The 115,343-nt window shown below is 43.4% G+C and carries 87 protein-coding genes, 1 pseudogene and 1 other annotated feature (2 of these 89 cut by a window edge); of the genes and pseudogenes, 23 read left to right on the forward strand and 65 right to left on the reverse strand.

The genetic code is table 11. The annotated features are described in order from the left end of the window. The 4 genes from MH215_RS05500 to MH215_RS29020 all read right to left on the reverse strand — a co-directional run. Positions 1–630 carry the 5' portion of an NADH:flavin oxidoreductase gene (locus MH215_RS05500; protein ID WP_239288927.1) on the reverse strand. Its footprint begins 411 nt before the window's first position, so only the first 630 of its 1,041 coding nucleotides appear in the window; the start codon lies at positions 628–630; its stop codon lies off the left edge, out of view. A gap of 62 nt (positions 631–692) precedes the next feature. Continuing rightward, positions 693–1,268, reverse strand: a complete 576-nt coding sequence (locus tag MH215_RS05505) for a TetR/AcrR family transcriptional regulator (RefSeq protein ID WP_239288928.1) — start codon at positions 1,266–1,268, stop codon at positions 693–695. A gap of 46 nt (positions 1,269–1,314) precedes the next feature. Next, positions 1,315–1,947: a pentapeptide repeat-containing protein gene (locus MH215_RS05510; protein WP_343224524.1), complete on the reverse strand. Its 633-nt coding sequence runs from the start codon at positions 1,945–1,947 to the stop codon at positions 1,315–1,317. Between the two features lie 31 nt (positions 1,948–1,978). After that, a complete protein-coding gene (locus MH215_RS29020; protein ID WP_275446012.1) occupies positions 1,979–2,104 on the reverse strand; it encodes a hypothetical protein in 126 nt (41 codons plus the stop codon). Between the two features lie 180 nt (positions 2,105–2,284). Here MH215_RS29020 and MH215_RS05515 point away from each other — a divergent pair, with 180 nt between their 5' ends. Next, on the forward strand, positions 2,285–3,208 hold the full coding sequence (locus MH215_RS05515; RefSeq protein ID WP_239288929.1) for an AraC family transcriptional regulator: 924 nt from the start codon (positions 2,285–2,287) through the stop codon (positions 3,206–3,208). Between the two features lie 243 nt (positions 3,209–3,451). Here the strand turns inward: MH215_RS05515 and MH215_RS05520 are convergent, their stop codons facing one another. From MH215_RS05520 to MH215_RS05545, 6 genes are all read right to left on the reverse strand, one after another. Beyond that, positions 3,452–5,170 carry an ABC transporter ATP-binding protein gene (locus MH215_RS05520; protein WP_239288931.1) on the reverse strand — a complete coding sequence of 573 codons (1,719 nt, stop codon included), beginning with the start codon at positions 5,168–5,170 and terminating at the stop codon, positions 3,452–3,454. Between the two features lie 2 nt (positions 5,171–5,172). Then, positions 5,173–5,541, reverse strand: coding sequence for a hypothetical protein (locus MH215_RS05525; protein WP_239288933.1), 369 nt, complete (start codon positions 5,539–5,541; stop codon positions 5,173–5,175). Between the two features lie 99 nt (positions 5,542–5,640). Then, positions 5,641–6,189, reverse strand: coding sequence for a GNAT family N-acetyltransferase (locus MH215_RS05530; protein WP_239288935.1), 549 nt, complete (start codon positions 6,187–6,189; stop codon positions 5,641–5,643). Positions 6,190–6,268: 79 nt separating this feature from the next. After that, a complete protein-coding gene (locus tag MH215_RS05535) occupies positions 6,269–6,556 on the reverse strand; it encodes a hypothetical protein (protein WP_239288937.1) in 288 nt (95 codons plus the stop codon). A 44-nt stretch (positions 6,557–6,600) separates the two neighbouring features. Further along, complete coding sequence (locus MH215_RS05540) at positions 6,601–7,734, reverse strand: NAD(P)/FAD-dependent oxidoreductase (RefSeq protein ID WP_239288939.1); 1,134 nt, start codon at positions 7,732–7,734, stop codon at positions 6,601–6,603. 40 nt (positions 7,735–7,774) lie between these two features. After that, positions 7,775–8,389 carry a TetR/AcrR family transcriptional regulator gene (locus MH215_RS05545; RefSeq protein ID WP_239289855.1) on the reverse strand — a complete coding sequence of 205 codons (615 nt, stop codon included), beginning with the start codon at positions 8,387–8,389 and terminating at the stop codon, positions 7,775–7,777. Between the two features lie 278 nt (positions 8,390–8,667). Here MH215_RS05545 and MH215_RS05550 point away from each other — a divergent pair, with 278 nt between their 5' ends. Then, the gene (locus MH215_RS05550) at positions 8,668–10,107 is read left to right on the forward strand and encodes a DHA2 family efflux MFS transporter permease subunit (RefSeq protein WP_239289857.1); all 1,440 of its coding nucleotides are present in this window, start codon (positions 8,668–8,670) and stop codon (positions 10,105–10,107) included. A 171-nt stretch (positions 10,108–10,278) separates the two neighbouring features. On the opposite strand, the gene MH215_RS05555 is transcribed toward MH215_RS05550, so the two are convergent. From MH215_RS05555 to MH215_RS05610, 12 genes are all read right to left on the reverse strand, one after another. Next, complete coding sequence (locus MH215_RS05555; protein WP_239288947.1) at positions 10,279–11,139, reverse strand: aminoglycoside phosphotransferase family protein; 861 nt, start codon at positions 11,137–11,139, stop codon at positions 10,279–10,281. Positions 11,140–11,161: 22 nt separating this feature from the next. Then, on the reverse strand, positions 11,162–11,737 hold the full coding sequence (locus tag MH215_RS05560) for a TetR/AcrR family transcriptional regulator (RefSeq protein WP_239288948.1): 576 nt from the start codon (positions 11,735–11,737) through the stop codon (positions 11,162–11,164). Between the two features lie 251 nt (positions 11,738–11,988). Next, positions 11,989–12,453: a hypothetical protein gene (locus MH215_RS05565; protein WP_239288949.1), complete on the reverse strand. Its 465-nt coding sequence runs from the start codon at positions 12,451–12,453 to the stop codon at positions 11,989–11,991. Then, positions 12,450–14,477 (reverse strand): S9 family peptidase, encoded by a 2,028-nt coding sequence (locus MH215_RS05570; RefSeq protein WP_239288950.1) that lies wholly within the window; start codon positions 14,475–14,477, stop codon positions 12,450–12,452. Before MH215_RS05570 ends, MH215_RS05565 begins: the two co-directional genes overlap by 4 nt. A 26-nt stretch (positions 14,478–14,503) precedes the next feature. Then, positions 14,504–15,436: an ABC transporter permease gene (locus tag MH215_RS05575; RefSeq protein WP_239288951.1), complete on the reverse strand. Its 933-nt coding sequence runs from the start codon at positions 15,434–15,436 to the stop codon at positions 14,504–14,506. A gap of 16 nt (positions 15,437–15,452) precedes the next feature. After that, positions 15,453–16,370, reverse strand: coding sequence for an ABC transporter permease (locus tag MH215_RS05580; protein ID WP_239288953.1), 918 nt, complete (start codon positions 16,368–16,370; stop codon positions 15,453–15,455). Between the two features lie 150 nt (positions 16,371–16,520). Next, entirely contained in the window at positions 16,521–18,086 is a 1,566-nt protein-coding gene (locus MH215_RS05585; RefSeq protein WP_239288955.1) for an ABC transporter substrate-binding protein, read from the reverse strand. After that, the gene (locus tag MH215_RS05590; protein WP_239288957.1) at positions 18,083–19,291 is read right to left on the reverse strand and encodes a M20 metallopeptidase family protein; all 1,209 of its coding nucleotides are present in this window, start codon (positions 19,289–19,291) and stop codon (positions 18,083–18,085) included. Before MH215_RS05590 ends, MH215_RS05585 begins: the two co-directional genes overlap by 4 nt. Next, on the reverse strand, positions 19,291–20,037 hold the full coding sequence (locus MH215_RS05595) for a FadR/GntR family transcriptional regulator (protein WP_239288959.1): 747 nt from the start codon (positions 20,035–20,037) through the stop codon (positions 19,291–19,293). The genes MH215_RS05590 and MH215_RS05595 overlap by 1 nt, the downstream gene beginning before the upstream one ends. 117 nt (positions 20,038–20,154) lie before the next feature. Further along, complete coding sequence (locus tag MH215_RS05600) at positions 20,155–21,399, reverse strand: trans-sulfuration enzyme family protein (protein WP_239288961.1); 1,245 nt, start codon at positions 21,397–21,399, stop codon at positions 20,155–20,157. Between the two features lie 233 nt (positions 21,400–21,632). Next, a complete protein-coding gene (locus MH215_RS05605; RefSeq protein WP_239288962.1) occupies positions 21,633–26,855 on the reverse strand; it encodes a S8 family serine peptidase in 5,223 nt (1,740 codons plus the stop codon). An 801-nt stretch (positions 26,856–27,656) separates the two neighbouring features. After that, positions 27,657–29,123, reverse strand: a complete 1,467-nt coding sequence (locus tag MH215_RS05610; RefSeq protein ID WP_239288963.1) for an alpha-L-fucosidase — start codon at positions 29,121–29,123, stop codon at positions 27,657–27,659. A 118-nt stretch (positions 29,124–29,241) separates the two neighbouring features. On the opposite strand from MH215_RS05610, the gene MH215_RS05615 reads away from it, so the two are divergent. Next, positions 29,242–30,075, forward strand: coding sequence for an AraC family transcriptional regulator (locus MH215_RS05615; protein WP_239288965.1), 834 nt, complete (start codon positions 29,242–29,244; stop codon positions 30,073–30,075). A 172-nt stretch (positions 30,076–30,247) separates the two neighbouring features. Here the strand turns inward: MH215_RS05615 and MH215_RS05620 are convergent, their stop codons facing one another. The 3 genes from MH215_RS05620 to MH215_RS05630 form a co-directional block, all read right to left on the reverse strand. Continuing rightward, on the reverse strand, positions 30,248–30,853 hold the full coding sequence (locus MH215_RS05620; protein WP_239288967.1) for a pentapeptide repeat-containing protein: 606 nt from the start codon (positions 30,851–30,853) through the stop codon (positions 30,248–30,250). 113 nt (positions 30,854–30,966) lie between these two features. Next, positions 30,967–31,260: a DUF3817 domain-containing protein gene (locus MH215_RS05625; RefSeq protein WP_239288969.1), complete on the reverse strand. Its 294-nt coding sequence runs from the start codon at positions 31,258–31,260 to the stop codon at positions 30,967–30,969. A 210-nt stretch (positions 31,261–31,470) separates the two neighbouring features. Continuing rightward, positions 31,471–32,439, reverse strand: coding sequence for a LacI family DNA-binding transcriptional regulator (locus tag MH215_RS05630; protein WP_239288971.1), 969 nt, complete (start codon positions 32,437–32,439; stop codon positions 31,471–31,473). 243 nt (positions 32,440–32,682) lie between these two features. Here MH215_RS05630 and MH215_RS05635 point away from each other — a divergent pair, with 243 nt between their 5' ends. Then, positions 32,683–34,107, forward strand: coding sequence for a glycoside hydrolase family 1 protein (locus tag MH215_RS05635; RefSeq protein WP_239288973.1), 1,425 nt, complete (start codon positions 32,683–32,685; stop codon positions 34,105–34,107). 253 nt (positions 34,108–34,360) lie between these two features. Here the strand turns inward: MH215_RS05635 and MH215_RS05640 are convergent, their stop codons facing one another. Beyond that, a complete protein-coding gene (locus MH215_RS05640; protein WP_239288975.1) occupies positions 34,361–35,287 on the reverse strand; it encodes a ketopantoate reductase family protein in 927 nt (308 codons plus the stop codon). Between the two features lie 162 nt (positions 35,288–35,449). Here MH215_RS05640 and MH215_RS05645 point away from each other — a divergent pair, with 162 nt between their 5' ends. Continuing rightward, positions 35,450–36,001: a TetR/AcrR family transcriptional regulator gene (locus tag MH215_RS05645; protein WP_239288977.1), complete on the forward strand. Its 552-nt coding sequence runs from the start codon at positions 35,450–35,452 to the stop codon at positions 35,999–36,001. Between the two features lie 262 nt (positions 36,002–36,263). On the opposite strand, the gene MH215_RS05650 is transcribed toward MH215_RS05645, so the two are convergent. Then, positions 36,264–37,160, reverse strand: a complete 897-nt coding sequence (locus MH215_RS05650) for a LysR family transcriptional regulator (RefSeq protein WP_239288979.1) — start codon at positions 37,158–37,160, stop codon at positions 36,264–36,266. Between the two features lie 104 nt (positions 37,161–37,264). Here MH215_RS05650 and MH215_RS05655 point away from each other — a divergent pair, with 104 nt between their 5' ends. Both MH215_RS05655 and MH215_RS05660 read left to right on the forward strand, forming a co-directional pair. Next, positions 37,265–38,437 (forward strand): MFS transporter, encoded by a 1,173-nt coding sequence (locus tag MH215_RS05655; RefSeq protein ID WP_239288981.1) that lies wholly within the window; start codon positions 37,265–37,267, stop codon positions 38,435–38,437. Positions 38,438–38,675: 238 nt separating this feature from the next. Next, the gene (locus MH215_RS05660) at positions 38,676–39,311 is read left to right on the forward strand and encodes a hypothetical protein (RefSeq protein ID WP_239288983.1); all 636 of its coding nucleotides are present in this window, start codon (positions 38,676–38,678) and stop codon (positions 39,309–39,311) included. Between the two features lie 277 nt (positions 39,312–39,588). Here MH215_RS05660 and MH215_RS05665 read toward each other — a convergent pair whose 3' ends face one another. Then, positions 39,589–42,942 (reverse strand): tetratricopeptide repeat protein, encoded by a 3,354-nt coding sequence (locus MH215_RS05665; RefSeq protein WP_239288985.1) that lies wholly within the window; start codon positions 42,940–42,942, stop codon positions 39,589–39,591. 325 nt (positions 42,943–43,267) lie between these two features. Beyond that, positions 43,268–44,104, reverse strand: a complete 837-nt coding sequence (locus MH215_RS05670) for an AraC family transcriptional regulator (RefSeq protein WP_239288987.1) — start codon at positions 44,102–44,104, stop codon at positions 43,268–43,270. Between the two features lie 153 nt (positions 44,105–44,257). Between MH215_RS05670 and MH215_RS05675 the strand changes: the two genes are divergently transcribed. From MH215_RS05675 to MH215_RS05690, 4 genes are all read left to right on the forward strand, one after another. After that, on the forward strand, positions 44,258–45,994 hold the full coding sequence (locus MH215_RS05675; protein ID WP_239288989.1) for a glycoside hydrolase family 2 protein: 1,737 nt from the start codon (positions 44,258–44,260) through the stop codon (positions 45,992–45,994). Positions 45,995–46,052: 58 nt separating this feature from the next. Next, the gene (locus MH215_RS05680) at positions 46,053–47,642 is read left to right on the forward strand and encodes an extracellular solute-binding protein (protein ID WP_239288991.1); all 1,590 of its coding nucleotides are present in this window, start codon (positions 46,053–46,055) and stop codon (positions 47,640–47,642) included. Between the two features lie 71 nt (positions 47,643–47,713). After that, the gene (locus tag MH215_RS05685; protein WP_239288993.1) at positions 47,714–48,673 is read left to right on the forward strand and encodes an ABC transporter permease; all 960 of its coding nucleotides are present in this window, start codon (positions 47,714–47,716) and stop codon (positions 48,671–48,673) included. A 17-nt stretch (positions 48,674–48,690) separates the two neighbouring features. Beyond that, positions 48,691–49,572 carry a carbohydrate ABC transporter permease gene (locus MH215_RS05690; RefSeq protein WP_056692000.1) on the forward strand — a complete coding sequence of 294 codons (882 nt, stop codon included), beginning with the start codon at positions 48,691–48,693 and terminating at the stop codon, positions 49,570–49,572. A 182-nt stretch (positions 49,573–49,754) separates the two neighbouring features. On the opposite strand, the gene MH215_RS05695 is transcribed toward MH215_RS05690, so the two are convergent. Both MH215_RS05695 and MH215_RS05700 read right to left on the reverse strand, forming a co-directional pair. Further along, a complete protein-coding gene (locus tag MH215_RS05695) occupies positions 49,755–50,921 on the reverse strand; it encodes an MFS transporter (RefSeq protein WP_239288995.1) in 1,167 nt (388 codons plus the stop codon). 203 nt (positions 50,922–51,124) lie between these two features. After that, positions 51,125–51,883 carry a TrmB family transcriptional regulator gene (locus tag MH215_RS05700; RefSeq protein WP_239288997.1) on the reverse strand — a complete coding sequence of 253 codons (759 nt, stop codon included), beginning with the start codon at positions 51,881–51,883 and terminating at the stop codon, positions 51,125–51,127. Positions 51,884–52,103: 220 nt separating this feature from the next. Here MH215_RS05700 and MH215_RS05705 point away from each other — a divergent pair, with 220 nt between their 5' ends. Next, on the forward strand, positions 52,104–52,232 hold the full coding sequence (locus MH215_RS05705; RefSeq protein ID WP_128102369.1) for a DUF4023 family protein: 129 nt from the start codon (positions 52,104–52,106) through the stop codon (positions 52,230–52,232). Between the two features lie 102 nt (positions 52,233–52,334). On the opposite strand, the gene MH215_RS05710 is transcribed toward MH215_RS05705, so the two are convergent. The 6 genes from MH215_RS05710 to MH215_RS05735 form a co-directional block, all read right to left on the reverse strand. Then, the gene (locus MH215_RS05710; protein WP_239288998.1) at positions 52,335–53,978 is read right to left on the reverse strand and encodes an extracellular solute-binding protein; all 1,644 of its coding nucleotides are present in this window, start codon (positions 53,976–53,978) and stop codon (positions 52,335–52,337) included. Positions 53,979–54,083: 105 nt separating this feature from the next. Beyond that, positions 54,084–55,754 (reverse strand): response regulator transcription factor, encoded by a 1,671-nt coding sequence (locus MH215_RS05715; protein WP_239288999.1) that lies wholly within the window; start codon positions 55,752–55,754, stop codon positions 54,084–54,086. A 4-nt stretch (positions 55,755–55,758) separates the two neighbouring features. Then, positions 55,759–57,519 carry a sensor histidine kinase gene (locus MH215_RS05720; protein ID WP_239289000.1) on the reverse strand — a complete coding sequence of 587 codons (1,761 nt, stop codon included), beginning with the start codon at positions 57,517–57,519 and terminating at the stop codon, positions 55,759–55,761. Between the two features lie 84 nt (positions 57,520–57,603). After that, positions 57,604–58,494: a carbohydrate ABC transporter permease gene (locus MH215_RS05725; RefSeq protein ID WP_239289001.1), complete on the reverse strand. Its 891-nt coding sequence runs from the start codon at positions 58,492–58,494 to the stop codon at positions 57,604–57,606. Between the two features lie 15 nt (positions 58,495–58,509). After that, complete coding sequence (locus tag MH215_RS05730; RefSeq protein WP_239289002.1) at positions 58,510–59,415, reverse strand: ABC transporter permease; 906 nt, start codon at positions 59,413–59,415, stop codon at positions 58,510–58,512. Between the two features lie 201 nt (positions 59,416–59,616). Next, positions 59,617–63,381: an alpha-L-arabinofuranosidase C-terminal domain-containing protein gene (locus MH215_RS05735; protein WP_239289003.1), complete on the reverse strand. Its 3,765-nt coding sequence runs from the start codon at positions 63,379–63,381 to the stop codon at positions 59,617–59,619. 354 nt (positions 63,382–63,735) lie between these two features. On the opposite strand from MH215_RS05735, the gene abnB reads away from it, so the two are divergent. Continuing rightward, a complete protein-coding gene (gene abnB / locus MH215_RS05740) occupies positions 63,736–66,150 on the forward strand; it encodes an arabinan endo-1,5-alpha-L-arabinosidase AbnB (RefSeq protein ID WP_239289004.1) in 2,415 nt (804 codons plus the stop codon). Positions 66,151–66,358: 208 nt separating this feature from the next. Here the strand turns inward: abnB and metE are convergent, their stop codons facing one another. Then, positions 66,359–68,647 (reverse strand): 5-methyltetrahydropteroyltriglutamate--homocysteine S-methyltransferase, encoded by a 2,289-nt coding sequence (metE, locus tag MH215_RS05745; protein WP_239289005.1) that lies wholly within the window; start codon positions 68,645–68,647, stop codon positions 66,359–66,361. 262 nt (positions 68,648–68,909) lie between these two features. Here metE and MH215_RS05750 point away from each other — a divergent pair, with 262 nt between their 5' ends. Further along, positions 68,910–69,887, forward strand: a complete 978-nt coding sequence (locus MH215_RS05750) for an alpha/beta fold hydrolase (protein ID WP_239289006.1) — start codon at positions 68,910–68,912, stop codon at positions 69,885–69,887. Positions 69,888–69,998: 111 nt separating this feature from the next. Here the strand turns inward: MH215_RS05750 and MH215_RS05755 are convergent, their stop codons facing one another. The 4 genes from MH215_RS05755 to MH215_RS05770 all read right to left on the reverse strand — a co-directional run bounded on the left by MH215_RS05755 (position 69,999) and on the right by MH215_RS05770 (position 73,935). Then, entirely contained in the window at positions 69,999–70,646 is a 648-nt protein-coding gene (locus tag MH215_RS05755) for a hypothetical protein (RefSeq protein ID WP_239289007.1), read from the reverse strand. A 280-nt stretch (positions 70,647–70,926) separates the two neighbouring features. After that, a complete protein-coding gene (locus tag MH215_RS05760) occupies positions 70,927–72,408 on the reverse strand; it encodes a DHA2 family efflux MFS transporter permease subunit (protein WP_239289859.1) in 1,482 nt (493 codons plus the stop codon). A 291-nt stretch (positions 72,409–72,699) separates the two neighbouring features. Next, the gene (locus MH215_RS05765) at positions 72,700–73,278 is read right to left on the reverse strand and encodes a TetR/AcrR family transcriptional regulator (RefSeq protein WP_239289008.1); all 579 of its coding nucleotides are present in this window, start codon (positions 73,276–73,278) and stop codon (positions 72,700–72,702) included. A 96-nt stretch (positions 73,279–73,374) separates the two neighbouring features. Then, positions 73,375–73,935, reverse strand: coding sequence for a helix-turn-helix domain-containing protein (locus tag MH215_RS05770; RefSeq protein WP_239289010.1), 561 nt, complete (start codon positions 73,933–73,935; stop codon positions 73,375–73,377). A 145-nt stretch (positions 73,936–74,080) separates the two neighbouring features. On the opposite strand from MH215_RS05770, the gene MH215_RS05775 reads away from it, so the two are divergent. Next, positions 74,081–74,668, forward strand: a complete 588-nt coding sequence (locus tag MH215_RS05775; RefSeq protein WP_239289012.1) for a LysE family transporter — start codon at positions 74,081–74,083, stop codon at positions 74,666–74,668. Positions 74,669–74,799: 131 nt separating this feature from the next. Here MH215_RS05775 and MH215_RS05780 read toward each other — a convergent pair whose 3' ends face one another. Then, entirely contained in the window at positions 74,800–75,720 is a 921-nt protein-coding gene (locus MH215_RS05780; RefSeq protein ID WP_239289013.1) for an NAD(P)/FAD-dependent oxidoreductase, read from the reverse strand. Between the two features lie 498 nt (positions 75,721–76,218). Here MH215_RS05780 and cyoE point away from each other — a divergent pair, with 498 nt between their 5' ends. Then, positions 76,219–77,148, forward strand: coding sequence for a heme o synthase (cyoE, locus tag MH215_RS05785; protein ID WP_056692048.1), 930 nt, complete (start codon positions 76,219–76,221; stop codon positions 77,146–77,148). 145 nt (positions 77,149–77,293) lie between these two features. On the opposite strand, the gene MH215_RS05790 is transcribed toward cyoE, so the two are convergent. The 4 genes from MH215_RS05790 to MH215_RS05805 all read right to left on the reverse strand — a co-directional run bounded on the left by MH215_RS05790 (position 77,294) and on the right by MH215_RS05805 (position 83,773). Beyond that, a complete protein-coding gene (locus MH215_RS05790; protein WP_239289014.1) occupies positions 77,294–79,063 on the reverse strand; it encodes an ABC transporter ATP-binding protein in 1,770 nt (589 codons plus the stop codon). Continuing rightward, positions 79,060–80,805 carry an ABC transporter ATP-binding protein gene (locus MH215_RS05795; protein ID WP_239289016.1) on the reverse strand — a complete coding sequence of 582 codons (1,746 nt, stop codon included), beginning with the start codon at positions 80,803–80,805 and terminating at the stop codon, positions 79,060–79,062. The genes MH215_RS05790 and MH215_RS05795 overlap by 4 nt, the downstream gene beginning before the upstream one ends. Positions 80,806–81,575: 770 nt before the next feature. After that, a complete protein-coding gene (locus MH215_RS05800) occupies positions 81,576–82,391 on the reverse strand; it encodes a copper amine oxidase N-terminal domain-containing protein (protein WP_239289017.1) in 816 nt (271 codons plus the stop codon). A gap of 149 nt (positions 82,392–82,540) precedes the next feature. Continuing rightward, positions 82,541–83,773: an MDR family MFS transporter gene (locus tag MH215_RS05805; protein WP_239289018.1), complete on the reverse strand. Its 1,233-nt coding sequence runs from the start codon at positions 83,771–83,773 to the stop codon at positions 82,541–82,543. A gap of 177 nt (positions 83,774–83,950) precedes the next feature. Here MH215_RS05805 and MH215_RS05810 point away from each other — a divergent pair, with 177 nt between their 5' ends. Further along, complete coding sequence (locus MH215_RS05810; protein ID WP_239289019.1) at positions 83,951–85,717, forward strand: ABC transporter substrate-binding protein; 1,767 nt, start codon at positions 83,951–83,953, stop codon at positions 85,715–85,717. A 154-nt stretch (positions 85,718–85,871) separates the two neighbouring features. Here the strand turns inward: MH215_RS05810 and MH215_RS05815 are convergent, their stop codons facing one another. From MH215_RS05815 to MH215_RS05835, 5 genes are all read right to left on the reverse strand, one after another. Then, entirely contained in the window at positions 85,872–86,360 is a 489-nt protein-coding gene (locus tag MH215_RS05815; RefSeq protein WP_239289020.1) for a GNAT family N-acetyltransferase, read from the reverse strand. 94 nt (positions 86,361–86,454) lie between these two features. Continuing rightward, positions 86,455–88,836 carry a polyprenyl synthetase family protein gene (locus MH215_RS05820; RefSeq protein ID WP_239289021.1) on the reverse strand — a complete coding sequence of 794 codons (2,382 nt, stop codon included), beginning with the start codon at positions 88,834–88,836 and terminating at the stop codon, positions 86,455–86,457. Between the two features lie 125 nt (positions 88,837–88,961). Continuing rightward, positions 88,962–89,759 (reverse strand): sulfite exporter TauE/SafE family protein, encoded by a 798-nt coding sequence (locus MH215_RS05825; RefSeq protein WP_239289022.1) that lies wholly within the window; start codon positions 89,757–89,759, stop codon positions 88,962–88,964. Positions 89,760–90,236: 477 nt separating this feature from the next. Further along, positions 90,237–90,992 (reverse strand): SDR family NAD(P)-dependent oxidoreductase, encoded by a 756-nt coding sequence (locus MH215_RS05830; RefSeq protein ID WP_239289035.1) that lies wholly within the window; start codon positions 90,990–90,992, stop codon positions 90,237–90,239. A gap of 156 nt (positions 90,993–91,148) precedes the next feature. Further along, a complete protein-coding gene (locus MH215_RS05835; protein WP_239289037.1) occupies positions 91,149–91,616 on the reverse strand; it encodes a DUF6376 family protein in 468 nt (155 codons plus the stop codon). A 154-nt stretch (positions 91,617–91,770) separates the two neighbouring features. Here MH215_RS05835 and MH215_RS05840 point away from each other — a divergent pair, with 154 nt between their 5' ends. Next, the gene (locus MH215_RS05840) at positions 91,771–92,739 is read left to right on the forward strand and encodes a bile acid:sodium symporter family protein (RefSeq protein ID WP_239289039.1); all 969 of its coding nucleotides are present in this window, start codon (positions 91,771–91,773) and stop codon (positions 92,737–92,739) included. Between the two features lie 315 nt (positions 92,740–93,054). After that, positions 93,055–93,318 (forward strand): annotated as a pseudogene (locus MH215_RS05845) (aldo/keto reductase); the annotation flags it as partial. Positions 93,319–93,382: 64 nt separating this feature from the next. Here MH215_RS05845 and asd read toward each other — a convergent pair. The 5 genes from asd to MH215_RS05870 form a co-directional block, all read right to left on the reverse strand. After that, a complete protein-coding gene (gene asd, locus MH215_RS05850) occupies positions 93,383–94,468 on the reverse strand; it encodes an aspartate-semialdehyde dehydrogenase (protein ID WP_082560264.1) in 1,086 nt (361 codons plus the stop codon). Positions 94,469–94,638: 170 nt separating this feature from the next. Further along, positions 94,639–94,920 (reverse strand) — a binding site (T-box leader). Positions 94,921–95,022: 102 nt separating this feature from the next. Beyond that, entirely contained in the window at positions 95,023–95,595 is a 573-nt protein-coding gene (locus MH215_RS05855) for a GNAT family N-acetyltransferase (protein ID WP_239289041.1), read from the reverse strand. Positions 95,596–95,794: 199 nt separating this feature from the next. Next, positions 95,795–96,088: a hypothetical protein gene (locus MH215_RS05860; RefSeq protein WP_239289043.1), complete on the reverse strand. Its 294-nt coding sequence runs from the start codon at positions 96,086–96,088 to the stop codon at positions 95,795–95,797. Between the two features lie 97 nt (positions 96,089–96,185). Beyond that, positions 96,186–97,967 (reverse strand): ATP-binding cassette domain-containing protein, encoded by a 1,782-nt coding sequence (locus MH215_RS05865; RefSeq protein WP_239289051.1) that lies wholly within the window; start codon positions 97,965–97,967, stop codon positions 96,186–96,188. Then, positions 97,964–98,806: an ATP-binding cassette domain-containing protein gene (locus MH215_RS05870; protein WP_239289057.1), complete on the reverse strand. Its 843-nt coding sequence runs from the start codon at positions 98,804–98,806 to the stop codon at positions 97,964–97,966. The genes MH215_RS05865 and MH215_RS05870 overlap by 4 nt, the downstream gene beginning before the upstream one ends. A gap of 112 nt (positions 98,807–98,918) precedes the next feature. Here MH215_RS05870 and MH215_RS05875 point away from each other — a divergent pair, with 112 nt between their 5' ends. Beyond that, complete coding sequence (locus tag MH215_RS05875) at positions 98,919–99,509, forward strand: biotin transporter BioY (protein ID WP_239289058.1); 591 nt, start codon at positions 98,919–98,921, stop codon at positions 99,507–99,509. Between the two features lie 154 nt (positions 99,510–99,663). Here the strand turns inward: MH215_RS05875 and MH215_RS05880 are convergent, their stop codons facing one another. From MH215_RS05880 to MH215_RS05900, 5 genes are all read right to left on the reverse strand, one after another. Further along, positions 99,664–101,127, reverse strand: coding sequence for an Msr family ABC-F type ribosomal protection protein (locus MH215_RS05880; RefSeq protein ID WP_239289059.1), 1,464 nt, complete (start codon positions 101,125–101,127; stop codon positions 99,664–99,666). A 536-nt stretch (positions 101,128–101,663) separates the two neighbouring features. Further along, entirely contained in the window at positions 101,664–103,544 is a 1,881-nt protein-coding gene (locus tag MH215_RS05885) for a beta-glucoside-specific PTS transporter subunit IIABC (RefSeq protein WP_239289061.1), read from the reverse strand. 302 nt (positions 103,545–103,846) lie between these two features. Further along, positions 103,847–104,677, reverse strand: a complete 831-nt coding sequence (gene licT / locus MH215_RS05890; protein ID WP_239289065.1) for a BglG family transcription antiterminator LicT — start codon at positions 104,675–104,677, stop codon at positions 103,847–103,849. 264 nt (positions 104,678–104,941) lie between these two features. Further along, positions 104,942–106,384, reverse strand: a complete 1,443-nt coding sequence (locus MH215_RS05895; protein ID WP_239289066.1) for a 6-phospho-beta-glucosidase — start codon at positions 106,382–106,384, stop codon at positions 104,942–104,944. A gap of 268 nt (positions 106,385–106,652) precedes the next feature. After that, positions 106,653–107,423 (reverse strand): SDR family NAD(P)-dependent oxidoreductase, encoded by a 771-nt coding sequence (locus MH215_RS05900; protein ID WP_239289067.1) that lies wholly within the window; start codon positions 107,421–107,423, stop codon positions 106,653–106,655. A gap of 174 nt (positions 107,424–107,597) precedes the next feature. On the opposite strand from MH215_RS05900, the gene MH215_RS05905 reads away from it, so the two are divergent. The 3 genes from MH215_RS05905 (at position 107,598) to MH215_RS05915 (ending at position 111,298) form a co-directional block, all read left to right on the forward strand. Next, entirely contained in the window at positions 107,598–108,200 is a 603-nt protein-coding gene (locus tag MH215_RS05905; RefSeq protein ID WP_239289069.1) for a TetR/AcrR family transcriptional regulator, read from the forward strand. Between the two features lie 257 nt (positions 108,201–108,457). Next, a complete protein-coding gene (locus tag MH215_RS05910; RefSeq protein WP_239289071.1) occupies positions 108,458–110,179 on the forward strand; it encodes a cellulase family glycosylhydrolase in 1,722 nt (573 codons plus the stop codon). Between the two features lie 219 nt (positions 110,180–110,398). After that, positions 110,399–111,298: a manganese catalase family protein gene (locus MH215_RS05915; protein ID WP_056692131.1), complete on the forward strand. Its 900-nt coding sequence runs from the start codon at positions 110,399–110,401 to the stop codon at positions 111,296–111,298. Between the two features lie 69 nt (positions 111,299–111,367). On the opposite strand, the gene MH215_RS05920 is transcribed toward MH215_RS05915, so the two are convergent. The 3 genes from MH215_RS05920 to MH215_RS05930 form a co-directional block, all read right to left on the reverse strand. After that, complete coding sequence (locus MH215_RS05920) at positions 111,368–113,359, reverse strand: sucrose-specific PTS transporter subunit IIBC (protein ID WP_239289073.1); 1,992 nt, start codon at positions 113,357–113,359, stop codon at positions 111,368–111,370. Between the two features lie 37 nt (positions 113,360–113,396). Continuing rightward, entirely contained in the window at positions 113,397–114,872 is a 1,476-nt protein-coding gene (locus MH215_RS05925; RefSeq protein ID WP_239289074.1) for a glycoside hydrolase family 32 protein, read from the reverse strand. A 202-nt stretch (positions 114,873–115,074) separates the two neighbouring features. Next, on the reverse strand, positions 115,075–115,343 hold the final stretch of the coding sequence (locus MH215_RS05930; protein WP_239289075.1) for a LacI family DNA-binding transcriptional regulator. 715 nt of this gene lie beyond the right edge of the window; 269 of the gene's 984 nt are visible here — the last part of the coding sequence; its start codon lies beyond the right edge, outside the window; its stop codon occupies positions 115,075–115,077.

A 115,343-nucleotide genomic window follows, 5' to 3' on the forward strand; every position in this document is an offset into this window, starting at 1 on the left:
ATCATCTGACTTCCACTGGGATAAACGAAGCACGATCGGGAATTCTGGTCCTACAGCTTCACGGCAAGCCTCAATAACTTCAACCGCAAAGCGTGTGCGAGCCATCATGTCTCCACCGTATCGGTCTGTGCGTGAATTGGTTTTCTCATACAGGAATTGATCAATCAGGTAGCCATGTGCTCCATGAAGCTCGATGCCATCAAATCCAAGACGTTTGGCTTCAGTAGCAGCCTGTGCGAATTCATGCACAATTGAAGCAATGTCTGCTTCTGTATAGTCATTCACATGACCTTTGGCACCCATGTGCCAGATCTGAGGAATAATTCGACCACCCGCTTCGTGTACCTCAGATACAACCTGAGCCCAACCTTTCAATGCATCTTCCCCATAGAAGTGAGGTACATTCGCCTGGTTGGATGCGTCCGGGTGATTAATAATTGTTCCTTCGGTCACGATCAACCCTACTGCATTCTCTGCTCTACGGCGGTAATATCCTGCAACGTTCTCACCTGGAATTCCATCCGGGGAAAATTGGCGAGTCATCGGTGCCATTACAATTCGATTGGATAACTTCAACGTTCCGATCTCAATAGGTTGGAACAACGCTTCTACGGTTTGAGAATGATTCATGATTACCTCCACATATTCGTTTTTATTTTGACTACACAGTCAAGAATGAAGTAAAAAAAAGATCAAGAAACGATCATGCCAAATGACGTCCGCAGAACCGTCTCGATCTCTTCACGGGATGAACCCGATTTACCCATAACCCTTGCACCGGCTATGGCGTTGTTAAGGTAAGCAGCAAGCTCACTACTGGTGAAACGACTGGATATTAAGTGCTGCTCTTGACCCTTTAGGATGATCTTCTCTAGAACCTCCCGACTCTCTTCGAACATAAGTTCAATCTGTTGTGCAACCTGTTCATCCTCTACTCCAAATTCAAGTGAAGCATTCATCATCAGGCAGCCTTGGCAGCTCGCTTCATGCTCTACTAAAGAATGACGAATCGCATTTAGCTGGTCAAGAGGAGACGAGTGCGAAGACTCAATCTCTTTTAACTTGGCAATAGCCTGTTCGCGGTATAGCGCCAGCGCCTTCAGAAATAAAGAACGCTTGTCACTGAACACACAGTACAAGCTCTGTTTCTTGACACCTGTTGTACGTGTGAGATCCTCATAGGAGGTTGCTCTGTACCCTTGGCGCCAAAACACTTCCATAGACTGCTGTAATACCACATCAGCATCAAATTCTCTTGGTCTACTCATGTGTCTAATTTATCAATTCTTGACTACGCAGTCAAGTACTTAACAACTATTGTATAATCATGCCTAACAAACCGACAAAGGTAGATGCCTGATATGGCGAGATCACACAGCCTTTCAGATTTTCGATATCCACACCTATTGAATCAAAATCACAGGTACTCAGGTTAACACCATTCAGCTTGGTGCCATGCATCAATGCTTGATCCATCTTACAACGGCTAAGTTCAAGTTGCTCAGAGACCAGATAGCTAAGGTCTGTACTGATGAGCGAGCACTCTTCCCATGCAACGTGCTTCATATTAGAAAATCGGAAATTCGCATAATCTATCAGGCTGTTGGAGAAGCTAACATTTTTCAACCGACTATCCGAGAAATCGGTTCCGATGAGTTTACAATTTTTCCAATGCGCACGGTGAATGAAGGCATTCGCGAGATTAACATTAGAGAAATCACAATTCTCAAAGATCACATCTGTAAATTCACAATGTTCTAAGCTAGATTCTGATATAATGACGTTTTTGAACCAAACCTTCTCGAAGGAAACTTTCGTTGCCTCCTGATTGGCGAGTGTCATATGTTCAAACCGTTTGTGGTCATATTCCGATTTGGATGTCAAAAAGTGAACCGCCTCGTCGTCGAGTAAATGCGCTTGAATACGGGGAATCTCGATTGTCATCATAACCTCCCTTATGTATACACCTCATAAATTTTCATGACGTTAACTCGATCCATAACGCCAGATATGCCTTTTTGTAAATCATATTGGTTTCACATTTAATCTGTGTAGCTACTTGATCGGCAACGATACTCTTGAACAGCTTCATTAGTTTCTTCAATCCCTTCACCCAACTTTCCCTTTTCGACAAAATCACAACATAAACACAAGTATGCCGAACAAACGGAGGGTAAGGGTATCGTATTCCTATTATATCATTGCCTAATCCTATCAATGCTGCTATTACTGTAGTCCATTATCACATATAATAAAGCCTGACAAAAGTGCAAGGAGGATTCAAATGCCCGAAAGAAATCTAGAGCAGCAACACATAGAACTGACCGAGATGATTAAACGTCACACCCTTCTGAAGGGTTCCGTTAAAACGATCATTCCTTCGCTTTTCTTCTTTCACTACTCCAAACTGACGGAGCCTCAATACCGTGTGTACAATCCTTCGTTCTGTATCATCGCCCAGGGAAAGAAAGAAATTTTGCTCGCACAGGAGAGATTCGAATACAGTCCTTCTAATTATCTCTTAGCTTCCATGAATCTACCCGTCGTGGGTCAAGTGATCAAAGCATCACCAGAAATGCCTTATCTCAGTCTCAAACTGGAATTTACACCGAATCAGATTCTTGAAGTCCTGAACGAATGTGATCTGAAAGTAAAAGCAACAGAAAACGCGAGACGTGCCTTGTTTGTAGGTCAGATGGAAGCTTCCATTCATGATGCGGTGATTCGTCTAGTTCGTCTACTCGATACGCCGGAAGAAATTCCATTTCTCGCTCCACTGTATACAAAAGAGATTCTGTATCGCCTTCTACGGGGTTCGTATGGAAACGAATTAGCGCAGATTGCCATTGAAGACAGCAGTACCTATCGGATCAGGGAGTCCATTGAATATATGATTCGCCATTGGGAGCAATCTTTTCGAATCGACGACCTTGCAGAGAAAGCCCGTATGAGCGTTTCTTCGTTCCATCGCCACTTCAAAGAAATTACAGCGATGAGCCCCATCCAGTTCCAGAAACAAATGCGATTGCAGGAAGCACGTCGAATCCTATTATCCGAATCGGCTGATGCTGCTGATGTAGCCTATCGGGTTGGTTACGAGAGCGCCTCGCAGTTTAGTCGCGAATACTCGCGAATGTTCGGTTCACCGCCGAGAGCGGATATCAAAAAGCTAAGAGAAAAATACGATCTAATTGGGAACGAAGTATAGGGTCAAACTTTAGACTATATTGGGTCTATATTCGGACTATTGTTCGATCTATAGCTGGTTCTATATTGGAATTATAGCTCACAGTTCTTAGTTCGTGTCCTATTGTTAAAACTTTAGACAAGAAAAAAACCGCGCATTACGCGCGGTTTGGTCATTTGATCACATGATCATTTATGCATCTATTCACACATTCATTTAAACTCATATCATGTGTACTCATATGAATTGTACTCATGCTCAAACTTATGAATGGCTATATTGCACTTGGTGAAGCCGACTGTAAATGCCTCCGGCTGCAACAAGCTCCTGATGACTCCCCTGCTCAGCGATCCCATCTTCGTTCACAACGATGATGCGATCCGCATTTTGAATCGTGGTTAATCGATGCGCAATAACAAGGGTTGTTCTTCCTACTGACAGCTCAGCCAGAGATTTCTGAATCAACGCTTCCGTCTCCGTATCTAGTGCAGAGGTTGCTTCGTCCAGAATAAGAATCGGTGGATTCTTCAGGAACATACGCGCGATGGACAGACGTTGTTTCTGTCCTCCCGACAGCTTGACTCCTCGCTCACCAATGACGGTGTCCATGCCATCCGGAAGACTTCGAATGAGTTCTTCCAAGGAAGCACGACGCGCTGCATCCCAGATCTGATCATCTGTTGCAGATAGATCACCGTACGCAATATTTTCCTTAATGGTACCCGAGAAAAGGAAAACATCTTGCTGTACAATCCCGATCTGTCTACGTAACGATTCCAACTTCACCTCTCGAATATCTATTCCATCCACGGTGATTCGCCCTTCCTGTACCTCATAGAAGCGTGGAAGCAAGCTACAGATGGTTGTTTTCCCCGCACCGGAAGGGCCAACGAATGCAACGGTCTCCCCTGGTTTGACAGTAAGGCTAATGTCGTTAAGTATTCGGCGGCTGTCCTCATAACCAAACGAAACATGCTCGAAGCGAATATTACCACGGACATCGGTTAATTCGACGGCATTTTTGGAGTCTGCAATCTCGGGTTCAGTATCGATAATCTCCAGGTAACGTTTGAATCCTGCAATGCCCTTCGGATAACTCTCAATGACAGCATTAATCTTCTCAATTGGACGGAAGAAAATATTCGATAGCAACAAGAATGCCATGAATTCACCCATATTAATTTTGCCTTCAATGAAGAACCAAGCACCGCACACCATGACAAACACTGTAACCAATCGCATCAGCATATAACTCACCGAAATGCTTTTTGCCATCGTTTTGTACGCCAGCAGCTTGGTCTTACGGAAGTTCTCGTTATCTACCGAAAAGAGTTTCTTCTCATGCTCTTCATTGGCAAATGATTGTACAACACGAATGCCACCAACGTTATCTTCAATACGAGCATTAAAATTACCTACATCACCGAATAGGCGTCGATAGGTCTTCGTCATACGTCCACCAAATACAATGATAATCCATCCCATGAATGGGATAATAATAAACGTTAATAGCGCAAGCTCCAGATTAATATACGCCATAAGTGAGAATGAGCCGATTAAGGTCATAATTGCGATAAATACATCTTCTGGACCATGATGAGCAACCTCCCCAATATCATTCAGATCGTTCGTGAGATGACCAATGAGATGACCTGTCTTACGATTATCGAAGAACCGGAAGGAAAGCTTCTGTAAATGAGCAAACATTTTGGCACGCATGTTGGTCTCAATATTAATTCCTAACATGTGTCCCCAATAGGTAACAACATAGTTCAGGACAGTATTTAATGCGTAAATTGCAAGTAATACGATTGATGCAAGTAAGATCAAAGGCCAATCCTGTCCTGGCAACAGATCATTAATAAATTTACTCACGGCTAGCGGAAAAGCTAGTTCGAGAAGACCCGCAACGACCGCACAACCAAAGTCGATCATAAACAGTTTCTTATACGGGCGGTAATACGAGAAAAAACGACGAATCATTCTTAGTCACTCTCCAAATTCTTAGTGTTACTTACATGTTCTTCTTCGAGTTCGAAGAGATGAATATACTCATCAATCACCTGATCCATAGCCTTCAGCTCGCCGCTGATTACAGGACGAATATGCTCGAACTCTTCTTGTGTCAGTTGTCTAGCCAGTGTAGTCCGATGATTCTGCATTTGCTCAAGAAACAGCAGGACTCTGCCTCTGCGAAACGTTTGGGCACCACCACCTCGACCACCAAATGGCTTACCTTGTCCTCCACCACGTCCAGACCGTTCACCATGACGTTCTCCTTCGCCCCTGCTACGACCAGAACGCTCATTCAGAACCCCTTCTCTACCTCGTCCATCGTTGCGTCGATCTTTCATATCACAACACTCCTCTAGGTATGTATACAATCGCATACGTCAATGTATACAATCGTATACAAACAGGAAGGAACTGTCAACCTAATTATTCCATATCTTTCAATCTTCACTTGGCTTTAATGTAATAGCATACATCACATGCTCTTTCAATATTCCGTTGACTACGATGGATTGAACCCCCGCTTGTCTGAAGCCTGCTTTCTCAAGAACCCTGATCGAACCTATATTATCCGGTAAGGCACCTGCTTCCAGGCGCTCAATGCCTACTTTGTGCAACGCAAAATCAAACAATAGCTGCAGCGCTTCGCTCATGTAGCCTTGACCGTTATGATGTTGGTCTAGGACATAACCTACAATCCATTTTTTCGCCAAGTTCAGCTCTATTTCGAACATGGAAACTTCTCCAATGAGCTCGTCCGTGGAACGAAGGAAAATACCAAAGGAATATCTTGTTCCATCCTCCCTAGCCTGCACCCACTTCTCCAATAACGCTACTTGACCTTCCAACGTATAGAAAACCTCTGTTCGTTCACTAGCTGTTATCTTTTCAAAGACCTCCCGGTTTCTTATCTGTAAATTCAACATATCTCGTGCATCTTCCACACTTAATAATCGAATGTAGATTCGCTGCCCATCATATCTCTTCATATCCAGTCACCTCTTCATCATTTAAGTCAGCATGTTACAAGAAAAAGTCGCCTTATGGCGACTTTCCCAGTCTCACAAATTAATCACCCAGCAAAGCTAATTCCTCGTCCAGCTCCGCCAAACGTTTACGTATAGCTTTAATCACTGTCTGTTGCTGAGCAATCTCATCCATTAGCTGAATTTCCACTTCTTCGTATACCTCTCGATCCTGTAATGTTGAGGCACGATGTTGTTCGAGCTGTTGCTTTTTCACCTCTATATTATCTTCGGCTTCCTTCAAATGCTCCTCCATCTGACCGATCTGATACTCCAAATAAGTTATATCAGACGAAGCAGCGGCGTGAGTGGATCGCTGTGAATACGTCATAGTTCACCTCATTTCACCGTTCATTACGGTTGAGTTATCTCACCTTATGATGAAATCGACTCCACTGCATGATCAAGCCTATAAGGCTCAATATCAATGTCCAGCTCCATATCCAGTGCTAATTTGGCTAATTGATTGCCGATGAATGGCCCCATTGTTAGTCCCGATGCACCAAGCCCATTGGCTGCGATAATACCTGACCATCCAGGGACTTCACCAAGCACGGGAAGGAATCCCGGCGTGAACGGTCTGAAGCCAACACGGACTTCATCAAAGGTACTATCAGCTAACCCAGGTGCCAGCTCTAGCCCTTTGTGCAAAATTTCCTGCATCCCCCCTGGTGTTACTCTTGTATCGTATCCTACAATTTCGTTCTCATGTGTAGCACCAATAACAACCTTCTGTTGATCAAATGTAAGCAAATACTGATCCGTAGGCGGCATGACAACAGGCCATTTGCCAGCATCATGATGATCAGCGACCTGTAAATGCATAATCTGTGCCTTCTGGAAGCTGACTTTGAATTCCATGCCCAATGGTCTTAATATCGATTGTGCCCATGCGCCTGCACAGACAACGACCGTATCAGCTATTAGATCTTGTCCATTCACATGCACGCCGCTTACGCGTGTTCCCTCGTACAAGAGAGAAGCATCTCCTTCAATTAGAACTGCACCATGTCTCTGTGCAGATCGAATCAATGCATCCCGAAGTGCACGTCCATCTATTCGCGCAGCTCCGCTAATATAAAGGGAGTGATAGCCTTGTTCGAGCAGCGGAAAGTTCGCAAGAGTCTCTGCCTCATCCATTCGAATGATATCTCCGATCTCTGGTGCATCTACCTTTCGCTGCTGTGCCCGTTCTTCCATCTTGTGAATTTTCTCTATATCCCGATGGATGCTGAGAGCTCCAACTCTCGCATAGCCCGTTTCCGTTTCCCCTTCACGTTCTAAATCTTCAATTAAGCCTGGATAAAAACGAGCTCCCGCCTTGGCAAGCTGGTACCAGGCTTGATTACGCCGCTGAGATAACCAAGGACAGATGATACCAGCGGCGGCATCCGTTGCTTGCCCTGTATCCTTTCGGTCAACGATATGTACGTCTGCTCCTAATTTGGCCAGTTGATAAGCAGTCGCTGCGCCAAGTATACCTGAACCTACTACGATAACTTTCTTCATTATTACATTCCCTTCCTAGATCACTTCACTCTCATTATAACTATATTAAATCCTTGTAGCTATGTGACCGAATCAGCGAGAATTGCTTCGCTAGAAAATGTGGCGAATATGGCATATCTGAACGAAGCCACGCGACAATTGTACCAATTAACGCAGAAGACCCATACCAGATGGCGATTTCCTTATGAATGCCTACATTAGCAAGCGGGCTATGGCTTTCCATTTTTTCGATTTTGGCTGTAACCAGCTTGCTTAATAGCTTTAATAACCCTTCAGTAAAGATCGGTGTTCGCTTGGAAGCAAGCACAACTTTATAAAACTTTGAATTCTCAGCAAAATGCTCAAGCAATTTGACAAGCACCGGCCATGGTTCATCCTCATTTGCTTCATTCTCAAATAGAGCACCGTGATCTTGAACGATGCCTTCAATCTGTTCAATCATCTCGTCAGCCATTTTCTCCATCATATCTGTGATATCACGATAATGAAGATAAAAGGTTACCCGGTTAATGGTTGCTCGTTCCGCTATGCGATTAACAGATAACTTCTCAATATCCATCTCTTGCAGCAAATCAACAAAGGCATCGCGAATGAGCTGTCTCGTTCTCAGTATACGAGGATCTGTAGGTGTAGACGACTTTTTGTCTTGTCTCATCATCATCAAACCTCCTTCAATTTTTAACATTACAATTTTAAATAATGAGTCGTTTATGTCCGAAATACACAACAGATATGGGGATTGTGTAAAATAAGCAACGGTTATGCCCCAATTCGTAAATTGTAATCTGTGTGAATATGTATATAATTCAATAAATACAATGTAAACTATACAACACATTGTAAATTTAGTCGATGTGCTGATTGAAAGGATTGAATAGTTTGAGTCAGATTAGAGAAAAAGATGGCGTGCGAAAGGGTCCTATACTATTCGTAATGATCTTGGGAGCATTTCTCGCTACCTTGAATCAGACAGTTATGAGTGTAGCTGTACCTGAGCTGATGGGTGATTTTAATATCACTGCTGCTACAGCTCAATGGTTAACAACAGGTTATATGTTGGTGAATGGCGTACTCATCCCAATTACAGCCTATTTTATGCAACGCTTTTCCACAAGGCAGTTATTTCAAGCATCCATGTTTATATTCCTGTTAGGTACCATTGTATCAGCTATTGCGACGAACTTTGGTACATTGTTAACCGGACGAATGATACAAGCTGCTGGTGCAGGCATTATTATGCCACTGTTAATGAATGTCATCTTAACGCTATTTCCGCCTAATAAACGAGGCGCGGCGATGGGAATGGTCGGCTTTGCTATCATATTTGCTCCGGCAATCGGCCCTACGCTCGCTGGTTATATTCTAGAGAACTACACCTGGGAAACGATGTTCTACGGCATGATCCCATTGACTTTGATTGTAATTGTCTGTGGATTTATATACCTCAAGAATGTATCAGAGCGAGTCGAGACCAAGCTCGATATTCTCAGCGTTATTCTATCCACCGTTGGATTCGGTGCATTGTTGTATGGATTCAGCCGTGCAGGAAGCGCAGGCTGGTCCAGCGTGGAAGTTATATCTTTTATAATCGTAGGCATTATTTCACTTGCTCTCTTCACATGGAGACAGCTCAGCTCGGCAGCTCCACTTCTTGATCTTCGCGCATTTAAGTATAATATGTTCTCTCTAACCACGATCATTAGTATTGCAATTACGATGGTCATGTACGCGGACATGATGCTGCTTCCGCTGTATCTGCAAAATGCCCGTGGGTACACGGCACTGGAGTCAGGGTTGTTGTTGCTTCCCGGAGCGCTTGTAATGGGTTTCCTCATGCCAGTAACGGGTAAATTGTTCGACCGATTCGGTGCCAAATGGCTGGCAATCATAGGTATGATCATAACGATCGTGACTACGATTGGATTTATTGATTTGTCAGACTCAACAAGTTATACCTACTTGTTATTGATGTCCACTGGACGCCGGATTGGGATGGCGCTGCTACTCATGCCGATCCAAACTGCCGGTTTGAATCAACTGCCTGCTAAACTTGGGGCGCACGGTACGGCGATCTCCAACACAGTAAGACAGGTAGCCGGTGCTGTTGGTACATCCGTGCTCGTAAGTGTCATGACAAGTCGCACTGCAACTCATCTGCAAGACACGTTAGCTACAGGTGCAGCACAGGGTGTAACTCAGCAACAGTTAATGACGCAATCCATGATTCAAGGCATCAATGACGCATATGTTGTCATTATTGGTATCTCTGTCATCGGACTGTTGTTATCCTTCTTCATCAAACGAACCAAACCGGCTACAGAAGAAGAACCTCAACGTGCTGTAGGGAAGAAGGTTTCCGTGAACCCTAACTAATCGATAGTTAGATGATTGTTTCATATCCATGCATCTACGATAACCACAACATTAATAGTAATCTCATAGAAAAAGCGACGGGAAGAATGTCATATGCATTCACCCGTCGCTTCTTTTCTTATTTCATCTTATTTACATGGCAGAAGTTCTCGACACTAGGATGTACACCTATTATTTAGGCGTGGAATGAAGTCTTCTTTGGATCTCTTGTACAAGCAGCCCCTTCTCTTCTTCCGATATACCGTCAGCAGCCAGCTTCCGGGAGGCAACTACAACCATCCACGGCTCAATGTCTACTTCACTAATGCCAGACAACCTTTCATACTGCTCTATGAACATACGAATGCTCTCTTCACGTGTTGCCTCTAACGCTTCATGCACTTCTTGCGGAACGTTGGCTGGTAAAATGGCATACTGAATCATGATGATATATTCGGCTAGATCAGCTTCAGGGTTCCCAACAGAAGCATTGTTCCAATCGATCATGATCGCATCATGATCACGAAGAATGATGTTCCCGGGATTCGGGTCTCCATGACATAGCTGCTGTTTGGTCGGAATTTGATCCAAAAGCTCAATAACTCGCGCCTTCTCAGCCTCAGACAAATATTGTGCTCGCTGAATATCATGCTTGATATTATCTCTTTGACTCGGCATGTTCGGTACAGAATGTGAGTGTACCTGATATAACATTTGGGCTGTTATTCTGGCATCAATGTAGTCCTCGGAAACATGTAGCGGTTGATTATGTCTGGAACGATCCAGCGTTGTTTCAACGAACTTTTTCATAATCGAGTCACCGTGCACACGTTCAAACACAATCCCCCATCTCTCCTCAACTTCCTGCATCTCAAACGGCTGAGGGACAGTGAGTCCACATGACCAGGCAATACGACAATGATGCAGTTCTGCCTGTAATGCTTCAATAATTGTGTTAGGTTTAGCCAATTTGATGATTTTACTTTCACCTTCCCAAGCATACACCTCTGCACAACCGCCTTCACCAAGCTTAACACCGAGTTTTGAGTTCATATCGCTGGCTCCTTTACCCGAATTAACGCACAAGCCCTTCTTTTACGCTTAATAATTTATACATCTCTTCCAACATATTTGTCGCTTCGTCAAGATCTAGCTCAGATGTATTCGTATTAATCTTGGTACCTATGCCGAGCCAATAGGTCATAATTTTGAGATACACTGAGCGGGCTCGGGTCTCTTCAATCTCTTGCAAGCGATGATCAATTTGAAGGAAGGCAGCATATATTTCCTCATTCAGTCGATCCTTATTGTTGCTCAAGTAAACCGCACGGTAATCAGACAGATACAAAGCTCTGAACAGATGCTTCTCTTGGTGTGAGAATATCAAGCATCCGAGGATCAAATTCATGGCAGGGCTATTCTGTTCATTCTTGTAGGTTTTCATTGTATCAATAGCAAAGTCTACTGCTCGGTCGAACAGTTCTTCCTTTAATTCATCCATATTGCCGCATGCACTATAAATCGGTTGTGTAGAACACTGCAGCCTATGTGCGATATTTCTAGCTGTTAATACATCCAATCCTTGCTCCCGCACCATATCGAATGCAGCCTCTAAAACTTTATCTTTGGTAATCTCAACTTTTGGCGGCATAGTTATCAACTCAACCCCAATCTTGTTTGTGTTGTATAATATTCATTAAATAACACTTGTTATATTACGTATGTTATATGGATTTTATTGGAATGTCAATTCACAAGATTAGTTCATATATAATTAAAAAATATTGGATGATCACCTTCATGCGAGAGAGCAAGGATTGCATCCTTTCATTAATGTTAATGCACAGCATGTTTAGGCATTTCAACAACAAAAAAAGAGCCACGATAACGAGGCTCTTTTCATTATTGATACTTCAATTGAATACTCACCATAATTGGTGAAGTAGATTGCTCTGATTGTTCATCTTTCTCTTCCAAAACAACAACATCCCATTGTCGGCTGATCATTGAACGGAGTAATTCAAGTTCTTGTTTGTGAAGTTGAACCTTGTGCAATGACAGATTCTCCTGTACATAATCCCGCTCTACCTTTTGACCAAACCGAAAATCTAGCAGCCTCTTCAGCCCGTTAATATGCAAAAACTTGAATTCATATCCCAGACGGATCGCCGTCTCCCAATCTTCTCCTACTTCAGCAGCCGTCTGTAATCTGTCATCCAAATTCATCGTAGGTTCCTTCAGTTTGGGCAGTAACTGCGTGTAATCTCTCTGGTGTAAACATTGGATGATGTCATCAGCGGCTTCACCGCTCGTGAGCACATTTTCGACTAACAGTCCAACTGGAATAGAAAGCTGGATCGTACTCATGCTTCTTCCCCTGCCTCTTGTAGATATTGATTAAACCAGCGATTCACCTGTTCGAAGCTATCTACACGCAGTGAAGGTTTACCGATTTTCAGCAAAGAGTGGTTGGAGCCTGGATATCGAATCAGCTTGGTCGTTTTGCCGTACCGCTTGAGCGTTGTATAGAGTTCTTCTGCTTGTGCAATCGGTGTTCGATAGTCCTGCTCCCCATGCATAATCAATAGCGGCGTCTCGATCTGATGTGCATATGCAAGCGGTGAGCGTGACCACAACCATTGTGCGTGATGTGCCGGATTCCCACCAATCACACCTTCGACATAGGAAATGCCGATATCACTTGTTCCATACATGGACAACCAATTAGAGATGCAACGCTGAGTTACAGCTGCCTTGAATCGATGGTTATGAGCGACAATCCAGTTCGTCATGACGCCACCGTAGCTACCGCCACCCACGCCAAGCCGCGATTCATCCAATTCGTCATACATCGCGAGTGCGTAATCTACAGCTTCCATCAGGTCACGGTAATCCCCACCAGCAAAATCACCACGGCAAGCTCTAGCGAACGCCTGACCATATCCCATACTTCCACGCGGATTCACCCACAACACTGCATATCCTTGTGCCGCTAGCGATTGTATTTCATGACTGAATGTGCCCGTGTACATCGCATGAGGTCCACCATGAATCTGTAGAATCATAGGTGATTTCGTTTGCACACTTGCATCACGCTTCTCTGGTCGGATGATCCAGCCTTGAATGGGCCATCCATCTGACGAGGTAAATTCAATACGTTCTGGACGTTGTACTTCCAATTCGGACATCATCTCATCGTTCCGATATGTAAGTCTGAACGTTTGCCCGTCATCCAAATCCACACAATACAACTCGCCAGGACGATCTTCAGTCAGCGCAGCATATATGAGTATTTTGCCGTCGGGTGACAACGTATATTGGTAAACATCCTTTTCGCCTGCTCCAGTTATGGATTGACACTCTCGATCTACACTGATGCGATATACATCAACATTGCCATCATGTGTACCTAGAACATACATCGCGTTACCCGAAGGGTCATTCTGTTCAAAAAGTGGTGCCGGAGAAGCAGGAGCCGATTTCATATCTCCTAATGCTGCGTTGCCAAATTGCATATCCAGATGTGAGGAAATTGGCTTCACTGTACCTCCACTGACTAACACTTCGTATAACCTATTGTGGCTGCCACTGCCGTATTCACGATCACTTGCGAGCAATACAAGCCGCTGACCATCTGGCGTATATGAAAATTGGCTGATCAATAGATCAGACGTTGTCACTTTGAAGGGAACACGATCTGCAATTCGAATTGTAAATACATCGGTAAAATACAACAGATCCGGATCGAGGTCGCTATCGTCTACCTGTTTGGACATGTAAGACAACGACTGATTATCCGGAGACCAGACAGGTGAAGACACATTCCACTCACCAGATGTAAGTTGTGTTACTGTACTTGAAGCAAGTTCATAGATAAATAAATGACTATAAAGCCCATCCCACCAACCCGAACCTTCCGCTTTTGGTGTTGTCCGTTCAAATACACGTCCTCGCATAGGAGCCGCTTCACCTTTATTTTCCCCAGTCGATTCTTCTTGATTACGAAGCGCTTTGCTTGTAAATGCAATGGAATGTCCATCAGGAGACCAGACATAACTCAATATTTTGTGATCGGCGGAGAGTAGCACAGCAGGTTGTTCATCACCCGGTGTCAGAACCCACAGCCCTTTACCACCACCATCGCCAGCACGCAGAAATGCGAGCTTATCACCGCCTGGCGACCAGGAAGGAGCTGAGTCTTTAACACCGTCCGTGAGCGCAACGTCTTGGCTGCCATCTAACCCAATCCCTCGGATTTGGGTGTTATATTCATTTTTCAACCGATCAATGGTTTGTTCCACATATGCTACCTGTCCGCTCTGATTGACAACTGGCTGACTAATCCAGCGATAACGATACAAATCCTCAGGGATAATAGGTCGTTGATTCATCTCGATTGTCTCCTCCTCAAGCCATTTTATTTTCGTGTTGTATCTGTACGTGGATCAAGCACGTCACGTAGCCAATCCCCTAAGAAAATGACTCCGAGCACAGTAAACGTAATGGCTAGGCCAGGAAACGTAGCTACCCACCAGCTTGTCGCTACATACTGTCTACCATCACTTAACATTCCGCCCCAAGATACATCTGGTGGCTTAATGCCAAGACCGAGGAAACTAAGTGAAGCTTCCATAATAATCGTTGTACCGACGTTCATACCCGAGATAACTATAAAGGAAGATAAGATGTTGGGTACAATGTGTCTGATGATTAAGCGTGCATTCTTCGCCCCAATAGATCTTGCGGCTTGAACGTAATCCCTCTCCTTGATACTGAGAACTTCACTTCGAACAACACGTGTATAAGATACCCAGTTCGTTATCCCAATTACAAAAATCAACGTTGTAATGCCTGGGCCTACAATCGCCATAACCACAAGCATGAATAGAATCGTTGGGATCGCCATGAAGGCATCTCCCACCCGCATGATTACCGCATCGATCCATTTACCATAGAATCCGGACAGCAGTCCCAGAATCGCACCAATGATTCCGGAAACAATGACCGCCCCCATACCTACAATTAACGAGACCCTTGCTCCATACACGATCCGACTCCACATGTCCCTGCCTAGATTGTCAGTACCTAGCCAATATTCAGCGCTTCCTCCCTCTAGCCAAGCAGGTGGTTTGAGGCGATTCAGCGGATTAACCGCAGCAGGATCATGGCTTGCGAGCAGAGGTGCACATATGGCTGTTAATACAACCAGCAAGACGAGCACCGCTCCAAACATTCCTGTTTTACTAATAATCAGTTGTTTCCAAATGTAGCGTAATCCTGTTGGGGTTCGTACTCCAGGCTCACGATCCGGCTCTGAACCCGGAAGTGGCAATTCATTGCTTCCTGTCATCAGGTTGCACCTCCCTCTAGTCGTATTTGATTCGCGGATCAAGCAGTCGGTAGACTACATCCGTCAATATATTGGTAATAACCACAATGAATGCAATCACAAATACCGCTGCTTGTACAATCGCCATATCATGTGTGTTCACTGCAACAACTAGTAACTGACCAAGTCCTGGCCAGGAAAATACCGTCTCTGTAATCAAAGTCCCACCGATCAAACTCGTAAATTGCAGACTCATGATCGTCACCACGGGAATCAACCCGTTGCGGAACGCGTGCTTTCCGATGACAACCATACGACCAAGTCCCTTACTTCGAGCGGTACGGATATAGTCTTGGCTCAAAATATCTAACATGCTGGAACGTATCAGACGAGTCATCTGAGCTGCCAATCCGACACCTAGCGTAAATGCAGGTAGAATTAAATGGCTTATTCCACCCCGACCGGATACAGGCAGTACTCCCCACATGACGGAGAAGAGTAGAATGAGCATGATGCCCATCCAGAAGTTTGGCATGGCTTTACCTATAACGGAGATACCTGAAATGATCAGATCCGTGAATGTGTTCCGTTTAACTGCTGAAGCCACACCTAACGGAATCGCCATAATCACCGCAAAAAACATTGCAGCTACAGCGAGTTCAAAACTGGCAGGCAAACGCTCTAAGACAAGTTGCAGTGCCGGCTCATTGTAACGAAAAGATTGACCAAAATCTCCCTGCAATGCGCTGCCCAAGAATTTGATGTATTGCGTGTATAAAGGCTGATCCAATCCAAGCGCTTGTGTCAGCACAGCCCGATCCTCAGCAGTGGCTGTCTCCGGAAGCATAAGTGCAACGGGATCCCCAGTGACTCTGACCAAGATAAATACGATGAGTGAAACAATGAACAATACCGGAACAACTTGAAGTAAAGATTTAAGTACATACTTCCCCATTCTGCGTTCACCTCCATAACCATTAATCTTAGCAACAACTTCCCATATGAATACTGTACCTTGGCGTGAATAAAAGAACGGCAGGAACATGGTATCCAGTCCCTGCCGCTCACGGCTTATCCTTGCGATGACAGACTGTTCTGTCCGATGTTATTTTGCAGGAGTAATCTCGTCAGCATAGAACATTTCGTCACTACGAGGCGCAAAATTCACGTTTGCATTCGTTCCGTAGACACCTTCCATCTGGTAGAGGTATACCGCCGGACGTTCTTCTGCAAAAATTTGCTGTACTTGTTGATACTCTTTCTCACGAGCCTCAGGATCCATATTCACCAATGCGGATTGGAGCAACTTCTCCACTTCGGGATTGTTGTAATCGGATTCGCCTTTGGCTTCTTCTGTCATGTAACGGTTGTAGTTATTCGATGCGTCAAATAGAGAGTTACCAATACCAATCATGAAGATTTCCTTGAATGACTTGGAGCTATAACGTTCGCTGAACGCACTTGGCTCAAGCACATCCAGGTTAATTTTGAATCCAGCCTGTTCGAGCATTGCAGCTACAACCTCAGCCTGTTCCTTGTATTGAGAGGACACCGAGATCGTCATCTCTGCTTCACCTTCAGCATAACCCGCATCGGTCAACAGCTGCTTAGCCTTCTCTAAGTCATAGAGTGATGTTTTGTAGAGTGATGGATCAGCACCGAAGTTACCTGGTGTTACAGATGTGCGCGTTACGATACCTGCGCCTCCAGCAATACTGTCTACAATGCCTTGTTTATCAATCGCAAGATCAATAGCTTCACGAACCTTAGGATCAGCCGTGATGCTGCCTTCGGTTTGACGGAAGATCAACTGAAGCACACGTTGGATTGGTGCCTTCACGATTTTTTTGTCAGCTTCGCCTTCAATTCGAGCGATATCTGTAGATGGGATCGATGAAGCGACATCGACTCCGCCTGCAAGCAATTCAGATACACGTGTGGACGCTTCTGGAATTACGCGGAACACAACTTCATTCCATTTTGGCTCACCATCGAAGTAATTCTCATTTTTCACGAGTTCAACACGATCATCTTTGTTCCATTTGCTGAACTTGTAAGGTCCTGTTCCTACCGGTTGTTTCAAGAATGCATCGATTCCGTTTTCTTCAATATATTTAGCTGGGAGAATGCCTGCGCCCATCTTGGACAGACGGTTCAAGAGCAATGGATCTGGTCCGTCAGTAATGATGTCGGCGGTGTGCTCATCCACAACCTTCACTTCGACGATGTTTTTGAAATAACTATTTTGCTTCAAAGCGCTATCTTTCGCTACACGCTCTAGCGTGTATTTCACATCATCTGCTGTGAACGGATCTCCGTTATGGAAAGTAACGCCTTCACGCAGATTGAATCTCCACGTTGTATCATTAACTTGCTCCCAAGAGGTAGCAAGCCCAGGGACTTTTTTCTGCTCACTATCGTTCTTGATCAAGTAATCGAATACGTTAACCAATACAGCTTCGCTCGAAGTGTTGTTGTTATTGTGTGGATCGAAGCTTTCAATATCGGTCGCTGCTGCAATCGTTAGCGTTGTGCTTGGTGCAGTGTCACTGCTCGCTTCACTGGATGTGGAGTTCGTTCCTGTATCCGTTGCTTTACTGCCGCATGCGCTCAACACCATTACTACAGCCAGTAGTGTAATCAACATGCTTGTCCATTGTCTTTTTCTCATTTTGCACGCTCCCCCTGAGTTGTGTTCTTGCTCAAAAATTGTAATGCGATTGCTGAAAGCATAGCTACACCATACGGCATCACGTTCTCATCCAGGTCGAACATCGGATGATGGAGTGCGTAACGAGTTCGTTCTTCTTCATTACCTGATCCTAGTCGGAAGAATACACCAGGAATCTGTTCACAGTAGAATGCAAAATCCTCGCCTCCCGTGGAAGGTGGAATACTGCTCCAGCCTTTGGCCCAATCGAGCCCATCAACCGTTTCCCCAAGAAAATCCACCATGTCTAAATCGTTAACTACAACCGGATAACCATCCCCATAAATGACTTCATGGCCTGCTCCAAACGAGCTGCATACACCGCTAACCACCTGTTCGATCAGTGCAGGCATTCGCTCACGCACTGCCGGAGAAAGTGTTCTCACCGTTCCGATCATTTCAACCTCATCTGCAATGGCAGTTCCCATATAACCACCTGTGATTTTGCCGATAGTTACCACGACAGGTTCTAGCGGATCTACCATACGACTCGCGAGATTCTGCAAGGCTGTTATCACTTGAGCAGATACGGCAATCGCGTCGATACCTTCATGTGGTCTAGCAGCATGTCCACCTTTGCCCAGAACACGAATGACCAAACGATCCGCAGAAGCAAATGCAACTCCTCTGCTCACACCGACCGTTCCAGTATCCTGACCTGGAGTCACATGAAGTCCTGCAATTGCATCGACCTTCGGATTCTCCAGCACACCATCCTGAATCATTGCACGTGCGCCAGCAAGTCCCTCTTCGGCAGGCTGAAAGACAAATTTGATGTTACCTGATTTGGGTCGTCCCAACTTGGTCAGAAGTTCAGCCGCTCCCATCAGAATCGTTGTATGGGCATCGTGCCCACACAAATGAGCTTTGCCCTCAATCTGTGAGCTGTACTCTACTGTTTTCTGATCCTGAATCGGTAATGCATCCATATCGGCTCGAAGTGCAAAGGTTGGTCCATCGCTCTCACCTCGCAACAGACCAACTACTCCGGTCTTCCCCACATGGCGCGTCACTTCAAGTCCTAGACTCTCTAAGTGCGCAGCTACGATCTCCGATGTTCGATGCTCTTCGTAACCAATCTCCGGATGCCGATGAAAATCCCTCCGCCAATCTACCAAACGAGGCTGAAGTTCTTGTGCAAGCTGATATAAATCGGTATGCTGCATTATTGCTCATTCCCTTCTTGTTGTTCCGGTGAAACCAGACGAGAGTAAATAGCATCCGCAGAGAAAGCGATATGCTTTTTCATCGTATCACGTGATCTAGCAGGATCATGAGCCTTCAAAGCCTCCAAAATCTCTGTATGTACACCCTGATTAAGAGAGCGAACATGTTCGTTATAGGGCATGAGATCCAGCGCTGGATTGATCTTGGTTCGAATCTGTCTTACCGCTGACTCCAGATACGGGTTTCCCGATGCTTTTGCGATGGTCAGATGGAACTTAACGTCAAGCGCCCGGAACCATTCCCGCGAGCAATCTGGCTGTACGCTCTGCTCAATATAGCTTTCAAGCAACTCCAGTTCGCCTGCGGTGATCCGCTCAGCAGCCAGAAAAGCACCTTCTGGCTCAACAATCGTGCGATATTCGAACACATGTAACATTTGATCCCAGTCCCGCATAATCTCTTCCTTGGTTCGCTTATGTGCATTGGCTGTGATCGGAAGGATAAACGTGCCTCCCTTGGCACCCACACGCTTCTCGATTAAGCCTTTGACTTCTAGGGCAGACAGCGCTTCACGCACTGTAATTCGGCTGGCATTGAAAATTTCAGCTAACTCTCTTTCGGAAGGGAGCTGATCTTCACTCAACATTTCCTTGAGTATTATGGCTTCCTCCAACTGCTCCCTAATAAATTCACTAACCTTTATTGCAGAAACTTTCTCAAATTGGAAAGTCTGTTGGTTAAGCATATTCACCCTCCGATTGATCTATTGTCTAAACCTTATACCATTAAACTTATACTCTTAATATAATTCCGAGTAAACAGATATGCAATCATTTTTTTCAAAATTCAGCATATTTATTTCTTATTCGACAGAGGCATTCACAACTTCGTTCACTTTGGGATGCTCCATCTGTTCCATCTGACCTCCAATGACAGCTAAAGCTTGTTGAAGATCAGCGATGATATCTTGTGCATCCTCCAGTCCCACAGACAAGCGGATTAAACCATCCGTAATTCCAAAATGTAGCCTTTCCTCTGGGGGTATGGAGAAATGTGTCATCGTAGCAGGGTGCTGCACCAATGTCTCAGGATCACCAAGGCTGAATGAAATTAGTATGAGTTTCAACTGATTCATAAATGCCTTTGCTGCCTCAAGCCCTCCCTTGACCTCAAACGAAACGACCCCACCCATGTCATCCATCTGTTGCTTCGCCAATTCATGCTGAGGATGAGACGTGATCCCTGGATAATGCAAGGCTTGAACATGCGGATGTGCGGCTAGAAATGCTGCAACCTCACGTGAATTCTCGCAATGCGCACGTACGCGGAGACCAAGTGTTTTCAATCCCCTCAGAATCAGAAATGACTCCCAGGCGTTTAAATTTTGACCGAGGTCCCCGGCTATTCTTTTACGGATAAATTCAATGACTTTGCTGGAAGCGACAACAACGCCTGCGACGACATCTCCATGACCGTTCAGATACTTGGTTGCACTGTGGACAACAACATCAGCCCCAAGCTCAAGCGGGCGTTGAAGATACGGTGTCATAAATGTGTTGTCCACAATTAGTGGAATGCCTCTGGCATTAGCGATCATGGCAATCTGCTTCAGATCCAGAATCGTTAACAGTGGATTAGAAGGAGTTTCGACATAAATCGCCTTCGTATTCTCTCGTATAGACAGCTCCAAAGCCTCCAGATTCGTACAATCCACGAAGTCGTGACTTATACCAAAACGACTACCCATCTGGGTTACAAAATTGTATGTGCCTCCATAAATATCTTTCGTTACAACGACATGATCTCCATGTTGCAAAAAGGCCAACAATGCTGAAGAGATCGCTGCCATCCCACTGCTTAAAGCAATCGCATCCTCTCCACTTTCCAACTCCGCTATTTTTAGCTCCAACGTGCGTGTGGTTGGATTACCATATCTTCCATAGAACGTGCCTTCCATTTGTCCCGATACAACGGCTGCGGCAGCATCCGCATTCGGAAAAGCATATGCAACAGCAGGAACGATCGGTTGAGAGACAGCACCTGTGCACTCATCCGGTTGATGTCCTACATGAACCACCTTCGTATCAAACTTCCAAGAATCCTTCATCTACTCTCTCCATTCTGTTATAACTTTGCACAACGACCAAACTTATAAGGTATAAACTTTAAACCATTTATTTGTTTCAATATATACTTCACCTTATATACCGTCAACAACATTAATGTTAGATGATAAATACAAACCAACGGATCGTCATACAAAAGAAAAAGCCCCGCTCCCTTCTTATTTAGAAAGGATTGGGGCATGCCATTGCGTTTACACTTTAAACTCCGATCGTATTATGTGGTCGGTTCAGCATCATTGTCAACATCTGTTGGCGAGTCCACGTCCTCTACTCCTGGTGTGTCAGGAATTTCGGATGGTGATTCGATAGCGTTAGGTGCTGAAACGTACAAACGTCCAGCTGCTTCAATCTCAGTTTCATTGCCTGCAGCATCACGAACTTTGATCACGATAACGCCACCATCCAGAACCAAGGATTCAGGTGTTGTATACGTTCCTGTATAATGTCCCGGGGAGCTTTCCGTCAATGGAATTCCTGCTCTTGCTTGCAGATCGAGCGGCAATTCAATTTGGAATGAAGCCTGCAAATTCGGTGCGCTCTCAAACGAAACAGTGATGCTCTCGCCAGAGGTAATGCGAACATCTTCAGCCGGCGTTATATTCGTTATTTCTGGCAACTCAGTCTCAACTTGTACGATTCGAGTAATCGTGGTTATATTTCCTGCAAGGTCTTTGGCTGTAATGGTAATCGTATTCTTGCCTTCATTCACGAGTACCCGGTGACTGAAGCTTCGATCTTGGCCAACGACAACCTTCAGTCCATTCACGGTTAACGTATCCAGGAATGCTTCCACCACATTGCCTGTAACATGAACGACTTCAGCGTTTGTGCGACTTCCCTCTTCAGGTGTAAGGATGTTTAATACTGGCGCTGTCTTGTCCAAGATAACGACAACTGGAAGAGAGCGATCAGTTGCTTTGCCATTCACGATCACCTCTGCCGTGAGTGCATTCACTCCTGACTGAAGGTTCACTTCATGCGTGAATTTACCATTCACCACCTGAGCCGTACCTACAGCTTTTCCGCCATTGTAGATGCGAGCCTCTGCTCCAGAAGCTGGGGAAGTGCCGTTCACGGTAATTTTGGTTTTATTCGTATATGTTCCTTTCACGGAAGTCGTGATGACAGGTGCATTGACTGGATATTTAACGATTGCACGGATCATATAATTGCCTTCTTCGGCAGGTGCTGTAGTCCAGTTACCATTCACTCGTTGCCAACTGCGACCAGCATTTAATCCTGTTTCGTCAGTCGCCAGTCCAGGCGCTTGTGTGCCTTCGGTTGTCTGAACATACACGATGTAGAAGTCGCCTTCTACAACCACGGATTCAGAGAATTCAACGGTTGTCCACTGATCATTGCGCAGTGCTGTACCATCGAAAGGCCCTGCGAGCAATCGTCCAGGTGCACCAGCTGCACCGCTTGCGTCGTACACTGCATACTGGAATGCTGTGCCACCTGGCTGCGGCCATTCAGTATTCCAGAATCGGAAGGAAGCCCCTGTAAGTTGAGCCGTAGCCAAGTCTGGTGTCATGCGCACAGCCCAAGCATTATTCGCTGCCACAAAAGCTCTCGCATTCTCAGCTGTTCCATCATCATAAGCAATTTCTCCAGGGAATCCGATAAAAGGTTTCAGCGTAACATTGGATTGCACTGACCCATTGCCAGGCACGGTTACGTTCACCTTTTTACTGTAATAATCCGTTGCAACTACGGACAGCGTATAGGTTCCTTCTAGTACTTCAAGCACAAAGCTACCGTCTGTACCGGTACGTATTGCCCCTACCTGAGCGTCTTCGAGAACAAGAACCGTTGCTCCAGCAATCGGTTTACCTGAGCGTTCATCCGTCACAATACCTTGAATTTCTCCATGAGGTATCGCCTCCAGATTAAAGTTGGCTTTCGCGCCTCCACCATCTGTAATTGTAACTCTTTCAGTGCGTGGATAATATCCATACGCCTCTGCCTTCAAGGTGTATTCACCTGCGACATGGGTGAAGCTGTATCTGCCAGTCGCCGAATCTGTCTTCACAGAACGTCCCGTCTCCAGCACGGTAACCGTAGCACTCGCAGGCAAGCTTAGTGGTGAAACGGAACCATCTTGCGGCTGTTCTTGTTTAGGCGCTTCTTGCTTCGTTTTATTAAACTCATATTTGTCCGTACGTGTGATCTTGTACCAAGGATTGTCGTAAACTGGTTTTGGTTTGTCGCCACTGAGCACAACAGCATGGTCAGTCGTTACCGTAGCGGTAGCAACACCCAGAATACGAAAATCATCAATGTACCAGCCTTGCTTCACAACGCTGTTGTCCGAGGTTAAACGGAATCGGAATTGAGCTTCATGACCTGTGAGTGCCTTCAGGTCATAAAATACCGGAGTCCATTGCTTGCCAATCGTATTATGTGAAAATTTCCCGAGCTCAGACCATGTTGCACCACCATCCGTTGTTGCTTCAACGTAACCATAATCGTAACCACCCTCAATCTCATACCAGTGGTTAAATGTCAGCGTAGCTTCAGGAAGCTCTGTCAGGTCAACAACTGGAGATACGAGAGAGTAGTTCGAACCGTTCTCATACGTACTATCCAGATCGGTTGCCCAAACATTCGGTGCTGATACAGCACTTGCAGGTCCATTGACCGGGACTCCGCGTTCCCACTCATCCTTGGTTCCTGCATGTGTCCATCCGTTATCTGAATCACCGTCGAACGAATCCGTATAGATATCTTCCGGAACCTCGACGGTCACGGATACTTCATTGGATTTCTCACTTTCATTCCCACTGTAATCTAGCGCGGCAACGGTGTAATAATATGTTGTATCCGTTACTGTCGCGGTGTCTATAAATGTTGTTGCCGATGTATCGCCGATTGCCTCGTAATCTTCACCAGAGCTTGATGAACGATAGACCACATAAGACTTCAGATCTTCATCCTCCGGCCCCGTCCAAGACAAGGTTACATTGCCTAAAATGTCTTTCGCTGCAGACAAAGCACTAGGTGCTTCAGGAGCAACATCATCTGGTGCTTGGATGGAGAAGTCATCAATGTACCAGCCTGCTTTTTGAATCGAATTATCACTTGTCAGATTAAACTTGATAAATACCTGTTGCCCTGCATATTCTCTTAGATCCACAAATTGCGTTTTCCAATCTCCCCCAGCTCCTGTGAAACTGAGTAACTCTTCAAAAGCAAAATCACGATCTTCTGTTGCGATGTATACCTTACCAAAATCGATGTTATTCTCTAGATCGAACCAATGCTTGAAGGATAGAATAGCCCCTTCTGGGCTTTCGGTCAGATCAATGGGCGGTGCGAGCAAATAAGCATTACTATTCGCTGCATAAGTACCTTCCAAATTAGTTGCGATCAGCTTATCACCCGAGTATGCCTGTTTGGGACCGCTGATTGGTGATCCCCATGCCCACGTATTTCCAGGCCCTCCGGAAGTGAATCCGAGATCATTTTCCTCAAAATCTTGAATGTATCCTGGTTGAACGCCATTCGACACAGCGACATCATACACTTTACTATCAAAACCGTTATTGCCATAATCGTTAACTCGAATATAATATTCTAGCCCAGGTGACTCCACTAAAAATGAAGGTATCGTTGCGGAATATGTGCCGTCCTTACTATCTCCAGTAATTCGTTGCATCGGCAAATACACATAGGTGTCCGTTCCTTTCGTTCTAGCGAAAGCCTCAACCGACAGCACAGCCACATTATCTGTAACATGAGCGGTGAGTGGAACGTCGATTCCTGAAAAAGCTGAGTTGACAGGTGTATGCTCCAATACAGGCTCCTCCAGATCATCTCCAGCGGTAACGACTCGGCCAGAGACTGTACCGATGCCTTCAACAACAGATCCTACCGCATCCAAAGCATTAATAATTCCGTGTCCATACCCGTTATTAGGTGAGGTCGGGTATCGTTGATCTGTTGCGGGTGTCGCCGTATCCATAATAATCTGCTCAAGCTGATCTACATTCAGAGAATGATTGGCTTGGAGCAGCAGCGCTGCAAGTGCTGTCGTGTGTGGTCCAGCCATGGACGTACCGTCCCAGCCTCCCTCATATCCCCCGCCAGGAATGGCGGAACGAATGTTAACACCAGGAGCAGCAACATCCGGTTTAATCTCATCATATGGAGAGGGACCTAGAAGAGAGAACGAGCCCAGATTACCGTTGATATCTGTTGCCCCTGTTGCAAAGCTCTCTGGATAGTTGGCTGGGTTCGCAACCGAACCAGGACCACCCGGATTCGTTAAGTTAACGTTACCTGCAGAGAACTCAGGGAAAATCTGAGCGTCACGCCAAGCTTGTACCATTGGACGGAACCACTCGTCTAATCCTGGGCCGCCGCCCCATGAATTGTTCACTACGTCCGGTGCAAGCTCCGGATGAAGATTACCTTCAGCATCGACTGGTGCAAGCAACCACTGTCCGCCGTCTAAGATGATGGCATCCGTAGTGCTTGGATTGAAAATACGAACGCCAATCCATTTGGCACCGGGAGCAACACCAATCTGATTGGAGCCATCTGCTTCCGCACCAACCATCGTACCCATCGTGTGGGTTCCATGACCGTCGCCGTCAGCAGGAAGGGATGCACGGCTGTGCGGGTCATACCAACTAAGCTCAGGGTTCACAATATTGCCTGAAGCATCGATACCTCTCCATTGGTTACGAAGCGCTGGATGGGTGTAATCAACACCGCTGTCCAAGTTCGCAACAACTATACCTGTCCCATCAATCCCCTTCTCCCAGACAGCTGGTGCATTAATGTAATCAATATTCCATTCCACATTTTCATTAGCTGTCGCATTGGCTTTTGCAGCTTCATTCGATTTCTCGACTTCACTGGATTTCTCGATTTCACTGGTCTGCTCTTTGTTGATTTCTACTTTCTGGAGGAAACGCTCCTCATTTGGAAGGATCTTATCCACTTCGGAATGCAGCGCAATCTGCTCCATGACGTCCTTTGTGCTCGTGACTACAAGGGAGTTAACGATAAAATAGCTTTTGTATTCTTTTACTTTACCTAGCTCAAGCTCTTCTTCTAGTAAACGTTCCAGATTATATTGTGTGCGTGAAGCAGTCTCCCGCAAAGAACCCACTACAGAAGTTCGAACCGATAGCTTCGTCGCCGAAGCGGTCATCTTCTGAATTGTGGCCTGCTCCATGGCCTGTTGAGAGACTTTTGTCGTATCAACCTGCTCTTTCATTTTGACTAAATAAGTAACATAATCCTTGTTCTCAAACTGTGTGTTCAGCTTTGCATTAACTTTGGACGTTGTAACCTTAGCTGCGCCAGACTTCATGTCAATCTTCTGTGATGAGGTGTTGTCAGCCGAAACCGGTTGAACGATCGATAGTGCAAGGAGAAGCGATAACCCTAATGAGAGGGGCTTACGTAACCGTTTTGCTTTTATCAAACTTTTCCACTCCCTTTACCCGGTTTTTGGAATCTAGCGAAGCACGTAGCTCATCGCCGTGTCATAAAACGGTGCAACAGTTTGAAACATCTCCACAAATGATATATTACGAAGCTTATTGGACTACGCTAAGCCTCACCTCCCTAACAGGCAACTTCTATAGTGATTAGAATGGATTAGTTTTAAATAAGATCGATATGAATAGATTGAATGAGGTAGGTACTCTGTTGGGATAGCCATTGCAATAGATTGATCGTGAGTGAGTAAACATGGGAAGTGGGATAACGTAGATCATCGATGTGAGCAAACGTTTGTAAGTTCTATGTCGGAGGGTGATCACAAGCGTTAGTAGAAGGTTGTATCGTGTCTGAGGCGTTGAATGTATATCGTCAACATGCTAGATGAGCCCTAGTAGAAAAACATCTTAATTTTCATATAAATTACAATTTATATTTATATTGGATTTTTATGATTTAGTATAGAGTCGTATTATGAGATAATCAAGCATATTAATTGAAAAATATAGAAAATAAGCCTTTATAAGTATTTATCATGTCTACCAACGCTGAAATACTCTGCATTATTTCGTCATTATGAAAGTTCTATTAATTAGATAGTTCAATCGATGCTAACTCACAATGTCAATTCGCGCCAAATGCGCTTATCCTTGTTTGTATGACATATTCCTACAGCGCTGAATTGACTAAAACACATCAAAAAACCAATGCGATTCATTCGCACTGGTCTCTGAGTCTCTCTATTTCCTCACATCATGCATGTAACGATATCGTGATCTGGCTATCAATCCAATTCAAACCGAAAGACGACAGGCAATTCGCTTTGTACATTGGTCGTAGTAATCGTTAGAGCATCTCCCGTTCTTACCCACTCAGGTTGTTCATCAAATCCAAGAACTTCAATTCCCTTAATGATTCCTTCGAAATAAGGTGATTTTTCTTTCAAGGATTGAATATGAACTACGCCATTTTCCGGATAGACCAGAACGGATGCATAGAGATAATGATCTCTTACCGTAAATCGGATATCTTCACTGGTAAACAGTTTGGTCTGCCCATCCGTAAATTGTCCTTCCTTTATTTCCGTTGGCCCCTCCCCAAACTTGCGCCAGTACGTGGTATCATAAATCGCTTCACCGTTTACCTCCAGCCATTTACCGATCGATAGCAGCAGATTTCGATCCTCATCTGGTATAGTACCATCGGCACGAGGCCCCACATTCAGCAGAAGACTTCCATTCTTACTCACGATATCGACAAAATCTCTTATAATCTCTCCTGCTGTTTTATACACATTACCTTCCGTGTAACACCAAGAATTTTTGGCGACAGCTGTATCTGTTTGCCAGAAGTAAGGTTTAAGCTCAGCAAATTGCCCCCTCTCCACGTCTGGAACCGCAGAGCCAAACATCAAGGCATCATGCTTATAATTAATTGCAACAGGTGTACCCCACTCTTCCCCTTTGTTGTAATAGTAGGCACAGAATTTTTTCAAATAAGGCTTGAACGCGGCGTTCTGAATCCACCAGTCAAAATAAAATACACGTGGTTGATACTGATCAACCAATTCACAGCAACGGATCAACCAATCCTCTAGAAATGCTTGGCTCGGCGGACAATCATATAGGTCGAAATGATCCTTTGGTTCGGGCATCGCAGGCCAGTAGAAGTCCCCCTGCGCTAACGGCTCGTGCACATCCGACTCAAATTGCTTGCCATGGGACATGAAGAACCAATGCTCCGCGCGATGTGATGACACACACAATGTGAGCCCTTGCTTATCATACGCCGTTTTCATCTCAGCCAGCAGATCACGTTTGGGTCCCATTTCATATGTGTTATAGTGAGAGATGGAGCTTCGGTACATTTGAAAACCATCATGGTGCTCTGCTACAGGCATCACATATCTTGCGCCAGATTGCTTGAACAGTGTAGCCCATTCGTCGGCATCAAACTTCTCTGCACGAAACATGGGAATGAAGTCCTTGTATCCAAAATCCTTATGAGAGCCATATACCTCTAGATGATGATCATAGGCTTTGGAGCCTTGAATATACATATTTCGCGAATACCATTCGCTATCATACGCAGGTACGGAGTATAGCCCCCAGTGAATAAATATGCCAAACTTCGCGTTCTGGTACCAATCAGGTACCTTGAATTGACGAAGCGAGTTCCAGTTATCCTGATACTTTCCCTTTGCAATCGTTGTATCAATATGTTTTAAATATTCGTTTTTGTCCAAATTCATGTCGCCACATCCCTTCAACTAATGGTTGCACTTGTATTGTAGTGGCTTCACACGGGAATAGACATGTAGATCACTAACCTATAGATGGACAATACTAACCTGGCCGGGAGATGAAGGTATGAAGCAACACACTTTGCTTACCCACTACTTATCCAACTTAGAAGTTGAGTTATACATGGGCGATTACAATCGCTGTGGAACGGACTGGCGGGATATAGATTATACGCCCGATTACAGCAAATTTTATTGGATCTGTGAGGGAGAAGGCTGGCTCAAAATTGGAGAACAGGAATACAATCCTGTACCGGGTCAACTTTTCTTAATGCCTGAGGGGGTGACACAGTCTTACTCTTCCATAAGTGATCAATCTTTCCTCAAATACTGGTGTCATTTCAGTGCTAAGGTGGGCGGTATCAATCTATTCCAGATTGTGAAGTTCCCTCACTTCTGTACGATTGCTCAGCCTGAACAGATTAATACGATTTTTCGCGATATACTTATGTATCTGAAGTCAGGTGAAGTTTATGGGCATATGATGGCCAAAAGTAAACTAATGGAGCTCATTGCTCAATATGTGATGCAAATGGACGTACAACAGATTGCTTATCTTAACGTGCCTGCCATAGAGAAAATCACGGCTGTACTAGCTTACATTGATTCTCATATTGAAGAAAACATTTCAGTTCAGGAGCTGGCACAACTTGCCTACATGCACCCTAATTATTTTATTCGATTCTTCAAACAGCAGATCGGTGTCCCGCCCATCCACTATATTACGGGCAAAAAAATCGATAAAGCGAAGGAGCTATTAAGCTGCACACCAAGTACAGTCACCATCATTGCTGAACATCTTGGCTTCAGTGATCTGTATTATTTCTCTAGACAGTTCAAAAAGCACACCGGACTTACCCCCACCGAGTATCGTAAATTAAAGACGGGCGTTGTCTTGTAAGCGTTTAATAAAATAAAAATAGACGTGGTATGTATCCAATGCTACCTTGTGTTTATATTCCTTCTTCTTACGAGAGCTGCAGTTTGGCTCAAACTAATTAAGTTTCTACAAAATAAATATAGCTCAGTACGCTATTACTAGCGACTGAGCTATTCCTTATTCATTGGGCATTCTAGTCAACCTTGGCTCCAAATGAACGCATAAACAGTACGGCCTGCTCCCGATCTATTCGTGCACCTTTCACATCCAGTGATTTAAGATCAATTCCATCTAAGTTAGCACCACGAAGATCGGTTCCTGTTAGCTTGGTTCGGGTCAACGTTGCTCTGGACATATCACAATCTCTCAGATCGGCCTTGCCCAGATCCGTATCGGAGAAATCGACTTCATGGAAACGAATGCCTCTTAAGTCCTGCTTGCCTAGCTTGATATGACGCAAATTGGTATAAGACCAATCACCACCAATCATGGATATGCCATCCATCTGTGCCCCGGAGAAGTCAGAGCCTGTCATCTTGCAAGAAGTGAATTTGGAGACAAATAGATTTGCTCCACTAAACGTACAATTTTCGAAAGCAGATTCCGTATGAGATGAAGCATTCAGCGTCACACCTCTAAAGTCACATTCAATAAAGCGACAGTTGCTTGTCTCAATTTCATCCATCTCTGTATTCATAAACGTACATCTTGTGAAAACACAGCTTATAAGCTCTCCATAACGTAAATCACGTCCATCAAACTGCACTGTATCATATTCCTGATCTTTGTATTGGTACACAGTATCCTCCTGCAATGTATGGTATTCAGTATGAATCAAACTTTCCTCACTATACCATACCCCTGTCAAGTACCTGCCTAGATGGCACTAAAAGTCAAGATTCTTTTTTTGTTCTACTTCCAGTCTCTCTTGCGAAGATAGGATTCGAATACAAAAGTTCCAAAAGGCAAAAATCCAGCAAGTACACCCATGAACCAGCGCACTGGCTTCCATTTATACACTACCGCAATATGCACTAGCGCAATAAGATAGAGTGGGAAGAGAATTCCATGAATCATGCCCACGATAGCCACAGCTGAGGATATATCTGCAAAATACTTCAATGGCATTGCAACGAGAAGCAATAATAAGAAGGAAATCCCCTCCCAAATACCCGCAATTCTAAATCGGCCGGTTACGGTCTTCATAACATTCATTCTCACCTTTCATTTGTTCTTAGTTTGTGAAATATGTAACTTGTAACATCACATGCTTATATGAGCATCACTGTTCACCTATCCCTATACAGTTGAAACTCCTGTTCAGTATAACGCATGTCTTCCATGATGAATTACTTCAAATTTGAATAATTAAAGAACAAAAAAGAACACCTGATTGGCATGATCAGGTGCTCAGATTTATGTGGTCTCGCGTGCAACCAATCGATATGTGAGTGGCTCAGGCTCCATTTTCTGTCTGCCAAGCACTGCCCATAATTGGTGGAATGCTTGGGTCGCCTGTTCAGCAATCGGATTATGTATCGTAGTGATTCCGAGTACACGAGACAGTTCAACATCATCAAAGCCAACAATCGCAAGTTGCTCCGGTACACTAATATGTAGTTTACGCGCTTCACTTAAAATACCGATCGCTGCATAGTCATTGGAGCACAATACAGCTTGGGGAAGTTCGGGGGCTTTTGCCATTTTGCGCATCGCTTCTTCCCCATCGGATGAAGTAAATACCCAGTATTGGTAGTCCTCTTTCAACACAGGTAGTCCTTTACTCGCCATGAATGTCTCATACGCCACTCTGCGACTTTGCGTATTGATGCTATCTGCCCGACCGAAAACGTTGGCGATTCGCGTGTATCCTTTGGATACCAGATGCTCCAGTGCAAGAATATATCCTTCAGCCTGATCCATAGCAACCGACGGGATCTCGTTATTCCCCATGCGCTGCCATGAAACAATAGGACCATATTCAAGATAAGCTTTCAACTTCTCAGGATCGTTCACACATGCGATGATCGCTAACCCATCCACACGTTTACTCCGCAGATCTTCAAAAGCCTGTAATTCTATATCTTTATCTCCACGAGTCGTATAAATCAGCGTTTGAAATCCAAAGTCCATCGCTGTATCTATAAATTGATTCATGAAAGATAAAATAATGGCATTTGATGTGGATGTGACGATACCGATTTGCTTCGTTTGCCCTGTTGATAGCGAAATGGCATTTCGATTAGGAATATAATTTAATTGCTTCATAATCTCAGTTATTTTCTGCCTCGCTTCGTCACTAACGTGACGTGAGTTGTTGATCACTCGTGAAACGGTTGCCTTCGAATAACCAGATCGCTTCATAATTTCATCGAACTTGGACATCTGAACTCCTTTTCTTCCCGCTCATCATGTTGCAGAATGTTCGCCTAAGGAATTGGGATTAATAATATCACTGATGCTATATATAGTATGCCTCAAAAAAAGGTCAAAAGTAAAACTTGACGTGTAACCCGTTACAACGTTTAAGCTTTTTTTATCAGCCTGTTGCTTGATTTCATTTCAAGTGCTTCAGGCAATAATCACTTTTTATTCGTTTAACCAATTTGACTACTGGAGTGATACAGAATGAGTAATACTCAATTTAACTTCCCAGAAAACTTCTTGTGGGGTGGCGCAATCGCCGCAAACCAAGCTGAAGGTGCATACAATGAAGGTGGTAAAGGCTTGTCCACGCAGGACGTAGCTCCTAGAGGTATCATGGGGCCAATCACAGAAGAACCAACAGAAGATAATATGAAACTGATCGGCATCGATCTTTATCATCGCTACAAAGAAGATGTGAAACTTTTTGCCGAAATGGGCTTCAAAGTATTCCGTACCTCTATTGCATGGTCACGCATTTTCCCAAAAGGCGATGAATTGGAGCCTAATGAAGAAGGTCTGCAATTCTACGACGATCTCTTCGACGAATGCCTTAAATATGGAATTGAACCGTTGGTGACTCTGTCCCACTATGAAACACCACTGCATCTCTCCAAAGAGTATGATGGCTGGGTTAACCGTAAAATGGTTGGATTCTATGAGCGTTATGCTACTACAGTATTTAAACGTTACAAAAACAAAGTTAAATACTGGCTGACATTCAATGAAATCAATTCCATCCTTGAAGCTCCATTCATGAGTGGCGGTATCTACACACCAAAAGAAAAATTGAGCAAGCAGGACTTGTTCCAAGCGATCCATCACGAATTGGTAGCGAGTGCGTCTGCGGTGAAGCTCTGTCATGAGATCATTCCAAGTGCACAGATTGGCTGTATGATCCTTAGCATGCCTACGTACCCATTAACACCGAATCCAGATGATATGATTAAAGTGATGGAATTCGAGCATAGCAACTATTTCTTCGGTGATGTACACGTAAGAGGTCGTTACCCAGGATACATGAAACGTTATTTCCGTGAAAAAGGTATTGAGATTAAAATGGAAGCTGGCGACGAGGAAATGTTGCTCAATACGGTTGATTTCATCTCCTTCAGTTATTATATGAGTATCTGCCAAACAGCTGATCCGGAGAAACAAAAAGCAGGTGAAGGCAACTTGCTTGGAGGTGTTCCGAACCCTTATCTCGCAGCAAGCGAATGGGGATGGCAGATTGACCCGCAAGGACTTCGCTATGTATTGAACATGTTCTATGATCGTTACCAAAAACCATTGTTCATCGTAGAAAATGGGCTTGGTGCTGTGGACGAGCTTATTACTGGCGCTAATGGTGAGAAAACGGTTGAAGATGATTACCGTATCCAATACCTGAATGATCACCTAGTACAGGTTGCTGAAGCGATCGAAGATGGCGTTGAAGTCATGGGTTATACCTCATGGGGATGTATCGATGTCGTGAGTGCTTCTAGCGCTCAACTGAAAAAACGTTATGGCTACATTTATGTTGACCGTCATGATGATGGATCAGGTACACTTGAACGTTATCGTAAGAAATCGTTCCACTGGTACAAAGATATCATTAGCACTAACGGAAAAAGCTTAAAGCGTTAATTACGTACACTAAAAATCGCTGGACGATTGTTGATTCAGCGTATCGGACTGCATGAATTTTCAAGAAATTGTATTAATGCGCAAGCTTCGCGGTGAAATTAACCCCGTTGCTTGCGCTTTTCTTTATCTGCCAACCTTACGTTTACTATAGTTGAACTACAGTTACCTAACATATTGAACACACTGAAGCTGATCTATCGTTCCTCTCATCAATCACCTGTCATTGCGCTAGTTCTTATGGTTTGGATCAGGATTATGATAGGCTAAGCAACTCTGCCTCTAACGCATCCCAGTTCGGTGTGGACACATCCGATAAAGTTCTCCAACCTGCAAATGAGTTATTCAACGCCTTGAGCTCTACTACTGTTCCATCAATCAATCGACTAACCGGAAGCGCTAAGAAAAGCTTTAGCGCCCAGCGGATGAAGTGAGGATGTTTGGTAATCCACGATGCTTGCCCCGCAGGAATTAGCGGATACCCTAATGAATCTAATACACGGAAGCCCTCCCCCATCGCCGCGACCATCTGACGCATGCGCTTGTCGTCACGCACAACCTCTTTCATCTGAAAGCCATGGAATAGAATGACCATGTTCATCGGCACAACCAACACCATGTGATTTTTCAACCAAGCATCGATCTGTTCAAGAAAATTAAGCTTGTATTTGTTTCGCATGAATGCCTGCTCCAGTAGGGAACGGAAAGGAATCGTGCCATCTAATCCCCCGATGACCATCTGCCCGTGGCCGCCACGGATACAAATAACTTTTCCGTCAGCACGTGTACCAGCAGTAGTCTGGAACCCAAAAGCAACCTGTTTAGGTGATCTCTTAGACTTGCTTAAATAGTCCTGCATCGCGTATGTATCCATATTGTTACCGACTAGCACGATATGGCGGCTATCGTTATCCGCGAGGATCGGCAGCACAGCCTCGAAGTCGGAATATTTCATCATGACGAAGATTAAGTCATACACATCTTCCGGTTCTAATGTACGAATCACACGAATGGAATCAACAGTTGTCTTACGTTGAAGGTAATGTCGGATGACAACTCCCTCCTTTTCCAATTCCTCCGCTCGCTTGCCTCTTGCTAACACAGTCACGTCATGACCCCCTTGTACGAGAACATGCGCTAAATAGCTTCCCTGCACACCCGCACCGTACACGAGTATTTTCAATAGAATTCCCCCTCACATAATTAACAGTTGTTGTATATCTAACATGTGTACTACAATCAAGGTATCATTGAGAACGATGCACGCGCAATGGCTAATCACATTCGCTTTTGTTGAAAATTGAACATTGGACACCGGATGTGTTCAAGAAAGAAGGAGAAAATCATGGATCGACGCATTATGCGATCAAGACAAATGATTATGCAAGCGTTTATTGAGCTGTTAGGAGAGCAGGATTTTGAGAAAGTTACGATACAGGGGATTGCGGATCGAGCCAATGTCAACCGGGGAACAGTCTATTTGCATTTTACGGATAAATACGACTTACTTGAGCAGAGCGTGGATACATATCTGATGATGTTAGCTGACAGTTGTATACCGGAGGAAGGAACAACCACCGAACTGTCCCGAGATCTGTTAATTCGTGCGTTCACGTATCTGAAAGAGCACGCAGCGATCTATAGCGTACTGATTACGAACAAAGGTATTCCCACGTTCAGACACCGTATGACACAGATGATTAAGGGGAATGTCACTATGGTGGTGAACCATATGAAACTAGAAAGCGATATTCATAGGGATGTACTCGCCCAATTTTTATCCGTTTCCATTACAGGATTGATTGAGTGGTGGGTGGTCGAATCCATGCCTTATACGCCAGAAGAGATGGTCGAACAGATGAATAAGATTCTTGAAGCAAGGCTGCAGCTATGGTGAAGACTTCCTTGTTTGCCCGATCGTCTAGCCACCAATAGCTCTCCTTACTTCTATAACCACTAATTCTTGTACAACAAAACGCCGATCTATGGCAGATGGACAGTTTCAAAAGCAAAGTGAGCTCACTATGTTCGTGTTATAAATAAATGAAACAAGTCACTATAGTAGTGACTTGTAATTTTTTGTATACATTTTATGGTCACCTTTTGATATCTTCTATCTACGTTTTCCTCTTGTTTTTCTTTACTCTCTTTTTTACACTTTATATCCCTCGTTTAGACGTTTTATCGCTAAAAAGTGAACATGCTGTTTGGATGAAAGCATCTGTAGCATTGGATATGTCATTAATGTCTGGCACGGCTATATTAATATCTCTGAACATATTGGGCTTTAATTCACGTAATATTACTTGTTCGGGTAGAGATGAGAGCGCTCCTCGAGTTGTAATAATAATCCCTAAATCTTCTTTGACCATACTGAGTGCTGTATCTAGATGATCAACTACAAACCGTACTTTAGGTTTCATTTTAAACTCATTAAATATCGCATGTACTGGTGCCTCATATCCACCTCTTCCAAGGATTAAATTCTCACCTTCCAATTCAGGAATCTGTATCAATTCGTTCTGAACTAAAGGGTGGTTTGAATGAATAACTACAACGAACTCATCCTTCACTAATGGAATAATATCAAAGTCATGGTCTGGAGATATCGTTATTCCTACATCAACAGATCTAGTTCGTAACCATTCTTTAACTTGATCCACACTGCCTTCCGAAAGCTTGATTTCAAGACCTGGATGCTTTTCTTCCATTGTGCGTATAATTTTGGGGATAAACCTTGTACATGCTGTAGGGTAAGCTCCTATATGAACTTGCCCAATTTCTAACCCTTTCTCGGCTGCAACTAATTCATCCACTTTTTGCAATTCACTCAGGACATTTCTAAAAAGAATTAATATACGTTCTCCCACATCAGTAAAAACTACTCCCTTTCTCTTGTTTCTCACAATCAACTTTGTACCTAATTCGGATTCAACAGCTGCCACAATGCGACTTACTGCTGGTTGCGTCATATGCAATTCTTCGCCTGCTTTTGTAAAACTCCCTGTTTCCGATATTTTAACTAAGAGTTGAATTTGAGTCTCATTCCATACCATTTATGATATCTCCTTCATAATAAATATGCATTTTATAATATGTAAAATTCAATGTAACATAAAAGAAAATATTTCATCAAGAATTCACAGGAGGTATTTCGTGCATGGCAAATCGTTACAAGTTATTCTTTTTCGCACTCATACTAGCTTCTTTCAATCTTAGACCTGGGATCACTTCACTCAGTCCAGTCTTACACGGTATAACCAATGACTTAGGCATGAGTTCAACTTCAGCAAGTTTACTGACTTCAATCCCTTTATTATGTATTGGGTTGTGCTCATTATTTGCTGGGCGCTTAGCCAACCGTTATCAATCTGAAAAGATTATTGCGATCTTCATTGCTTGCATTGGTATTGCAACATTTCTAAGGTTCTTTACGAATTCTCCCATATATCTATTAATTACCGCTTTATTCATTGGTGCAGGGATCGGTATTGTAAGTCCGTTAATGTCTGGTTTTATCAAAAGTTACTTTCCAGATAAAGTGCCGCTTATGATCAGTATGTATTCTACATCAATGGTCGTTGGTGCATCGATTGCAATAGGGCTAACAACACCTATACAACATTGGTATAATGATTCGTGGAAAATCGGACTAGGCTTCTGGTCTATATTTGCACTCATGGCTGTCCCGCTTTGGTTTAGGGTTATCAGGCATCCCCATACGCTCAAATATAAAACAGCTCAGCAAAACAGAGCTTCCTTACCAATAAAAAATAAACAAGCCTGGTTATTAACCTCTTTTGTCGGAATTGTCATTCTTTTGTTCTATTGTTTTGCAGCTTGGTTTCCAGCAATTGTAGAAGATAAGGGATATGCTTCATCATATGCCGGTCTTACAGGTACCATTTCGATGATTGCACAGTTGCCAGCTACGCTGTTGTTACCTCTTCTCTTAAGAGCCGTTCCGAGTCGAAGATTCTGGATTACATTTTTCACACTTAGTGAAATTATAGGTTTAGCTCTTCTGAGTTTTACAAATATTACACCTATTGTAGCAAGTATTTGTTTAGGAATTGGTGCCGGTGGTCTTGTTTCATTAACCTTATTATTACCCATTGATAAAACAAACTCCCCCATTGAGGCAAGTACGTGGTCAGCCATGACACAAGCCATTGGATATATGATAGGTGCAGTTGGTCCTTTTATCATTGGATTACTATATGACTACACAGGCAGCTTCCTCCCCACGATGTATTTGTTAATTGGTATTGGATTCATTGTGATTTTCTTAGGTTGGAAACTTACCGAACCATCTTCTAAAAATGTAGGATAAAATCATTGAAATCGTAAAATAGCTACTCCTTTTCAGTTTCGGCTATATGGAACACCAAACGAATAAAGCAGCAGATCACATAGATCAACTGTTTTTTATTCGTTTTTTATTCTAACCGCAATAACGTTTCCCATAACTTCAACTATTAATCTGCGTCGAATCCATCACAAATTGGAGTGGGTGCTATATTACAGGTGCTGATGTAAACTAGAACTATGTAAACAATGAGAGGTGAGTTATGGACGAGACAATTGATCAGCTTAAGTATGATGAAAAACACTATTGTTGGGAAGGAACGGTAGAGGTTCAAGCTTCAAAAGATTTATTTCAAACAGATCTGTATACCCTGAATACGTTTATTGATGAAGCAGAACAGCCTCTCTGTATAACCGATCTAAACAGTATCTATTATGTAAAAGAACATTTTGAGGAAATATATCATATCTTTTTGGAAAGTATGCTCGCATGGCAAAATAGCAATCAAATGGCTTATGAAGTCTATGATGAGGAAACACATAACTTTGATCCTATCCATTTCAGTCATAAAGAAGAAATTCATAACTACTTAGGTTCTCCGCTCCTTCAGATTCATCCTAGTTATATCAAAGACCAATTTTCATACTATTCCATCAACTTTTTTAATCAAAATAGGCTTTCGATTGAGCATGGATTTAGCGCACTTTTTTATAAGAAAGAGTTAATCGATCTCATACCTTTCGATGCTGAAACTGGCTTACAAAATCTTATAGATCTGGAGCCAGACTGTACACGTTGGCAGCCAAACTTCTGGATGTTAAAGCTGGAGCGATCCGAACTTTTTTACAACGATCCCTCTACCTTTAAGAACATTTGGCTGAACGGAACATCTACATAAAACCTACAAAACAGTGTGTTGATAGATGAATCCTAATAACCGTGCAACCAGTGTACGTCCCCAGTGCACGCCGATACTTCTTAAATAGACGGGAAGCTGATGATCGTCGGAAGAGGATTCCTACCTTGATACTGGTACAGCTGTTCTAAGGGTATATTGATTAACGGCATAACATACAAATAAAACTCCGGAACTGGTCGTCCCGGAGTTCACTCCTTTTAACGATTCTAGCGAAAATGGCTATCAATCACGTTGTGCTGTCTTGAACATTAATGCTTCAGCATAATTCCAAGTGAATTCTCGCTCCCTGGTGGTTAGGTTCCAACTGTATCGCTTCATTAAAACGTTTTTTGGCCTCATCTTTTTTACCGAGACCCAGTAATCCAAGACCCAGCATGAACAGGCAGTGGGTTTGATTACGCTTGTTCAGATCATCTTCAAATACCAGAAAATCAGGTAAGGATACGGCAAAGTAATCAATTTTAACATCATCAAACAGATGTCTTTCTGCGTAATCAATCAGCTTGTTGAAGCGACGCTTTGCTTCTTTTGAATTGTTCAGTTGATCCCACGCTAGCCCTTGATAGAATATCATCTCTGGCGGCTGATCATTATAATACATCGCACTAGCGGGTTCTTCTAACCCCTCTGAAGCAAGTTTCCAATGAACAATGGCATCTTCTTGTTGTCCAAGTCCCTGATAAGCGAGTCCAAGTTCATAGTTCACATTGTTTTCTTGTGCGCCTTCAAGTTTACCTTCGCCCAGATTCTCAGGATAATGGAACGCCCGTTGTAGTAGTGCAACAGCATCTTGATACGATTCTCGTTGGTTCTCCTGCTTGGCAAGCTCAACTAGCGCAAGCGTATATTGTCCTGTCGTTTTCCCTTCTCCCCCTTCCCAAGGATGGAAACGTCGACCCAACAACAATGACAAGGCTTCATTATGTTCGCCCAAAGTATTCAGCACGGTAATATATTCGAGGTAAAGGTCGTCACGATGTTCGACAAGATGCATATGTTTCTGAAGTTTCGTCAACCGTTCCTGTGCAGAAACGCCAGTCTTTTTATATAACTGATCTAGCTCATAAAAAACGCGGGCATCTTGTTGATCACATTCAAATGCTTGGTTAAGCGATTTTAATGAAGCTTCTGCATCACTTTCTTTATTGTAATAAGCCAAGGCAAGATTGCGGTGTGCTGTTGCGAATGTACTGTCAAGACGAATAGAGATTTCCCAATGATGAATGGCCTCTTCTGCTCGTTTTTTATCATAATAAAGGTTTGCTAGATAATAATGTGCTTTACTATCTGATGGATTTTGGTTAACTGTATGCAGCAATACGCTCAGATCGAACAGGCTATTCGGGAAACAATAATCCGGTGCAGCATTCTCACCAATGTGACGTTCTTGCCCTGCTTTATCGCTCTGTCCCAACTTGTCATAGACATAAGCTAGTGTGTAATGAACCATCGGATATGTCGATCCACCCTGTAACGAGCGTATTTCTTCTAACACATGAGCTGCTTCCTCGAAAAAGCCACTTCCTGCATAATCCCAAGCCAGATTCAAGAAGTTATGTGCATCATCTCGCATGAACTGGTACAGCTCAGTTTGTACGATATGAGCCTCCTCACTTTTAGCTTTTGCTTCAAGATTCATGAATTTTTCGTATCTCGCGCCGAAATCTGCAATATCCATCGTTAGCGTTTCATCAGCAAAAGCAATGGCCTCTTCGTGACGACCCAACTTGCGAAGCAGCGCCGTTTTAACCAATCTTGATTTGTAGTTTCTAACATTACGAACCAGTGAACGTTCTACCAGATCCAGAGCTTCTAGATATGCTCCCCTCTCGGATGCAATCTGGCTTAATGCATAGTAGCCACTGTCCTGATAAGCTGAAGACCATACTGCCTTATAAAATGCCTTGAAGGCTTCTTCATTCCGTTCTTGAAGTCGAAGCGTTAAGCCAAGTTGGTAGTAAGCTTCACTATCGTATGGATTCGGGTTGCGCCAGGTCAATGATTGGATGGCCGTACGGAAATGTGTTTCCGCCTTTTCCAGTTCACCTCTTCGAAGCAAAAGTGTACCATAAGCGACATTCAGACGGATGTCAGTACGATCTCTTCTTAATCCTTCCTCATAGTAGTCTTCCGGTTCGAAGGTAGCATGTCGATATTGCTCCAAATGAAGTCCGGCAAGATACAATTGCTCTGTGCTTTTCAGCTCTTCTGGAAGAGGCAGCGGCTTCGCGGCATCTGGAATCTGTTCAATGGATGGCTTGGCTGGTCTATAACTGATGAGTAAGTTCTGTTCAGAATCCCGTACCGTTAAGAGTAAATCATAAGGTTGGTCTCCATCATCCAACGTAATGACCGATTTATAAGTTAACTCTGGAGAAAGAGTTACATTTTCCTTCACATACGTACGTTTATGTCCCTTTAATTCAACTGTCGCGCCTTCAAATACAGATGTAGCGTAGGCCATGACTGTCGCAACTCGAAGCGCTTCATCCACTTCCAAATTCACTGCAGCATCGATGGAAGCGTTCTTAACCACTCCAATATTTTTGTAAGGCATGAAATACTGGGTAAACGATTTTTCTTCATATGGCTGGAGCCATGTAAAATCAGGTTGGTTGTCGGTGAATACACCAGTCATCAACTCAATGTAAGGTCCATCTTCATCCGTTAAACTTCGATCCCAAGCTTGACCGAATTCGCCATTCCCCCATGTCCATTGCTTCTTACCTGGAGAAACATGATGATTGGCTACATGCAGCAGTCCTGCCTGGACGCTATGGTCATAACCTCCCACAAAATTATAGTCAGACTTGTACGCCATGTATGAAGTAGGAACCGGTATATTTTTGTATCTAGAGATATCGACACCCTCAGAATAATCCATTTTGTAATACGTACCTGTAGCAATAGGGAATTTCGACACATCTCGTTTTCCGTGATCAAATACAGCTGTCACATCTGGAGGAAATACCGTTTGAGTATGATCATTCACCGCAACGGCAGGATTTGCCCACCATAAGAAGGTTTGCGGTTCAGATGTACGATTGTACATCTGTGCAGTAATTTCGATATAGGCTTTGCCTGGATGCAATGTGAATCCTGTCGTTACTTTAGTACCGTACATTCGATCGATCTCACTAACCCACACCGTAGCGCTACCATCTTGGTTCTCCGTAACCGTGTGCTGTACAGCTCCAAATGTATTAGGTCGGTGATGCTGGGGCCAGTTAAACTCGATGCCTCCTGAAATCCATGGGCCAGCAAGTCCAACAAGTGCCGGTTTAATGACACGATTATAGTAAACGAAATCATAATTGTTCGTTTTATCTAACGCACGGTAGATTCGACCGCCAATTTCCGGCATGATCTCGATTCGAACATATTCATTTTCGAGAATAGCCATTGAATAGGTTTGGGCTACCTTCTCATCCATGATCTTATCGATGACCGGAAGTGGATACACACGTCCGGTGCTTCCCTGATATACTCGCTTCTCTAGGAACATGGGATTCTTGTCAGGTTTACCCGTTCCGTAGGTAGGGATTTCAACTTTTTCCTCCCAAACACGAACCTGATTAGATACAGCCGATGATGAATCATTTGCACTCATATGTGATCCTCCTTACTATTTATAGCTTTAATTTAATGCTTTATTAGCCTATAAACAATTAACGAAAGTCGGTAGTTAATGGACTATATTCTTGTATGTAATTTTGGAAGAGCCCCAATTAATAAAGGGTCATATGAATACATTCGAAAATATTCTTAAAAGAAACGTAAGTGAACAAGGCAATTTCGTAGAGAAAAACTTAATAGTTGTCCTAAACTCATATCCTCCATCTGCTGAACTCTCGGAAATCTGCCGATGTGTACCTATTAGAGGCTGAGCCGTATACTCAGCCATAAATTTTTCAAGGATTCTTCATCGTTCAACATTAGTTTTCATGCACACTTCGGTATTCGGTTGGAGACAACCCGTTGCGTTTCTTGAACGTTTTACTAAACTGGTAGACGTCCGAATAGCCGCATGCTCTGGCGATATCGGAGACGGAATCACTTGTGAACCGGAGCCGGCGAACTGCATGCTCATTACGAAGCTGATTCAGATACTCCTTGGGGCTGCACCCGTACCGAGCTGCAAAAGTTCTGCGTATATAAACAGGTGAGAATCCCGTCTGCTCAGCCAATTCGGTAATCCGTAACTCGGTAGGAAATTCTGTATCTAGCTTCCCTTTGAAATCTCGTAGTGCCTCTATTATACCGTCCTCATCACTGTGTCTCCCTCCTGCTTCAGCGGCTTCATGGATCTCTTGTATCAATCGATACCAGACTGACTTCACTCTAGCCTCTCGCACCAGATCTCCAGGCACCCATTCCCTCTCTGCTTCCCGGAATTGTTCCCCTATCCTGCTCGTACGCTCACTTTGCAGAGGCATCAGAAATGGAAGTCTTAGCCGCTCAATCGGCGTAGGTTTATCCCATTCATTTTCATTTTTAATAAGCGAAGCACAATCGAACAGAATCATCGTCATACGAAGTGGGTGTGCATCAGACGATTTCATGTATAGTGGCAGTCCCGGCCATAGGTATACTAATGTTCCTCCGCCAACCTCGATATCTCTCTCCTCACAACGAAACGTTCCCTTCCCACTGTAAATGTAATAAAAGGTATGCCCCGTTACCGTCTGCCTTATATCTTCCCACCCTGGCAATGGCGGCTTGGCAAGTACCCAATGGATGTGCACTACCATATTTCCCAAAGCATAGTCCATAACATAACCCCCCCTTTTTCTATAATAGTATCATTTTTGACAAATGATGAAGATTGTTTTTACCATTGTCGCTACCTTGGTTCGAATGCTACACTCCCAACATACAGACCATCCAAGATGTTCTATTGCAAAAATATAATGGAGATGATGATTATGATTCGAACGTATCAGCAGCATCGACTTAGGGATTCGCAACAGCTTGATGGATTATGGGATTTCGTTTTTGACAAGGACGATGTCGGAATAACTGAAGGGTGGATTACGAATTTCCCGGCCAATCCTGATCGTGTACCTGTACCAGGTTGTTGGAATAACGAGCTCGGTAAATACGAATACGAAGGTGTGGCATGGTACCGTACCTGGGTAATCCTTGACAATCCTAGTCACCTGCGTCTACTGTTTCACGCTGTAATGGGACATGCCGATGTCTATTGGAATGGACAGCATTTAGGATATCACTATGGTGGATTCACTCCGTTTGACTTTACAATTCCTAACGTTACTTCCGGTGTACACGAACTCATTGTCCGTACAGACAGTACACTTGGAACGAACACGTTGCCCTATCATATTGTAGATTGGTTTCATTACGGGGGGATCATTCGTCCAGTAGAGATACAACGTTTGTCAGATGTATGGGTTGAGGGAATGCGGATTACCTATGAGATGACAGGCGATTCTAGCGCAAATGTCCGAATCTTACTTAAGCTTAATTCATTATCTGATAAACCCCTTGAAGTCCCTGTTTCACTCTATCGGAACAATGATATTTTCCAAAATGAGAACGCTTACTTACCGGCAATGGGAAGCACGGAACTTTTGCTGGAACAACAATGGTCAGACCTTCAACGTTGGGATCCCGAAGACCCTACCCTGTACCTATTTCGAGCAGTCGTTGGACAGGACGATCTGACTGAACGCATTGGTTTCCGTACGATAGAGACGCGAGACAAGAAGATTATACTGAATGGCAAGGAGCTATACTTACAGGGTGTTAACCGGCATGAAGAGCATCCCGAGTGGGGGTTCGCTTTTCCCAACAAATTGATGACCAAGGAACTGGATATCATCCGCCAGATGGGATGCAACACTGTGCGTGGGTCACATTATCCTCAGAGTGAGTACTGGATCGACCTGCTTGATGAGCAAGGCATCCTGTTCTGGAGTGAAATACCGATATGGGGTGCTGCTTTTCCCGCCAAGGAAACGGACGATCCTCTCTTCGTGGAACGCGCGTTAACCATGATGGATGAGATGATCGAGCGAGATTTCCACCATCCATCTATCCTGTTCTGGTCTGTTCATAACGAAATTGATACACGCTCTCAGCAGGCTTATGATCTATCCGTCAAAATGACTGAGCTCGTTCGGGAAAAAAATTCATCTAGACTTGTCGCATTTGCCACGATGCACCCTATGACTGATATCTGTCTTGGACTATTCGATGTTATTGGAATTAACTATTACGGTGGATGGTACTTCGGTCATGTTGAGTTCGAAGAAATGCTCCAAGTCTTTCATGAGCGTTGCAACGAATATGGAGCTGAACATACCCCGGTGCTCATGACTGAATTCGGCGGAGCGGGAGTCTATGGAGATTCTGGTTGGGAACCACGCTTATTTAGCGAAGACTATCAGGCTGATCTACTCGGCAAATCGCTGAAGCTCTTCCGAAGCGATCCTAAGATTAGTGGCACTTATGTGTGGCAGTTCGCTGATACGCGTGGTCAACTCCTAAGCCATCAACCACACTTTAGAGACAGGGCACGCTCCTTCAATAACAAGGGGCTGGTTAACGAATATCGAAAACCCAAACTTGCTTATCGTGTGGTTAAGGGGATTTACACCGACCATAACGATCCGTACAACTGGGGTTCTACACTGAACTAGATACCGTCATTCCCATGATATAAACATCATTAAGGATAATCAGGAGGGCGATGGGTTTATGATCAAGCACACAAAAAAGTTCAACAGGTATACTGCTGTATTCATTATCACAGTACTATTCACAACGACTTTAGCCGCGTGTAGTGGTCAACAAACCGATTTAACCAAGCAAACAGATCCAGACCAACCCTTAACCAAACTTACGTATTGGGTTGACTTGTTCCCCGATGCCGCTGCGATTATGAAAAGTTATGGAGAAGTGACGGCTTGGAAGGAAATTCAAGCAAAAACCGGCGTAGAGGTCGAATTCCAACACCCAGCGCAAGGACAACTTGGAGAGCAATTCAACTTAATGGTTGCATCAAACAAGCTGCCTGATGTTGTTGATTATGGCTGGAATGCTTACCCTGGTGGAGCGCAGAAGGCGATCAGAGATAAGAAGCTTGTCCCTTTAAATGACTACTTGGAATATGCTCCAAACCTGAAGAAACTTCTTGAAGATAATCCTGAGTGGAGAAAAATGGCTTCTACTGACAACGGGGACATCATTGGCTTCCCTTTCATCCGTGAAGATGTCACCCAACAAGTGTTCCTTGGGCCTGCGATCCGTCAAGATTGGCTGGATAAGTTGAATCTCGACACACCAACGACCATTGACGAATGGTATACCGTTTTGAAAGCGTTCAAAGAACAAGATCCTAACGGTAATGGCAAAGCCGACGAAATTCCAATCCTTATGCCGGCAGGCGAGCTAGCTTTTGCAGGTGCATTTGGAACCCCTAATGATTTCTATCAGGATAATGGGACTGTCAAATACGGCCCGATTGAACCTGGCTACAAGCAATACTTGACCACCATGAATCAATGGTATAAGGAAGGTTTACTCGATAAGGATTTTGCAACCAATGATGCCAAAATGACAGATGCTAAGATCACAGACGATCAGGTGGGATCTGCGGTGCTATTTCTCAATGGCGGAATCGGAAAATATATGGACTTAATGGCGAAGAGCCAGCCTGATTTTCAAATCGTCGGAACCCCCTACCCAACATTAAATCCTGGAGAAAAGCCTGTATTCGGACATATGGATAATCCCGTAACGGGTATTTTTGCAGCCATCACAGGCAGTAATCAAAATGTGATTGGTACTGTAAAATTCCTGGACTACTTGTACAGTGAGGAAGGCAAACGCATCATGAACTTTGGTAAAGAAGGTGAAACCTATACACTGGTGGATGGTACGCCCAAGTATACGGATGTTATTTTGAAAAATCCTGACGGACTTCCCATTTCCCAAGCCTTCCGAAAGCATATTATGGGTGCTACCTCCGGGCCATTCGTACAGGATGTACATCACACAGAGCAGTACACAACGAAACCACAACAAAAAGAAGCTATGGCAATGTGGTCAGACACAACACAGGTCAAAAGAATGCCTCCCGTTAGCATCTCTGTAGAAGACAGTAGCCGCTACTCCTCCATCATGACCGATATCAATACGTTCAAAGATGAAATGGTTCTGAAATTCATCATGGGTTCAGAGTCGCTCGATAACTTTGATAACTACGTAGAGATGTTAAAAGGCTTGGGCATCGAAGAAGCGATTCAAATTCAGCAATCCGCTTTGGAAAGATACAACAATCGATAGGTATGGCTAACCATCCGGAATATGGCGGACGATCGTCTGCCCTATTTCGGACATCCGGGAGGGACAATTTCATGCCTGAGTTAAACAGTAACCCTGTGCAAACAAGCACAATACCTAATGAAAGCAAAAAAAGTATCATCAAAAAGGATCTTGTTCGTAATCGTTTTATCTATTTGATGCTTGTTCCTGTCTTGATTTATTATGCCATTTTTCATTACGGTCCAATGTATGGTCTGTTGATTGCCTTCAAGGATTACGGTATAGCAGATGGAGTATGGAACAGTCCTTGGGTTGGTCTGGCTCATTTCCAGAACTTTTTTGAAAGCCCTTACTTCTGGAGACTTTTACGTAATACGTTAATGATCAGTCTGTATGAATTACTGTTTGCCTTCCCTGCCCCAATCATTCTAGCGCTGTTACTGAATGAAATTCGTGTCATGATCTTCAAACGGGTTGTGCAGACGATTAGTTATCTCCCACACTTTATATCCATTGTGGTTGTGGCTGGTATGATGGTCGACTTTTTTGCCCGCGATGGCTTGATTAATAATTTCCTCGGCTTTTTTGGTTTAGAACCAACGGCATTCCTACAAGAGTCGGAATGGTTCCGCTCCATCTATGTATCCTCGGGGGTCTGGCAAGGTATAGGGTGGGGCTCCATTATCTATCTCGCTGCGATGTCTTCCATTGATCCAACACTTTATGATGCAGCTCGTATTGATGGTGCAGGGCGCTGGAAGCAAACGCTGCATATTACGATTCCAGGCATTATGCCTACGATCGTAATCCTGTTCATTCTGAATGTAGGTGCGATGCTTGCTGTCGGAAGTGAAAAAATCATTTTGCTATACAACCCGCTCACTTACGAAACAGCCGATGTCATCTCTACCTATGTTTATAGAAAGGGTATTCTTGGAGCCGATTTTGGATACTCCGCTGCAGTAGGCCTGTTCAATTCAGTCGTCAGTTTCATTTTACTTATACTCGCCAATACCGTCAGCAAGCGAGTAAGTGAACATAGACTTTGGTGATAAGGGGGTCGTGAAGAATGCAATATAAACGTTCTCTGGGAGAAACTATATTCTCATGGTTTAATATCTCCTTTATGCTTTTGCTATGTTTTGCTACGCTGTATCCTTTTATTTATATCCTCTTAGCTTCCATAAGCGACCCAACCGAGATATCCAGGTTTCGCGGGATGCTCCTCTATCCAAAGGGATTTAGCATGGATGCTTACACAGCCGTACTTCAAAATCCTATGGTACTCACAGGATATCGGAATACGCTCTTCTATGTCATAGCGGGTACAGCCATCAATCTAATTATGACCACCCTTGGCGCTTATGCTCTTTCCCGTCGTAACGTTTATTTCAGAAACCATATTATGCTCTATATTGTGATTACCATGGTGTTCAGTGGTGGACTTATTCCCTCTTTCCTTCTCATTAATAATCTTGGCATGTTAAATACACCTTGGGCTCTACTCTTGCCGGGAGCGATTAATTCTTTTAATTTAATTATTATGCGAACCGCGTTTCAGACCATCCCTGCGAGCTTAGAGGAATCCGCACGCATTGATGGAGCGAATGACTGGGTCATTATGACCCGAATTATCATTCCGCTCTCGATGCCAGTTATTGCCGTCATGATTCTATGGTACGCTGTAGGGCACTGGAACTCTTATTTTAATGCTCTAATCTACTTACGTGACCGTGAACTGTTCCCACTGCAACTTGTGCTCAGAGAGATCCTCATCTCTAACAGCACAGACAATATGATGACAGGTGCAGCTACCGGTGATCGGATGGATATAGGCATTACGATTAAGTACGCAACAATCATTGTATCGACGTTACCCATCTTGGTTCTTTATCCGTTTCTGCAAAAATACTTTGTGCACGGGGTTATGATCGGTGCCCTCAAAGAGTAACAGAATAAGAGAGCATAATAGACGTTAGCATTTAACCGACATCATTATAAAACAAAATCAAGGGACAACCATCCGTAACGAGATGTGTTGTCCCTTTTGACATTTGAGTTTGCTTTGTACCATAACGTCTGCTTTGTACTATAACTTTTATTGCATACCATACACACTGCATAGCTACATTCTTATTGGGCTACAGCCTGAACGCTATGCTCTTTGCGAGTGATCGCATATATTGCTGTAACAAGCCCAAGAAGAATTAGAATTGATCCAACCCAGCCTGTGTGTTGAATGGCTGAATGATCAATGACCATGCCACCAATGTAAGTTCCTAGCGCAATACCCGCATGAGCAATACCAGAATTGGTACTGATCAACGTATCTGCTGTCTCTGGCGAAGTTTTGATGATTAGACTATTCTGCACAGGTGTAACCGTCCAGCTTAGAGCACTCCAAACACTCAACAGCAGTAAGAAAGCTATTAGAGGCAACCCCACACTGACTGGAATCAGTGCCATCGTAATCATAAACGGAACTAATACAATAATGATTGCTTTGGCTGGATGTAGCCGATCGGATAACAAACCTCCAATACCTCCTCCAGCAACTGCAGCAATACCAAACATGACATAGATGAATGTCACCATCGTAGAACTAGCTCCAATCGTCGCCTGAAGGAAAGGTGTGAAATACGCATACAGCGTTAAGTGACCCGCAAGCACTAATAAGGTCGTTGCATGAATTGCCAACATTCGCGGATTCCATAGTGCAGACAATTGCTTCTTAAGCGGTACAACAGGGATCGGCTGCACACGATCCATCGCAATACTAATAGCAACAATCACTAGAGCTGTCAAAATTGCAATAAAGATAAACACTTCTCGCCATCCAGCCATATTACCTACGAAGATGCCAAGCGGCACACCCAGAATGAGTGATGCACTTCCCCCCATCGTAATGATCCCAACGGCTCGCCCTTTATACTGCGGTTCCACAATACGAGCAGCGAGAGTCAGAGAAAGCACAAAAATTAATGAACCCGTTGCAGCACCGAGTGCCCTGCCAGCCATCAGCATGTAAAAGTTCACACTGAACGCGGAGAATAGATTACTTATTAGAAACACAACTAATGTGCACAAATACACCTTTTTACGCTCGAATCGGGCTGTTACATTCAACAGAATAGGTGCAGATATCGCATAAACTAATGAAAATATAGAGATCAAATATCCCGCTTTGGCGTAGCTCAGGTGTAAATCTGTTGCAATCAAGTCCAGAATTCCACCCAAAATAAGTTCAACGGTTCCGACAACAAAGGCCGCAATCGCTAAAACATATACTTTTTTATTCATGTTCCGAATCCTCCTCAAAAGTTACAACTACGATAGTAACCTATGGGAGAAAAGATTTCAATAAAAAAAACTATTCTGCAATAGAATAGTTTTGAAATGACATTGACGCCTTGATCACTAACTTTGCTCAAGAGTTAATTTACAATCATGTTCACAATTGTTAATTCGCAAACTGACTTTTAGTCTTCGTTTAGTCTTTAATTTTAATAAATCAGTCGGGCAAGTAACTTGGAAATCTCTTGATCCTGTAAGAGCTGATCGCCATACTTTTTCGTAATTTGCGTGAGCGCAATATCATGATAGAAATAATCTGTTAGCGCTTTAACGATCGGTTTGGACGTCGTCTTAATCGCTTTCCACGCCTCGTTCTCAATGCCTGCAAACAGCAAATACGCATGATCCACGATCAGCAACTGAGAAGGTTCGAGATGGTTTCCCTCTAGCATCGGAATTAAGGAATATCTGCGGGAAAGCGACGTCTCCAATCCACCGACCGCAAGCACCTCTACGTATAATCCCTGCTTCTCTTTTTGCTCTAATAATGGACGATACTTCTCCATCTGTTCACTCCAGGCAAGCAATAAAATAGAAGAATCAGCCTCTTCAATCAGCTGCTCTATATTGGAGGCTATAGAGGTCTCGTCCTTTAACGTCCAGATGTGTTCGTCCGAATACGTTCGCTTGATTTTATAACTCTTCAGCTCTTCAATATCACTCTCAAAATCTGCTCTGATCTTGAGAATGATCGACTGGAGATCCACAGCCAAATACAACTTTTTCTTGCCGTTCATGGTTGTAAGGACTGCCCCTTTATCAATCAATCGATTCAACACCTCATATATTTTCGCTTTAGGTACATTCGAGTGGTTAACAATGGAGGTCGCATCAAGGGGTTCATTTTGAGCAAATATTGCCTCGTAGACTTGGCTTTCGTATTGGGTAAATCCGAATTTTTGTAACATGGACCGATCTCTCGCATCCTTTCTCTTCAGACAAAGTACAGCATGAATGATAGCACTTTCTCAAGTTTAGTCGTACTTTCAGTTTAGTCGCCCAACCTTCCTCTGTCCAGTTCCTGCCAAGGACATTGTAACAGTAGAATCCTCATATTATGCAGGCTCATTGGTTATATTAAACACCAGGTTGCACATTTCCCTTATACCTAAGGAGCTGATCTCATTCATGGAAAGCACGAAAGAATTTGTTAAAAAAGTGAACGATAATGCCGAGAAAGCGCGTCATAACAAAAACAATGGTAAAGGCACACCCGGTGACAAACTGCCTAATAAGCAACACAGCACGAATAAATAAACAGGTTAGATCTACTGCACATGAAGATTCAATCCGTATTTCCATATTAGAAAAAACCAAAAAAAGGATCTCTGTTTTAGAGATCCTTTTCTAACACATCTATTATTGATTCGTCTTAATAATTTCATTAACTTCCTGTGTAATCTGGTCGCCACCAAGCTTTTTCCAATTGGCAACAAAATTGTCAAACTCGTCGATGGACAGATTACCATAAATAATCTTCAAGAACGTCTCCGCTCTTAATTTATCCAAGGTTGCCTGTTTCGTGTTCATCGTTCTTGTTGGTGCGTAGATGAACTCATTCATAACGATCAGATCGTTGTCGCGATAATGTTTAATGACTGCCTGTGAGCTCTCTGGACCGAAGATTCGTTCCATATGCCATTTATCCAGATTGCCATTACGGTAATCCATAATATCATCATAGAAGAGTTTGGCTTCCAGCTCTAATCCAGATGTATCGCCTGATTTTAGCGCTTGCTCTACTTCATCTTGGGCTTTTACATTTTTGTTCGCCGGAAGATTAGATATCGTTGCATTATGGAAACCAAGTCCTGTTAGACCATTCAGGTATTTTTCACGCTCAGTCTTGGCAGACTCACCAAACATCTTCTCTGCTTGAAAATTCAACAGCTTAACGACTGCTTCAGGATGCTCATATCCTTTGCGGACGGCAAAGATTCCACCAAGGCTCAGATGATTTTGTGTCTTTGCAGGTTCTGCATCAATGGATTGCACTGGGTACGGCAGCCAATCAACATTCTTATCCTTCTTGATCATACTGCTAACCTGGAATGGAGCCCATTGAGGCAGGAAGAACATACCTGACTTGCCTGCATTCACATCCTCCATCATCTTCGCAAAATCCTTAACCCCGAATTCTGGGTCAATGACACCCTTCTGATACAGGTTTTGCAGCTCACGCAATCCTTCTTTCACTTCAGGTTGAATGGTTCCATTCACGACTTGACCTGAACCATCCTTAATCCACGTTTCCAGATATCCATGATAACCCAGCAAGAATGCGTTAATCGGTAAATCTTTGTTCAATGCGATACCGAAAGTATCATCCTTTCCGTTTCCATCCGGATCTTCAAACGTAAATGCCTCTGCAATTTTAATGACATCTTGCATCGATTTTGGAGCTTCCAACCCTACGTTTTTGAGCCAGTCTTGACGAATCCAGATCATGTCGGAAGAATCAAGTGACCCTGGGAAACTGACCATGGCGTATATTTTGCCATCTTTGGTTACCGGCTTTAATCCAGCTCCATCCTCAGCGGACATAAATTCTTTTACTAGATCTGATGCATATTTATCATACACCTCTGTGAGATCCTCAATCATACCCGCTTCGTACAATTGCTCGAATTGCACAGCACTAACTTTTAACACATCGGGTAAATCACCACTCGCGAGCGTAACGTTCATTTTATCATTGTAGTTAGCATCAGGAACAATCCATTCGTACGATACGTCAATGCCTAGTTCATCCATGTAGCCTCTCGTCCAGATGTTCTTGGCATGTGTATCTCCAGAAGCTAATGATTCTTTGCCTGTTTCATTCATTGTAGAGGTCAGCTTAATCGGTGGATCATACTTGGTAAGCGGCCCTCCTGCATCTTGCTGGGTACTCGGCTTAGCTTCTTCTTCTCCACTTCCTGCGCCTGATGAGCAAGCAGCGAGTGTTGCCGCCAAAACCATGGATAAAGTAAGTAATGAGAATCTTTTGAATGACACTTTCATGCGAATCCCCCTTTTTCTCCTCCGTGAGGTATATGTTCATTTTATTAAGAAAGCGCTATCACTTCGAGTGGACGCCGTTTACATCTGGTATCTTTAATTGACCACTTAATGGGATAAACTCGTTTTTTGATCTCGATATTCCTGAGGTGTACAGCCCGTAGCTTTTTTGAAGAATCGATAGAAATAATGCTGATCACTGAAGCCCACTTTGGCGGAGATTTCATGCATTTTACATGCAGAACCGAGCAGCAGTTCTTTACTAAGCTCAATTCGCCGTTCATGGATATAATCGGATATCCCCTTACCTGTAATCCGTTTATACCACCGCGATAGATATGAAGGGTTTAATGAAACTTCTTGTGCGATTCGAGTCAGGGAGAGATCGTCTGCTAGATGATGCTTGATGTATAGATGAATGGTCGTTAGAATCTGGGACTGATCATTTAGACGTGTATTGCTCCTTTTGGATATGATCCATTCCAATGCTGAACGATAGAAGATAACTAATTCGTGCCATGGCGTTTGGATATCAAAATACAACATTTGAGCCAGCTCTATTTCTTCCATTGCGGATTCATACAATCCCATTTCGTGCAGCACTTCGATTAATGCATTCCCTGCTCCAGTGTAGATATTCATGCGGAAGAAAGGATCTTGAAGTCCCTCGATCGATACCTCCGTCCATTTATCAAAAGAATCCACCCACTCCCTCTCCCCTGCCACAATGCGAACTTTGATCTGATCCATATGCAGTGCTGCAACTGCCTGACGGTTTACCATATTGGGTGTGTAATTAAGTGCATGCTGCACCTGTACACGTAATAATTTTTCCATACCAAGTCCAGGGCCTGCATGCACCGACAAGCGCAATTGAGCGATCGCCGTATTCAGTTCCATCCAGTCCACCACCTGATCACTGACCATAATGGACACCGATAGATTCAGGCAATCCGCACAAGATTGTTGCACAGATTCCAGGGTTCCATATACGAAACGGAGCGTCTGCTCTCGTTTCTCTTGCGGGTTGGTCGCAAAGTGTGCATCCTGAGCCGATGGCTGAATGATGCAGGCAATCACTTGAAGGTCGAGATCAACAGACTTCACAATGGTTTTATCCTGAAGCAACTCTTCTGCGACATTAGCTACAGCGTAACGAATGAGGCTACGGTCTGCATGAGATTGATAGGTGTTCCAATCTTCGACTCGTATGATAATGGGAATGACAGGTTCTTCAGATCGAAAAGGAAGCTGCACAGCATCCAATTCCTCTTGAAGCGAAGCCAGCTCGTACCTTTCCGTTCGTTTCATGACATCAAGTAACAGCTGGCGCTGCAATTGGGGTAAAGCTCTAGGCAACTTACTGCGGAACCAAGCGTTCTGGTAGCGAAAATCATTTTCTTCTGCAATTTGCTGTAATGCCCGATCAACAGCTGCACGAATATGACTCATACCTTCCGTTTTCAGCAGGTAATCTACCACACAAGGATTGCGAATGGCTTGATGCGCATAATCAAACTCATTGTGACCTGTGAGCAGTAACACCTTGCATCTTGGCCAGCGATCCACAATTTTATCAATAAGCTCCATCCCATCCATGCCTGGCATGCAAATATCACTCAGCACAAGATCAATTTTGACCGAATTCAACCATTCGATTGCTTCATAAGCTGAATAGGCCTTAATAATCTCCATATCATGCAAATTTGCTTTCTGAAAGAATGCATATAATCCATCCAGAATAACCGGTTCATCATCCACAATAAGCATCCGCTGCATGTGTTCATTCTCCTCTCCAAGGCAGATGTATAATGATGCATAGACCACCCAGATCACTCCGCTCAGCAGTGAGGCCATAGTCCGCACCAAACTTAATTTGTAATCGTTGATGCACGTTAATCAGACCCGTAATCTCTTCATGTTCGTGGCGTAGAACAGACTCTTGAAAGCTGCTCTCAAACGAATGTTGCAGATCGTGCAGATCGTCATCAGTTAACTGATCCCCATCGTCTTCAATTCGGATGAGAAGCCTGTCCTGATCGGAATGATACGATAATTTCAATAAACCCCCGCGGCTGCGCTTGGACAGCGCATACTCAAAAGCATTTTCAACAATCGGCTGAATGATCACCCGCGGAATTGCAATCGCATGATAAGCTGCATCCATAGGCTCCACCTCTAGTTGTATCCTTGAGCCGAATCGGATCTGTTGAATAGATGCATAGATCATCGCATGTTCAATTTCAGCCCCCAGAGATACTTCAGATTGCGAATCCCGTGTCATATATCTGAAATACTGGCCTAGATAATCCGTGAATTCCTGAATTAATTCAACATGTTCAACCTCTGCCATTTGTTTGATACTAAACAGGCTGTTATATAGAAAGTGAGGTTGAATCTGTGATTGAAGATGCTTCAGTTCAGCCTCACTGGTTCGAATTCGAGCAACATAATTTTCTTCAATCAGCACATGTAAGCGTTCTATCATGTGATTGAAGCGAGAGTACAAATAACCAAATTCATCCCCTCTTGAAAGCGGAATCCGCGTCAGGGTATGCCCCTGCTCTGTCATTCGAAACCCTTTGACTAGTGCTGATAGCGGCTTGTGAATCGATCGATAAATGGAAAATGAGAAAATCAATATAATGACAATGGAAATAAGGGTTGAGATCCACAACCATAGCTTATATTGTTCCAGCGGTGCTTCAAGCACATCTTCAGCAATGCTGGACGTTAGGGTGAACGAATGATCTGCGTCATATAGAGCATAATGCAAGAAATCGTCTGAGTGATACCTCGTAATCTGCGATGATTCAGAGGTAGGCTCTGTCTGTGATGCGCGTTTCTGAACGGATGCAGCTTGGTCGGAAGAGGAAATCACAACCTGCTGCTTATCTCCAAAACTCAGCGTGATATCACTGCCACCTGTTTCAGAAAGCTGCTGCAATCTCTGCTTCAGTTCTCCAGACGATAAACGAATGCCTAGTATGAAATTGGGAGCTTCCTCATAATTCATGTTATATGGATTGCTTTTGAGAAAAAAGAGATCGCTGCCCGAATAGGACAACTCCCCATTCAGGTTACCCATGGTTGTCAGCAGGTTCTGCCATTCCTGATCCTCTACATTTCGAATACCATCAACCGCGCTTACACGCTTGTGTAAGGTGGGCACGTAATAGACAACATCGCTTATGTATGGGCTTGTCACCATAATCTGACTGAGCTTCTGATGGATGTCGTTCAAACTGGACGTTACTTCATACCTACTCATAATGGCTGATCGTGTGCTTAGTGTAGACATCAATTCATCAAATGAAAATTCATTGACCAAGCCACTCATGCGTTCTAACTCAAACTGTAAATGATTGTGGTAAAAATGCAGCTTGGATTCGTGCGCACGTTCCACTTCAGATTGCATCTGAGTAGAGCTGTAATGAGTAATCATAATGCTCATTCCGTATAACGGAAGGATAACAAGTACAAATGCCGCGATAAGTTTGACAACGATGGATTGATTCTTCCATCTACCACTGAAGATTCGCATGTTTTGTTTCCTCTCTCCTTTCTTCCAAGGAAAAAAAGGAGCCGACAATCGGCTCCTCCACATCAGTGTTCCTCTTCACAAATCTTATCCCTTCACACTTCCAACAACAAGCCCATGAACAAAATATCTCTGTAAAAATGGATACACAAGCAAGATGGGGATTACAGACAAGAAGATCTGTGATGCTTGGGTTGTTCTATCCGATACCTGACTGAGCAAGGTTGCATCTTCCAAAGTCATCATCTCACTCTGAATCATGGTCACTTGCTGCAGCATGGATTGTAGATACGTAGCTAACGGATAATGTTCCGGACTCTTCATATAGATCATGCCATCAAACCATGCATTCCAGTGTCCAACCATGGCGAATAACGTAATGGTTGCAATACTTGGCAGTGAAATGGGCAGGTAGATACTCCATAGCGTTCGTGCATGTCCCGCTCCATCCATCCATGAAGCCTCTTCCAATTCCTTAGGCAATCCTCTGAAGAAATTCAGCATCAGCAGTACATTAAAGATCGGAACCGCTCCTGGCAGAATTAACGCCCAGATGGAATCGAGCAACCCCGCTTCCTTCACTACGAGATACCCTGGGATTAGTCCCCCACTGAATAACATCGTGAAGACAAATATCCATGCATATGCTGTTCTTGCTCTGAATTTAGTTGCTTCCTTGGATAGAGGGTAGGCTACCAGAATCGTAAAGATCAGGTTGATGGAAACACCCAACACGACGCGAAGTAGACTTGTACCGAAGGAATTAAGAAATTGTTGATTTTCCAAAATGTACTTATACGATGATAGAGTGAAATCCACTGGCCAGAAGGTCACACTGCCTGCTTTTACCGCATCACTAGAGCTAAACGAAATAGCTAGTATATTCACGATCGGAAATAGACATAGCAAGGCAAGAATCGTAAGAATGACGTAATTGAATCCCAGAAACCAGCGATAAGCTCTCGATGCATGATGCATGTTCTTGCCTCCTTTCTAGAATATCCGATAATTAGCTAAGCGGTAAGCCAAGAAATAACCAAGCCCTATAAAAATGAAAGATACGACCGATTTAATGAGTCCTAGTGCGGTGGAAACTGAATATTGCGCATCCTGTAAGCCGATTCGATAGATCATCGTATCTAGGATATCCCCTGATTCATAAACTAGCGGATTGTACAGGTTGAACACTTGGTCGAACCCACCGTTAAGCACGTTGCCTAGACTAAGGGTGACCATCAAGATTACAATCGGACGAATTCCTGGTAGCGTGATATGCCATGTCTGTTTCCAGCGTCCTGCGCCATCCATAACAGAAGCCTCATAGAGCGACTTATCTATATTGGTGAGTGCTGCTAAATAGATGATTGTACCAAACCCGAATTCTTTCCACTGATCCGTGATGACGAGTATGTAGGGAAACCATTCGTTGCTGGCCAAGAATTGGATCGGTTCTACACCGATCGCTCGCAGTAACATGTTAACGATACCACTGCTTGGTGACAGCACATCAACAATGATCCCCGCTAAAATAACCCACGAAAAAAAGTGAGGCATGTAGATCACCGTTTGAATGGTTCGTTTGAAGCCCGTTTTCCGTACTTCATTCAGTAATAAAGCAACCATGACGGGAATAACAAGACCAGACACAATCTTCATCACTGAAATAAATACCGTATTCCACACCACTTGACTGAAACCTGGCAGATCAAATAAATATCTGAAATTGTCCAGTCCAACCCAACTCGTGTTTTTGAAGCCACCGATCGGCGAAAAGTTTTGGAATGCAATGGACAGGCCTGCCATTGGAATGTAACCGAATACAATAATGATGATCAGACCCGGTAGAATCATAAGATGAAGCGGAATGTTTCGTATAAATTGTCTGTAGTTGGAACGCATATGCTGTCTCCTCCTTCAGCTTAATTATAGGAGTAGGCAGAATCGGACCATAGTGTAGGCTATTGACTTTAGGTATCTTTTGTTGACTCATCACTTACAAATAAAAAAACACCCCCATCTGTAGAAAAACAACCTGTTTTCTACACGATGGAGGTATGATTTAACATTGAATGACCTATTTATAGCTGGATTATAACAACCTCACAGCAGACTCATAACTAATACGTTAACCGAATTTGCTGGTAAATGAAGTACAACTGTCTCTCCCTGCAGGTTCACCTTTTGTTCTACTGGAATGACCTTCTCATCATTCTTTTGGTTCACATTCGGAAGGTGAACTAAACTCTCGTCCCCGCTGATTGTAATCCATGTTGCTTCGGATGCTACTTGCAGATGTTCGAGCTGAAGCTTCGTTGCTTTCTCTACAGAATCAGCATTAACCAATTTCACATAAACATGCTGATCATCTCTCGTAACTGAATGGAACACTTCACGATTGTATGCTTCCAACTTGTAATCGAGCGTCTTGCTGGATGTATGTCCGTCTGTATAGGAGCAGAGGAGTCGATCTCCAGTCTCACCACCATAATTGACTGTAATTGTATACAGTGTATCATCCGTTAGTGGTTCATAGTTCGCAGCTCTGAGATTGCCTGCTGCCGAGCTGGAAGAATAATCGCCCAGCGTGTATCCTTCAATGCCTTGTTTGTACACTTTAACTCCGGTTGCATGCCCAGCATACGCAATAGCATATTCTGTGACATCTTTGTTCTCAGGTGTGATATCGGTTAGACCTACACCAACATAGAAACCATCCTCACCCGATACCCGCTGAGCCTGCACCTGTACTTGGTAATTGGTCCATTCCTCATCGAGCAAATAAATTCCGTTTAGGCCGCTTTCCTGCGCCTCTAATCGTAATCCGTTACCTGGTTCCAGCGTATATCCTACCGATCCAGGAATAAGTGACCATACTTCGCTGAGCTCGTTCTGTTCTCTAAAGTCCTCTTCGAGCAGAACGCTGCCATCTTGATTGGAAGTGACTTTAATGCTCTTGACTACGATATCAGCATTACCTGTCGCAATCTCAATTCCTCCACGCGGGATCAGCTCTAGCTGTTTGCCTTTGTTATACGCCTTGAATGAAGTACCCAGCACTTCTTTTCCTACATGCTTCGCAAAGAGCTGCTGCACATAATAATTGGGTGTGAACCATACCGTCTCGTCATCAAACCAAATGCAGTCCGGTGTCCAGCGATAGGTTCCATCGGTTAGTACTTTATTAAATAACGGCGCATAGGCTGCCAAGCGCACGACATCTGCATTATTTTCGAATCCAGTCATCACTGCTGCTTCAGCAACAGCGCCAGCAAGTGTATTTTTATCTGTCGATGCATATTCACCTACAAACACCTTGGACGTCTGTTTCCAGTCGATACTACCATCAGCATGGTAGGCTCGATCATAGTAATTATAGCGATCCGCATTGTTCAGCAAATATTCATTCGAACGGTAGTAGTGCTCATCTGCAATCGTATCCATGTAATCCTGCTGATGTTCATACCAATTCACTGTCTCTGTAATTACTTCCGAACCATCTGCAAATGTAACCTGTGCCGACCCCGTGAGATTACCACTTAGGAATTTCCATCCCTCCTGGTATGCATCATCATCTGCCTGAGCACCAACCGTTGAAATAATATGCAGCTCGTGTTCCGGATAGTGAAGCTTCATGTACGCATCAATGGATGTTTTGAACACTTCAAAGTTAGCAAAAAACTCGGTTCCCCAGTTCTCATTCCCTACCCCCAGGTAACGAAGATCGAAGGGCTCAGGATGTCCCATCTGCGCACGCAGTGCAGCCCATTCATTATTATCTACATCAACACTTAGCGCAAAATCAATGAGATCCGTAAAGTTCTTGATATAATATTCCCGTAGTGCACCACCGGCTGGATGAGCATAATCCGAACGCGCCTGACAAAGGACACCACACGCCATCACTGGCACTGGCAAAGCATTCAAGTCCTCTGCTAGTTGGAAATACTCCATATAACCGAGACCCATAGTCATCATATATCCCCAGACATTGTAGTTCTCTTTGCGAAGCTCAACCTCACCTACGGAGTCCTTCCAATCATAGACATTCTCCCAGATAAATGAACCTTCTGAGATACAACCTCCCGGGAAACGTAGAAATGTCGGATGTAAATCCACAAGTGCCTGAATGAGGTCTTTCCGAAGTCGGTAATTTGGATTCCCCTTGTAATTTGCATGTGCAGAACTGGAATCACCTTGTTCGTTCGGTGCTGCTCCCCATACATCCTGCGGCATTAATGACACCATATCGATGGAGATTTCACCTGCAAAACTCAGTACCAATTGTCCCATTGCAGTTGCCGTTCCGGTTAAGACCAGGTTGGCCGAAGCCTGTTGCGTACTTACACCATACTTCTTCCAAGTGCCTCCCCCATCTACATGCAAAACGACAGGTTCACTGATGGAATGTTGACTCGCATCCTGCAACTGCACCGTTATCGTACCTGGAGCATCCGCCTTGGCCCATATTGTGAAGTTATAGTGCTCCCCTTGTTGGATCGACATTGCACAGTGCTGATTCGAGTCTGAGAAGCCACGGTTACGAATGATTGCACCATCCTGCACAGTCACATAGTAAGCATTCGTCTCCGGATCATCTACGCCAAAGTGCTCGTTCAATCCACCCGTCTGCTGTACAATCATGCAATCTGTGTCCCCGGACCAAGCAAACAAAGGCTCACGATTCCGCCCCGTCGAACAACCACACTCTCCTGATGCATGTGAATATGTATCGAAGGCAAACGATTCAAACGAACGATTCTGCACCAGTTCTGCGTAGATGCCCCCATCAGCAGCATTGTTGATGTCCTCATAGAACAAACCATACATCACTTCACTGATATCAGCGACCTTCTGATCCCCATGAATGGTGATGGAGTATGGAGGTAAATGTTCAGGCAATACGGAAACATCATAATGCTTGCTGATTGTACTGCTGCCCTTCGTTAACAAAGCGCTTAAACGGACTTCTTGTGGCGACGTAACCGTCTGGATTTTCCCATCATCCGATAGAATCTCAGGCTGGTTAGACTGCCATTGTACATTCACCTTGCCACCCAATAGATTCAAGGGCAATGAAATATCCTTCGTAATAATTCTGGTCGGGAACGAAAGATATTTATCCCCTGCGAGCTTGATAATCTCCTCATCTGTCAGTGACTCACACATCACCTCAATCACTTCATCCATGGTTAAGCCTGCGCGATATATGCGCAGATCGGAGAGTGAGCCAGTAAAGTCAACATCTGCCGCATATTGTGAGCGTCCGATATAGTTCTGGCTGTAGTTGGAAACATCGCGGAAGGTATCAAACCATTTACGCAGCTTCGCATAATTCCCACTAGAGGTTTGGCTAATGGAGCCATCCGCAACCTTCTCCCCATTCACATAAACAATTGGCCCTGCACTACTCTGCTTGCCATTGTCTGTTCCCGAGATAGATAATGCAATATGCATCCATTCCCCACTGACGAAGCCACGACCTGGATCGGCCACGAGATCGTCAGCCGCATACAGAGAGCTTCGTAACTGACGTGTTAGAAATACATATGGGCCTTGCTCGCCTTTACCAAAATCAAAAATTCGTTCCCACACGTTGGCACCCTTGCCAAAGTTAACCCATGTTGAAACCGTCAACCCTGTGTTATCGCTTACATCTTGGAGTAGATTGGAAGGCAGCTGAAGATAAGAAGATCCGTTGGCTCCACCTGCAAACGTAGCAGCAGTTCTGCCTTGAACGGTAGAAATGTTAGGCTTCTGATCTCCTAATGCTACTCCATCATGACCATTTCCTGAGGAGTCCTGACCTATGTTCGTCGGTTCATTAAACGTGTAATGTGCGATCATCTGATTCTTAAATGTACTCATGGTAATCCTCCTATGTAACCGAATTTTAATTCATATAAACATAAAATAGTTGATAAACATTTAAACAATACACATACACGTTATACTACCTAGTTGTAACCCATTTTTCAATAATAAAATGAAAATATATCGCATTCAGCGAAGGGTTGAACGATTAACGGGATTAAATTCTTGATGGACATTCAATCAATATGTCATAAACATTATAGTTTACAAATATATGAATTGATTGATACTATAACAAATGAAAGCGGTTAATTGTAAATTTTATCAAGGAGGTGTGTACTGAAGCATTCGGCAATTAGGTAATGAACAAATAAACTATCATTGGGCGTTTGATGAAAGGGGAATTTTATGAAGCGTTATATGGCTATCGCACTTAGTGCTGCTCTACTCACTTCACCAAGTTTATTGCCAGGATCAGCTATGGCGAACAGCTCTACCTCAGACGTGATTCAACCACAATTGACTAGTCAATCTACACTTAACACGATACCTGGATTTACGGATGTTTCTGTTCATGATCCTTCCGTCATTAAGGTTGGCGATACCTATTACGTATTCGGTTCACACTTACAAGTCGCTAAATCCAAAGATCTTATGAACTGGGAGGCCGTAGCATCAGGCGTTACGGATAACAATCCAGTCGTTCCTAATGTGACGAAGGAGTTTGGAGAAGCCCTAGCATGGGCGCAGACGGATACACTATGGGCGGCCGATGTTATTCAATTGGCTGACGGCAAATTTTATATGTACTACAATGCATGCAAAGGCGACTCTCCTCGTTCTGCTCTCGGTGTTGCTGTTGCAGATAACATTGAAGGCCCTTATAAGGATCAGGGGATTGTGCTGAAATCGGGTATGTGGGATCAGATTAGCGAGGATGGTGCCATATATGATGCAACGAAGCATCCCAACGTTGTTGATCCCGATGTGTTTTTTGATAAAGACGGCAAGTTATGGATGGTATATGGCTCATATTCCGGAGGAATTTTCATTCTGGAGATGGACGAAACGACGGGTAAACCTCTGCCGAATCAAGGTTATGGCAAAAAACTGACGGGTGGTAATCACAGCCGCATTGAAGCACCTTATATGCAATATAGCCCTGAGACGGACTATTATTATCTATTCCTCTCCTATGGTGGACTTGACGCTGTTGGAGGATACAACATTCGGGTAGCTCGCTCGAAGACACCAGACGGTCCATTTTACGATGCTGCGGGGAACGATATGATTCAAGTTAAGGCAGATAAGGACAAACCTCTCTTCGATGACGCATCTATTGAGCCATTTGGCGTTAAGCTGATGGGTAATTACCTGTTCCAAAGACAGATCGGTGATCCGGGTATAGGTCAGGGAATTGGTTACGTATCACCTGGTCACAACTCTGCCTATGTTGATCCTGAGAGTGGCAAGCACTTCTTGATCTTCCATTCTCGCTTCCCAGGACGTGGGGAACAACATGAAGTCCGTGTACATGAAATGCACATGAATGCTGATGGATGGCCAACGGTTTCTCCGTATCGTTATGCGGGATTGGATGAGGCCTCTAATGCCATTCCTAGTACTGCGGTAGCCGGTCAGTATAAGTGGATTAATCACGGAAAAGATATCTCATCTGCTATCAAAACTTCTCAAAATGTTGTCTTTTCTCCTAATGGTCAGATCAGTGGTGCAGTTACTGGCACATGGAGCGTTCCAGATGATCATCGGAATCAGATCAACATCACCGCAGACGGTGTAACTTACAAAGGCGTACTTACCTATGAGTGGGAACCGAATCTTCAGCGCGAGGTTCTAACCTTCAGTGCCCTCTCTTCTTCGGGTATTGCGATCTGGGGAAGTCAAGAAGTTGACCTTACGGATCGAGCCGTTGTTGATGCGGTTAAAAAGGATTTGAATATTGGTGACACCAAAAATATATTCTTCAATGTATCCCTTCCCACATCAGGTGCACGGGATAGTAAGATCACATGGAGTTCGTCCAATGTGGCTGTGATCTCCAATACCGGGGTTGTGAATCGTCCCCGCGTAGGCAAAGGCGATGCCAAAGTAACGTTAAGTGCTAATATCACAAAAGGGATCGCATCTACTACCCAAAAGTTTAACATCATCGTACCCGAGCAAGCGAAAGGACCTTTACTGGGTGAATACAGATTTGATGGTAACAAGCTCGCCAAAATTGCACAGGATTCCAGCAAAAATGGATATCATGGACAAGCCTTTCACGTAGAGAGTTCAGTCGTAGGTAACAAGAAAAACCTCGCTGCTGCTTTTAACGGACAAGACAGCTCGGTTGAACTACCTGGACTTATCACAGATACGACAGACTTCACATTCAGCAGCTGGGTCTACTGGGATGGTGGTAACCCATGGCAACGGATTTTCGATTTCGGTAATGGCTTGACGCGTCATATGTTCCTAACGCCTTCTCAACATAACGGAGCACTACAATTCACCATTCATAATGAGGGTAAGGATCAAAGTCTGATCGCATCCCAAGCGTTGCCGACTAACCAATGGGTTCACGTTGCTGTTACACTCCAGGGTGACACTGGAACGCTCTATGTGGATGGGCAATCTGTAGCGAGTGGTACCGACATCACCTATAACCCCAAAGATTTACAAGTTACTGAGGCATACTTAGGCAAGAGCCGTTATGCTGCCGATCCGTATTTCAAGGGTAAGATGGATCAGGTCAACATTTATAATAAAGCACTGACTGCGAAAGAGGTTCAACGCTTAGCTGGTGAGCGGCCAGAATAATTGAACCGGTAATTTAAATAAATAGAAAGAGACCACATTCAATGGTTAGGTACATGAATGTGGTCTCTTTTATTGTCCTGAATAGAGAACAACTGTAGCCTATTGAATGTAAGAGCTACAGTTGTTCTTGTTCCTGCTTATGTTCTTATTGCATGGTTGTAAAGTAATCATGCGTCAGTCTTTCTTTGCTAACCGTATGAATTAGTACTCACACAAGTGTAGCATACGTATCACGAGCTAGTCTTGTTGCCTCAACCATGTTTTGCAACGATGCAACCGTTTCGTCATAACCACGTGTTTTGAGTCCGCAATCTGGGTTAATCCAGAATAATTGCGCCGGTAACACACGCAAAGCCCGCTGAATCATATCCGTCATTTCCTTCACACTAGGTACACGTGGACTATGAATATCATATACGCCGAGTCCAATGCCGAGCTTGTATGTGTTCAGCTCAAAACTATGAATTAATTCACCATGACTCCGTGAGGTTTCAATCGAAATGACATCTGCATCCATTGCTTCAATTGAACCAATCATGTCATGGAATTCGCAATAACACATATGCGTGTGAATTTGTGTCGTCTCCTGCACCGTGCAAGTCGTAATTCTGAATGCCTTCACGGCCCAAGCAAGATACGCCTCCTGCTCATTTACCTTAAGTGGTAACCCTTCACGAACAGCAGGTTCATCCACCTGAATCATGCCGATTCCTGCTTCTTCCAGCGCCTCGACTTCTTGTCTGAGGGCATAAGCCAGCTGGTATGCAATATGTTCTCGCGGGATATCGTCACGGACAAATGACCAGTTCATGATGGTAATCGGGCCAGTCAACATGCCTTTCACCGGCTTCTTCGTCTGAGATTGAGCATATACCGTCTCTTCCACCGTCATGTTTCCGTCAAATGCCACATCTCCGAAGATGACAGGTGGCTTCACACAGCGTGATCCATATGATTGCACCCAACCATTCTGCGTGAAGGCGAACCCAGCCAGCTTCTCACCGAAGAATTCAACCATATCCGTGCGCTCGAATTCCCCATGCACCAGCACGTCTAAACCAATCTCTTCCTGAAGCCCGATCCAAGTATCGATATGTTGATGAATGAAATCAGTGTAACGCTCTTGATTCCATTCCCCTTTGCGCCAGCTCTGACGCGCTTTCCTAACCTCAGCAGATTGAGGGAAACTTCCAATCGTTGTGGTTGGTAGCAAAGGTAGCTGCCATTTGTCCTGTTGTGCTAGATGTCTCTTGGCAAATGGCACAGAACGTACCGGCTCTTGTACCCGAAGCTCCTCCACCGCTTGCTGAACATCACTACGATTGCGCTCATTGGATTGATGAAGAGTCAGAATCGCACGTGCACTCGTATCCAGTTGTGTAGCAATAGCTCCAATGCCTGACGTTAGCGCTTGGGTTAAGAGAACCAGCTCATCTAGCTTTTCATCCGCAAATGCCAATGCATTTTTCAGTTCAGACGCAAGCTTAGTTTCACGATCCGTTGTTACCGGAACATGCAGTAAGCTACACGAGGATTGGATGATGAGGCGATCGGGTGATACAATGGCAGACAGTTCATTCAGAAGATCCAGGTTTTCTTGTAGAGAAGATCTCCAGATCCCACGACCATCGATAATACCAGCTCCCAGTACCTTGTCCTCAGGAAAAGCAAACGATTGGAGCGATTGTTGGTTCCCAGGCCGTCCATGAACAAAATCAAGTCCAATACCTTGAACAGGCAATGCCACAATGTCTTGATAACGCTCCACAGCTTCAAAATACGTCTGTAACATAATGTTGATTGCAGGTGCTGATGCATGTAATGTTTCATAGATGGTTCTCAGGTGTTGCAGATCTTCATCGCTCACTTGCGTAACAAGGATTGGTTCATCAATCTGTACCCACTGCACACCTTCCTGCTGCAATTCTTGAAGAATTTGAACATACAGAGGTAATAGTCGATTAAGCCACGTCCCCGTCTCAGAGGCACTATACCCTTTTGATAACTTCACGAACGTAAGTGGGCCAACTAGAACGGGTTTCCCCTCAATCCCTAATTTCTCCTTCGCCTCTTGGTACGCCACCAGAGGTTTATTCTCCGTAAGTACGGGTGTGAGGCCAGACAATTCCGGTACGATGTAATGATAATTCGTGTTGAACCATTTCGTCATCTCGCTGGCAGCGGCATCCTTCGTTCCACGCGCAATCCCATAATACACAGACAAAGGTACTTTGCCACCCTCATATGCAAAGCGCTCAGGAATCAAACCAAACATCGTAGCTGTATCCAATATATGATCATAATAGCTGAAGTCGTTGACTGGAATGTAATCAATGCCTTTTGCTTGCTGTTTACGCAAATGATTCAAACGGATCTCTTGGAGCTGGCTTTCAAAAGTTTCGTTGTCAATTTTGCCTGCCCAATATGCTTCCAATGCTTTCTTCCATTCACGATCTGCTCCAATACGCGGATATCCAAGAACACTACTTTTCACCATATGATATTTCCCCTCTGCACTTCGATTTGTTATATCAAAAGTTATCACAGAAAGGCTTGCGCCATGTAATTCCATAAAATTATACCCAGCTATAGCTTAAAGCTATATCTAAGCGCGTTTTTCAATATAGATTAATTACGTCAATATTGAGGATGTCTCGGAGAGGGAAACATGAATTAAGCTAGAATTAAGACTGTGTTTTTATATACATAAGCTTGGGCAGTTATACTGAGGAAAATACAACAAGAGAGTATGTGATTACATGAAAAAATGGGGAAAACGATTACGAATTACAGCCATTGCGGGACTTGCGTTCATTCTGGTGCTATTGGGATCAGGCGTAGTATATCAGCAGGTAGGAAAAAGGAATGATTTAAATAATTTCACACCCCCTGGCAAGCTTTACAAAGTACATGGAGAAAATATGCACCTCTATGCAGGTGGTCAAGGTGATGTAACCGTTGTCATGGCATCTGGTTGGGGTACAGCTAATCCCTATGTAGATTATTATCCTCTATATGAACAATTAGCTCCTTACACCAAGTTCGCGGTTTATGACCGCTTCGGTTATGGTTATAGCGATGTAACCGACAAAAAGCGAGACGTGGATACCATTGCGGAGGAATTACATGAGTTATTAACGACATCTGGACAACAACCACCTTATATACTCGTCGGGCACTCCCTTGGGTCGCTTGAAACGCTGCGATATGCTCAGAAGTACCCGAATGAAGTAAAAGGCATTGTGATGATAGATGGGGGTAGTCCGGAGTATTATGCAAAAGACGAAGATAATTTTGCCGATGTGATTGGTGGCTTTATGAATCAATTCCGTATTCAAACGGGGCTGTTCCGATTGTCTTTACAATCCGAACCTGTCTTGGAAGCAAGCCGCGCTAATCGTAACAATCTGAAATTTGTACCTGATGAGTTAAAACAAGTCGATACAACGGCTCTGCTACTTAACTATGGGAATGCCAACACCGTGGATGAATTACGTGAGATAAATGCCAATGCAACAGTCGTGATGAATAACATCAAGCCTTTATCTGTTCCTCTAACGATTCTAACCGCAGATTATTTGGGAGCTAGTGAACCGGACTGGGATCAAACTCAAGCAGACTTCACATCATGGTCAACACAAGCCAAACACGTGACGGTGAAGGATTCCGAGCATTATATTCATCAGTATCATCCAGAGCAGGTAGCTGATGAAATATTAGAATTAGCAGCCAAATAAGTAACGTTTCATCTCAAAGATATTCATATAAGAATAATGACTTAATATTTATAAATGTCGATTCGCCCTCAACGATGAGTAAACCGTTGGGGGTTTTATATCTTTTGCCTATTACCCAATCAGGGATAAACCATTTCTATGAGATAGAAATTGGTCTAGAGCCTCCCGCATATCCTTGGATGTAAGCCCATGCCGGTTGAAGTAGTTGTGAATATGCTCGAACCCACTCCAATCCTGATTGTGTATCTGCTCTATTTTGCGATTGAATTTCTCTTCTACAGCTTCTCGCTTAGAACCTATAGGCTCACATAACCAGAAATCATTTCTTTTCACTTCACCGCACTTCGTCCACAGCAAGTTCTCATACTGGATGACATCCCAATCCTGATAGCCTGCTCGGATCTGTTGGATTTCTGTTGTGAGGATATCATTCAATAATTGAGGTGGAATGTGCCCATACGTATCTCGATACTGTCTCAGATTAAGCGCCTCAACCCATTGGGTGAGCACATACTTTCCTGAAGAATATGCGTATAGCTTAGGAACGAATGCATAATTTTGCATTTCCGATATCGCCTCACACTCCACCTCTCCATCTATTTTTCCACGCGTACTATAGATTTTGAGGCTATAATCTTTAATTTTATAAACGACAGAACGCTGACCGATTAAGGAAGCTTGCATGGTTAAATGCCCATTTGCATTATAGTGAGCAAGTAACTCTTTCATATTTGAAGGTATAGGATTTACAATATTCATAATCAGATCTCCTTGTTGTTCTATTCAGACTAAAACGTTTTCAAATTAACAAGATCACCTTTATACATACTATTTTATCGCTAATAATTGGTATGAACATATACAATATGGTCAAAACATGAAGTATTTGCTCTGAAAATTTCGGAGCCATCCAACTTACGTCGTTTATAAATTCACTTTAAAGGTTGGAACCCGTTTCACGTCAAGACACAAAAAAACGGTACCTCCCTTTATAAACAGGAAGTGTACCGTCTTTTTAACGTTTAATATCTAATATTTATTAATGCATAGGTCCTTGCTGACCCTGTTGGTTACCTACTTTAACACGTTTAATGAAGAAGGAAGTGACCAGTCCGATTAGCGCAAGCACTAGTGCAAAAACAAAGGCATTTTGTACACCAGATGTGAAACCTGCTAGCTGATTCTCAGGACTTTCAGGGTTCGCCACTCCGCTTAAGAATCGAGTCTGACCAGCACTCAGAATACTTACAGCTACAGCCGTACCAATCGCACCCGATACTTGTTGGAGTGTGTTCATGATTGCTGTACCATGAGGATAATATGCTGGTGGCAATTGGTTCAAACCGTTTGTTTGCGCAGGCATCATGATCATCGAGATTCCGACCATCATAAATACATGTAGTGTAATGATCGTACCCAGCGCCGTGGTTGCTGTAATCGTTGAATACATAAATAGAACAACCGCAACAACTGCAAGTCCAATCCTAACGAGCCATTTCGGGCCAAATTTATCGAAGAGACGTCCCATCACTGGAGACAAGAATCCATTGAGCAAGCTACCCGGCAATAATACGAGTCCCGCAGTCAATGCTGTAACTGCCATACCTTGCTGCAGATACATCGGAAGAATCAACATGGAGGACAACATCATCATCATACAGATGAAGATCAAGATCAGACCGATTGTGAACATCGGATATTTAAAAGCTCGCAGATCCATCATAGGTTGCTTCACTTTCAATTGGCGGATGCTGAAGATTAACAAGGACAGCACACCAATAACGAGCGTAATCACTACGATTGGACTTGTCCATCCACCGCCGGTATCTCCATGACCACCTGCACTACTGAATCCATATACAATACCGCCGAATCCAAGTGTAGATAGAACGATGGAAAGCACATCAATTTTTGGCTTGGTCAAAGTCGAAATATTCGGTAAGAACAGCAAACCACAAATTAAGGAAATTACGAAGAATGGCAACGAAATCCAGAAGATCCAGTGCCAGCTCAGATTAGCCAAGATCAGACCCGAGATACTCGGACCACTGGCAGGTGCAAACATAATAACGAGACCGATCAGCCCCATAGCCGCACCGCGCTTTTCAATCGGGAAAATAACCAAAATGGTATTGAACATAAGCGGAAGAAGCAATGCTGTACCAACCGCTTGTAATACCCTAGCCACCAATAAAATTTCGAAGCTAGGTGCAAGAGCAGCTACAAATGTTCCTGCTATTGAGAATATCAGAGAAGTTGTGAACAACTGTCTCGTTGTAAACCATTGTAACAACATACCGGATACCGGCACCAGAATACCTAGAACGAGCAAGTACCCTGTAGTCAACCATTGGATCGTCGTTGGACCAACTTCCAGCAATCCCATCAGTGGCGTTAATGCCACATTCAATGCTGTCTCACCGAACAATCCGATAAATCCACTTAATAACATAGCAAATAAGATTGGAAACACCTTAAATTGCTTTGTTTCTTCCTGGTTCTCTACAGAACCGCCTTTCATGGAAGCCTCCACGATCCCATCCTCCTCAAACGTTTCAAACTATTTCTCTCTTTGTCTATATAAATGAACTAACACATATTACACTTGCCACTCCGATGACAGAATAACTTTCCGATTGCTCTTATCCCAGATTTTTTTGATTCCCTTCTCCAAAGGGAAAATCCGGTGATAGCGTATGCTTCCGATGTAGCTTTCTTACAGAAAGCTTTCAGCCGAACGCTTTGCTTCTCCATGTTATTTCTGTCCCCTCCGTTCCCGTGTAATGACTAAGTTCAGTTTATATAGCTTTACTTATAGGGCGTTTTTCGCCGCTACCGACAAGTATTCAGCAGCCGTCAGCAGAGGCTGTTTGTCCTGATTCGTCAGGCTGATAATCAGTGCTCCCTCCATCATCGAGATGATCAGAAGTGCTGTATCACGTGCCTTTTCTTCATTCATGCCATCCAATAACAGATGTTTCTTGATGATCTGCTGCCAATCAGCGAATACACCTTGACACGCAATTCGCAATTGATGACTGATACAGGAAGTCTCAACGGCTGCCCAGAAACTAAACGGCAAAAAACCCGTAAATCCTGCGGCTTCCGTCTCGTCAGCCAAGTCATGTATGAATTGCTGAATGGCGTCTCCCGTGTTGTCATGTGCAGCAAACGTCTCTTCAAACACCTGTAGGATATGCTGATTGGCTTTCTCAATGCATACGTGTGCCAGCTCTTCCTTGCCGCTTGGGAAATAATGATACAACGATCCCTTCGGCGTACCGCTCTCCTTGATGATCTGATTCAGACCTGTCGCATGATATCCTTGTGAAAAAAACAGTCTCGCTGCTGTGCTGACAATAAGCTCTCTAGCATTGGACTTTTCACTCATGGAGCCACTTCCTTCAAAAAATTATAACAATCGGTCTATATAATTAAAACCGCATTTGAATGCATTGTCAATCATTTGTTTTAATTTTTAACTTCCTTATTTTGAATAGTGAATTACCATACTCATTTTCGTCGTAACCGCTCCAGAATGTTGGTATGCATGCGGTCTATTTGCTCGGAAACGAATGGATTCCCCCGCTCGAATCCTGTACTCCTCTTCCTCTATGCGAATGACAACTTCTCCTTCGAAGACCGTAATAAATTCCTCACTTCCTTCAATATGAGGCTCTGCTTGTAGATCAGCTTCCAGATCCATTTCCATCATATACATCTCAAAGTGACGTCCATCCTCAAATGGAAAATGGGGATAGATTCGTATTTTTCCATTGTTCTCAATCCATGGCTGGACATCCGATCGTGTCACAAGAAGAGTATCTGAAGCCGGTTCATGAATTAATGATGTAAAAGAGGTCTTCAATCCGTTAGCAATCTTCCATACGGTTGCAATGGTTGGATTAGATACACCACGCTCAATCTGTCCTAACATTGTCTTACTAATCCCCGTTAATTCAGCTACCTTATCTAGACTTAACTTTCGTTCTTCCCGGATTGACTTCAAATTTTGCGCCAGGATCGTATTAACCTGGTTCTTCACCATGCCTCACTCTCCATTCTTTTTCTTCTGTACTCTATTATAAACCTATTGTGCGTTATAGAGCACATATTGTACAATAAAATAAATTCGTGCATTATAAAGCACAAAAATACTTTATATGGCACATAAAAAAGGATATGGAGACTATATGTTTATTATTCCGTTACTGATCTATGCTATCGTATCTTCCTTCAGCCCAGGACCTAATAACATTATCGCAATGACAAGCGGACGAGATCATGGGTTCAGCAAAACACTTCCTTTTATAGGAGGAGTCGCATTAAGTTGTATGATCATTATGATACTCTCCAGCTATTTCAGCCTAACGCTTCATCAATTCATTCCAACCGTCCGTCCTATACTTAATCTATTGGGATGTATGTACATGCTCTATTTAGCTGTAAAAGTCATGTTAAGTCATTCCAAAAAGAACAACGCTTTACGCACTTCTCCCTATAGCTTCAGGTTTGGTTGCGTGCTGCAATTCATCAACCCGAAGGTCATCATATATGGTCTGACTGCTATCTCCATGTTTGTCATTCCACTAGGACAATCACACCACCATCTAATCTTAGTCTCGTTACTACTAACATTGATTGGGATTAGTTCCAATATGACATGGGCACTCTGTGGTTCGTTATTCCAGAACTTATTGTTGAGACATGAAAGGATTTTCAATATGTTGATGGGAGTCATGCTTATCTTCAGTGCCGTATCCATCTTAGTTTCTAAGTAGAACACAAGCAAGCGTTCATCCCCCACAGCGGAGTTGAACGCTCATATACTTATATAATAGTCATATTTCGTTTGAATCATTTCATGCATGTTAACTACTTCATTATCTGTACTTCCCTGTTTTTAAACTCGTCACTCAATCCCTTGTTTATTCCAAGCCTCCATAGCTAATTCACTATTGATACTAACTGCCGAAAGTGCCCCTAAGGATGCAGCCGCAATCGCTTGATGATATTCGGATGCAGCATCGCCGGCGCTGAATACACCTGGAATAGAGGTTCTCGCTCGTTCATCCACAACGACTGTCCCCAACTCATTTACCTCACATCCTATGGATTGGGGCATATCTGATCCGATAGACAGCTTCGGTGCGAAGAAAAGACCTCTGCACTCAATCTGGTTGCCATCTTGCAAAACTACACGCTGCACCATCCCATCCTGCGATTCAATACGTTGAACTGGTGATTCATAGACCGGAACGCCGTGTTGCTGCAATTCCTCACGTTGTTCATCCGTCATTTCATCCGGCCCATTCGTGCAGATCGTATATTGACTCGTCCAGCCTGTGATGATTTGGGCTAAATGTAAGGCTCTCGCTCCATTTACGATTAATACGAGAGGTTGATCCCTTAACTCCCATCCATCACAATAAGGACATACAAACGCGGTCTTGCCATATACTTCAGACAATCCATTTAGATCAAGGGGAAGATCCTTCTTACCAACTGCAAACAAAAGCTTTTTACCTCGAAGCACTAAACCCTCCGAAGTCGTAACTTGAAACGAACCATCGCTTCCTTCCACAGAAGCTGCCGTATCTTCTACAAATTGTACAGAAGGAAAAGCACTAATCTGTTCTTTGGCAATCCGTCGAAATTCGCTAGGACTAACTCCCTCTCTTGTCAGAAAATTGTGAGCTTTTTGCGTAACCCGATTTCTCGCCTGACCAGCATCAATTACAGCAACGGTTCTTCTTGCCCGACCTAATACCAGAGCTGCGTTCAGTCCCGCAGGACCTCCACCAATAATAATAACGTCTAAAATTTCATTCACACTAAAACACCCTTTCCAGATATTTTATATCTCTAATTTGACTAAAAAAATAACAAGTCTAAGCAGATGTGTAATCTACTTAATAGAAAAATTGTGATACAACGAATCGTTTTTTAATTTCTTCCACGTAAACCGAACTTTAAAAGCTGTGCAGGTAACCGTATGTACAGCGATAGATACGATCGCGACATCGTTGAACTTATTTAATGGTACAGGATCAATAGTGAACACCTGCTTCATTCAAACTATTAAAGACCCCTTATATCCATAATATATACTCAATTACTCTTTGGCAAGTTAAATTTCGTAATACCCTCTTAAGATTCTCCCCAGTAACACATAAATTAATTTTTCACAATTAAAAAAGCTCTTGTTTTTAAATTGTTCACAATCAATTGACAGTATTTTTAATACTAAAATGTTGCTTATTTCACATAGTAAACGGAATGCTATAATAAGTTCACAAGATATATAAGTATAGATATAGGACGTGAGTACTTGAAAACATTGAATAAAGGGTCTCAACCCAAAATCGAACTAGAGTATAGCTCTATTCCCAAAGTCTTCTTTGATACCATTAAAGTTGGAATTATCAAGTCCAACCTGATCGCCATGTTTGCAGGTTTAAGCTTGGCTCTGTATGTATTCGATGCTTCATTCTTAGCTAATATTGTACCGATCATTCTTTCGGTCATCGGCTCTTCTCTCATTATAGGAGCTGCCGGCGTATTCAACAATTTGTACGATCGTGACATTGACGCCATCATGGAGCGCACCAGAACACGTCCCACTGTAACTGGACAAGTCAACACTAAGTCTGGACTAATTCTAGGTATTACCATCACGATTATCGGCGGAATATTTCTCTACATTGCTTCCCCGTCGGCTGCTGTCTTTGGTATTCTAGGTCTACTGCTCTACGTGTTCCCTTACACAATGTGGACAAAACGTACAACGATTTATAACACTGAAGTAGGAAGCTTATCTGGAGCTGTACCTCCGCTTATCGGTTGGGCAGCCATCTCCCCAGAACTCGGTCACTTTGAAATCTGGGCGTTAGTGGTGACGATGTTGTTGTGGCAAATGCCTCACTTCTACGGTATTGCGATTCGCAGATTCGATGAATACAAAGCAGCAAATGTTCCAATGCTTCCTGTTGTAAAAGGAATCAGACGTACCTACATCCAGACAAATGTTTATCTGGTATTACTGATGGCTTCCAGCTTCTTATTCTGGCCATTAAGCCCATTTGTTGCGATCGTTGCTTTCCTTGTAAGCTTGGCATGGTTCATTTTGAGCGTAGCTACTTTTGACAGAAACGAAATGAAGAAATGGTCACACAAAATGTTCATCTTCTCCATTAATCACATTACGATCGTTTTCCTTGTTATCATTGCCTATTCTCTAATTGCACAATTAATCAAATAATAATAGATAGAGAAGCAAAGAGCCATATCGACCAACTCACGACGAGTGATCGATATGGCTTTTTCATGTGATGATAAGCTAGTTAAATCACTTACTCTAACAAGCCCTCACCTATTGCATTTCAAATTCTGCTTTTCCTTCTACCTTATCCAACCTTAGCAGGTGTTTGTTCACCTTGCCAGAGTAGCTGCATCTCTTCACTCGTTTCAAGTAAGTGACTCAAACTGCCTTCTGCTTCAATGCGTCCATCCTTCATAACAATGATATGATCGGCTCTAGATAATGCAGCTCTACGATGGGATACCGCAATACAGGTTACCTCTCGCTCACTGGCCAATCCTTCCCAAACCAATTGTTCAGTTTCCACATCTAGCGCACTGGATAAGTCATCGAAGATAAACAGGTCTGCTTCGGTCATCAGCATACGCGCGGTAGACGCCCGTTGAATCTGTCCGCCTGACAGCATAACGCCCCGAGGACCCACAGATGTCTCAAGTCCTTCATCGAGATTTTCGATATCCTTCTTCATTACGGCTAATCGAATCGCTTTTTCCAGCGATTCATCTACCGATTCTCGTTTACCTTGAACAATATTCTCACGTAACGTATCGCTGAATAAGCGGGGAACCTGCGGCGTATAAGCTGCTCTTGGAGGCATCAAGAACGTAGCTGGATCTACTTCTTTTCCATTCCAGCGGATCGTTCCCTCCTGTTTCGGCAGAAGACCCAAAAGCGTGCGCACCAAGGTTGATTTCCCTGATCCAATACGCCCTGTAATGACTAGGAATTGCCCTCTCTGCAAGCGAAACTCAACATTCTGTATCCCGTTCGGGGAATCTGGGTACTGATAACTCAGATTACTCACTTCTAACTCTTGGAGTTCATCTCCGGGACTTCGCTCGATATCAGTCAGCTCAGGAGGATCTTGATTCAGATAGATTTCCCGATAATCCATAATTCGGTTTTCCTCACCAGGACGAAATAACTTCCGCATCCGATCAAAGGACACCTTTAGCCGTTTATGTTGGAATACCATATACCCAAACAAGGAAATACTAAAGCCGATGTTAGCAAGATAGGACGTGAAGAGTGCAAAATCACCCACCGTAAACTGCCCTGCTCTCATCTCCGCTGCACACATCAGGAGAATTAAGCCAGTACAGATACTAAGAACGTGTTGATTCAATGATCTCATCCACTGTTTGAACAGATTATCCCGCAATGCTGCTTGACGACGTTGTTCATTTAAGGTATTGAAGCGGGATGAGACATGCTCTTCTGCTTGCCCAAGCTTCAGTGCCTGCACAGCTCCAAATGTCTCGGCAATAAAACTGGTGATTCGACCGGTCGATTCACGATTGACTTGAGCATACTTACGAGCCCGATTGCCTGACAGGTTATTAAGCGTTGTAACGATAACCAGTGGAAGTACAGCAACCAACGTAATCTTCCAGTTGATATTAGCCATAATGATGATCGAAACGATGGCAAATACCAGCCTACCCCAGAAGTCGACCCAGGACTCTACGTACTCAACCACTTCATCGACATCATCACGAAACCGACTCATCGCCTCACCAGGTGAAGCCGGTAGATTCCGACCAGGCCAGCGCATAATACCCGCAAGCATATTCGTTCGTAATATCGCTTGAATGTGATACACATAGGTAATCCAAGCATAGAAAGCAGCAAAGAACGTGCCGATCCTAGCCACTCTAACCAGTGCAAGAAAGATTAACGGTACAGCGAGCCATAAGTAATCGGTAGATCCGATAGTCACACGGTCAAAAAACCATTGCATACCGATCCCAATGGCAAGCGGAAGGGAATGAAATATACACCATAACAACCCATTGATTATAAATAATAATGATTTGAATCGAAATAAACGACCTATAAATCCTGCGACATTCAAGCCAATTCCTCCTCTCTGCCCGTCATGCGCAATCTCGCATAATGTGAATCAGGATTATTGGCGAGCTCTTCTCTCGCTCCAAATTCGACAATCTCACCATCACTAAGCACCATAATCTGATCTACTTGATCCAGCGTAGCTAATCGATGTGCGATAATGATACCTGTGCATTGTTTCATTAATTCATCAACCGCCTGCTGCAGCAACATCTCTGTGGCAGCATCCAGACGTGAAGAGGGTTCATCTAGGATAACTAGACTTGGCTCTGTCAGAAATACACGTGTTAGTGCAAATAGCTGCGCTTCTCCAGCCGAAAGGGAAGAACCGCCTGCTTTCAAGTGAGTGTCTAACCCTTCCGGTTGTGTATCAATCCATTGACGCAGCCCCAGTCGCTCTGTCGTTTCCATAATCATGTTGTCTGAAACTTCCGAGTTAAATAACGTCAAGTTATCCCGTAGCGTACCGTCAAACAACTGCACATCCTGCGTAACCATTCCAACCCGGCGATATAATGCAGGTAGTGTTAGCTCCGTGATATCCTGACCTCCGACCCGGATTACACCCTGATTCAGATTATACAAACGAAGAAGAACACGACTCAGACTGGATTTCCCACTACCCGTTCGTCCGATAATACCAAGACGTTCCCCAGGCTTAATTTTAAAATGAATATCCCGTAATACAGGCTTATCCTCGTTATAGCTAAAATGCACATGTTCGAACTCCAGACCCAGTGCGCCTGCAGGAAGTGTATCTCGGTTTCCGTCTTTAATCTCACTACTTAGGGAGAGCAGTTCTCGTGAGCGAAGCATGCCGGATTTGGCTTTCTGAAATTCTTGCACCTGATCTCCCAGCATCTCAATTGGATCATTTAACATCTGTGTGTATTGATAAATGAGGAACAACGTACCTAGACTAATCGCCCCTTGCATGTAATTGTGAACACCAAGCATGAGTACCGCGGTTACAGCTATGGCAAATAAAATCACTGTTGTATTCCACGGAATAACGCGAAGCATCCAAGCTCTGCGCCCTTTCAGAAACACGATTCGCATCAATCGATAGAAGCGATTCATCACATAAGGCACATGACCGTTTGCTTGCACATCCTCAATACCAGCAATACGCTCCTCAATCATGCCGAACAAGGACGCACTTGCTTCTCGCTCGTTCTTGGATGACTGAACACCCATATTTCGAATGAAAACCATAAACAGAATCGATACCAGTGTGAATACCGTCATTACCAGTGCAATCGGTGTATTAATCGTAAACATGAAACCAAGGATTCCAGCAAGAAGTACAAAGCTGCCAATAACCTGCACAATAAACATCGCAAAGAAATTAGAAATGCTCGTTACATCGCCATCCACCCGTTCGATCATCTCTCCAGGCGTTTTCACATTATGAAACCTCATATCAAGTCCAAGGCAATGCTTCAGCAGATCACCCCTTAGTTGATTCGTTGCCCGCCATGCGACATCATTACCTAAATAACTTACAGCTACGGTTAATAGTTGATTGAAGATTGCAATAATCAGAAATAATCCTGCAAGCTGAATGAGACTAGAAACTACACCTCCACTCGCTGCTGTATCAATAAACCGCTTAATGATCTGCGGATTCAGAAGCTGTAATCCCGTCGATGTCAGCAAAATAATTAACAGCAAAACCAGTCTCATTCGGACTGGCTTTAGATACCGCAATAGCCATGACATCGATTTTTTCTCTTGTTTGGGCACCTTGCCCCACCTCCAACGTACGGATCACTTTGTTAGAACGATTAAATACATCATCTCAAATTCTGCTTAACTAGGCTGAATCATAAATAATTTCGCTAAACCATACATAAATTCTATGATTGTATTGATGTTGTACCATTTCACATTCTCCTACCTATCATTTATTTTGTTTCTGGATGATTCTGAATGATTACAACAATGCCAAAGCCTAACCAACGCTATAACTTGACCCTACATCTCTTCGTGAGCGAACACGAACAGAAGTATACCTAATTCACATCCTTGATCGCCCCCTTTCTTATGAAACGTTTGCTTGCAGTGAACGACAAAAAGCCATAGATGAACTGAGTTCATCTATGGCTTCTATAACAAGAAGAATACCATTAGATTATGTAATGTTACTGGCCTTCTCCTTGACATTCGCACTACGGATGAGCGTCCATGACAGGATGCATAAACAGGACTGCCAGACGCTATCTTTAAGAGGTCGTTCAAAAAGTCGATTTCTTTCTAGTTTCATCCCATCTTCTCGGCATGGAAACCCCGTCTCTTTGAACATGTACTCTAACGCAAATGGTTGTGTCATCATGCTCATGCGTATTCAGTTATCGATTAGACATCAATTTTGGCATGATCATGATCACTACACCCACCCGTTTCACATATTTGTTGTTTATTGTATTCGTTTAAAGGTCAATACGTCAAGAACATATTTACTAAATTGTTATTTAATTCATGTGATTAATAATGTGAACGTATGCTATGCATGCTTAATAGCCTAAATATGGAATATCTCTAAGGTAGACTTTTATCTTATGCACCTTCCATATTCCTCTGCTGTATAAAAACTCAACATTTCGATCATATACATAATGGGAGTCACCGGTTAATGTATTTCCAAGAACATAAGATTGAGACAATGTTGCTGTTGTACTGCTCGTATAATGAATGCCGGTTTCTGGAGCACCGAATCGCACTCCTTCACCCTGCAACTGCAGTCCATCAAGAATGGATTGAATCAATTGCTCCGTAAAATAGGGCTTAAAATACGCCCTTATTTGTTTAATATCTGGCATATTGGACGTTTCATCTAACTTGGTTAACAGTTCATTCAATCGGGCTTGAGTTAGTTTCTGAGCATCAGCAATCTGAACGGGATCAGGTTGCATACTGATCATGATATGGTTATTACCAAGACTAACATTTGCCTGCTTGGCTTCCTTGTTCCATTGTAGATCGGCTCCTAACGTTTGGCTGACAAATCGGAGCGGTACATATGCTGTTGCATGGATCAACTCAACGGGTGAATCCATAGATTTAACGTAATCATTAACACTAGCATTTTTGAAATTAACAGCCAGTGCAATTTTCTTATCATTTTTGGTCAAAAGAATGCTCTTCGAATATGTGTCCCATTGTACCTTTGCGCCCAAATGCTGTGATACCACCCGCAGTGGAATGAGCACCCGATTATTCACGATGACCCCCGTATGAATCTCCGTTGGACTCGTTTCAGCAAATCCAGGTATTGCTATTATGCCGAAGAGAACGGATGCAACACATACGGATGTAATCTTCTTAAACATATTCAACCTCCTAGGTATAGATGATCGTTTTTCACTTTTCTCTATCCTAAGTAACGCTTCATGCGCCATAGAAGTTACTGTGAACACATATAAAAAGTTCGGATCACTGCAAACAGACCACACATATATTCGTTATGAAATATATTTGTTTATGCACTCAGCTGTACCGCGTGAGCCTCCCGCTCCCTCGTGATTAGCCGCTTGTGAGCAATCCATAGAAAAGGAAGTCCCAGCGCCGTGATCAACGCAAGCGGAAGAAATACAGCTATTCCATGTCCTCCGAATTGGCTCAGTAATAAACCACCCATAATCGGCGCCATAACGTTACCAAAATTGTTAAAACCAATCGTGCCAAAGTACGTCCCTTTCCATTCTGGCTTCGCAATTCGATCAATCAGCATATCCATCATCGTAAATAACAACACTTCTCCAACGGTGAATAATACAACACTGACCATCAGTAGAGCTGCGCCACTCGCCATACCGAACAGTAACAAACTTGCTGCAACCAAGAGATTACCCCAGATGAGGGGTACGAGTGGGGGCGCATTTCGAAATGCACGTACGATAGGATATTGCACGATTAGCACCGTCACAGCATTAAGCGATAACATATAGGAGAACAACTGGCTTCCATTCTCAAACATTGTACTACGCTCCATGTATTGGGCAAGTGTTGAACCAAAATGTCCATAACCAAGTACACAGAATGTCGTTCCAATCAGTACCGGCAAAAATACACGGTCACGTCCAGCCGTAGCCAAAGCATCGCGCAGGCGTGGTGCCTTCGCCTTCGAGGGCTGCGGTAGATTAGCATGTTGAAGCTGGAATTGTACTATTAACACCAGACCATAAGCGATGTATACAAGTCCAGAGATCAGAAATGGAAAAGTCGATTGCGCTGACCCCAATTGAAATCCAATGATTGGACCGAATACAACCCCAAGATTAATAGCAGCATACCTAAGATTGAATACGAGCAGTTTGTTCTCTGGTGGGGTAATGTCAGATAACAGTGCGCGTGACGTTGGCTCAAAGACAGCGCGACATAACCCATTGAGCGTATTCGCCACAAAGAACACCCATAAATACTCTGCCCCGGAAAAAATGAAAAAGACCCCTGCCCAGCAAAAAATGGAGACCAACATAACCACTTTACGACCAATCCGATCTGAGATATAGCCGCCATAGAAGCTCACCATCACTCCAGCTAATGAACTGACAGCGACTGTGAAGCCAGTTTCCGTCGGTGTTGCTCCAAGTACACTCGTCAGATAAATCGATAGAAACGGAATGCTCATCGAGGTTACCAGACGTCCAAACATTGTCCCTACAATGATTGTCCAAGCTAGAGGGTGAATCTGTCTTAAATGTTGCTTCATTCGTATGTTCTCCTGTTCTCGTTGTTAACGTCTAGAAGGTCTGCCCTTCGTTTGTTGAATTATGTATAATTGTATAGAACAAAGGGGGAAATAAAAGTGTAAGAAATCAAATAGACATTTCACCTTTTATTGAACTCTAATTTGAACAACATTCTTTTTAAAGGAGATTATCTTTTCTTGGATACAACAACCGCTCATTATATCCGACTTACAACAACGACTGAGGTTACATTTAAATTACATACACCGGTTCCCGTAACGATCGATACACTATCCACTGTCCTATGTTGCACGCCTCGAAATGTTAAATTCATCTTGCGAAAGCTGGAAGAGAAAGGCTTTATCCACTGGCAGCCAGGGATCGGCAGAGGTCATCATTCTACATTAACCTTGCTCCACAGTGAGAATGAGGTCATGGAAGATCGCTTTTTGGAACTCATGAGGAAAGGTAAGATGAAGGAAGCTATTGAATTCATTAGCACTATGGAGAACAATGAGACTCTTCGGGAACAATTGTTAGATTCGTTATATAAACAAATGGGATTTCACAGCCATGCGGAAAGCTCTTCGGGTCAGGATGTTCTGCGTATGATGCGATCACGTAGATTGGCAGATCTGGATCCCGCATTTGTATACAATGCTTTTGAAACCTACTTGCTTGGGCAGGTGTGCAGTACATTGGTGACCTACGATGCCAAAACCGATACGTTCCTGCCTGATCTGGCTCACATGTGGGAAGGTAGCAAGGATCATCAAGTATGGACCTTCTATTTACGTAAGGGTGTGCGCTTCCACCACAATAGAATGTTGACATCTAAAGACGTTGAATTTACATTACAGCGTCTACGAAGTGTACATAGTCCAGTAATTTGGTTGTATCGTGACATTGAACGGATCGAAGTTGCTGGAGATTACTGCATTCGCTTTTATTTGAACCGTCCCAATCAATTCTTCTTGCATTTGTTAAGTTGTATTCCGATGACGATACTCCCATACGATGTTGATGTATCCAAACAACTAATCGGCACTGGGCCTTTTCAGATTAGTGAGATCAATGAGGATTTATTGAAACTTAGCGCATTTGATAACTATTACAGTATTCGTCCTTACCTTGATCAAGTCCATTTTTGGTTTGTGCCGGATCTTGAGTCCAATGAACGTCACTATGAACTACCCGGAACGGATCGGTTGGAGCATTCCACTCATTACGCACAAACCAATAGTTTCAATTATCCTGCTCTAGGCTGTCAATATATGCTGTTCAATTTTAATAAGCTTGGTATCTTTCATCACCCCAAGTTTCGGCAAGCAATGAAAATGGTCTATGATCCTGTTTCACTGGTAGCAGAACTGGGAGGCAATCGAATTACACCAGCAAACAGCTTTTTGCCCTGGAAAAGTGCCGAGTATCATTGGACTCCATCCTCACTTGAGCAAGCACGTAATCTGCTACACAGCAGCGGATATCTGAGTGAGACGCTCATATTATCGTACTCGGAGAATAAGGATGCCTTAACTGCCAACTGGCTTCAACAACGAGCACAGCAAATTGGCTTAAATATCGAACTGTCTCCGACGAATGAGTGTCTGTATCCTACTAATGCGATGAATGCCGATCTAATTTTGGCTGAAGAAATTTTGGAGGAGGATTGGCAATATGGCATGATTCATTTCTTTACGAATCGGTCGAATCACCTTCATATCTGCATGTCACCTCATTCACTGGACGAGTTAGAACAGAAACTGGATTCGTTTGCACAGCTTGATACCCATGCACGCGCACAGCTGTTAGATGAAGCTGAGGATTTACTGAGGGATAATGACTGGATTTTACATGGATGTCATATGAACAAACGTGCTCAGCTGAACCAAAGTTTATTTGGCATGCAAACAGCTGATTTCGGCTATATGGACATTTCCAAGCTGTGGATTAAGGATCAATAGCTTATTCATGAAGACTTCTACAAAACAATAGCTATTCACATTCAAATTTATTTGTGAGCATATAAAATACCGCCTTCGTGAGAAGGCGGTTCATTAACCAATAATTTTTCATATAGCTGAGTGAATTAGTAAGGAGAACGCATGACTTCCCCTATTATTTTCTGAATAAGTCTAATTCAAAAAGAAGTGAATCTCGATCAGGATAGTCATATTGAATTGGTAAATTCTCCTTCATAATCTCTTTAAAGCCAACCCTTTTGTAAAAGCTATGTGACCGCGTGGCTTTGGATGGAGTGTCCAATATGATCTTAGAAAACCGATGATTTTGTGCAAAATCAATCAAAGCTTTGTACAGTCCAGCTCCAATCCCAAGCTCTTTACCACGATAATCTTGATAAACAAAAAATTTCTTTAATACAGCCACCTCGTTCGTCTTCTTTTGTAGCCCGATCGTGCCAACAACTTCACTATGCTCGTTTAGTGCTACCCAGAAGTTACCCCCATCATTAATGTAATTCGATTGAATATCTAATATATCTGGTTGCTCTTCTACACTAATCCCTACACCATATTCAAAATTCTGGACATGCAATATTAATTTGATCACTTCGTCTTGATACTTATTAGAATAAACGGTAATCATAGGAATAACTCCTTCATAGTGTGTTTCTCAAAGAATACTACAATTGTTGTTACTTTTAAAACTTAAGAATTATTCTCTCTTGTTGCTTCAATACTCACCGTTCACGCCCAATGATATAGTCTAACAAATGTCGGAGAAAAGGAATGGTCTTACGCATCTCATGCAATGCATCCGTGGCCTTGCAGTAGTGTTCCCACATCTCCTTCTTCGCATCTTCTTCACCAAGAATGGATACAAAGGTCGAGTTATTGTTCAGCACATCCTGACCTGCTGGTTTGCCAAGCACCAGATGATCTCCGACCAGATCGAGCAGATCATCCTTAATCTGAAAAGCGATGCCTGCATGATAGGCGAATTTTTTCAGTGTATGGATCTCGGATTCCGGAACCTGTGCCAAAATAGCCGGCATAACGAGTGCCGCCTCAAAAGCAATGCCTGTTTTGTAAAAACAAATCTGGTTCAGTTGCTCAAGATTCAGCACTTTGCCTTTAGAATTCAAGTCCATCGCCTGTCCCATACACATGTCCTCTGCTTTTTGTGCAGAGTAGCGAATGAGTGAAAGTACCGTTTGGGCATCAAAACGATCCAGTGAGGATTGCTCGCCAATGGCTCTTTGGATCAAGTACAGGCCCGTTAACTCCGCTGTTGCACTATTATGCAAGTGATGCAATGTAGAGCGCCCGCGGCGAGTTGGTGCATTGTCCTGTGTAGGTAGATCATCAAAGATAAGCGAGGCAGTGTGCATGTATTCGAGAGATCGCAAGAGCGGTACAATCGCAGCTTCCTGCAATCCGTACTCACGTACTCCCATCACCCACGTCAGAATGGGTCTTATGCGCTTACCATCTCCTTGTAGGCTATAGTTTGCAGCATCAATTAGGGTTTCTTTCATTTCATGAAGCTCGCTCGGCTTAGAAATGGGTAACTCCTTATTAATCTGTTTACGAACCGTTCGGATCGTATCTACAAACTCTTGCTTTTCCTTCTTATCCTGCCGTAGATGAATCACGACCTGATCACGAAGTAATTTATCTAAGAAATCGACATCATCGGCTTTTTGTACCATTTTCTGTACAAGTCGGTTGAACTCCGGTTGGCTGGATGCCAGAATGTCCATAATTTCATTATATTTAGGCTGACCCAGACGTTCTTTACAGCGCTTAAGTCCATTGATTGCACGGTCGAGTATGACTTCACGGGTCTGATCATCTGAATGATATACATCATGAATCAGGTGCGAGATTACCGTCCAGTACAGCTCATAGGGATTAATGAGATCCGGTCGCTGATCACGATACGTCAGATAATATGTGTAAGGGGTGACTGCCCCCTCCGCTAGATCGTCAAACATATCAGCAAAGTCATCCGCAAGTTGATTATAAATCCCATAATAAAAGGTACGTAGATCAAATCCTTCATCCTCTGGCGCACTAAGAACGGAACGAACGATTAGTCGTGAAGAAGAAGATTTGATAATGATTGGAACGTATAATTCCTCATTCGAGTAATGACCGTTCGATAACGCTTTGGCGCGATCTATCTCCTGGGATTGAAAAAACACATAAGATTGCTGTAAAAAGGTACGCTGTGTCTCGGGTCGCTGATAATTATGAATGTACTCAAATGCCTCGCGTAACTCCGCATGCACATATTGAATGACATCATGATGCTCCCCCTTCCACTCTTTGATATCTGGGACAACACCTGTCAGTAGTGCTTCACGGATCATAAGAGAATACTGTTCCTTCTCATCTACAGTGAGTGCCTGCGAATCCAACAAATCATCGATAAAGGGATAGGTTAATCCGTAAGAATACCCCAACCGAATTGCTGCATCTAATCGCTGAGCGCGTTCATCAGAGGGTGTCTCTTCATTCATATCATCTGTAACGTGAAGTACAACACCAAGAATGATTTTGATCAGTTTACGCTGTGCATTCTCTGCATCCAATTCCTCAGGAATGTTAGCTGCAACGCCCTTCAGTTTGTTCATTACCCAGATGATTGCAGATTCTACATTCTCCTTCTGAGACCAGCGATACAAGGCAGCCAAACTGATATAATCCGGCTCTCTGTTCGATTGGGATGCAGATTGTAAGAAGTACCGTTTCGTATCTTGAACAACTCGCTGAATGCGAGCCTGTGTATCTGGAGAATCCAGCGCTTTTCCTAAATCTCTCATATAAATATAAGAAATACTGCGATCTAAATAATCGTCTAATTTCCCCGACACATTCAACCAGTGAATATAACGCTGAACGTCTTGAGGGTCTGGTTTTCGTTTACTTCGTGATAGGAAGGACAACCAAGGAAAGCGATGAATGTGTTTCTTTTGCCATAAATGAATATCTTGTGTAAGTTCAGTGGTATACGTATGATTCATAAGCTGTTTATGGAGGGAAGCAAAGTACTGCGCTGCCTTTTGCTCGGCTTGCCCATACTCTGCATCAACTCGCTCAATCAATGCGTTATTCATAGGATGAAATACCTCAACTTCTATTAGTGTTAATTTCGTCAGCTCATGTTCTTAATTGGTATACGGCGAAATCACATTTTGGTTACGAAATTGATACGTATTGTTCAACCTACTGCAGATAACATTTATAAAATGGTAGACCACACCTTCACCGCGGTAAATGCGATGAGCACAATTAATCCATATCTTAGCAATTTCACATTAATCATCGAACTTATTCTGGAACCCAGGGTAGCGCCAATCAAGCTACCAATGACAGTATATATGATGGGCTCAAGCGGTATATTCCCTCCTGATATTTTTCCGAGAACGCCCCCAATAGCTGATATGAATACGATCGCAAGCGAGGAGGCAATTGTTATTCGGATTGGAATACGGAGTACTGTGAGCATAATTGGAATAAGAATGAACGCCCCGCCTGCTCCTACAATACCTGAGACGATACCGACTGCTCCAGCAGTAACTGAAGCAATGCCTTTGTTAAATTCAAGATCATCAGAGCTATCTATCGTTCCTCTGCTAGGGATCAGCATAAGAACAATCGCAATCACCGCCAAAATTCCATAGATCAGATTAATCACTTGCTCGTTCAGATAACCGGATACCGACCCTCCGATTAGACTTCCTACAAGAATGCTGCTTCCCATATATCCGACTAGACCTCGATGAATATACGACTTCTGATGAGCTGCACGTCTTTGTTTTCGCTGATAGGCAACCACCCCAGACAATGAGGCAAAAAACACCTGAAACATGCTAATCGAAGATACTTCATGTGCCGAGAAAGGCTGCAAGCCTACGAGTGAAGGAACATACAACAAAAGTGGGTAATTTATGATTGCTCCGCCTATACCTAACAACCCGGAGAAGAATGAACCCGTTAGACCAAGTATAAACATGATGATAAAAAGCATAACATCCATCGGTTTTTCTCCCTTTCAAAATTCCGCAAAAAATATAACGAAAACAGTATACGTCTGCCCGAAAATCGGATATAATAATCCCAAGTAAATTAATCCGAAATGAGTGATTAAGCATGTTCAACGTGTTGAAGACTCTTTTTGATAACAATTGTCCGCACTGCAACGAAAAATTACAAGTTCAACACGATGCCGTCTGCTCAATAAAAGCTTGCTCTAAATGTCAATACAAGGAAGAGAGCTATGGTTCCCTTGGTGTACGCATTGTTTATGACACCACAAAATGATAAAACATATCTGTTTATTGTATCACGATCGATGATGACACCATAACATTTCTTTCAATATGTATAGGATTAAGATAAATAGAAAACGGTGCGAACGATTAATCGTTCAGCACCGTTTTTTGATTCTTTTTTTAGTAAATTGCGTTTGCAAAAGCTCACTTATTGAACAACCTCTTAAATTAAACCTTACACCTTACCTCGTTTTGAAGCTCAGGAATCCGTCATCGACTGCAACTGTAGATCCATTCACCGCACTCGCTGCGTCACTGAACAAAAATGTAACGACACTTGCAACCTTCTCAGGCTGAATGAGTTTACCACTCATATGTTGCGAAGCGAGAGCATCCTTAACCTCTTGGTTGTCACCAAGAATCGGTGTATCAATGTAGCCTGGGGCAACTCCAACTACACGGATGCCATGCTCTGCGAGTTCGAGCGCACCGGATTTAGACATCATCACAACAGCCGCTTTGGCCGCATTGTAATTGAAACTCCCTACTGCTGCCACGCTTCCATAGATGGAGGCTGTATTAACAATGGTTCCTTGCACGTTCAATTCAACCATCTTCTTCGCACCATAGTACATCCCATAGTACACACTATGTTGGTCTACATCGATGACTCTGTGATAGGATTCTGGATCCATCTCTAGGAAAGGTTTTACAAGCCCAATTCCGGCATTATTGAAAATACCACTAAGTGTACCGAATTTATCAACTGTCCAATCGACAAGAGCCTTGATCTCATCGCCTTTGGATACATCCACCTTGTATGCCGCCGCTGTTCCACCGCCTGCTTCAATCGAAGCGGCAACCTGCTTCGCACCCTCTTCGTTGAAATCTGCTACGACAATCGTTGCTCCCTGATCTGAAAGTTGAAGTGCCGTTTCTCTACCAATACCACTTGCTCCACCAGTAATAATAATAACTTTTCCATGATGTTCAGACATAAATAGGTCTCCTTTGGTTACATGATCTCGACTATAATCTACACCCTTAGTGTAACTTTTACCCAAAATTAATATTCATGCATCCCATAAAAGCCAATAAAGGGTTAGATCATAAGAGTATTGAATTAGAGCATATATTAGTCGGAGTATTCCCTTTTACTCACTCTGAAGACCACTTAACGGATCACTCAAACTATTGATGTTGGAGATTAATTCAGGTATCCCTGTCTTCTCCCAATTTTCAGTTGTGAACCCTTGCTCAGCAATTGTCGTTTCCCATTGGTTGATGACTTCCGTAAGTTGATTATTATAACCCACCAGATTTTCATGAATGCTCTCTCCAATTGCAGGTGCAGTTAATTGTGAGAACTCACTAGCTTCAGCTTGAATGTGGTCGATCTTCTCTTGAATTTGGGTTGTTACCTCTGTATTATTCACCGCTTGGGAAGCAAGTTGCTGCAGCTCTGCTCCCGCGCTTGATACTTGTTCAATATATTCTGAAGCTCCACTGACGTAATTCAAACTTTCATTCGCTTGTTCAACGACAGAGCAGGCGGAAATTACAAAAAAACTCGAAGCAAGAAGCCCTGTCAGCATCCAGCTACGTTTTCTAATTTTGATCATGAAATCTCTCCTTTTTTCTAAAATTTAAAATAAAATTAAAGTCATTTTCACATCCATAATAGCTGTTTAACCCACCCTATGGCAAATGTAGCCTCCATTTATGTCATTTAAGATGTATAATATAAGCATCATACGATAAAGGGATGTCTTGCATATGCTTCAAGCTTTGAATCAACGCTTGAACCGCATTATGCCACTCATTACTCCAGTCAGTATTGTTATTGGTGTACTATGCGGTAGTTTTCTTTCTTCTTATACCTTTTTGTCACCATGGTTGTTTGCCTTCATGACCTTTGCGGGAAGTATCAGTCTGGGGATACGAGATTTTCTGAATGTCCTGAAGAAACCTTTTCCGTTATTTGTTTGTTTGTTTATTTTACATTTAGCAATGCCTGTAATAGCTCTAGGTATGGGACATTTGGTTTTCCCAACAGATGCATATACGATTACTGGGCTAGTTCTTGCCGCAGTTATTCCAACAGGTATCAGCAGTTTCATCTGGGTCAGTATCTATCGAGGCAACATTGCATTGACTCTTTCTATTATTCTCATTGATACAATGCTTGCTCCCTTTGTAGTTCCAGGGGTGCTGTCACTGTTAATCGGCACAAGTGTATCATTGGACACAGCTGCCATGATGAGCAGTCTGTTCTGGATGATCGTTGTCCCTTCACTGGTCGGCATGCTGTTAAATGAATGGACTAAGGGCAAAATCGTTCCCGTCTGGGGGCCAAGATTGAATCCGTTATCCAAACTATTTATGGCAGCAGTCGTCGCGATTAACGGCTCAGTGGTTGCACCTTACTTGGCTAATTTCAACTGGAAATTAGCAGGTCTTGCAGTGATTATTGTTTTTCTCGCATCATTTGGCTATGCCCTAAGTTATTTCATTGCCCGAGTACTAGGCTGGGATGAGGCCGATCAGGTGGCGCTGGTCTTTAATGGAGGCATGCGCAACATTAGTGCTGGCGCAGTACTGGCTGTTACTTATTTCCCAGCGCCCGTTGCCGTTCCCGTTGTCCTCGGTATGGTGTTTCAGCAAATGCTCGCTTCCTTGTCAGGTTACTTATTGGGTCGCCGTTCTCAAATGCTGCAGAAGTCAGATAAGACATCCGCTGCGTAATAACATCGTACGATGATGTATCACAATGCCAAACGCCGACAATATATGTCGGCGTTTTTTATTTGTTTTGAAGCAAGCATATTTATGGGTCTGTCGAATCAATTTCATAACTCATTAAAACGAGTTTTATGTAACTAGATATAGACAAATTAAACCGGTTTGATCTATATCTAGCCTTGATTTAAGCAGCTATAGGTATTATGAAATTGATTCTCTCTATAAACTTTAGCGGATCAGGTAATCGGATTGGTTGAATTTAAGAAACGCTGGTGATTTGCTCCTGCATCGCTACCGCTGGACATTGACGCGCTGCTTGAACAGTTGACCACTATCGCCGATAATCACAATAAAACGGTGGCTCAGGTTGTGCTACGCTGGCTTGTGCAGAATGGAATTGTTGTTATCCCCAAATCGGTCCGCAAAGAGCGTCTAATCGAGAATTTTAACATTTTCGATTTTGAATTAACCACGGAGGATATGGCAGCTATCTCTACACTTGATGCCCGTGAAAGTCTCTTCATGTCAGTCGATGATCCTGAAGTTGCCAAAATGCTGGGCAATCTAAAGGTTGATCTGTAAACGGCAAAAAACCATCACCAAGTGATGGTTTTTCTTCATTCTTCTATGACAAGTTGCTTCCGATTTATTTCGGCTGAATGTAACCTTCAGCTTTGAGCAACTCTGCAATCAATACCGCACCACCAGCCGCACCGCGGAGGGTGTTATGGGACAATCCAACGAATTTGTAATCGTACAGGGAATCTTCACGCAATCTACCTGTGGATACACCCATTCCACGTTCGATGTCACGATCCAGCTTCGTTTGCGGTCTGTTTTCTTCTTCAAAGTACGTGATGAACTGTTTTGGTGCACTTGGCAGAGCCAGTTCTTGCGGACGACCTTTGAACTGCAACCAACGCTCCAAGATTTGCTCTTTGCTTGGTTTATTCTCAAAGTTAACAAAGACTGTTGCCAAGTGTCCATCGGTTACCGGAACACGAATACATTGCGTCGTAATCAGTGGTGCAGATGCTTTCACGATCTGATTGTTCTCAACGCTGCCCCAGATGCGAAGTGGCTCCTGCTCACTTTTCTCTTCCTCGCCACCGATGTAAGGAATAACATTGTCCAGCATATCTGGCCAATCTGTAAAGTTTTTGCCTGCTCCCGAGATTGCCTGATAGGTGGAAGCTACGACTTGTGTTGGGCCAAATTCACGCAATGCATGCAGTGCTGGTACATAACTTTGAATAGAGCAGTTCGGTTTCACTGCAATGAATCCAGTAGTAGTACCCAGGCGTTTTCTTTGCGCTTCAATGACTTCCAGATGTCCTGGGTTAATCTCAGGAATGACCATCGGTACATCTGCTGTCCAGCGATGAGCGGAGTTGTTAGATACAACCGGTGTGCCTGTTTTGGCATAAGCCTCTTCAAGCGCTTGAATTTCATTTTTCTTCATATCAACCGCACAGAAGATAAAATCAACCTGACTTGCGAATGCTTCGACTTGGGAAGCATCTTGAACAACAATATGTTTAACACCCTCGGGGATCGGAGCTGTCAGTTTCCATCTACCTTGAACCGATTCCTCGTAGGTTTTACCTGCGGAGTTTGCACTTGCTGAGATTGCTGTTACTTCAAACCATGGATGACCATTAAGCAGATCCACAAAACGCTGACCTACCATTCCTGTTCCTCCGACAATGCCGACTTTCAATTTTGCTGACATAATATCATCATTTCCTTTCGGTGTAAGTTGAATGTTGGGTCTCTGATATTCGTTAATTGGTTGTTGGGACGCCGTGATTCTTCCCTTATTAAAACCTATTCAGGTATTACCAAAGCGTGTAAACTTCACCCTGGAAAAAACCAAAAAAATCCCACCCCCAAGACCGAAGTCTCAGGGACGAGATTGGATCACTCGTGGTACCACCCAGATTCGCCAATATGTCGCCATACTAGCCTCTTTGAGTTAAGAACGGCAACGCCAATGTAGCTGTGCCTACCTATACTCTAGCTCTGTAACAGGAGCTCCTGTCACACCATCCCTTTACAGATTCATAAAATTCCGATGTGCTGCTCTGAGTCTTTATTCAACCAAAAATTCTTTACCCCTTTTCAGCTACCGGAGCTCTCTGCCAAAAGAATACTTTAGTCTACTCGTCTCTTCAATGCATTTGATATTGCGACTATAATATCAAAAGATCGGTTATGAAGTAAACCCTTTTTTATTTTTTATCCAAAAACGACAGATTCTACGTCTAGTTTCTCCCAAATTAACATTTACGAACCCTTTATCATCTGATAATGATTGTACTGTTCATGGTCTATTTCGATGATATCTACATAGTTGAAATTACATTTCTGTATAACTTTATTGGAAGCAGCATTCTCTAATAATGCAATAGCATGTAGTAATTCCACATTTGTATGAGTGAACAAATATTGCGTTATTCCATTAACGGCCTGTGTTGTATAGCCACGGTTTCTATAGTTCTTGGAGATGCCGTACATAATCTCTCGATTAGGCTCTGGCAGCTCTTCTTTTATCCCTGAGCAACACCAGCCTACAAACTCATCTGTTTCCTTATGAAGGATAGCCAATCGTAGATAGAGCGAGCCGATGTCTCCCCCAGCCTTGACGGCTTGTTTAAACTTCTGATTTTCTGGAATCTCGTATTCAGCCAACCAATGCGCCCGATCTTCGGCCGAAGCATTCCATCCTGGTAGAAATTCGTAAACCTCTGGCTGCCATGTGATCTCTTGTAATTTATCCAGATCTTCAAGTCGATACTCACGCAAATAAATATCCTGACACTCAATCGTTAACTCACTTAACATTTCGTTATGATGCATTGTTATTTCCTCTCTATTTCACAAATTAAATTTATGTAGTCTACACAGATAACGCTAGCCAATTTCTCTCATGACGCCCCTCCTAACTACAGCAATTTTAACCCAATTTGTGGAATTTATCTATATGCTAGAATAGCCCCCAGCAATCATTATGCCGGAGGCCTATCATTTATAAATGAATTAGACTAACTTAACATACTTACTCTGGATATTGAGGTCTGCTCACCTTATCAGGTACGGTTTCATCAAATACATCCTGACCAGGATAATCTCTAATATCACCTTCGTGAAGCTCATGGTTTTCATAGTCAAACCGATGTGCAGATCTCTGATCTACTCGCCAAGGCGAGCTTTTCCCAAGAGATTCTGACATTAGTGATGATCCGTATGGCCCCTCCGGAAATTCTTCAAGAAACAGATCATTTCGTTGAGATTCTACGGTAGATAGATCCGTTGATTCTTGTCGATCCTCTTGCATAAATTTGTCCTTCATTATTCGACCTCCTATCCGCTCTGAAATAGTCAAAGCATGATTAGAGTGATCAAGGAGCACGTAATTTATGCATTTTTATAAGGAAGTCACAGAATCATTAGAGGTCTCGAATCCATATATAACCTATAAAAATCAGTAGTCCGATTACACCAATCCACGTATCCTGTTTAGACCACTTTAGCAAGGAAGTTGTTGATCCAACACGATAATTCTCTCTAACCTTTCGCATCTCCATTGCAATCGTCATATCCTCTGCTCGTTGGAACAAGGACATAATTAGTGGTATAACCATTGGTCCGAGGTCACGTACACGTACTGTGTTAGGTCTTAATGCAGCTTTGCCTCGTGCGCGCACAATGAGCGAGAATCGCTGCCATTCACTCCAGATCATCGGGATAAAACGGAAGATTAAAGATACAGCCAGGGCAAAAGAAGTAACAGGCAACTTGATTTTTTGTCCGATTGCGAGTACCCAGTTCAAACCTTCCACCATCCGCCCATATGGTGTTGTTAGTGAAAACCACAGACTTGCAAGGGTCACGATAAACAAACGATACACATTAAGCAGTGTAGCCTCTGCCTGAATAAGAGAGAAACCCAGTTGTAAATTTCCACTTGCTGTGGAGAGCGTCGTGCCTGATAAAGCTGTAGAAATGATGAAAAAGAACAGCAGCGGCTTCATTAACTTCATACAACTTACAAGTGCCTGACGGGGTAAGATTCCAAGTGCAAACACGACAGGCACTAACGTTAGCGTTAGCCCCCACCAGCGATGTTGTAGCATCGTTGCCGTCACTAACAAAATATACAATATCCATTTCAGACGTGGATCCATTACACGATACAGCCCATTTGAATGAATGTATTGATTATTGATGTTTGTCGCTGAATGAACAGGAACATTCGCTGTACCTTCATTACATTCATTAGTCTCCGAATTCAATTGAGTATACGTCTGGTGTTTAGTAGACTCATTACCAGTTGAAGCAGAATCTCCAGTGTTATTTCTCACTTCCTGTCCTTCTGCCTTCATTTGGATTATACTCGCTGCCATCTCCTCCGGTGTTAATGCCGTCGACGGCAGTGTTAATCCCACTGCATCAAATTGCTGCGTTAATTGCATAGATGGCGGCAGACCCATGCCGACCTGTATCAAAAGCTCAGGAAGCGCATGAAGCTCTCTTGGAGTCAAATCCGCTACAAGCCCGCCGTCTTGCAATACTAAAACCCGGTCTGCTATAGGTAGAAACGTGTCCAGATCATGCGTTGCTACCACTGCTCCTCGTCCATCCAGTCGATGTTGAGCAAGAGCATCCAATAGTAATACAACGCTACTTGCTTCTAACCCAGCACTCGGTTCATCTAGCAATAACCATTCAGGATCAACTACAGTTCCTAAGGCAAGCCCCAGCCGTCTACGCTCTCCTCCACTCAGCGCAAACGGAGATCCGTCCAGGTCGAATTGCCGTGAATCTGTTTGACCTTTTTCAGTGTCCCACTGTTCAAGTGCTTGTGTGATTAATTGCTTCTGCTGAGTCTCGGTATACCGATAAGGACGCATGGAATAAGCGAATTCTCGCTTAATCGTCCGAGCAAAGACCTGTTGCTCCGGAAATTGAAACACCATCCCCATTCGTAACAACATCGACTGCGATACCTTATCTTGCTGCCAGATCGGCTCATCTCCAAGTCGAATTGTCCCTTCATCTGGGGGCTTCAGACCAGCTAACATCTGTAGCATTGTCGTTTTACCTGATCCAGTCCGACCTAATAGCAGCGTAATTTCTCCACTGCGTAGCGTGATAGATATATCTTGAATTAAATTCCGTTGATGAAGTTCTGCGCCTTCGACGCTCACATGATCTAACTCAATATTCAAGAACTTACCTCCCTTACAAGCTGCTCAGGTCGGAGAGGTGTCGCTTGGGGAAGCATTCCCTGTTGTTTAAGAAGCTGTGCGGTCTTAACCGTAAATGGTGGGTCGAGCCCTAACTTGCGGCAAATGGATTCCGACTCTACATTTCTCGATACATCCCCTTCAACCTCAGGTGTATAGAAGAACGCAACAGGGTCACCATCATAGACACAGCCTCCTTTGTCCATTGCAATAATTCGGTCACATAACGTCGCTTCTTCCAAATGATGCGTAATCCAGATCACAGCGGTTCCTTGCTGGATAATCTGCTCAACTATCCTTTCAATCCGTTCACGAGCACCAGGGTCAAGCATCGCCGTTGGCTCATCTAGCACTAAGATATCCGGCTTAGCCGCAAGCGCCACTGCAATATTTAAGAGCTGCTTCTGACCACCAGATAGCCGAGCAATGGCTGCATCGGGTGACATCCGAAGGCCTACGGTATGTAAAGCTTGTTCTCTACGTCTTTGCTTTTCTTCGGCAGACACGGAGAGTGAGGATAAGGCAAAATGAAACTCTTCTTCTATGGTATCTCCGAGTACCTGTGCATCGGGATGCTGCAACACCCCACGGATAGTAACATCTGGTTTAACCATTCTTGATCCACCGGAAAGCGGTATAAAACCGATTAACAGCCCAGCAATTGTACTTTTCCCACTCCCATTGGCTCCTACAATGCTAATCCATTCGCCTTTATGAACATGCAATGATACGCCATCAACAGCCTTTCGAACCTTGTCAGGCGATAAAGCATAATAAACCCGGACATTGTCCAGTGTAATTAGAGTTGTTTCATCTTGCATTGAGATTTTGTCCTTCCCCTTTTGATTCTTTTGTGATACGATCCGAATTGTTAACCACATAATTATTATTGGTTAACAATAAGATTAGCAAAATTGAAAGGATTGTTCAAACATGAAATTATCTTTGCGTGGAATTGTTTTTAGCGCCCTTATGGCAGCCATACTTGTTCTGTTTGGTTATATTAGTATCCCCATCGGATTCTCGCCTGTACCCATTACACTGCAAACCCTTGCAGTCATGCTGGCTGGAGGGTTGCTCGGCCCACGCTATGGATTTTTGAGTATCGCCCTTGTCGTTGTACTAACCGCGATTGGCTTTCCTCTGCTTCATGGTACTGGAGGTATGGCGGTTATTCTAGGTCCAACAGGCGGATATGTATGGATGTGGCCTTTCTCAGCAATGCTCATTGGTCTATTTCTTGCGCGAATCAAGCTGAATGGGTTCATAGGTTACTTCCTTGCATTCATTGTACTTGAATTGTTCGGATCACTATTGATTTACGCCTCTGGTGTCCCGTGGCTCGCGTATCAATATAAAATGTCATTTACTGAAGCCATGATTCAAGGATTCTACCCTTACATTATCGGCGATCTGATCAAGGCTTTGTTTGCGGTAATCATCATTGCACCTGTGCGAATGGTCTTTCCACCACAGCGCCTGACGGGGCAGATGAATTCATCTGTTGTGAAAGTAGACGCATAATTACTCCGTATCTCTTTCACACTTATACTTGGAAGTTCGACGATCTTGTCCGTCTTCTTGCTATGTAACTTTGTAATAAGGTCAAAGCTGCCCAGAAAAACTGGACAGCTTTCGGTTTTATTTCATATAAAACTGTGATTCTTCACACTAAACACTATGATATGGTTATTTTCCGATGCTCTATATGCAGTGTCATATCTGCTGTATTTCTGATAAAGGTTTGGTCATGACTAACATATAGGATCGTTCCCTCGTAACCAGCTACAAATTGCTCCAATGCCTCCAACGCCTGCGTATCTAGAAAGTTTGTCGGTTCATCTAACAGCAAAATGTTATATTGCCCTAGAAACAATCGACATAATTGAAGACGAATGGCTTCCCCACCACTTAACGATCTAACCGCTTTATTGAGATCAGTGCCGGTAAATTGCATTGCATGCAGACAACTTCGTAGCGCCGCTACATTGTAGTCAGAACGTTTCATCAAAAACTCCAGTATAGTTTCGTTCCCTTTGAACCGATAACTCATCTGATCAAAATAACCAATCTGTGCCTTGGGAGATAAAATAATCCCTGTGTCAGCATCTAGGATATGACGAAGCAACGTACTTTTCCCACATCCATTAGATCCAGTAATGGCTACCTTCTGTTTCAAAGGAATTTGAAAACTAACTTGGTCGAGCAATACGTTGTTCTGCACTTGAAGAGTTAAACGATCAGCCATCATCGGAAATTTGTTATGCAGCTCCAGCGCCTTGGATTGTCGAAAATGAATAGGACGATTCTCCTGTACTGCCTTAACTTCATGAAGCTGTTCCACTCGCTGTTCTATGGCCTTAGCCGCCCGATGCACAGCCTTCTGACTCGTTCCTTTAGACTTGGTTTCAAACATTCGGTTCGCCTTAGCCTTCGTTTCTCGTTTAGAGACACTGCCTGCTTGCGTTATTTTCTCGGCTTTTTTCATTTTGTCCTGTGCAGCATGCATAAGCCGTCTCTTCTCTTTTAAGAATTGCTCATGGGCTTGATTCTGTTGATCTCGTTCCAATTGCTGCTGTGCCTTGTAATCACTGTAGTTACCCGAGTACACCTTAACGGCACCATGGTTCACTTCCCATATCGTCGTGACAAGCTCATCTAGAACAGACCGGTCATGACTGACAATCAACAGCGCACCATAGTAATATCGCAATTCGTTGACCAAAAAAGTAATTCCCTCTTGATCCAAATGTGTCGTCGGTTCATCGAACAATAGTGCTTCGTGGTAGTTCGCGAACATGCCCGCTAATTTTAGCCTCGTCTGCTCACCTCCACTTAACCGTTCATGATGAACAGGAATACCGAGTCTGCCCAACCATTCCCCATTCGTCTCCACATGTTCATCAGGATGCGGAGCCTCCATTTGTTCAAAATAGGTATGATCAACATATCGTTTAATCCTACCAGCGCTCGGCTGAATTTGTCCGGCAATTAACTTCAATAATGTGCTTTTCCCCTGACCATTTCCGCCCACAATACCGATCCGATCCAACTGATGCACAGCCAATCGCTCAATGTTTAATATCTCTTTATCTAAAAAGGTCATTTTAACCTGTTCAAGTTCGTAACAACATTTTTCCATATTCGCTACCTCCGAAATTTTTAATGATTTCGTATCGATAGCGTTGATCGATACGAGCAAGTCAACCTCGCTCGTATCAATAGAAAAGTAACATGGACATACGCAAACCTCCTTATCCCACCAGACTCACAAGAGCCCTTCAATTTCAAAGTAAAAAAACAAAAAAAATCACAGGTTACGGCCTGTGATTCAGTATAAACAGGAATACATGATTTGCGCATAGAGCCTACCTGAGAATTGTCAAAAATGGACAGACTGCTCCTGTTTACTCTGAACGTTACAGAGCCTTTGAACGTATTCAATTAACGGTTCAAAGTCAGGAAACGCAACCTCATCGCATGTGTCATCTCAACAATTCTCCTTCCGGTAAAGTATAAATTAACAAAATTAATTATAATTTCCCAATCTTTAAAAGTCAAAAAGCCGCACTCCATTAAGCAAGATTTATATGCTTAACGTAGGCACGGCTGTATAAATAATAATGTATATTAGGCGGTCTATGATCGTTTTCTAGTACAAATACCTCTTCTTCTAAATTACGTTTGAGGCTGTCCACTGTGTAAAGTCAATAATGCTTCCTGCGTTTGGACTTGACCGGTTGCCATTGGTACAACTTTCTCATAATTAGCTGAATTCGTTACAATGATCGGTGTCACCGTGTGATATCCTGCAGCCTTGATCTGAGCGATGTCGAACTCCAGCAACAGATCACCCGCTTTTACACGATCACCTTCTTGAATGTGGGATGTAAAATGTTGTCCATCCAGCTTAACCGTATCCACACCCACGTGAACCAGAATTTCGGCTCCTGTATCCGATACAACCGCGAGTGCGTGTTTCTTCTTAAAGGCAACCGTTACCGTTCCGTCAAACGGAGCGACCACTCTGCCGATGGTTGGCTCAATCGCAATACCATCACCCATTGCTCCAGAAGAAAATGCCGGGTCAGGAACTTCAGTCAAACTAACAATTGTACCTTCAATCGGGCTAAACACTTGTTCATCAGCTACTGCCAAGGTACGAGCCGGCGCTTCTTCAGTAACAGTAGCAGTTGTTGCTTCTTCTTCAACCGGATCTTTGAAGCCCATAATATATGTTAATACTGCGGATACCACGAAGGATACGGTAATACCCAGAATTAATCCTGGGAATCCTTGACCACCTGGGCCATAGAAGATTGGTAGAGTTAACAACCCCGGAGCTCCAGATGCAAATGCCTGTGTTCCTGCTTGCCCGATAATAGCTCCACCAACTGCGCCCCCAATGACACCAGCAATGAATGGACGTTTAAGCGGTAAAGTTACCCCGTAAATAGCTGGCTCTGTAATTCCGAACAGAGCTGTCAATGTCGATGAACCTGCTAAGGTTTTGAGCTTTTTATTTTTGGTTTTCAACATAACCCCGAAAGCGGCTCCGGTCTGAGCGAAGATGGATGCTGCCGCTGCTGGTTTAACACCATCGCGTCCATGGACAGCAACGTTATTAATAAATACAGGAACCAGCCCCCAGTGAATTCCGAAAATAACGAGCAACTGCCACGTAGCACCCATAATCGCACCAGCAATCAATGGACTAAATCCAAAGGCTGCTACTAGCGCAGCTGCGATCGCATTACCTGTGTATACACCGATCGGCCCGAATACTAGCAAAGTAAGAGGAACCATGATCACTAAAAGGAATAGCGGTGTTACAAAGTTCTTCACGCTATCGTGTAACGTTTTGTTAAAGAATTTCTCCAGCTTGCTCATCACAATTACAGCTAGAATAATAGGAATAACGGTAGATGAGTAACTCATCAAAATGACAGGGATACCGAAGAAATCAGTTGGCGTTCCCTCTGTCTTGAGCGTAACAATCGTTGGATAGATTAAAGCACCGGCAATCGTTAACGCTACGAAGGCATTACCTTGGAATTTACGAGCAGTTGTAACCGCTAACAACAGAGGTAAGAAATAAAATAAACTGTCTGATGCTGCATATAAGATGATGTAGGTCGTTTCTGTTGTTTCCAGCCAACCCACATTACTTGCGATTAGTAGTAACCCTTTAAGTATACCCGCACCAGCCATAACACCTAGTAGCGGTGCAAAGATGCTGGAGATGACATCAATGATGCCACCAAGACCTTTAGCCGATTTCTTCGGCTTTTCTTTGTCCGATGAATCATTCAAAATGTTGCTAATTTCACCGATGGCACTATACACCTCCGGCACTTTATTACCTACGACAACCTGGAACTGTCCCCCATTTTCCTTGACTGCAATAACACCATCGGTTTTCTCCAGCTTCGCTTTGTCAGCCTTACTATCATCCTTCAATACAAACCGTAGTCGTGTTGCACAATGAACCAATGACACTACATTTTTCTCGCCGCCGACTAGCTCTACAATCTCTTTAGCCAGTTTTTGTTGACTCATGATTGCACCCCCATATTTTTTGAACACGCACTATAACAGAACACCTATTGCATTGGTGCAAAGTTCTCTCACAGGCCTCCAACCGATTTTTTTGCACGCAAAAAACCTAAGCCTTGAGGAAGGGGGACACTTTCATCCGTGCCTTCTCATGACTTAGGTTTTGCCTGCATAACCAGTAACAATCCCAGTTAAATCGTATTCATTTCCTGTTAATTTCATAATATTATAATTTAACCAAATTTGTCAACATTTATTATTCGCAATTATTTACGCTAGATCATATGTGATATTGTTCCAGTTTTTCAGCGATTAACTACTCGTTCAATATGAACGGTTAGATATAGTTTTTCCTCGTTGGTAAGCTGATGATTGTATTCTTTGTTCACAAACATCTCTATTTTCTCTGTACAAGCTGCCGCCTCAGGATGTTTCAACTTAATCATGTCATAAATATGGTCGTAGTTATTATCATAATGCGTACCACTCAGAACCCTTTGGGAGAAAAACTTCAGATGTGTGATGAATCTAAAATAGCTGAGTGACTCTTCATCAAATTCCATTTTGAAATGGTATTTGGCAATATTAATAATTTGCTGAATAAACTTCGTAATGTTCATCGTGGTAATCACTTCTTCATTCATCTCTGCATTCACAATATGAAGGGCAATGAACGCTGCTTCATCTTGTGGAAGATCAAGATTCATCTTGGTTTTAATATTTTCTAACGTTTTTAAACCTAAGCTGAACTCTGCTTTATACAGTTGTTTGATTTCCCACATCAGAGCATTTTTAATCTCGACTCCTTCGCGATAACGTTCTATCGCAAAATTGATATGGTCGGTTAGAGATACATAGATATTTTCATTCAAATTTCTGCCTAACTGATCTCTAGCGTAAGTAATAATTTCTTCAACAATCTCAATAAGCTCCAATGGTACTTCACGAAGCAGCATTTTGAAATTATCCGATGTCTGCTTGTTTTTTAGTGCAAATACTTTCTGAATACGGGTCTCATCTACTATATCTCCCGGTTTTTTCTTAAAGGCAATCCCACGTCCCATCACCACAAGCTCTGCTCCATCGGCTTGATATATGCTAATCACGTTATTATTGATAACCTTAGCTATTTTCACTTCAATCCCCCCGTCACGTTCCACGTATATCTGTAATTTATCGTTTTCGGGCACAAAAAAAACCTGAAGCAACACAAAATAAACAAGACATCATGTCTTCTTTTTTTGTTGCTCAGGTTTTGCCTACTTCGTGTAGTAACAATCCCATAAACGATATATTTGCGTCAAGTATAGCGCGAAACATGTCCATATGTCAACGCTTTCAATGAGGGGACAATCGGAAGTTCCAGCAGTTCTGGCTCTTCCGATTGCTAAGCTAAGGTATTAATTTTCGCCAAGATTGGTTCCGTCAGATTGAATTACATTTTGATACCAATAAAAGCTCTTTTTCTTCACACGTTGCAGAGTTCCGTTACCTTCATTATCCCGATCAACATAGATATAACCGTAGCGTTTTCTCATCTCGCCTGATGAAGCACTAACGATATCAATTGGCCCCCAGCTCGTGTAACCAATAATGTTCACACCGTCTTGAATTGCTTCACCCATTTCGGCAACATGACGTTTCAAATAATCAATCCGGTAGCTATCGTCTACTTCACCTTCTGGTGTGACTTCATCATGAGCACCAAATCCATTTTCTACGACAAACAGTGGCTTCTGATAACGGTCGTGCAATTGATTGGCAGTGATCCGGAATCCTTTTGGATCAATCGTCCAGCCCCATTCGGATTTTGCCAGATACGGGTTAGCCACAGAGCCAAATACGTTGCCACTTGTCATATTTTTGATCACTTCAGGATCGGTGCTCGTTGTACGGCTTGAATAATAGCTGAAGCCAATATAATCCACAGTATGATTTTTCAGAATTTTGGCATCTCCTGGCTGCATTTCAATGTTCAAGTTGTGATCCTTGAAGAAACGTTTAGCATAACCAGGGTATTCACCACGTGACTGAACATCAATGAAGAAATAAGATTCTCTGTCCTTCTCCATGCCTTGGAACACATCTTCTGGATTACATGTATAAGGATAGAAGCTTCCCGCAGCAAGCATACAACCAATCATCGCATCTGGAATAATCTCGTGACAAGCCTTCACAGCTAGTGCACTGGCAACCAGCTGATGGTGAGCAGCCTGATACTGAATTTCCTTAACGTTATCCCCGTCTTCAAAAGCCAAGCCAGCTCCCAAGAATGGCAGATGCAACAGCATATTGATTTCATTAAAAGTCATCCAGTATTTCACTTTATCCTTATAACGTGTAAACACGGTAGTAGCGTAGGTTTCGAACAAGGTTACCAGTTTCCTACTTCTCCAGCTGCCATACTTTTGAATGAGGTTCACAGGCACATCGAAATGTGCAAGCGTAACAACAGGTTGAATGCCATGCTTCAACAATTCATCGAAGAGATCATCGTAAAATTTCAGACCAGCCTCATTCGGCTGTGCATCTTCACCAGATGGGAAAATTCGCGCCCAGGCAATGGATACACGCAGTGCTTTGAAGCCCATTTCAGCAAACAAAGCAATATCCTCAGGATATCGATGATAGAAATCAATTGCTCCATGCGAAGGATAGAACTCTCCTTCTAGCGGTTCAAAATCTGGAACATTCCCCTTCATAATGCTTCTACGATTCTCACCAGTTGGTAAGAGATCAACAATACTCAGTCCTTTGCCATCTTCAAGATAAGCACCTTCCGCTTGATTAGCAGCAATGGCTCCACCCCATAGAAAATCTGCAGGAAATTTAAAGTTAGTCATCATCATTCTCCTTCCGAATTATGTAATTCATCATCTACCACGATTCTGCAATCTAGGATAAATAAATAGAAAAAACCCGAACCAGCCTGGTTACACATTGACGTGTAAGCAAGCCAGCTCAGGTTATGCCCGTATCGGTAACATTCCCAGATCACAATTATGCGGATTGGATAAAACTTTAGCAAGGAATAGGGGAAATGTCAATTTCAATGTAGATTCTTTTTAGAAATATTAATAATAAGAGCGGATTCACACCGTGATTCACGGCTTATCGTGAAGTGTAACCAGCATCAGCATGAATGGTCGTGCCTGTAACATAAGACGATGCATCCGATGCCAACCAGAGGCTCGCTTGAGCGATTTCATCAGGTTGTCCAAAACGATTCAGCAAGCTAAGCTGAGGAGCATATTCCTCTGCAGTAAATCCGAATTGATCCAGCGCCCCACGAAGCATCGGTGTGTCAATCGCACCTGGTGCTACTGTATTTACGCGAATGTTATGTGGTCCATTTTCCATAGCAGCTACCTTCGTCATACCCACGACTCCATGTTTGGCAGCGACATAAGCAATATTATTTGGTTGAGGACGGAATCCGCTAACAGAAGAAATATTAATGATGGAGCCACCTTGTCCCTGTTTCAACATTTGCTGCAGTTCATACTTCATACAAAGAGCAGTTCCTGTTAAATCGACGGACATCAAACGGTGCCAGTACGCTTCGTCAAACTCTGCAGCTGGTTTATCATCTGGTGTAAGTGCCGCATTATTGACAGCTACATCAAGTTTACCATAAGTATCTACAGCGAACTTCACCATCGCCTGCACTTCTTCAGACTTAGAGATATCAACTTTGTAAAAAGCGGATTCGCCACCAGACGCTTGAATTGCTTCAGCTACGGCACGTCCCTTTTCTTCATTGAAATCAGCAACAACCACTTTAGCTTTGGCCTCTGCGAACAGCTTCGCTGTTGCCTCACCCATGCCCATTGCTGCTCCTGTAACAATCGCTACTTTACCTTCGAGTACGGGAAATGTCATTAGAATACCTCCAATATTTTTTTAAATTTAATCAATTCTCAATATATAAACTATTTCAATCACCATCAATCCGTAATCTTCATGCATTTGTACGTTACTGTACATTAGAGAGTGAATTGTCCATTAAGTTGCAGGAATATTGAAATTCGACCATACTGAAATTGAGGTGAACATATGATGACAGATTCAGTGGACAAGCGTATTCTGCGCTCCAAAACTGCATTAAAAGAAACGTTTGTGCGTTTGTTATTCCTAAAACCGTTCCAGCAACTATCCATATCCGAAATTGTGCGAGAAGCTAACTATAATCGAGGAACATTTTACGCTCATTATGCTACTAAAGACGAACTGTTACACGAAGTCATTCAAGATGTATTAGATGAGTTTATTAGACAAATTCAGCATCCCTATCAGTCGATTAGCAAAGTGAATTTGAAAGAAATGCAGACGGATGATATTACGTTGTTTACATACCTTAAAGCGAATGCAGCCCTCTATAAATTGCTGTTAAGCGATCATATTCAGGTCGATTTTAGATACCAAATAGCACGAGCCATAGAGAATCTATTTCTGTCGGAGTATGAGTACGAACTTGATGAAGGAACATTAATAGACCCTAAGTGGCTTTACATTTACCGTGCGCATGGTGTCGCGGGTCTATTGATTCGTTGGATTGAAGAAGAATTCCCCACATCGCCGCAGTATATGAGTACACAAATCGTAGAGCTAATGCTGTTGTCCACTGAAGTATTCCATGTGAAACGGGAGAGAACATAATTTCAAACTTACTTCTATTTACAAATTTGGCGACTATACCACTAATTTCTACATGAATTTTAACCCAATTATTGGGGTACTTTGATTTTGGCAATCATGATATATTTCAATTTAGAAAACGCTTTCAACCCTTTATTTGGAGGTGATTCCTTTTTTGGACATTAAATAAAACGTTACTTCTTGAACCCAGATACACCGTATTTCGTTGGTTCATTCGGTAGTACACACTCATTTTCTAGAAAAGGAGATTATGATTAATGACAAAACGTAAATCTGTTCTCTCTCTTACCCTCGTCACGGCGATGATCGTGTCACTGTTCTCCTCGGCCATCGCGTCCGCGGCTACTGACAAGCAAGTTCAGCCTACTGCGACTGCTGCACCTTCGAACATTCAATCGTATGTATCAGCGATGGAACCCGGATGGAACCTCGGGAATTCATTGGATGCCATTGGAGCAGATGAGACCGCTTGGGGTAATCCCCACATCACAAAAGAGTTGATTCAGAACATTGCTAACCAAGGCTACAAAAGCATTCGTATCCCTGTGACCTGGCAGTCTCATATTGGCGGCGCACCTAGCTACACAATTGATGCCGCTTACATGAACCGCGTACAAGAAGTAGTAAACTGGGCTCTCGATGCCAATCTGTATGTGATGATTAATATTCATCATGATTCATGGCAATGGATCAGTTACATGGAGAATGATCGAACGAACGTTCTCGCTCGGTACAATTCAGCTTGGACTCAGATTGCGAATAAGTTTAAGAATAGCTCAAACAAGCTGATGTTCGAAAGTGTAAACGAGCCTCGTTTCACTGAAGGTGGAACAACAGATCCTGCAACTTCATACCGTCTATTGGACGAGCTAAATACGTCATTCCATAACATTGTGAGAACATCTGGTGGTAACAACGCTACTCGTCCTCTCGTTCTCCCAACGTTACATACAGCTTCTAATCAAGCTGATTTGGATGCCTTATCACAAACGATTTCCAAGTTAAATGATCCGAACATTATCGCTACAGTGCACTATTATGGATTTTGGCCGTTCAGTGTAAACATTGCAGGTGTGACCAAATATAACGCTGAGGTTCAAAAAGATATTACGGACACATTTGACCGCGTCTACAATGCATTTGTAGCTAAAGGCATCCCTGTCATTGTCGGCGAATATGGCTTGCTTGGATTTGACCAGCATACCGGTGTCATTCAACAAGGTGAGAAGCTGAAATTCTTCGAATTCATTGGGCAGTACCTTCGTCAAAAGCAAATGACAACGATGTTATGGGATAATGGTCAGCATTTTGGCCGTACATCCTTCACTTGGTCTGACCAAGATCTCTATAATACAATGAAAGCAAGCTGGACTGGGCGCTCTGCAACAGCAGAATCAGATCAAGTCTATCTGAAAAAAGGCTCTGCTGTACAAGATAAAACAGTAAAATTGAACCTGAATGGCAACACGTTCAACTCTCTTGTTCATGGAAATACAACCCTTGTTAAAGGGACAGATTACACCATTAGCGGTGATGTCCTCACATTGAAATCCAGCTTGTTAACTAGACTTACCTCTTCAGGCAACCTTGGTGTTAACGCGAAGCTCACAGCAAAATTCAACAAAGGGGCTAACTGGCATTTCAATCTGATCAAATATGATACGCCTAAATTGAACAGTACAACGGGTACTACAAGCTCATTTGCAATTCCAACAGTATTCAATGGCAACCAACTTGCCACTATGGAAGCAACCTATGTCAATGGCGGTAATGCAGGGCCACAGAACTGGACATCGTTTAAAGAGTTCTCCTACACGTTCAGCCCGAATTACAATAGTAATGTCATTGAGTTGAAACAAAACTTCTTCAACGAAACCAATGATGGACAAGTCATTCTTAAGTTCCATTTCTGGAGCGGAGATATCATCACATACAAAATCACGAAAAACGGGAACAGCGTTGTTGGCACAGCTTCCTGACTTTGAACATGACCTAACTCACTTCAACTAAAAGCATTCAATACGGCGTCCTGTCAGAGCACTTCGCTCTAACAGGGCGTTTGTGTATATTTACACTTGTGTCACTCCTTCCGTACATGACCTTATCTGTATTTATTTTTGGATGTTTCCGGTAGTTCCGAATAACGTACAAGTAGCGACTCATACCTATACTGTAATTTGGTTTGAGGAGGTAACACCATGTTTAAACGTGTCGATCGTTTGGCGATTGAGCTTCCCCTCTCAGGAAGTCCTGATCCCAACGGAGCGAGTGCTGTACAGGAACTACTGGGTGGACGATTCGGGGAAATGTCAACGCTCAACAATTATATGTTTCAATCTTTTAATTTTAGAGGAAAAACAAAGCTTCGTGCCTTCTATGATATTGTTGCAAGTATCACGGCTGAAGAATTCGGGCATGTTGAATTAGTTGCCAATACGATTAATCTCATGTTAGTGGGTTCTACATCTCCGGGTGATCCAGATTCTACACCTTTACGCATCGGTAAAGATGCACGAATGACCTCCCATTTCATCGAATCTGCCCAAACCGCACTCCCATATGATTCCATGGGCAGACCTTGGAATGGTTCATATGTTGTAAGCAGTGGCAATCTGATCTTTGATCTTCTGCATAACTTTTTTCTGGAGTGTGGTGCACGTACGCATAAAATGAGAGTCTACGAAATGACGGATCATCCTGCGGCTAGGGAGATGACCGGTTATTTGCTTGTCCGCGGAGGCGTACATATCTTGGCTTATGCGAAAGCACTACAGATCGCCACTGGGGTTGACGTGACTAAATTATTTCCGATTCCGAAACTCGACAATAAAGTGTTTGACACCACTCGTAAATGGGAAGCAATGGGTGAACATCGTAGGCTTTATACATTTAGTGATAAGGACTATCAGAACATCGCACAGATCTGGAAAGGTGTGCACCCTATTGATGGAGGCAAATTGGAAGCCTATGCCGGTCTGCCTGGTCACAGTGGAAGCATTCCTGATCTGCCTGATCTACCCGAGGAATTCGCTCCAGGCATCTCTGCAGAGGATCTGCTACTCATCGCTTCAAGGTTGAAGCGAGAAGCGGGTCTATAGGCTGGAATATCACCCTAAACATGCAAAAAGGAACCTGATAGACTCACCAGGTTCCTTCTGAATAATTCATTATTGTGGTTCAGTGAATCTTACAACCATAATAGCTTCCCCATTTGCCTGCACGTTACCCGTCATGGATATTTCCACACGTTCAATCGTTTCATTTCCGTTTGGAATCAATACAGGTGTAATAATCGGAAGGCCGGCATTCCGAATGAATTCCATATCGAATTCAATCAATAATTGTCCAGCTTTTACCGTGTCCCCACTGTTGACATGCAGAGTAAAACCTTCACCTTTGAGCCCAACCGTGTTGATCCCAATGTGAACAAGCATTTGAACCCCAGTTTCATGTTCTAGAATGATTGCATGTTTGCTCTTGATCATGACATGAGCAATAGTACCATCAAACGGAGCAACTACACGACCTTCGGTTGGCTCAATAGCAATTCCTTCGCCCATATGCTTCTCTGAGAAAGCAGGATCAGGAACCTGCTCAAGCTCAACCGCCATGCCCGTCATAGGTGACAAAATGGTTAGCGATTCTACCTTTTGGCGGCTGCTTGTAATCTCATTCGTATGAGTACGATCAACCTCTGACTGATCCACTGCTACTGCTTGATTCGTGCTAATCCCATTGGCACCGCCTGAATGCGTAGACGTAGCTGTTTGCACAGCAGGTGCATCCTTATAACCAAAGAACCATGTCAGTGCAAATGCGATAGCCATCGCAGTCAGATTGGACAGAATGTACAATGGAAGTTGGCTATTCAGGTACAGCAATGTTCCTGGAATTACAGTGACAGCCATACCTGTGCCTTGTAGGTGGAACAATGAAGCGATAAAGCCACCCACAGCTCCCCCAACAAGACCCATAATGAATGGTTTCATGTAGCGCAGATTCACACCGAAAATGGCCGGTTCTGTAATACCGAGAAATGCAGACAGTGATGAAGGTAGTGCAAGTGCTTTTAACTTCATATTCTTCGTTTTTAATCCTACAGCTAGACAAGCCGCGCCCTGAGCAGCCATAGCGCAGGTAATAATGGCATTAAACGCATTAAAGCCTGTTTTCTCCAACAGCTGAATTTCAAGAAAGTTAAAAATATGATGCACGCCCGTGACAACGATAATTTGATGAAAGAAACCAATAATGATTCCCGCAATACCAAACGGCAGATCCAACACAGCTGTGGTTCCCTGAAGTACCCATTCTTCAAGGGAGTGGAATACTGGCCCGATTGCAAACAATCCTAGTGTAATCATGACTGTAAGCGTAATGAACGGTGTTAAGATCAAGTCGAGCGCCTCAGGCACACGTCTGCGGAGTACCTTCTCGAACTTCGCTCCAATCAATCCCACGAAGAATGCAGGAAGCACGGAGCCTTGATACCCTACCACCGGGATAAATCCAAACATATGCAGCGGTTGTGCTGATCCATCAGCCACTGCGTAGGCATTCGGCAATGCTGGGTTAACTAACATTAGACCCAAGACGATACCAAGGACTGGACTTCCGCCGAATACACGGAATGCTGACCATGCCACTAGTGCAGGTAGAAATGCAAATGCAGTGTCCGTCAGAATTTGAGTGAACAGCAGGAAATTCGGTGAAATATCCTCTGCCGTCGCACCGAACAAGGATAAAATTTCATTTTGCGTAAGCAAGCCTCGTAGACCCATGAACAGACCTGTCGCCACAAGCACAGGGATAATTGGAACGAACACGTCACCGAACGTACGGATACCACGTTGAAACGCATTGCCTTCCTTTTTCCCCTGACTCTTCACTTCTTCTTTGGAAGAGCCTTCAATGCCAAGCTTCTCAACCTCTTCAAAAATACGATTGACCGTACCTGTACCAAAAATGATCTGATATTGACCTGAATTAAAAAAGGCACCCTTAACCTTATCAATATTCTCAATTTGCTTCTGATCGATCTTCTCTTTGTCGTTAACCATGATACGTAAGCGTGTCGCACAATGGGCGAAGGAAGCTATGTTTTCCTTGCCTCCGATGGCCTGAATGACTTCTTCAGCAATTTTTTTGTTCTCCGACATCCTTATTCATTCCTCTCAATAAATCGTTATATCGTTTTTAGTAATCCCATTTGCTCGCTTTGAACTCTGCCTTGCCTCCATGTGCAAAAAAGCGAATGCCCACACTATCTCGGCTTGGGAATATGCGGCTAGTGAATACCTCTTCCCCATCATTCACGAATATTTCCACTGAAGATGTATCAACGAACATATGAATTTTGATGATATCCCCAGATAAAGCGCAATTTCTAATATTTCCATTGTTCGAATCTAATGTAGCACCAGATAAAGAGCGATTTAGTGTCAATTTTTGTTGCAGTCGATCATACTGTATCACGGTTTTCTCATGTTCGTTGGTTCGAAACTCAATACCGAAGTACTCCGCATCAAAATCTGTGATTTCACACTCTAATTCATACGCGATACCTTCAAAACCTACAAAAGATCGGATCTCATCATCCATAATGACATGTAGTTGTTCAACTGTTTCAGTCGCTCGCAGCTTAGCCATTTCCGCAATGGGTCGCTGAATCAACTTCCCATCCCTCAACGTCAATTGCCGAGGAATCGTCAAGCAGTGTGCCCATCCACTATCATCTGTGGGATACTCCAGATCAGGAAGCCCCATCCAGCCCACAAGAATCCGTCTACCGTCTGGTGCGTTCATCGTTTGTGGTGCATAAAAATCAAACCCTCGGTCTAGTTCCTGAAAAGCACCGTGGTTGAACACTCTTGTCTCTAGGTCTAGCGGTTCACCAACGATATATCCAGACTGATAGATGTTGTTGTACATATCTCCTTCAGGTTGAATTCCTTGAGGTGAGAAGATCAGAACCCCCTGCTCATCGATTGACATGTAGTCAGGACATTCCCACATATAGCCAAAATTCGGGAGTTTAGTTTCAACCTCACCAAGAAATTCCCAATGCTTGAGATCTGCTGAACGATACATAACAGTACATCCCGTTTCATTCGTCCGTTGGGCTCCAATCACACAGTAATATAGCTCCCCATCTTGCCAGACCTTAGGGTCTCTATAATGTTCGGTATATCCTGAAGGTACTGAATCAATCACAGGCAGAGGCATTTTCACTACTGAACCGCTTTCATCCATAATGGCTAAGCATTGATACGGGTGCCTGATCCACTCTTCATCTCTTGAGTTGCCGGTGTAGAGAAGATGCAGTTTCCCATCCTTTTCGATGGCACTGCCGGAGTATGCTCCATGTGAATCATATGGCTCACCTGGGCTTATACCGATGCCGACATTTTCCCAATTCACAAGATCCGTTGAACGGGTGTGGTACCAATATTTCATCCCATGCTCGGTTCCTAGAGGGAACCACTGATAGAACAAATGATAATGACCTTCATAATAGGAAAATCCATTAGGGTCATTCAGTAGTCCTGTAATGGGTTGGATATGATATTGTTGTCTCCACGGACACGCAGATATCAATGCTGTAAGCTTATCCATTTCACCTGGTTCTGCTTGTTCTATCCGCCGATAACGCTGTTCTCTATTCATTTTCATAACCATTCCACCCTTGCGTTGTAAATCAAAATGTGGCTACACGCCACAAAAATTGTGCACGAATTATTTTGCACATAGGAACCGGTTCCAATTATAACAAAAAAATAATTCCATCTGCGTTTCTCCGCCCCAATGTCAATTCGATAAACTCATTAAGCAATCAAATGGAACCGGTTCGATGGAATTATCATAAAGGAACCTTTTATAGTTTGTCAACGCTTTCTCGCGGAATAATTTCTACATCAAGAACTGTCTGCTTCTCCACAACGCCTCCTTGAACGAGTCGAATAATGTGATCTGCCGCCAATTTGCCCGCTTGTAAATAGTGAAATTTCACTGTTGTCAGTGTTGGGTGGATCATCTCCGTAATATCGTATCCACCGAAGCCCGTCACGGACAACTCCTGTGGAATTCGTATTTTGTTGGAAAAGGCTGTTTTCATCACGCCAAGCGCAATGTTATCCGTTGCGC

The sequence above is a fragment of the Paenibacillus sp. ACRSA genome, from assembly GCF_022346845.1.
In the GTDB taxonomy this organism is placed as follows: domain Bacteria; phylum Bacillota; class Bacilli; order Paenibacillales; family Paenibacillaceae; genus Paenibacillus.

Bases quoted from the DNA above. Each gene is read 5' to 3' on its own strand.
- MH215_RS05675 (WP_239288989.1), top strand. From the start codon at position 44,258: ATGATTCGAACGTATCAGCAGCATCGACTTAGGGATTCGCAACAGCTT.
- MH215_RS05580 (WP_239288953.1), bottom strand. From the start codon at position 16,370: ATGGGGAAGTATGTACTTAAATCTTTACTTCAAGTTGTTCCGGTATTG.
- MH215_RS05690 (WP_056692000.1), top strand. From the start codon at position 48,691: ATGCAATATAAACGTTCTCTGGGAGAAACTATATTCTCATGGTTTAAT.
- MH215_RS05595 (WP_239288959.1), bottom strand. From the start codon at position 20,037: ATGCTTAACCAACAGACTTTCCAATTTGAGAAAGTTTCTGCAATAAAG.
- MH215_RS05695 (WP_239288995.1), bottom strand. From the start codon at position 50,921: ATGAATAAAAAAGTATATGTTTTAGCGATTGCGGCCTTTGTTGTCGGA.
- MH215_RS05905 (WP_239289069.1), top strand. From the start codon at position 107,598: ATGATGACAGATTCAGTGGACAAGCGTATTCTGCGCTCCAAAACTGCA.
- asd (WP_082560264.1), bottom strand. From the start codon at position 94,468: ATGTCAGCAAAATTGAAAGTCGGCATTGTCGGAGGAACAGGAATGGTA.
- MH215_RS05820 (WP_239289021.1), bottom strand. From the start codon at position 88,836: ATGAATAACGCATTGATTGAGCGAGTTGATGCAGAGTATGGGCAAGCC.
- MH215_RS05560 (WP_239288948.1), bottom strand. From the start codon at position 11,737: ATGCCGCCAAAAGTTGAGATTACCAAAGATAAAGTTTTAGAGGCTGCA.
- MH215_RS05700 (WP_239288997.1), bottom strand. From the start codon at position 51,883: ATGTTACAAAAATTCGGATTTACCCAATACGAAAGCCAAGTCTACGAG.
- MH215_RS05665 (WP_239288985.1), bottom strand. From the start codon at position 42,942: ATGAGTGCAAATGATTCATCATCGGCTGTATCTAATCAGGTTCGTGTT.
- metE (WP_239289005.1), bottom strand. From the start codon at position 68,647: ATGGTGAAAAGTAGTGTTCTTGGATATCCGCGTATTGGAGCAGATCGT.
- MH215_RS05610 (WP_239288963.1), bottom strand. From the start codon at position 29,123: ATGAATTTGGACAAAAACGAATATTTAAAACATATTGATACAACGATT.
- MH215_RS05815 (WP_239289020.1), bottom strand. From the start codon at position 86,360: ATGATTACCGTTTATTCTAATAAGTATCAAGACGAAGTGATCAAATTA.
- MH215_RS05565 (WP_239288949.1), bottom strand. From the start codon at position 12,453: ATGAGTACGATCCAGCTTTCTATTCCAGTTGGACTGTTAGTCGAAAAT.
- MH215_RS05885 (WP_239289061.1), bottom strand. From the start codon at position 103,544: ATGAGTCAACAAAAACTGGCTAAAGAGATTGTAGAGCTAGTCGGCGGC.
- abnB (WP_239289004.1), top strand. From the start codon at position 63,736: ATGAAGCGTTATATGGCTATCGCACTTAGTGCTGCTCTACTCACTTCA.
- MH215_RS05710 (WP_239288998.1), bottom strand. From the start codon at position 53,978: ATGAAAGTGTCATTCAAAAGATTCTCATTACTTACTTTATCCATGGTT.
- MH215_RS05830 (WP_239289035.1), bottom strand. From the start codon at position 90,992: ATGTCTGAACATCATGGAAAAGTTATTATTATTACTGGTGGAGCAAGT.
- MH215_RS05635 (WP_239288973.1), top strand. From the start codon at position 32,683: ATGAGTAATACTCAATTTAACTTCCCAGAAAACTTCTTGTGGGGTGGC.
- MH215_RS05660 (WP_239288983.1), top strand. From the start codon at position 38,676: ATGGACGAGACAATTGATCAGCTTAAGTATGATGAAAAACACTATTGT.
- MH215_RS05520 (WP_239288931.1), bottom strand. From the start codon at position 5,170: ATGATTCGTCGTTTTTTCTCGTATTACCGCCCGTATAAGAAACTGTTT.
- MH215_RS05600 (WP_239288961.1), bottom strand. From the start codon at position 21,399: ATGAAGGATTCTTGGAAGTTTGATACGAAGGTGGTTCATGTAGGACAT.
- MH215_RS05585 (WP_239288955.1), bottom strand. From the start codon at position 18,086: ATGAGAAAAAGACAATGGACAAGCATGTTGATTACACTACTGGCTGTA.
- MH215_RS05730 (WP_239289002.1), bottom strand. From the start codon at position 59,415: ATGCGTTCCAACTACAGACAATTTATACGAAACATTCCGCTTCATCTT.
- MH215_RS05505 (WP_239288928.1), bottom strand. From the start codon at position 1,268: ATGAGTAGACCAAGAGAATTTGATGCTGATGTGGTATTACAGCAGTCT.
- MH215_RS05715 (WP_239288999.1), bottom strand. From the start codon at position 55,754: ATGCAGCGGATGCTTATTGTGGATGATGAACCGGTTATTCTGGATGGA.
- MH215_RS05855 (WP_239289041.1), bottom strand. From the start codon at position 95,595: ATGCATCATAACGAAATGTTAAGTGAGTTAACGATTGAGTGTCAGGAT.
- MH215_RS05900 (WP_239289067.1), bottom strand. From the start codon at position 107,423: ATGACATTTCCCGTACTCGAAGGTAAAGTAGCGATTGTTACAGGAGCA.
- MH215_RS05525 (WP_239288933.1), bottom strand. From the start codon at position 5,541: ATGAAAGATCGACGCAACGATGGACGAGGTAGAGAAGGGGTTCTGAAT.
- MH215_RS05910 (WP_239289071.1), top strand. From the start codon at position 108,458: ATGACAAAACGTAAATCTGTTCTCTCTCTTACCCTCGTCACGGCGATG.
- MH215_RS05895 (WP_239289066.1), bottom strand. From the start codon at position 106,384: ATGACTAACTTTAAATTTCCTGCAGATTTTCTATGGGGTGGAGCCATT.
- MH215_RS05530 (WP_239288935.1), bottom strand. From the start codon at position 6,189: ATGAAGAGATATGATGGGCAGCGAATCTACATTCGATTATTAAGTGTG.
- MH215_RS05840 (WP_239289039.1), top strand. From the start codon at position 91,771: ATGCTTCAAGCTTTGAATCAACGCTTGAACCGCATTATGCCACTCATT.
- MH215_RS05750 (WP_239289006.1), top strand. From the start codon at position 68,910: ATGAAAAAATGGGGAAAACGATTACGAATTACAGCCATTGCGGGACTT.
- MH215_RS05760 (WP_239289859.1), bottom strand. From the start codon at position 72,408: ATGAAAGGCGGTTCTGTAGAGAACCAGGAAGAAACAAAGCAATTTAAG.
- MH215_RS05860 (WP_239289043.1), bottom strand. From the start codon at position 96,088: ATGAAGGACAAATTTATGCAAGAGGATCGACAAGAATCAACGGATCTA.
- MH215_RS05615 (WP_239288965.1), top strand. From the start codon at position 29,242: ATGAAGCAACACACTTTGCTTACCCACTACTTATCCAACTTAGAAGTT.
- MH215_RS05875 (WP_239289058.1), top strand. From the start codon at position 98,919: ATGAAATTATCTTTGCGTGGAATTGTTTTTAGCGCCCTTATGGCAGCC.
- MH215_RS05705 (WP_128102369.1), top strand. From the start codon at position 52,104: ATGGAAAGCACGAAAGAATTTGTTAAAAAAGTGAACGATAATGCCGAG.
- MH215_RS05915 (WP_056692131.1), top strand. From the start codon at position 110,399: ATGTTTAAACGTGTCGATCGTTTGGCGATTGAGCTTCCCCTCTCAGGA.
- MH215_RS05590 (WP_239288957.1), bottom strand. From the start codon at position 19,291: ATGCAGCATACCGATTTATATCAGCTTGCACAAGAACTTCAGCCTCGT.
- MH215_RS05805 (WP_239289018.1), bottom strand. From the start codon at position 83,773: ATGAAGCAACATTTAAGACAGATTCACCCTCTAGCTTGGACAATCATT.
- MH215_RS05925 (WP_239289074.1), bottom strand. From the start codon at position 114,872: ATGAAAATGAATAGAGAACAGCGTTATCGGCGGATAGAACAAGCAGAA.
- MH215_RS05880 (WP_239289059.1), bottom strand. From the start codon at position 101,127: ATGGAAAAATGTTGTTACGAACTTGAACAGGTTAAAATGACCTTTTTA.
- MH215_RS05625 (WP_239288969.1), bottom strand. From the start codon at position 31,260: ATGAAGACCGTAACCGGCCGATTTAGAATTGCGGGTATTTGGGAGGGG.
- MH215_RS05725 (WP_239289001.1), bottom strand. From the start codon at position 58,494: ATGCATCATGCATCGAGAGCTTATCGCTGGTTTCTGGGATTCAATTAC.
- MH215_RS05765 (WP_239289008.1), bottom strand. From the start codon at position 73,278: ATGAGTGAAAAGTCCAATGCTAGAGAGCTTATTGTCAGCACAGCAGCG.
- MH215_RS05755 (WP_239289007.1), bottom strand. From the start codon at position 70,646: ATGAATATTGTAAATCCTATACCTTCAAATATGAAAGAGTTACTTGCT.
- MH215_RS05735 (WP_239289003.1), bottom strand. From the start codon at position 63,381: ATGAGTACATTTAAGAATCAGATGATCGCACATTACACGTTTAATGAA.
- MH215_RS05650 (WP_239288979.1), bottom strand. From the start codon at position 37,160: ATGGTATGGAATGAGACTCAAATTCAACTCTTAGTTAAAATATCGGAA.
- MH215_RS05825 (WP_239289022.1), bottom strand. From the start codon at position 89,759: ATGGATGTTATGCTTTTTATCATCATGTTTATACTTGGTCTAACGGGT.
- MH215_RS05870 (WP_239289057.1), bottom strand. From the start codon at position 98,806: ATGCAAGATGAAACAACTCTAATTACACTGGACAATGTCCGGGTTTAT.
- MH215_RS05920 (WP_239289073.1), bottom strand. From the start codon at position 113,359: ATGTCGGAGAACAAAAAAATTGCTGAAGAAGTCATTCAGGCCATCGGA.
- MH215_RS05550 (WP_239289857.1), top strand. From the start codon at position 8,668: ATGATCTTGGGAGCATTTCTCGCTACCTTGAATCAGACAGTTATGAGT.
- MH215_RS05800 (WP_239289017.1), bottom strand. From the start codon at position 82,391: ATGTTTAAGAAGATTACATCCGTATGTGTTGCATCCGTTCTCTTCGGC.
- MH215_RS05685 (WP_239288993.1), top strand. From the start codon at position 47,714: ATGCCTGAGTTAAACAGTAACCCTGTGCAAACAAGCACAATACCTAAT.
- MH215_RS05645 (WP_239288977.1), top strand. From the start codon at position 35,450: ATGGATCGACGCATTATGCGATCAAGACAAATGATTATGCAAGCGTTT.
- MH215_RS05535 (WP_239288937.1), bottom strand. From the start codon at position 6,556: ATGACGTATTCACAGCGATCCACTCACGCCGCTGCTTCGTCTGATATA.
- MH215_RS05770 (WP_239289010.1), bottom strand. From the start codon at position 73,935: ATGGTGAAGAACCAGGTTAATACGATCCTGGCGCAAAATTTGAAGTCA.
- MH215_RS05515 (WP_239288929.1), top strand. From the start codon at position 2,285: ATGCCCGAAAGAAATCTAGAGCAGCAACACATAGAACTGACCGAGATG.
- MH215_RS05545 (WP_239289855.1), bottom strand. From the start codon at position 8,389: ATGAGACAAGACAAAAAGTCGTCTACACCTACAGATCCTCGTATACTG.
- MH215_RS05510 (WP_343224524.1), bottom strand. From the start codon at position 1,947: ATGATGACAATCGAGATTCCCCGTATTCAAGCGCATTTACTCGACGAC.
- MH215_RS05775 (WP_239289012.1), top strand. From the start codon at position 74,081: ATGTTTATTATTCCGTTACTGATCTATGCTATCGTATCTTCCTTCAGC.
- MH215_RS05680 (WP_239288991.1), top strand. From the start codon at position 46,053: ATGATCAAGCACACAAAAAAGTTCAACAGGTATACTGCTGTATTCATT.
- MH215_RS05720 (WP_239289000.1), bottom strand. From the start codon at position 57,519: ATGCGAATCTTCAGTGGTAGATGGAAGAATCAATCCATCGTTGTCAAA.
- MH215_RS05670 (WP_239288987.1), bottom strand. From the start codon at position 44,104: ATGGACTATGCTTTGGGAAATATGGTAGTGCACATCCATTGGGTACTT.
- MH215_RS05630 (WP_239288971.1), bottom strand. From the start codon at position 32,439: ATGTCCAAGTTCGATGAAATTATGAAGCGATCTGGTTATTCGAAGGCA.
- MH215_RS05555 (WP_239288947.1), bottom strand. From the start codon at position 11,139: ATGAACTCAAAACTCGGTGTTAAGCTTGGTGAAGGCGGTTGTGCAGAG.
- MH215_RS05835 (WP_239289037.1), bottom strand. From the start codon at position 91,616: ATGATCAAAATTAGAAAACGTAGCTGGATGCTGACAGGGCTTCTTGCT.
- MH215_RS05655 (WP_239288981.1), top strand. From the start codon at position 37,265: ATGGCAAATCGTTACAAGTTATTCTTTTTCGCACTCATACTAGCTTCT.
- MH215_RS05540 (WP_239288939.1), bottom strand. From the start codon at position 7,734: ATGAAGAAAGTTATCGTAGTAGGTTCAGGTATACTTGGCGCAGCGACT.
- MH215_RS05575 (WP_239288951.1), bottom strand. From the start codon at position 15,436: ATGACAGGAAGCAATGAATTGCCACTTCCGGGTTCAGAGCCGGATCGT.
- MH215_RS05570 (WP_239288950.1), bottom strand. From the start codon at position 14,477: ATGAATCAACGACCTATTATCCCTGAGGATTTGTATCGTTATCGCTGG.